We start from the raw sequence: 115,343 nt of genomic DNA, 5'->3' as shown, positions 1-115,343 counted from the left end.
GCGAAGGACATGAAGGACGGTTTTACGTATGGACGGCAGACGCATTCAAAGCGGCGCTCGGAGAAGAAGCCGATGCCGCCATGCAGGTATTTCATGTGCGCGACACCGGCAACTGGGAAGACAATCACAACATCCTCTACCTCGAAGAGCTGATGCCCGTGTCCACCGAACAGATGCAAAAGTGGAAAGAGAAACTGCTGCAGGCACGCAGCACATGCGAGCGACCCGGCCTGGACGACAAGGTGCTGGCATCCTGGAACGCACTGATGATAAACGGATTTCTGGATGCATATCAAGCGTTGGGTGAAGAGCGGTACTTAAACCGTGGCTTGAAGTGCGCACGTTTCATCCGTACCCAAATGATGCAGGACGGAAAGCTGTTCCGGAACTACAAAAACGGCAAGGCCACCATTCCCGGTTTCCTGGACGATTACGCCCTGGTGATCGAGGCGTGGCTGAACCTGTTCCAGGTCACGGGTGATGCCACCTGGCTGGAAGAAGCGGACCTGCTCACCGGACATGTGGAGCGTTCTTTTGCGGATGACAGCAGTCCGATGTTTTTCTATACCTCCGCAGAAGACACACCGCTGATCACCCGCAGCAGGGAGATTTCAGACAACGTGATCCCCGCATCCAATTCGGTGATGGCGCGGAACCTGTATGTGATCGGTCAGCTCACCGAAAACCAGCAGCGGGTGGACCGTTCCGCCGCCATGCTGGAAAGCGTGAAGCCGATGGTGCTCAAGCATCCCATCTACCATAGCAACTGGGCCATCCTGATGGCGTGGCTGGCAGCAGGAACATCCGAGGTGGTTGCGACCGGACCGGAAGCTGTTGCCCGCATCCGCGCCATGATGCGCACCTATCACCCCGATGTGTTATATGCCGGAGCGACATCCGAAAGCAACCTGCCCATCTTCCAGAACCGGTTTGTGAAGCAGGAAACGTGGATGTATGTGTGTCGGAACAGGGTGTGCGGGTTGCCGGTGAGAACGGTGGAGGAAGCGGAAAATGAATTAGGAATTAGAAATTAGGAATTAGGGATTTAGATCGTCGGTTTATCTGTGCTATGTGCCAGTATAGTTAAGCATTTGTTCATCTAAACCAACGATTTGGTTGGCTGATTGCTCCATCGGAGCAACACATTGGTAGCAAGCAATTCGATGGTGGATTTCAGCGTGCCATAGGTACGCTACGTTTAATTAATAATTAGAAATTAGGAATTAGAAATTAGAAATGTAGATCGTCGGTTTATCTGGGCTATGTGCCTATATGGTTCAAAGCTTTTGCCTGGACATTCGCGCCTGCTCCTCCATAGACAAATGCCAACCTCCGCACGCTTGCCCATTCGTCATTCGTAATCCGTCACTCGTAATTATTCAATAAAACCACATAGGCATGGAGGCCACAATAGGCATTCACATAGGCTGTTTATGTGTGCTATGTGCCTATGTGGTTCAGGACTTTTACACATATACGGTGTCTCATATCTTCCGGCAGTATAAGCGAAAAGCCCGACGGAGGGGGAATTAGAAATTAGAAATTAGAAATGCTCATCGTCGGTTTATCTGTGCTATGTGCCTATACAGTTCAAAGCTTTTGCCTGGACATTCGCGCCTGCTCCTCCATAGACAAATGCCAACCTCCGCACGTTTGCCCATTCGTCATTCGTAATCCGTCACTCGTAATTATTCAATAAAACCACATAGGCATGGAGGCCACAATAGGCATTCACATAGGCTGTTTATGTGTGCTATGTGCCTATGTGGTTCAAAGCTTTTGCCTGGACATTCGCGCCTGCTCCTCCATAGACAAATGCCAACCTCCGCACGTTTGCCCATTCGTCATTCGTAATCCGTCACTCGTAATTATTCAATAAAACCACATAGGCATGGAGGCCACAATAGGCATTCACATAGGCTGTTTATGTGTGCTATGTGCCTATGTGGTTCAGGACTTTTACACATATACGGTGTCTCATATCTTCCGGCAGTATAAGCGAAAAGCCCGACGGAGGGGGAATTAGAAATTAGAAATTAGAAATGCTCATCGTCGGTTTATCTGTGCTATGTGCCTATACAGTTCAAAGCTTTTGCCTGGACATTCGCGCCTGCTCCTCCATAGACAAATGCCAACCTCCGCACGTTTGCCCATTCGTCATTCGTAATCCGTCACTCGTAATTATTCAATAAAACCACATAGGCATGGAGGCCACAATAGGCATTCACATAGGCTGTTTATGTGTGCTATGTGCCTATGTGGTTCAAAGCTTTTGCCTGGACATTCGCGCCTGCTCCTCCATAGACAAATGCCAACCTCCGCACGTTTGCCCATTCGTCATTCGTAATCCGTCACTCGTAATTATTCAATAAAACCGCATAGGCATGGAGGCCACAATAGGCATTCACATAGGCTGTTTATGTGTGCTATGTGCCTATGTGGTTCAGGACTTTTACACATATACGGTGTCTCATATCTTCCGGCAGTATAAGCGAAAAGCCCGACGGAGGGGGAATTAGAAATTAGAAATTAGAAATGCTCATCGTCGGTTTATCTGTGCTATGTGCCTATACAGTTCAAAGCTTTTGCCTGGACATTCGCGCCTGCTCCTCCATAGACAAATGCCAACCTCCGCACGTTTGCCCAATTCCTAATTCCTAATTTCTAATTCCTAATTTATTTTCAGTAGCTCCAACTGTTCGTAAACGAATTAAAGAAGTCAATCCCGAACTTGAAGTTGCCTTCCATGCGTGAGTGGTTGCTGTCGGCCGCCACGTAGTAGGCACCGATCTTCATTAGCTGGCGCCAGAGCACGAACTCCTTTTCCAGTCCGACATACGCCTCGGCATGGCGGAACGGTTCGCGGTCGAGGGTGGATACATCGTCGATGAAAAGGATGCTGGCGCCGCCGACGGATTTCATCCTGAGCTTTTTCACCAGCGGCACCTTGTTCATCAGGGCGCCGTTGAAGTGGTGGATGTAGTGCGCCTGCAGGAACGACTGACGCGTGGCCAGCGTGGGGCCCAGCAGCTGGAAGGACTTGATCGGGTTGCTGTAGAAGAAGTAATCCGAGCCGCGGAAGAACTTCTGGTCCACCAGGCGGATGTCTTCGCTGCGCAAAAACTTACCGGCGTAGATCGCCACCTTGGATTCGCCCAGCGTACCGATCTTCATCTTGTCTTCCACCGACAGTTGCAGGAAGTCGTAGTCGACATCGCTGTTGAAGATGCCGTTTACGCCTTTCTTGTAGTGCAGGGTGAAGGTCGGGTATTTGGATCCCACGATGATCTTCCGGTAGGGCTCGGTGTAGAATTCCTGTTGGGGGGTGAAGCTCAGCTCCACATCCAGCAGCAGTTCGTTGTAGGCTTCGAAGTTCTGGGGTGAGTTCAGGCTGTCGCCGAACAGCTCCTGCGACCATTGCGACAGCACCAGGTCGGTGATGGGGCGGCGGGCCGCATACTCGGTGGCCACATCCAGGAAGAGGCCGTTCACCAGTTCCATCTCGTGGCCCACACCGCCGAAGCGTTTGTGCACATAGTTGCTGCGGCTGAACGTGGCGGCCAGCGATTCATACCCGTTGATCATTGAATAGGTATCACCGCCCTTGACATAAAACTTGCCGAAGCGTTTCGGGTGGTAGAGGTAGTTCACCCGGGCATAGCCTTTCACCACGCGGTTCACGAAGCCGTAGTCCACCTCGCCCGTGGTTACCAGCTTGGTGGCCTTGCTCCATTCTTTGGTGAAGGTGCCGCCGAGGGCATGGTGGTAGCCACCCACGCTGAACGGTCGCACCGACTGCATCAGGGAATAGATGAAATAGGAGGTACCCTTGTCGCGGTAGTACAGTCCGACGCCGTTCGCCACCACATCCCAGAAGGTGATGCGGTTGCGGATGCTGTCTTGCTCCCGGAGGTAGGGCACGCTGTTGTGGTAGGTGCGGATGCTGTCCTGCGTATGAATGTATACCTTCTCTTCCGGCTTGAGGGTCACGGGGCGGAGGTCGTTCCAGTAGGTGGTGTCCTTGTCGTAGGCGGTGTCTTCGATGCGCCGCAGCTCGTTGTCGAAAAAGCGGGGCGGGAATTCGGGACGGAGGTTGTATTGCGAATACACCACCACGGTGTTGCCGATGAGGCGCATGCGTCCGTTGCGGGCGTCGTAGAAAAACGACTGGCGGCCGATCACCCAGGTGGAGTCGGGTGTTTGTTCATAGTTCTGGATGATGCGGAAGTTGCGGTAGAAGTGGGTGCTGGCGCCGGGCAGGGTGAGGTCCACGGCCTTCAGGGCCCAGCTGTTCTCCTCGATGTAGAGGTAGCCGGAGAAGAGGGCGCCTTCCGAATTGCGGGGCACCACTTTGATCTTGTTGATCTGTTTGCCGTCTTCGAAGAACGACTCCTCGAAGTAGTACTTGTAGGATACGGGCGCCATGGCGGCGATGGGGGAGATGTAGGGCTTGTCGCCCAGCCTGGGGATGTTCAGCAAGTTCTGGTAGAAGTTGAAGTTGCCGTCGGAAACAGATGTATAGAACAGGTAGGGGTTGTGCTCCATGTAATTGTCGGGACCGCGGCGGTCGTCGGTGCTCACGTGCACCTGCACGGTGGCGATTTTCTTGTCGGCCAGGTCGCGGTAAGCGGTTTTGATTTCTTTTACCTGTCCGCCCGGGCCCACGTTGGTTTGTCCGTACGACTCAATGAAGTTAAGGCGCTCCCGTTTGACGAGGCCGGGGATGAGGCTGTCGCGCATGTCGGCGTATTCTTTCTCGAGGGAAGCCTTGATGTAGGTGTCGCAGGTGTAGGCGGTGTAGGCATCCAGGTAGGACTTCCGTTTGTCGATCGCCTTGCGGATGATCTCCATGGCGATGTCACGCTTGTCTTCGGTAACGGTCACCTCGCCGAGGTTCACCGGAGCCGCTTCCAGCACCACGTTCAGCGACAGGTCATGGTCGGGCATGGTCACCTCCCTTACCACCGTGGCAAAGCCCACCGCCTGGAACACGACACGGTACGTGCCCGGCTGCAGCTCCAGGTAGTACCAGCCCCTGGCGTTGGATGCCACGCCATAGGTGGTGTTCTCCAAATAAATACTTGCAAAAGGCACGGGAAATCCGCGCTCGTCCTTCACCTCACCCGACAGCTGGTGGGCGCCCGCGTTCATACACGCGAGCAGCAAACAAACAAAAAGGTACACCCGGACGAGAACCATTGAAAATCAAAGACGGTTGAAGGGGGTGAAAGTTACAAAAAGGTGGGAAAGCTATCTGAGGCTAATCTTCTTTCTTAAACCAGTCTGTTGTTTCAGGCGGCGGCGGAACTGTCTGTCTTTGGCGCATTATTGCTAACGGTCTAGGCTATGCGTAGTGCGGGATTTCAAGGTACTTCACTTTAGGTTTGGCACGGACGGTAGCCAAAGCTCCGACCTTTCGGCTGGCACTTTCACCCGCATTACGTATAGCCATTGTTAGCAGCATACCTTTTTTATTTAAGTCAAACTTCTTCAATTGCAGTTAAAATATAGTCTGTCGGTGGTGGTGTCAAACCTTGCTGACTGATTAGTTTGTTTATTTGTGCTCTGTGATGAATTGAATGATAATTTAATTGAAGAATAATGTCTTTCAATTTTACTTTCATTTCTTTTTTGTCGGTCACGCGAACAAATACAATGTTATTATTCAAATCTGATTCACTTGCTGATTGCAGTGTGTCAGCCCATTTTTGAAAACTTTCCAACCAATTTTTCTCAATACTCTCTATGGGAAATATTTGTCCAAACCAATGGTAAGAATTATCGTCTGTTTGTCGTGTAACTCTATTCAGCCATTTATCTTGTGAGGTAATGAGATGACTAAACAACTTTATTGCATCTTCTTTGTCTGGAAGTTGTTTTATAATTTCAAGCAATTTGCGATTTGCCCAATCGTTATAGTTAAAGAGTTTGATTAAATATTCTTTCATTTTTTAGGTTAATTGTCAATGTAATAACGAACCATGGGACGATTTTTTGATGTACGGTCAACGATTTCAAACCCTGCTCTTTCAAATGACCTGTACAAACCTATCCACGCAAAAGCGTCAGGAAGTTTTTCTTGTGTAGGGATTGTTGGGTAGGCTTCAATAATTTTAATTCCTTGTGTTTTTGCGTATTTGATAAGTCCTTTTAAAAGCTCAACAGAAACGCCTTGTCGTCTGAAATCTTTTGCGATAAAAGTACAGGGAACTGACCATACTTGTTTTTTGTCTATAGGCTTATGAACTCTTGATTTTTGCAATTTAGGAAAGTCTTCTCTTGGTGCAAATGCACACCACGCAATGGGTATTCCTTCATAAAAACCAAGAAGTCCCGTTGGTTGGTTGTCCGTAACAAGTCGTTTCATTGCGTTTTTATTTCCGTCATTTGATTTTCCTTCTTCAAAGTTAGATTTGTTTAGTCGAAACGACATACACCAACAATTTCCGCAAGCACCTTTTACTCCAAAAAGTTCTACAAACTTATTCCAATTGCTATTTGTCAATGGCTCGAATTTCAGTGCTGATAAGAAATCTGTATCAATGTTCTGTTTCGTCATTTTAACTGCTCTTAATTCTCCTGTTTGACTGTCCTTTTAGGTTGCTGCTAACGGTTTGCGTATATGTGAATTAGCGGATTAGAAATATTTACCTGTCTGGTTAGCACAAAGTTTCATAGACGCGCAGACCTTTGATATACCACTTCATCCGCTATTTCACATATACGCTGTTAGCGAACGTTATTCTTTTATCAACTTCAATACATTCTGTCCTTGCGGTGTTTTTACATTCAAGAAGTAAATTCCTGCGCTTCCCTCAATTTCCATTTTTTCATTTGTAGTTACATCCAGTTGTTTGGTAAAAACTACTTTTCCTTGAAAATCGGTAAGGGTAATTTCCACATTATTAAACGCTTTCTCAAAAAATAGTTGCACCAATCCCTTGCTGGGGTTAGGGAAAGCTCTTATTTGAATTCCTGCACCTATGTCTAATATTCCGCTTACTCCTTGACTCAGTTTTTGCACAAAAACATCATAATTTCCTGCCGAGGTAAGGTTTGCCGTTCCTACTCCCGGATCGAAATCTACTGTTCCCGCGAAATGTCCTGTAGTATAGACATTTCCTGATGCATCCACAGTGATGGCATTTCCTGCATCAATTGAATTTCCCCCAAAAGATTTTGCCCAAACAAAATTACCGGAAGCGTTAATTTTTTGAATAAAAACATCCCAAGGTCCTGCCGAAGTGAGGTTAGCTGTTCCCGATCCCGGATCGAAATCTGCTGTTCCTAGGAAGCTTCCTGTGGTATAGACATTTCCTGATGCATCCACAGTGACGGAATATCCTTGATCTGAAGAGCTTGCCCCGAAAGATATTGCCCAATCATAAGTACCTGATGCGTTTAGTTTTTGCACAAAAACATCCAATGACCCTGACGAAGTTCTGGTGGCTGATCCTGCTCCCGGGTCGAAATCTACTGTTCCTTCGAAACTTCCTGTGGTATGGACATTTCCTGAATCATCCACGGTGATGGAAAATCCTTGATCATTTAAGCTGCCCCCAAATGATTTTGTCCAGACGAAATTACCAGTAGAGTTTAGTTTTTGCACATAAACATCCAAAGACCCTTCCGAGGTAAGGTTGGTTGTTCCTGCTCCCGGGTCGAAATCTACCGTTCCATCAAAGCCTCCAGTTGTATATACATTGCTTGACGCATCCACGCAGATTGAATTTCCACGATCAGAATTGCTATCTCCAAAAGATCTTGCCCAAACAAAATTACCGGAAGTGTCTAGTTTTTGTACGAAAATATCTTCATTTCCTGCCGAAGAATGGTTGGCTGTTCCTGCTCCCGGATCGAAATCTGCTGTGCCTTGGAAGTAACCTGTCGTATAGACATTTCCTGCTGCATCCACGGCAATGGAAAGTCCATAATCAGCTAAGCTACCCCCGAATGATTTCGCCCATAAAAAATTACCGGAAGCATCCAATTTCTGAATAAAAATATCTTCATTCCCGGCTGAAGTAATGTTAGCTGTTCCTGCTCCCGGATCGAAATCTGCTGTTCCTTGAAAGTATCCTGTAGTATATACATTCCCCGATGCATCCACGGTGATGGACCTGCCGATATCATCTAAACTTCCACCAAAGGATCTTGCCCAGATAAAATTACCGGAAGCATCCAATTTCTGAACCCAAATATCACGACCTCCTGACGAAGTACGATTGGCTGTTCCTGCTCCTGGATCGAAATCTGCTGTTCCTTGAAAGTATCCTGTGGTATAGACATTCCCTGATGCATCCAAGGCAATGGAAAGCCCATAATCAGCTAGGCTACTCCCGAATGATTTTGCCCATTCAAAGGTTTGGGCATTAACACCAATGCTAACCAGTAGGGTACAAAATGCAAATAGTGTTCTGTTCATGCTATGTTTTATTTTAAATGTTTGCTAACGTTGAGTATAAGAGCAGTAGCGGATTTCAAGGCGATTCCCTGTCCGCTACCACAAAAGTTTATTAAATGCACTACTTTCAATTTCAGTACTTCACCCGCTATTGCTCTTATACAATGTTAGCGGCTGCACTTATTTTTCAATTATTAATTTACGTGTTAAATAGCCAGTCCCTGTTTCAATTTTTATTAAGTACAAACCATTTTGTAGGTCTGGCAGATGTACTTGATTGGAATTACTTTTTCGCAAAATTATTTTCCCTGTCATATCAATTATTGAAATCGCTTTTATGGATTCAGAAGTTTCAATGTTAATGGTATTTTGTGCAGGATTTGGGTATATAAAAATTTTCGGAGTAAATGTGTTCTCATCAATTCCTGTTGTTAAACAAATATTGTCAATTGCTTCACTTGTATAAATACCAATAGGCGAAAGATTAAATTGAAACATATTTTGGTAACCAGTCTGCGCTCCAAGATTTAGAATTTGTCCAGACGGCATTGAAAAGTGAGTTAGAAAATCATATGTTAACTGTCCAAACATTACATTTGGCCAATGAAATTGTACTAACTCTATTTTGGATTGTTGTGATAAATTTACCATTGCCTTAACGAAAAGAGTATCAATTGAAACCCAATAATCGAATACGTCTCTCGAGTAAATCAGTTGACTGGTTGCCACAGGTTGATTGATGTTGGTCATCTCACTATTTGTTGCTTTATAACACCATGACTCCCCAATCACCAGTTTTTTATTGTTAGCATCTGCTACGGAATCTATTTTAAAAGCAATATCATTTATATAATTGAAGTGAGGCGGATATATGTGATAATCAATGTAGTCAACATTTGTTAGCGTAGCAATTTTTTCAAAAAAGTTATAATCGTCCCATGTTCCGGCACCGGCACCGAGCAATGTCGCACCGGTATTTAGATTTGTGATAAAATAATTGACAAGCGAAATGGTGCTGTCAACACTATAGTCAATTAGATTATATAGATTGTATTCTTGTGTCTGTGGCTCCATTTCCAATGTCAGGTAGTCAGGTTGCAAGGAGTCTATAATGGTCTGCATCATTTGTAATTTTTCCAGTTTAAATCGGGCGATTTCGAGAGAATCATTCGTGAAAATATTATTGTCTGGATTGAAGTAGTGTTTTTCAATATCGCTGGTCAGTTTTGGTTCTCCAAAAACAGAATCAACGAAAGCTGCTTGACAACCTATAATTAATTTGAATCCTTTTTGTTTTATTTTTTGACAAACAGTCACATAAAAATCTAGGTAGTATTGTGAGTTTGTAAAGGAGTCAACTAGCATTGGATATTGGAGTGTCACATCAACAGCTTTATATCCTAAAGTGTCAAATGCCATTAACATAGTGTCAATTTTGGCATAAAGTGCATTTTGATAAACGGGTATAGGATAAGGGAAAGCAGTATCAGGTGTAAATAACGCGTAACCTCTATTGCTGTTTGCAAGCATTAAATTTCCTGCAAAGTCTGTACAATAGAGGTGGTTGTCCCAACGGTTCAGAATTTCGTTGTTTATCTGATTGAGTTTAAATGTTAGTTCAACTTTTGCCGTGTCCCATTGTGGTGGCACTTGTGCTTTAACTTGCGAAGAACATAGTAGGAAAACAATTCCGAAGAAAGTAATAATCTGCTTCATATGTCTTGATTTAATGATTTGTCATTTGACTACAAATAATGCTTAAGGTTTAATATGTGTTGCCGCTAACTCCGGCTATTAAACCAAAAGGTGTCTTTATCCCCTCTTTCCAACCCCACAAATCACACTCAAAGGATAGTTTAAAACACCTCACACGGCTCCCTCAAAACCCCTGGCAATGAGTCTTTGTAATCTCTACATTTCCAAAATCCCCACCACTTCCTCACTCCCGGCGGCATCACTGTTGGAGGTGGAAATGTAGATGATATTTTAATTCGAGTCAAGATTAAGTTTGTAGTTTCTAGTTTGTTGTTTGCTTGCCCGTCCGTAGCTGAGCGAAGGCGGGTGGTTGGGTGCGTCGTGGGGTTTAGCTCAAAGGCGCTGAGATGAGCAGTGTACATTCAGTGATGTGTCTTCGTATATCCCTTGATGTTAAATAACTACAAACCAGAAACCAGAAACCAGAAACCACAAACTTTTCATCCGGTAGATAGGTCGTGGAATGTAAGTCTCCCTCCTTCGCTAAAGCTATGACGGGCAGGCAAAGAGAAGAACATTAGCGCTGGCTTGGTATCTTTGATGTGTTCAACCACTTTTGGCAATATACTTTTCCCGGGGTATTTATGTTTGCATGCAAAGGAAAAGGAAGATTCGATATGTTTTGAATAATATGGTCGACACACATACCATGAGGAAAACGAGAAACAGGATGCATGCGTTCACCCGAAGTCTGTTGCTTTTGGTATTGTTCTTTGTCACGGCAAAGGCATACGGACAGGGAGCAACCATTCAGGGAAAGGTGGTTGATGAAAAGGGCCAACCGGTTGACTACGGGAATGTATTGGCGCTGCGAATCGGCGATTCGGTTATGGTCAAAGGAACCTATATTATGAATGGTCGTTTCGAATTGTCAGGCATAGATGAGATGCCTGTTATTTTGCTGTTCACCACCTTCGCTTACGAACAACAGTATTATAACCAGCCATTGCAAGCGGATAAAAACGGTGTGGTGGATATCGGTACCGTAACGCTAACCACGAGGTTGTTGAAAACCGTTGAAATCACTGGCAACATCCCTTTGTATGTGAAGGAAATTGATAAGTTGGTTGTAAATGTTGACGGGACCATTCTGAGTGAAAAAGGAACCGCGCTTGATGTGTTGAAAAGCAGTCCGAATGTAATCGTGAAATCAGATGGACAGGTAGTTGTTCCGGGCAAGGGAACAGCCATTGTTTATGTTGACGGACAGCGCGTGGCCACCACGGATATATTGAATGCCATAGGGTCAAGGGATGTGAAGAAAATAAACATCATAGAAAACCCGGGCCCGAAGTATGATGCCCAGGGAAATGCTGTGATAGAAATCATAACAAAAAAATCAGAACTGGAAGGCTACCAGGGAAGTGTGTACGCACTGGTCAACAGAAAAACATTCTGGTCTACCCAGGTGGGCGGGAATATTAATTACAAAAACAAAAAATGGTCGCTGTTTTACGGGATGGGAAATGCGAATGGCACATATCGAACCGAGGATACATACTATCGCAAGATTGCCCAACCCTCTGTGGTGGAAATGGACAATAGGATTGTCACGGATGTGTCCCATGATCTGGAACTGGCCAACCTATTGAAGGCGGAGTACAGGATCGACACTTTGAACACCTTGTTTTTTAACTATTACGGCGTGGTGAACGATTGGTCATCAACGTCTACGAACATCAACAACATTTACGAAAATGGTTTGTTTTCCGGCGACATCAGCAGTCATTCCACAGGCCAGCCCGCCTCTTCAGGGCATTCGTTTACAGGTGGGTATTCGCTTATGCTGGACACATTGGAAAGCGAATTGAAATTCACCGGACAATACACATTTCACGACATCCGGAATGTAGATGTGATTGATCAGCAAATTGATTTCGGAACACCTGCCAATGGTTTGCTGCAAAGCAGAAGCACCAACAGATACAACATCCTGTCCGGGCAAATGGATTTTGGCAATGCATTGAACAAAAACCACAAACTGGATGTGGGGTGCAAGGCGGGCATTGTTTCCAATGAAAGTGGAATTGATTTTCAGGAAAAACAGCATGGAACCTGGGTGGTGGATTCGGTCTTGCTGAACAGCTATGCGTACGAAGAAAAAACTTTGGCACTGTTCGGACAGCTGTCCGGTGTTGTAAAAAAGTGGCAATATATGCTGGGCGCCCGGTCTGAGTGGACAGTGAGCAACGGTCGGTCGGAGGTAATGAAAAAAACGGTGGTGGATACAGGCTATATCCATTTGTTCCCGAATGCCAGGTTAGGTTATCAATTGTCGGAGGATCTGTTGATCAGTCTCACATACCTGAGCAGAATCAACAGGCCTGCATTCAAAGACCTGGATCCGTTTGTGAATTATATTGACACCCTCTCGTCTTTTCGGGGAAATCCCGGGTTGAAACCCTCTGTTTCCAAGCAGTCTGAACTGAGTGTAGATTATGCCGGAATCGCCACATTCAGCCTGGGGTACACCCGGTCAGAAGACCCCATGTACCTTACGGTGGAGAAATTGCCGACGGAAAATTCATTTGCTGCTGTGGTGAGGAACCTGAAGGCAAGTGAAACATATTCCGTTGGAACCATTTTGTCATTTGAAATAGGGAAGTGGTCCACCTATAATTCATTTACCTATGCTAAAAATTCGTTCGTTTACAATGAGGGTGTTTCGATTGTGGAAAACACCAGGCCGATGTTGTTTCTAAGTCTGTATAATGAGTTCAATGTATTTAAAGACGCGTCCTTGGAACTCACCTATGAATATGTGTCGCCCGGGGCCGATGGACTTTTCGTGCTCAGGCCTTACCAAAGCCTGGGTGCCGGTATTTCCGCAAAGTTTTTCAAGCGTAAGCTGGTGGCTAAGTTTACTGGCTTTGATCTCACCTACCGGGAAATCGAATCAGGAACCACCCAACTGAATGATTTCTATGTGGATTATTCATCCAAAACCGATACGAGAACATGGAGGTGCATGCTCACCTGGAACTTCGGTAAATTGAAGGACACGAAAATCAAGGACGAAACCCTGGAAGGGGATTTTGACCGGATAAAAAAGAATTAAATAAAATTCATAACACGGGGCAAGCAAGTCTCCCACCTGCGCTAAAGCTACGGCGGGCAAAGAAGTCTCAAGTCTCAAGTCGCGAGTCTCAAGTTGGCATCTGACAAAGGAATGTGCACTGGGCTATGTAGTTTGTAGTTTCTAGTTTGTGGTTTGTAGTTGGGGCGTCGTTTCGTTTGAACATAGAGGCGCTGGGATGTGCAGTGCACATTCCGCGATGTGTCTTCGTATATCCCTTGATGTTAAATAACTACAAACCAGAAACCGCAAACTTTTCAGCCGGGTTGTTTCAACTCATCGCAGGACGTTGTGGGGTAGCGGATGCTACAGAATAGAAAGACGAAGGTGTTAGCTTCGCCTAACGGCACAGGGGCTTTGAAGCCATGGAGAACGAGGGCTTCTTATAGCACACTTTCTACTATATTTCTAAAACCTCCACCAAGGTTTCTTTTTCCCCTGATTGTCGTGCCCGGTTTGTGTTGCTTGCTTTTTTGGCAGTGTCGGCTGGTTTACCTGATTGATTTCCTGTTGCACTTGGTCGCCATACCCCAACTCCTTTACTATAAATGTTGTCTGTGTATGGGGCGCTTCAAAATCAACGCCGAGCCTGTCAGCCAATTTGATGATGTCGTCACCGCAAATGCGCTCATTGATGTTCAGTCCTTGTTCCTCTGTTAGTGGGTCACCCATGTTCTCAATTATCCGACCATCCACTGCAAAAAAGTGTCTTTGTTTGGTCTTGTCATACTTGGCAAACCAAAATAAACCAGAGGTGCTTTGTACCATAAAGGTCAGAATGATTGCGTCCAGGTCGCCGGAGAGTTGACTGATTTTATCATCCTCCATCGCGTCAACCATTTCAGGGTCACAAATGCTTGTCCAGTTGTTGTCTACCCAGATGCCTCTGATAGCAATACTTTGGTTGGCCAGGTCAAAATAGTTGTCAAATAAGAAGGTCTCGGCTTCTTCCCATTTGTCATATTCCTTGTTGCGGTTATTGTCAACATAACCGAGTGTCTCGAAGATTTGAGATATCTTGTTAAGATGGTTGCCTTTGAGTGCAATTATGCTGTTTGAAAGTCCCATGCATATTTGTTAATGTGTCACCATTGGATCAGGCTTAAGACTGTGCGGCCGGCCGTTAGGCGAAGGTTGTACCTTCGTCTTCCTATCACGTAGCTTGCAGCTACATTGCACAACTCCCCTGTTCTATGCAGTTTTTAATTTTCTTGTCATACGCTGTAAGACACCGGTTGTCATCAATAACATCCCAATATAATACAGCCAATACAATGTCTTCTGCTGACTAATTCGTTTGTTGATGATTTCAGGAGTGGGGTCCTGAAAGGGGAGGTTGATACATGCGATATCGTACACAAAGCCGGAAGCGATAAAAAACAGTCCGGCGATAAGCGGGAATTTGAAGTTGATATGCCTGGCTGCTGAAAGGTCGTGAAGGATGATAAGTATGGGCAGGGAGAAAACAGTGAGGATGTATGGGTATATCGGGCTGACGTTGGTCAGGTAAAGCCAGGTGCCGATATTGGGTATGAGCAACAGGATGAAAATCAGGGAAGCCATCCCATACAGCGGATCCCTTCCTTTTTGCATCCACTGTCGGGCCGCCAGAAAGATGAAAGCTGTCAGCAAGAGAACATCTGCCAATGTCCGGGAAAGTGCATGGTTGTTGAAGTCGCTGTATGAGTAGCGTCCGGCTGCGTCGAGACCGGTCCGTGTCATAAAGTCAACCATGCCCAGGGCAGCCAAAGTGAAAATGGCTGTTCGTATGTACCTGATGGCTTTCATCTTTCAGTGTGTACTAATACCGGTAGTTCTTTTCTCCATTGCCTATCACAAGGCACGGGACGTTAGGCGAAGGTTGTACCTTCATCTTCCTATCGCGTAGCTTGTAGCTACAATGCCCGGCTTTTCCCTTGTTCTCCATAGCTTGTTGCCATCTGTGGCAGGTATTAAACGAAGGCAAACTATATTATTTATCTTCTTCGAAAGCAGGGTTGTTGGATAGTTGTCTGCGGCTGTGATGCACAGTTAGAATGGTTGCTGTGTCTTCTGAATCCATGAGATAAACGATCCTGTAATTGCCCATAACCAGCTCCCTTATGGTTTGGTCATTGAGTTCCGGAACAATGCGTCCGGCCAGTGGTTGAGTCTCCAGGATTTCTACCCGTTCGAAAAATCTATCGGTTTGGATCCGGGCAAATGTGAGGCTGTCTTTGGAAATGTATTCGGCAATGTTGTTTATATCTTCAATTGCCTGGTCGGTCCACCTTACTTCAGCCATTTTTTTAACTTGTCCCTGGCCTGATCTGTTGTGCTGGTTTTGCCGGATTTTGACTGTTCCAGCCCAACTTCAATTTTATTCAGCAGAATAATCCTGTCAAACAACTCATCAATGGAGAAGGTATCGGGAAGGTCTTTGAGAGACTGCAGTATTTTTTCCTTGGTCAGCATAAGGCCTATTTTTCCCTAAGTTACGAATTTTGCAGACGAAGAGATACAATTCCTGTGTTCTCCTTAGCTACGCTGAGTTTGCCAGGCGTTTGACGAATGCAGGGTAGCGGATGCTACAAGATACTAAGACGAAGGCACAACCTTCGCCTAACGTCTAACGTCGGGAATTTCTTCCCACTTTGGAAAAATAGATGTTATCCTCCGAGGAATACATTAATAGTATCACTCCATCCACCACATGAACGCGTGAATACCAGTTGCCACCTTGTGAACCGGAGAAAGATTTTTCATCACTGAAAAACAGGAAATTTTCAAAAAGAATTTCGCAACCAGGCGAATCATGCTTCCACGCGCCGTGTCTGTCAAAAACATGTCCGTTGGAGGCCAGATGTTGATATGTATAGGTGCCGTCGGCATATATGAAAATTGAATCTTGGGAGGAAGAAAAACCATGATGGCTATAACAGTAACTACCAACCAACATGTCAGAATCAGGACAAGAAGAACACCCTGCGATTCCCATTGCACAGGAAATGAAAAGGACAAATAAAACGCGCATGTCTTTTTTCATTTTTGAATCCTCGGTTATCCATGGCTTCTCACCAATAGTGCCGGGGCGTTAGGCGAAGGTTGTACCTTCGTCTTCCTATCACGTAGCTTGCAGCTACCTCCCTAATTCCTAATTCCTAATTAAGAATTAACTAATACTTCCCCTTGAAGCCCAACGCCTGCTGGATATGCGCCAAGTGGTGGTTGCTATGCCAGCCGTAGAGTTGTGTCATTTCCGCCAGGGAAATCTCGCGGTCGTGTTCGGGGTGGAAGAAGCGCTTCTCGAAGTCTTGGGGTGTCATGCTTTTCAGGAGGGCGTCCCAGCGTGCATGTACGCCGAACAGGATACCGAGTGAGAAGACGATGGGCAGCTGGTTGTCGGCCAGTTCCGACCAGGCTTTCTCGTCGTAGGTTTTGATCCTTGGGGTGTCTTCGGTGAGGGCCAGCTTGAAGCGTACGACACCGTTGGAGTGGCTGTCGGCGCAGTGGTGCACCACCTGGCGGATTGTCCACCCGTCGGGGCGGTAGCGCCAGGCAAGCTGTTCATCGTTGATGTCTCTGCACACGGCTTCCAGGGCGGCGCCGAAGCGGGCGATGGAGTCCATGGCCTGGTGATGTTTTTCTGTGTTGCCGGCTTCGTATTTGAAGCGGCCGATGGGGTAGGCGAGGTCGGACATGGTGATTGTATACGGTTTATAGATTGATGTGCTGTGTGAATTGCTTCCTTTGGTTGTGTTATGATTGTATTGTAAAGAGCTCCCGTTGGTCGCGTAAAGAAGCTGTGCTGTGGGGTACTCCCTTCGGTCGTGTAAAGAAGCTACGCTGTAAAATCCTCCCTTCGGTCGTGTAAGGATGCTGCGCTGTGGGGTACTCCCTTCGGTCGCGTAAAGAACTGTGCTATAAAATGCTCCCTACGGTCGCGTTACAGGCATCCAAGGCACAATCCATTCACTCCCTTACCTTCTTGCACCCTTACTCCCTTACTCCCTTACTCCCTTACCTTCTTACCTTCTTACTTTTTACCCCCTTACCATTCCTTACCGTATTACCTCTTTACCTCTTTACCTCTTTACCTCTTTACCCCTTTACCCCTTTACCCTTTCAACTTCAACGTATGTCCCATCTTGTTCTTCTTCGTCTCCAGGTACTTTTTGTTGTGTTCATTCGGCGTGATCTCCAGGGCCACGTTCTCCACGATCTCCAGTCCGTAGCTGATCAGGCCGGTGCGTTTTTTCGGGTTGTTGGAGAGCAGGCGGATCTTCGACACGCCCAGGTCACGCAGGATCTGCGCCCCGATGCCGTAATCCCGTGCGTCCGCTTTGAAGCCCAGCTCCAGGTTCGCCTCCACGGTATCGCGGCCTTGTTCCTGCAGCTCGTAGGCTTTCAGTTTGTTCAGCAGTCCGATGCCGCGGCCTTCATGGTTCATGTACACAACCACGCCTTTGCCTTCCTTCTCAATCATCTCCATGGCTTTGTGCAGCTGGGAACCGCAGTCGCAGCGGCAGGAGCCGAAGATATCACCGGTCAGGCAGGATGAGTGCATCCGCACCAGCACATGTTCGTCTTCCTGCCATTCGCCTTTCACCAGGGCCAGGTGTTCTTCACCGGTGGTGGTCTGGCGGTAGGCGATCAGCTTGAAATGGCCGTACTCGGTGGGCATGTCCACTTCCACTTCCTTATCAATCAGGCTTTCCTTGGCGATGCGGTAGGCGATCAGGTCTTCGATGGAGATGACCTTCAGGTTGAACTTCTTCGCGATCTCCAGCAGCTGCGGGAGCCGCGCCATGGTGCCATCTTCGTTCATGATCTCCACCAGCACACCGGCAGGTTCGTAGCCGGCCAGCCTGGAAAGGTCGATGGCGGCTTCGGTATGTCCGGCACGTCTCAATACACCACCGGCTTTTGCACGGAGGGGGAAGATATGGCCGGGTTTGGCAAAGTCTGTGGGTTTGGTATCCGGGTTGATCAGGGCCAGGATGGTCTTGGACCGGTCGCTGGCGGAAATGCCCGTGCTGGTGCCGTGGCCGATCAGGTCGATGGAAACGGTGAACGGCGTTTCGTGGAGCGAGGTGTTTTTGGACACCATCATCTCCAGTCCGAGTTCATCACAGCGTTTTTCCACCACGGAGGCGCAGATGAGTCCGCGCCCGTGGGTGGCCATAAAATTCACCAGTTCGGGGGTGGCATGGCGCGAGGCGGCAATGAAATCTCCTTCGTTTTCACGGTCGGCATCATCCACCACGATCACCACTTTGCCGGCCCGGATGTCTTCCAGGGCTTCTTCGATTGTATTCAGTTGTTCGCTCATTGCGGTTTATGTTCAACTTGTAAATTCACGGTCTGCAGCGGCGTGTTTTTATTGCCACAAAGACACCAAGGCACAAAGATTCGTTACGTGCAATCACAGAATATTTCCCGGCAACCCTTCGTGTCTTTGTGCCTTCGTGGCATTCAGACCTTCAGCTCAACAAAGTCACCTTCTCGGAAAGCATTTCTTTATCCGGGTACAAAGATACGAAAACCGCGATGCAATCAGGGGGTGCGGGCCTGCCGGATTACCTGCGCCACTTCCTGCGCAACGGCTTCCCACCTGAACTTCTGCCGGATGAAGGCATAGGCTTCTTCGGCCATGCGTTCGGCTTGCTCGGGGTGATCCAGCAAATGCAGGATGTGACGGGCATAGGCAGGGGCGTCGGCAGCCACCAGGATACAAGAGCCTTCCGGCGCCTGAAGGGCGTTGTTGGCCAGGGGGGAGGTGATGCAGGGGATCTTCATGGACATGGCCTCCAGCAGTTTGTTCTGCAGTCCGATGCTGAGTTGCATGGGCGCCACCAGCATCTTCGACCGGGCAAAGCTTTCGCGGATGTCTTCCACCCAACCGGTCACCGTTACCGATGTACCTGCCAGCTGCTTCACCCGGGGTGAGGGCGTGGCGCCGGAGATCAGGATCTTCAGGTCGGGGCGGGTTTCCTTCAGCAGGGGCAGCACTTCGTTCACCAGGAACTCGGCACTTTCCACGTTGGGCGGATAGCTCATGTTGCCGTTGAACAGCACGTCGTAGTCTTTGGCGGCCTGCATGGGGTGGAAGAATTCGGTGTCCACACCGTTGGGCACCACGTGAATGGAATGCTTGTCGGGATGTACGATCAGGTTGCGGTCCTGCGATGAGATGATCATGTGCGCCTGGAAATCGCTGAACACATTGTGCTCGTACTTCAGCAGGCGTTTGTACTCCATGTGCAAAACAGGCTTCTGGTAGGCGGGAGCGGTTTGTGCCCGGCGGTCCATGCCTTTGGAGAACACGTCCATGTAGTCCAGCACCTTGGGGATATCCGGAATGTCCCGCACGTATTCCGACGTGCGGATCAGCTGACAGAAGATGCGGTCGGGCTGGGTGCTGGCGATCAGCCGGCGGATCTTCTTCTTTGCCTTTCCATCCAGAAACCATTGTACCTGCAGCGGCAGGGAGCCGAACAGGAAGCAGCGGATCAGGCGGAGGTAGATCATGGGTTTGTACAGCCGGATGATCTCGATGTGTTGGCAGTAGGGTTGCAAATGGGGGATGGCATCCCGCTTGTTGCCCTCGTCGTTCAGCGCCACGAGGGTGATCTCGAAGTCTTTGGAAAGATGCCTGAGCATGTGGTACGCCCTCAGCTTGTCGCCCTTTTCCAGCGGCCATGGCACCCTGGGCAGTATGACCAGCAGCTTCACTTGTTTTTTCTTTTGAAGATGCGGGTCAGGAATTTCAGCCACGCTTCGGCGCTCAGCAGTCCGGAATCAGTAGTGGCCTTGGCGGTCAGGAAGATGCCGATCGGCAGCAGAATAGTGGTGGAAATCCACATGCCAACGGCAGGTGCGATCACGGCTTCCCTGGAGAATTTCTCTCCGGTGATGGAGGTGAGGTAGTACAACAGGAAGAAACCCACAGCCACCACCACGGGCATACCCAATCCACCTTTTCTGATGATGGCACCCAAGGGTGCGCCGATGAAGAACAGCACCAGGCAGGCGGTGGTAAGTGTGAACTTGCGGTGGTATTCGATCTTGTGGCGGATCAGGTTCTTGTACCGCACCTCCAGGTCGTCTTTGGTGATCTCGGTATAGGCCTTGGCGCTCCGGGCCAGGTTACCTGCCGTTTGCAGCACCTTCACCCGGTCGCCGGTGGGTACGTTGTCGAGGATGTTCGTATGGGTAAGCACCAGCATGGTATCAGACTGCACCAGGCTGTCGGGGATGTTCATGCGTTTGTTGTAGCTGCTCACCAGTCCTTTGTTAAACTCATCCACCCGTTCCACCATGCTTTCCTTCAGGGTGTCCATCTGGCGGGTCAGCTGGGTGATATTCATCATCGTGTACTTGTCCTTGAACATGTCTTCGTCCGAACGCATGAAGGCGAATGAAGACAGATCGAAGCGAATTTCCTCTTTCTTGAATTGCGAACGCACGAAGGGGAAATTGTGCCGGCGCGATCGGACAGCCTTATCCATTTCCTCATAGCTGCTTCCGTTGTACAGTTCAACCAGGAGGTAGCGCTCGTCTTCGGTCATGGCCATGCGACCGGAATCTGCGATCACCAGTTTCACATTTCCCTGCCTTTCGGTATGGTCATAGATCATGATGTCGTTCAGCTTCCCGTTCGGACCTTTTTTACCCACCCGAATGGTATACCCTTCGATGCCCGCGTAAAAGATGCCTTCCTTGATGTTGAGGGCGGGGCTTTTCTGCTGCACATCCCAAATCAGGGTGGCCATTTTCAGGTTGGCGATGGGGAGGATGTTGTTGGCAAAGTAGAAAGCGCATCCGCTGATGATCAGGGCCACGATGGTCAGCGGCCGCATGAGTCGCTGAACGGAAATACCCGCCGACTTGCAGGCGGCCAGCTCGTACTTCTCGCCCAGGTTTCCGAACACCATGATGCTGGACAGCAGGATGGCCAGCGGGAGGGCCATGGGCACCAGGCTGGCGGAGGCATACATGAGGAGTTCGGCGATCACGTTTGCTTCCAGTCCTTTCCCTACGAGGTCATCCACATACTTCCACAGGAACTGCATCACCAGCATGAAGAGTGCAATGAAGAAGGTCAGCACGAAGGGCCCCAGGTAGGACTTCACCATCAACTGATCTAACTTTTTCATGCCGGCTAATTTCGTGAATTGTCAGGCGTGAACAACGGGGTTATTTCTGCCACCGGTTCATCACAGGCTGGCAAAGATACAATTCGGGTGCCAGAATAAGGGTGGGGGAGGTCAGGAACCGATGACATGCATCAGGTCGTGGATCTGAGAATTCCACAGCCGCATGGCTTCGTCCTTTTCCGCTTTGTCGGCATGGTCGGTCACCACCAGGGCGATTTCTCCGGTGAGGTCGTCCTTGGCGATGCGGAATTCGAAATAGGTGTCCGGGTCTTCATCATCCAGCCAATGGAAGCGAATGCTCTCGTTGGGTTTGATGTCCAGTAACTCCGCCTGTTGTTCATCTCCATCCCATAAAAAGGTATATATCTGGTCACGCACATTCACATCATCGGAAAACCATTCGGACAAGCCGCTGGGGGTGCTGATGCAATTGAACAGAATTTTGGGACTGGATTTGACGATGAATTCAAGGGAATAGCGCTCTTTCTTGGACATAGGTGACGATTTGGATAAGTGCACGGACTGCAGGTAAAAATTTAAGTGGCCTTCGCAATATAATAAAAAGGTATTCGAAAAGCGGATAAAAAAACACCCACTTATCAAGGGTTAAATTGTGGATAACTCATAGACGAAACCGGGGTGTTTTTGAGGCAGATTATGGAGGCCGGAGAAAGGGGGATGGGCGCCGGAACTGGAAGAATGGAATAAAGTTTGTAAATTTCAGGCTTCACGACGAAAAAGCACAGTTTGATGAAATCCTTGTTGAAACCCGGAAAAGGGCTGGCATTTATGGTGGCCCTCAGCTTGATGGGCGGTTTTGTCTCCGGACAAACCAGCTGGAAAAAAGTAAAGAAAGAATCTCTCCCAGGCGATTTTTACAGGTACAAGATCCTGGTAGAACGGTTTGAATACCTCGACCCCGAAACCCTGGACGAGGAACGTGACCTCAGTAGTTACGCCATTGACAAGGCGGACAAGTCCAAGGGTGCCTCCACCGGCATTGATGCCGATGTGAACTTCGACTACGAAAAGCGTGACATGATCAAGACCAAGATTGAAGAGACCAACGACAACCTCGACAAGTACAACGGTTTTATCAGCAACGCCATGGATACCAACAAGGTTTCCCATTTCATCGTCAACAGCGATGTGGCAACATCCAAGGACACCGCCGAATTTCCGGTTGACAAGTTCCGCTATGTGATGCGCCACAAATATGTGTACTACCGCAGCACCACCACCCTGCAGGGATTTTATGTGCCACCGGGATACAACATCGCCTTTTATATCCATGACCGGTCATCGGGCAAGGACTTTCCCTACATCAACATCCACTCAGCCGACCTGGCCTATACGCTGGAAAAGATTTCGGAGAAGATGTCGAAAGACAAGTAGGGGCCCCTTCGGGGAGTCGCGAGTTTCAAGTCGCAAGTCTCAAGTTAACACCCCGGAATAGGCTGCGCCGTCAATAGCTCCTTTCAGAAGCGTAAATGGTAAATGACTCACTGCGTTCGTGTCAGTAAGCTGCGCGGTCAGTGGCTCCCTCCGGTCGTGTCAATGACATCCGGCAACCAATAACCATCAACCATCAACCAATAACCAATAACCAATAACCAACACCCCCAAAACTTGAATTTGTCTTTCCAAGTAGCTATATTGGCGTAAAGTAATGTTAAACCCCCTAAGAGTAGACGACGATGAATAACAGAACCCTGCGTTTGGTGGCGATGGCCTGTCTGTTGACATTTACCATGGCGATCTTTTCCGGGTGCGGAAGCAAGCACCCCAAGACCAAGCGGACGAAGATGTCAACCAACTTCATGTCCTGGTAAACAGAACAAAATTTTAAGGGAAGGCAGCGGTGTATACTGCTGCTTTTTTTTTGCTGATATGGCTCCCGATGGTCGCGTGAATGTGCTACGCTGTAAAGGGCTCCTTTCAGTCGCGTAATGGGGCTGTGCGGTAAATAACTCCCTCCGGTTGTGTCAATGACATCTGGCCACCATTAACTATTAACCATTAACCATTAACTCCCCACGCTCACATCAACCGCCCTTGAACTTCTCCCTGAACGCGGCTTCCAACGCAAACAACTCATCCCGGTACCTGGCTGCATCCACGAAATTCAATTCCCTTGCAGCGGTTTCCATCTGCTTGCGCGCCTGCCGGATCACCTTTTCCCAATCTTCCTTTTTCATGTAAGCCGTGGCCGGGTCGGCGGCGCTGACAATTGTCGTTTCCTGCTTCTCGTAGACATGCTCTTTCCGGGCACCTTTGCCGAGGGTCGACTGGGCGAGGATCTGTTCGCGTGATTTGATGATGGCCTGTGGTACCAGTCCGTTCGCCTCGTTGTATGCCATTTGCTTGGCGCGACGGCGGTTCGTCTCGTCAATCGTTTTCTGCATCGACTCGGTGATCTTATCGGCATACATGATCACCAGTCCGTTGATGTTACGTGCAGCACGACCTGCGGTCTGCGTCAGGGATCTTTCCGAACGAAGGAAGCCTTCCTTGTCGGCATCCAGGATTGCCACCAGGCTTACTTCGGGCAGGTCAAGTCCTTCCCGCAGCAGGTTGATCCCGATGAGCACATCGAACTTACCCAACCTCAGGTCGCGCAGGATTTCCACGCGGTCGAGTGTATCCACTTCGGAGTGGATATAGCGACAACGGATGTTGAGGTTCGACATATACTTGGCCAGTTCTTCCGCCATGCGTTTGGTGAGGGTGGTCACCAGCACGCGTTCACCCCGTTTGGTCACTTCACCCACGGCATCCAGCAGGTCGTCGATCTGGTTTTGGCACGGCCGCACATCAATCACGGGGTCGAGCAGTCCGGTCGGGCGGATGATCTGTTCCACCACGGTTCCTTCACTTTTCTCCAGTTCATAGTCGCCCGGGGTAGCACTTACAAAGATGGTTTGCGGGGCAAGTGATTCGAATTCATCAAACTGAAGGGGACGGTTATCAAGGGCGGCAGGCAGGCGGAATCCGTATTCCACCAGGTTTTCTTTTCTGGATCGGTCGCCACCGTACATGCCCCGGATTTGGGGAATGGTCACGTGGCTTTCATCAATCACCATCAGGAAATCATCCGGGAAATAATCAATGAGGCAGAAGGGGCGTGACCCTGATGATCGGCCGTCGAAGTAGCGGGAATAGTTCTCGATACCTGAGCAGTACCCGAGTTCCCGCATCATCTCCAGGTCGTACGTAACACGTTCTTCCAGGCGTTTGGCTTCCAGGTTGCGGCCGGTTTCCCTGAAGTAATCCACCTGTTTCACCATGTCTTCCTGGATCTGGAAGATGGATTGCTGCAACCGTTCTTTGGTGGTCACGAAGATATTGGCCGGGTAGATCTTCACCTGATCGAACTTTTCCAGGGTAATGCCGGATGCGGGTTCGAACGACTCGATCTTTTCGATCTCATCGCCCCAGAAGCTCACCCGGTAGGCGAGGTCGGCATAGGCGGGGTAGATATCCAGGGTATCTCCCTTCACCCGGAAGTGCCCCCGCTCGAAGTCGCCTTCGGTGCGGGCATAGAGTGCATTCACCAGTTGGTGCAGCAGCTTGTTCCGTGCGATGGTTTGTCCGGCGCGGATCTCGGTCACGTTCTCGCCGAAGTCGTCGGGGTTACCAATGCCATAAATACAGGAAACAGATGACACCACCAGCACATCCCGGCGACCGGAAAGCAAGGCGGTGGTGGTGCTCAGTCGCAGCTTCTCGATCTCGTCATTGATAGATAAGTCTTTTTCAATATAGGTATCGGTGGTGGGCATGTAGGCCTCGGGCTGGTAGTAGTCGTAATAGGACACGAAATACTCCACCGCGTTGTTGGGGAAGAAGGTTTTGAACTCACCGTACAACTGGGCGGCCAGGGTTTTGTTGTGGCTCAGGATAAGGGTAGGGCGCTGCAGTTCCTTCACCACATTGGCAATGGTGAATGTTTTTCCCGAGCCGGTAACGCCCAGCAGGGCTTGTGCCGGGTCGCCACGACGAATGCCTTCGCACAGCTGGCGGATGGCTTCGGGTTGGTCGCCGGTAGGCTTAAAGTCGGATACGAGTTCGAAAGGCATAACTGCAAAAATACAAAAACCGCTGCCTGTAAGGGGCAGCGGCCTTTGTTTATGTGTTATTTATTTTGCCGATTTCCAGGTCTCGATCTCTTTTTCAAGGTCGGATTTGTAAGCGAATTTCTCGCCGTTCTGTTTGGCTTCGGCTTCACCCAGTTCAATGGCTTTCTTGTTGGATTCAATGGCTTCCTTGTGTTTTCCCAGGGCAGCCAGCACATCGGCCTTCACGGAATGTACCAGCCAGCTGTCGTTTTTAATGGAGATGGCTTTGTTGATCCAATCCAGGGCCTTGTCGAGGTTCTTGCCCGACTGCACCGAATAACGTGCGGCGTTGCGGTATACCTGCCAGTCGTCGGCCTTGGCATTGGCCAGGGCTTCCTCGATGTTCTTCTGCGCTTTGGCTTCCACATCCACACCGATGGGGATGGCCACAGCCAGCTTTTCCCATTCCAGCGTCAGCTCGGTGCTTTTATCGGTGGTGTTGTTGAACACGAAGGTCATGCGTTCGCGCATCGGAACCTCTGAAGGTGTGGCCTGGATGCGAAGCACATCCTCTTCCTGTTTGTAGCTGCCGGAACCCCATTGTTCGGTGTTGCTGCTCAGGATCACGGTCCACTCGCTTTCGCCGGGGATGGTGAACAGGGCATAGGATCCTGCCTTCACAGCCTGACCTGCTACGGTTACATCGTCGCTGAAGGTCACCTGGGTGGCTTTGTTGGCGCCGGTTCTCCATACTTCTCCGTAGGGCACGAGTCCGCCCCAGATCTGGCGGCCTTTCACGGCCGGACTTGAATAAACAACGGATATACCGGTGAGGCCGACCCGTTGTTCCACCTTGGCGGCGGGACTCGGGGCGGGAAGATCCTGTGCGGAAAGGCTGCCCGTCATGCAGGCGGCGAATAGAAACAATGCGGTTTTTTTCATGATAGCTAGGGGTGTTTTGTTGATACTTGGTTTGGCCTGGGAGAAACCAAAAATAACAATTGTATCAGGACGGAAGCATAAAAAAAGGCCGGCACGTATGTGTCAGCCTTTTGTATCTGGTTGAGAAGATGGCTAGGGTTGCTTCGACGGGAGGAGGTCCGCTGAACTGCTGCTTGTACTTACAGCCGATTTGCATTTGCGGAACACCACGGTGCTGCCGTCGATGTTGTAAAGGAATGTGGTAGGACCGAAGTCCACTTCCAGGATCTCATCATAAGGGGGGATGGCTTTCTGAAGCTGCTCCACCACACTGGTATTCACAGAATCCTTAAAGGCGAATTTGAAGTCGTTCTCTGTTTGGGTGAGAAGGACCGTTTGTTCCAGAATTCCTTTACCCAAATCAACATAACCGCATTCCCATGTACCTTGAGCTTTTACGAAGGGGGAAGCGATCACCAACAACAATCCGGCAAGCACTTTTTTCATTTCACTGGACATTTACAAGCAAGATACGTAAAGCGCCTCCCTACGGTTCCATAATCTCGACAGAGTTATCAACAATGTCGTTTTAGTAACGGATATACCGCCCAAAGGAGGTGGGGTGATTTGCGGGAATAAACTTTCCTGGTGAGAAAATGCCGCAAACCTGCCTGCCGTTGCTCCGGGCTTGGGTGTCGGCAGGCAGGGACACGAAGGCGCAAAGGTTTATGATATTGTCAATAAAAAACTTCGCGTCTTGGTGCCTTTGTGGCAAAAAAACAACCAGGCCATATTGAGCTAAATCGAATGCACGGTGGAAGCGACGGTTGGCTTTACATCCTCCGTTGCCGTGATGGTGGCCACAACCCGATCCAGCAGGTTCTCATTGATCTCAGCACTTTCGGTACCTGCCATCCTGAGTGCGTTCAGGTTGGTTGGGGTGGCATCGTCCATTTCCGTATCGGCATCTCCGATAATGGGTTGGATGCGCACGTATTGATCGGGGCGACCGATGGCCTTGTAAATTTGTTGGAGCTGATAGCTAACGGTCTCCGAAACGCCCGACATCATGATGTCGATCAGCGGCACAATCCATTCCACCTTGCCCCAGTCCTTGGCTTTCTTGTACTGATAGGGTTTCTTTTCGGTACCGGTTCCCAGCGAAAGAATGAAGATGTCATCGGCGGTCACATTCACCTTGCCGCCCGGTTTTTTGAAGATTGAACAGGCCTCAGCGTATGCGCACAGGGAAGGATTGTTCACATATACGCCTCCATCCACCAGTGGGTATTCCACGCCGGTGGAGGATGTGGCCTTGCTCACCTCGAAGTAGGTGGGAGCAGCCGAAGTGGACCGACACACATCAACCACCGGGAAATCATATCCTTCATTTTCCTTGGCATCATGCTGTGCGAAGAAATGTGCCTGACGGCGGAAGATGTCGTAAGATGTGATGAAGCAGGGTTTCAGCAACTGGCTCAGCTTGATGTCGCCGAAAACATCTTTCAGCACTTTTTCGATGTTCTTTTCATCATATACCTCATCGGCCAGACCGAAGATGCTGGTGAACTTTTTTCTGGTGGTTTTCTTGAAAATCTCACCGCCCTGTTTCAGGTACAGGTCCACCGCTCCCTGCGCGGTGAGCTTGGGTCGGGTGGGGTCAATCACATCGGGTGCCAGCAGGGCACAGGTGAGGATACCGCCTGTGCTTGTGCCGGCAAACAGGTCGAAGTAATCACTGATGCGTGCATTCGGATTGTTGGTTTTCTGTTGGATCTTTTTTTCAAGACTCACCAGGACTTGGCCTGGCAGAATTCCGCGGATTCCGCCTCCGTCGATGGACAAAATTCGAATCATGGTCGTTAAGATTTGGTATGATGGTTAGTAGCAGACTGAAGTCTGGTCAATGATGTTCAGAACGATAAAGCCCGGAGGTATATCTCCAATCCTCAAACCGTGAATCAGGATCGCCCTGCCCAGGTTCTTCCTTCTGACATGCAAAATTCACCTCCTGCCGAGCAGGTAAACAAAGAAGGGGAAAAAAGATCAATCGGCAAAATGAGACTCCATCAGTACACCATCCTGGTAGGTTTCTTCCCGGGCGATCTCACCCGAATCGCGGTAATAGATCCAGATGCCGTCTTTGATGTTGGCCTTCACCGGGGTATCGGCGTCCTTATATAACTCAACATGTTCGGGCGTTCCGTCGATCCGGTAGTAACTCCATTTTCCCACTTTGAAATCGCGGGATTGAACCATCGTGCCCTGCATCTTCAGGTTGCCGTTGCAATGGTATTCCTTATAGGCTGTTTTCTCACCCTGTTTGGTGGTATAATCATAAAGGGTATTGCCGTTCTTGCACCGGCAGACTTCACTCATCAACACGTATTGCGGAAGAAGCAGTTTCGGATCTTTGCTATACATTTCCACACGCTCGCATTTGATGGTACCGTCAGGATAGTAGACCGTACTTAACCTTTTGTCACCATCCCGCTTTTCCTTGTATCTGACTTCACCGGTTTTGTACCATTCGACGCGGTCACAAACGGTATCGGTGATGCTGTGTGCCGAAGTTTGGCTCATCATCTGACCATTCTCATACCACCTGGTTTCGGTGCCGGTTTTGTCGCCGTTTTTATAGGCGACCTGGGTTCGCATTTGCTGGTTCAGATACCAGGTGATGTGCTCGCCGTTACGCTTTTCATTCTTATAGGAACATTGTTCAATTTTCCTTGTCTTCTCGGCATCGTAATAAAGGGTCCACGTGCCGCCGACCAGGTCGTCGCGGAGCGATGACACCAACTGCCCCTGCTCAAAACGCTGGTTGATGTACTGCGTATTTTCAGGGGTGATCTCAAAAGATTGCCCGGAAACCCGGGTTGATAACAACACGGTTGTTGCAAACAGAAAAAGAACCGGGAAAAAGGGGCTTCTCATTTGATTGAATTTACAGCCAGCGAAAGTACGGTTTTTCATCCCTTTTGGAAAATTTAACAATTAAATGGGGGCAGGTCGGATAGGCAGACTTACCTTTGTTAGAGATGCGGACCTTTCCTTATATAACGATCCTTGTCCTCGCTTTATTCATCCTGTTGCTGGATGCGTATGCCTACCGCGGGTGGAAAAAATTATCATGGCCGTTGCCGAAAAGGGTGTTGCAGATACTAACGGGCATCTATTGGTCGTACACCGTGGTGTTCATCGGATACATGCTTTGGCTCAGCTACCACTTCCGTGGCAATTACAACCCACAGATGCACGTCCGTGCATCGTACCTGTTCGGGATGGGGTTGGTATCCGCCATCCCCAAGATCATCTTCAACCTCTTTCAACTGGCAGACGACTTCCGCTGGCTCATCAATAAACTGGCCAGGCGTTTCCGTTCGGAACCGGTGGGCATACCCGGTACCCCCATGGACAGGGCCACGTTTCTTACCAAGGCCGGACTCGGAGTTGCCGCCATTCCCTTCATCGGCATTTCATACGGCATCCTGAAGGGACGGTATGATTTCCGTGTCCTGAAGGAAACACTCGAACTACCCAACCTGCCGAATGCATTCGACGGATTTCGCATCGTGCAAATCAGCGACCTGCACATCGGAAGTTTTGATAAGGACTTTGATGCGGTGAAGGTCGGACTGGAAATGGCCAACCGGGAAATGGGAGATGTGATGCTGTTCACCGGTGACCTTGTAAACAATTTCTCGGCGGAACTGGATGGATGGTTGCCATACCTCGAACAGTTCGAAGCCAAACACGGAAGATACTCCTCGCTCGGCAACCACGACTATGGCGACTACAGCAACTGGGATTCTCCGGAAGACAAAGCCCGTAACTTCAATGAAGTGGTGGGCATGCATGAAGCCATCGGTTTCGACCTGTTGCGAAATGAGAATAGGATCCTCGAAAGGGGAGGCGAACGCATCGCATTGGTAGGAGTTGAAAATTGGGGCAAGCCCCCGTTTCACCAGTACGGCGACCTATCGAAAGCTTTGCAAGGCATTCCTGAAGACATTCCTTTCAAGGTGCTGATGTCACATGATCCCTCTCATTGGGATGCCCAGGTGCTTGGACAAACCGACATCGACCTGACCCTGGCCGGGCATACCCACGGTGCTCAATTCGGGGTGGAGTCCACCACACTCGGACTCAAGTGGAGCCCGGTGCAATATAAGTATCCGCGGTGGGCCGGCATGTATTCCGAAGGCAAACAACACCTCTATGTGAACCGCGGATTCGGCTTCCTGGGATTCCCCGGAAGGGTGGGCATGGCGCCCGAGATCACCGTCATTGAATTGCGGAAGAAAGCCTGAAGAAATGCAACAAAAAAACCGAAGCCTTTCGACTCCGGTTTTCCTGATACTGGGTAATCTCACATTCAACTGTTGATGCTGATTCGCTTTTCCAGGTCTTCGATATAAGCCCTGAAACGCTTGTCGGTATCCATTAAGTTATTCACCGTGCGGCAGGCATGCAATACCGTTGCGTGGTCTTTGCCACCACAATGCATTCCGATGTTGGCAAGCGAAGCCTTGGTCAGGTTTTTGGCAAAGTACATGGCGATTTGCCTCGCTTGTACCACCTCGCGTTTGCGGGTTTTCGACTTCATCAGTTCGATGGGCAGATCAAAGTAATCGCACACCACTTTCTGGATGTAGTCGATGGACACTTCCCTGGCAGTGTTCTTCACAAACTTGTCGATCATCTGCTTCGCCAGCTCCAGGGTGATGTTCTTTTTGTTCAAAGAAGCCTGAGCCAGCAAAGAAATGAAAGCACCTTCCAGTTCACGGATGTTGGTGGAGATGGAGTAGGCGAGGTATTCGGCCACTTCACCGGGGAGGTCCACACCTTCCATGTACATTTTCTTTTCCAGGATGGCGATACGTGTTTCGAGGTCGGGCGCCTGCAGGTCGGCTGCAAGTCCCCATTTGAAACGCGACAACAAACGTTGTTCCATGCCCTGCATTTCAACCGGTGCCTTGTCGGCGGTCAGAACAATCTGCTTACCGTTTTGGTGGAGGTGGTTGAAGATGTGAAAGAATACATCCTGTGTTTTTTCTTTTCCTGCGAGGAATTGAACATCGTCGATGATCAGCACATCCATCATTTGATAGAAGTGTACAAAGTCGTTCTGGCTGTTGTTCTTCACCGAATCAATAAACTGGTGACAGAACTTTTCCGAAGAAACATACAGCACGGTCTTACTGGGGAAATTGTTTTTGATGCGTATCCCGATGGCGTGAGCCAAATGGGTTTTACCTAATCCGACACCCCCGTATATAAGGAGTGGGTTGAATGCCGTTCCACCTGGTTTGTTTGCAACCGCAAAGCCGGCCGACCTGGCCAAACGATTGCAATCCCCCTCTACGAAATTCTCAAAAGAGTAATTGGGGTTGAGTTGAGAATCTACGTTCACTTTCTGAAGACCCGGAATGATAAAAGGATTCCGGATGGTCTTGCTGCCAAGGTCCACCGGGAAATCCACCGGTGCGTTTTTTAAGGCCGACTTGTTGGTGGTGGGGATGTTCACCGTATAAGGCTTGGCCTGGTTGGAGGCATTGTCCATAATAATGGAATACTCCAGGCGACCTTCACTTCCAAGTTCCTTTTTAACCGTCTTCTTCAAAAGAGAAACGTAGTGCTCTTCCAACCATTCGTAAAAGAACTGACTGGGTACCTGGATGGTCAGGACATTCCCTTTCAGTTTCACCGGCTTAATCGGCTCGAACCAGGTTTTAAAGCTTTGGGTCGACACATTGTCTTTGATGATTTCAAGACACGTTTCCCAAACCTGTTCAGCTGATTTACTCATAAGCGTAAAATGGATTGAAAAAAATAAATAAGAGACGCGAAAATAGTAAAATTCAAAAACTGTCAAAATCCTTGTCTGATCGGGGATCCAGGATCATTGGCGGTTTTAATATTAGGCAAATATTTTTGAAAAAAAAATGAAAAAAAAATTTTCTTGCTATTGATAATGTCAAAAAAATAGCTTCCCTGTTTCGCCAAAAAAAAGACGGGTTTTTCTTGCAAAACTCCACTTCATCTTCGCAGATGCATCCCCCATAAATAAAGGGGTTTTGTAAGTGATTGGAAACAAGTTTCTTATTCCCAAAGTTATCCCAATCAAGTATTGCATACCCGTTGTTCCCGGTGGGAAGATACCTCGTTTTCATCACAAGATCGCGTCTTCTCAGACTCGTTTTTTAGAAAAAGATTGTGTGCAATCATGCATTCAAATCCTGTTCTACTGCGGGTCACATTCCCTTTTGACTATCTTTAGCACATGCATGTAACGGAAACCATTCTTCGTGTCAGGTATGCGGAAACCGATCGCATGGGATATGTGTACTATGGCAATTATGCCACCTATTTTGAAGTGGCCCGGGTGGATTGCATGAAGGCCCTCGGGTTCAGTTACCGAGAACTGGAAGACCAGGGCATCCTGATGCCGGTCGTATCCTACAACATCAAATATCTGAAGCCCGCCTTCTATGATGATGCACTGACCATCCGCACATCCATACAGGAACTGCCCGAAGCACGCATCACTTTTCATTATGAAACATTCAATGAAAAAGGGGAGAAGGTGAACATCGCCGAAACCACTTTGTTTTTCCTGAACAAAGAAACCAACCGCCCGACACGTGCACCGGAAGAAATGGTGGATCGGCTGAGGGATGTTCTATCCTGATTGAACCGATAAGAGGAATTGCCGCAAAGACACCAAGGCACAAAGTGTTTTTCTTGTTCCTGGTGTTTCTCACGTCTTCGTGACCAATACCGAATGAACGCCTGCACACACACAAGCACATACCTTCTTAGTGCCTTCGTGTCTTTGTGGCATCTTTTTTATTAAAGAAATCGGAATGGAATAAGCCTTCTGTACCTTTAATTCGCCGGCCAGTTCTTGGCCAACCGGAAGACATACCGTTCACCGTTCCAATCCACCTGCAACAGATACACCCCCTGGTTCAGATGGCGGCTATCAATCGGCAGGTTACCAGAGGACGATGTGTATTCGTCCAACATTTTTCCGGTGACATCCCACAACGTAGCATGTATCGGATCTCCAGCCGGCCATGTCAGACGTGTACCGTTCTTACCCCGCCTGAATGCTTCCGAACCGATCACGGAAACCAATCCCTGGCATTCCGTAATCCGAACCGTGACGGTATCCGATATCGGACAAACACCCCAGTATGCCGTTACCATATAATTGGTGGTTTGCGAAGTTTGCACCACAGGGTTTGAACAATCGGTACAACTCAAACCGGAAGCCGGTGTCCAACGCAAGGAGTCGGCAATGGTATTTCCGAATGCGGTCGGACTTCCACCGATGGTTACTTCAACACCCGGGCATACCGTACGGTCGCTTCCGGCATTCACAACAACATTGTTCCCGCTGAATGACGTGCATGTATCCGGTAACAATCCGCGCGCCACGAAATACTTATAAAGTGTGGGGTAGTGGCTGCCACCATACAACAGTTCATCCGCCTCTACATATAGGTATGCGGCATCCTGCATCGACATGTTACCCGCATAACTGTACATCGATTGCAACAGGATCCGGTCTGTCACATCCATCCCCACAACACCCCAAATTTCCATCAGGGTGGCCGACCAGATGTCGGTATCCAGGTAAAGGTTCTGTTGCACGTCTTCGGGGTAATGCTTGGAACTCACTGCGGTGCGTCCATCCCAGAATTCATTGTGACCATCCCAGGTAAATACATTTTCCCAACCGTTGGGCGAATAGTAGCGCGACCATGACGCGGCGAAGTAGTCTCCGTTGGCTTCATCCAGTGCATTGCGTTCGGTGCCCCAGTTGGTATTGGGAGCTGCATCCTGGGAAATGGCATGACCGTATTCATGGTTGACCACATCGGCGTCCTCCGCATCATCCACGCCGCCTTCTCCGAAAAACAAACGCCCGGGTGTTCCGGCAACAAACTGCGAATTGTCATCTCCGTTCAGGGCATGTGCATCTATCTGGATGGGATAGTTCACCAGGTTGGTAAAGCCCAATGCCTGAACGTGTTCCTGAAATACATTTACATGATAGTAGGCATTCACATCTTCAAACCCGTCTTGGCTGCGGGTGAAATCAAATGACGGAACCACGCTGCGAACGGGTGGCATATCCGGAATCGAAAACTCTTTGATCTCGGCATAAGGGCCTTTCAGCCTGAAAGTATCTCCGTCCAGCATCACCTTCATGGCAACCGCTTTCCGTTCATTGTTCAGATAAGGAGAATCTCCGTCGTTGTTGTCGACATAATTGCCACCGTAATTCACCCCGGCACTGGTGAGTGGATCGGGCATGAACACGTGTGCATCCACCAGGGAGTCCGGCGGTGCGGGTGCGTGAACGTACCTGTTGTAATCGTATCGTTCCAACAACTCACCGTTTTCATCCACAATAAAATCCTGCACGCGGAAGTCGGTTGTGCGTACATGCACCCGAACCGACGGCAACAGGTTCCCATTGTTCCAAACCCACACATGTTCACTCGTGAACGCGTCGTACATGACATCACCCATTTGCGCAGCGGCAAGTAAACGTGCGGGCTGCTCATCGGGGAATGTCGTGGATAACGGTTGCTTTCCGGCAATACCTGTTGGTGTGAACAGGGTGAGCAGTTTGCCGGCGCGCGACACATTCAAACCAACCTGCACATGGTACAGGGGGGTACCTTTATATATAAGTTGAAAATGGTAGTGGTAGGCGGCCGGACTTTCAATCCGGTTTTCCATAACCAGATTCCAGTCGCCCGACAAGCCCATATGTTCTTTTACAAATTCTTTCAGGACCTGTTCCGAGAGGGGGAGGTCAAAGGAGTAAGTGCCCGTCCATCTTGTGAGTGTTTGTTGCGATAAGCGGGTGAAGCCGGTTTGCGCGCCGCCGGTCTTTTGTGCATATCCGTTGAACGCCATCAGCCAGAACAGGAAAGTGAAACAGGATATGAGGCGTCTGTGGATCATTGCAAGTGTGTAATTGTTTTGGCTCCGGCTTCCGAAAGTTCCGAACAGATCCGTTCGGCCCGGCTTCGTGGCAGGTCTATAACAAAGGTACAATCTGCATCAAATATTTTCTCGATTATTTCGGCTTCATTCACTTGCAGCAGATGAGTAACCCTATCGGTTGCCTCATACCCGAAATGCAGCCGGAACCTGCGTGAATGCTGTTTTTCCTTTGTGCCTGCCAAGGCAAGTGCAGCAGCAGCAGCCTCGCCATACGCCTGGATCAGGCCGCTTTTACCAAGCAGTGTACCTCCGAAATAACGCACCACCGCCACCGCAGCATCAGACACGTCCGCTGACCGCATCCTGTTCAGAATGGGCAGTCCGGCGGTACCGGATGGTTCATGGTCATCACTGCTCTTTTCCATCAAATTGCCTTCCGCCCACCATCGTGCGGCATAGCAAACATGCCTGGCTTTGGGATGCAGCTTTCTCAATTCGGATACAAGTTGTTTGACGTGCTGCTCTTCCCGACACGGGCGCACGTATGCGATGAACTTACTGGCCTTCTCACGCACCGTGGCTTCCGCTTCTTTTTCAAGGGTCTTATACCGGTCGGTTTCCATATGCGTTAACCCGCCAAGGTAATTAGGGCAATCGCAGCCAGGGAGGTAAAGAAACCCAGCCAGGCAAACGTGGTGAGTTTGTCTTTCCATATGAGCACCGATGCCAGGGTAGACAATGCAATCACCCCCACGTTGTTGGTCGGGAAGATCACGCTGTCGGGAATGGTGTCTTGCCCCAGGGCCTTCATCAGAAAATAGATGGATCCCATGTTAATCACACCGAGTGACATTCCGGCAACCAGGCTGGGCACGCTCAGTGCCCCCCTGCTTTTGGCAAAGAGGGCGAGCAATCCGAAGCATCCTGCACCCAGGAACAACCAGGCCATGAAAGGAAGCATCAGGGTATGGTCGCCGTGCATCTGATGTTTCAGGTTGTACTTGAGCAAGGCATCAATGGAGCCACTGCCGGTAAACAGCAGGAGGGGAAGTGCCGCAGCCCAGGCATGTGCCGGTTTCTTTCTTTCATTCTGCCTGAAAGAAGAAAACAACACGGCAAGCACGGCAGCGGCCAGACCCCAGGCTTTCCATCCACCCACATCATCACCATAAAACAAAACAGCCACGGCAACGGGAATTGCAAATGACATCTTGTTGGCAATGGCCACGGCAGACACACCCAGTTCTTTTGTTGTTAGCGGTATGAGTGTGATAACCACGATAAACAGGAGTCCGAGTGAAGATGCATGCAATGTGAGTGCCGTATGATTCAATGGCAAATGCATGGTTGCCCCCGGTGCCAGCAAGCAACACATGAAGAAAGCGGTAAAATAATTGATGGTGATGGCGTGCAGGCTCACGACCTTCGGTTTGGAAAAAAACCGAAAGGTCAACAGGAACAGGGTAGAGAAGAGGATCGAGAGCGCGAGGTAAATCATACAGGTATGCGGTAATACACAAACAATTCATCGGCCCCCACTTGTTGAACGGCATGCGGCCGACCGGCCATCAACGGAGCCGGAATGCCTGTTCCCAGTCTCCCGGGCGCATTGAACACACGCACCTCATCCCACAGTTGTGCATCGAAAAAGGCCTGCAAGATTTGCGCACCTCCTTCAACGATCACCGACTGGATGTTTTTTTCCCTGCACACATCGCATACCTGTGCGAGCAATTGGTCGGGTTTGGCTTGTATCCATTCCAGTTGTTTGCCTGCTCCCTGTGGTTGAACGGAGGAAAACAGGAGGGTAGGTGCACTGTTGTCAAACACCTTATGAGAAGCAGTAAGCCTGCCCCGCCGGTCAAGAACTATGCGAACGGGATTGGCACCGGTTACCTCCCTCACCGTCAGTTGCGGATCATCTGCGAGTACGGTACCGCTGCCCACCAGGATGGCCATTTCTTCACGCCGCCAGGTATGGCTGTAAAACCTGGACTCATGCGAACTGATCCAGAAAGGTTCACCACCCAGTTTCCGGTCGTCATCCACACCCAGAAATCCATCTGCACTTTGTGCCCATTTCAATATAATATAAGGTCGGGCCTGTGTCATTCGGGTCACGAACCGGCGGTTCAACCACAGGCATTCATCCTCCAGGCAACCGGTTTCCACCTCGATACCGGCCTGGCGCAATATGTTCAGTCCTTTGCCCGCCACCAGTGGATTGGGATCTGTCATGCCCACCACTACACGTCCGATGCCTGCATCCACGATTGTATTTGCACACGGCGGGGTTTTGCCATGGTGGGCACAAGGCTCCAAGTTCACATAAAGGGTAGCGCCTTTGAGTTCATCCGGCGCCACCTTTTGCATGGCTTCCACTTCGGCATGGGCTTTTCCGAATGCGGTATGATACCCTTCGCCGAGTACCTTGTCATTACGCACGATCACACACCCCACCATGGGGTTGGGGGCTACATCTGCCATTCCATTCCGGGCAAGCTCAATGCACCTGCGCATATATAAGGTATCATTCGGCATACAGGCGAAGGTAAAACTTTTCCGCTCCCGTTGAATCATGCCTGCATGCAACCATGCCTGGTTTTTTTTCATCTTTGATGCATGGAAGAATGGATGCACAAATGGCCTTCGGCATACCGCCACTTCATTGGCATGTTATCCAAGCGCTATGATGAACGTGAGGCCGCATCCATCACAAAGTTGGTATTTGAAAAGGTAGCCGGAAGGAAAATGACAATGCTTCTGTCGGAACCTGAATCGAGCATCCTCGCCGAACAATCGGTGCAACTTCAATCCCATCTTGAAAAGTTGATGGCCGGGTCACCGGTACAATATGTATTGGGCGAAGCCTGGTTTCATAACCGCCTGTTCAAAGTGAACGAACACGTACTCATTCCCAGACCCGAAACCGAAGAGCTGGTACAATGGGTGTTGTCGGATGCAGGAGATAAACGGCCATCCATCCTGGATGTGGGCAGCGGAAGCGGGTGCATCGCGGTGTCGCTGGCATCCGAACTGCCAGAAGCGAATGTAACCGCCCTGGATGTTTCAACAGAAGCATTGCATATGGTTGCTGAAAATGCAACATGCGCCGGAGTGGAGGTGACTGCGATTAAAACCGACTTCCTGACCTGGGAACCGGGCGGCAGACGATTTGATATCGTGGTCAGCAATCCACCCTATATCCCGGCCTCGGAACGCATCCTGCTGGATGCCCACGTAGTGGAACATGAACCGCACCTCGCATTGTTCGTGCCCGACCCCGACCCCCTGTTGTTTTACAGGAAGCTGGCGGAACTGGGGCCAAGCATCCTGGCACCGGGCGGACGCATGTACATGGAAACGCATCATGCCTTTGCATCAGAAGTGGAGCAATTGTTTCGGGATGCAGGCTATCAACAGGTAGATGTGAGGAAAGATATCCATGAAAAACCCCGCATGGTTCGGGCCGAAATGTAAATTTGTCACATGAACAGGGAAGAAGCACGCAAGGAAATACAGCGCCTCAGCGACCTCATCGAGCAACACAACCACCACTATTATGTGGAAGCGAAACCGGTTATTTCCGACTTTGAGTTTGATGCGCTCATGCAACAACTCATGGCCCTGGAGTCGGAGTTCCCGGAACTGCTTCAACCCGATTCACCCTCACAACGGGTAGGCGGTGCGATCACAAAAGAGTTCCCCACCGTGGTGCACAAATCAGCCATGCTATCGCTTTCAAACACCTATTCCCGGGAAGAGGTGGCCGCATTTGATGAACGTGTACGCAAAGCGCTCGGGGAAAACATCGAATACGTGTGCGAACTGAAATACGACGGGGTGGCCGTAGGTGTAACCTATGAAAACGGCATCATGGTATTGGGGGCCACCCGCGGCGATGGAACGCAGGGAGATGACATCACCACCAACCTCAAAACGGTACGGGCCATTCCACTCCGGCTGAGGGGCAACGACTACCCGGCTCATTTCGAGATAAGGGGAGAAGTGTTCATGCCCAGGGAAGCATTCGAACAATTGAATGCCGCCCGGGAAGACGCCGGCGAAGAACTGCTGGCCAACCCGAGAAACACCACCGCCGGAACATTGAAGATGCAAGACTCATCGGTGGTAGCCTCTCGCAAACTCGATTCATATCTGTACGCCCTCATCGGAAACGACCTTCCCTTTCAGAACCATTACGACAACCTGATGAAGGCAAAAGAATGGGGATTCAAGGTGCCGCCCTATGTGGCCAAATGCCGTACCCTGGATGAAGTGTACCGTTTCATGGAAACATGGGAAAAAGAACGCAACTCACTGCCCTTTGATATCGACGGGGTGGTGATCAAAGTAAACGATTATGCCGCCCAACGCGAACTGGGCTTCACTGCCAAATCACCCCGGTGGGCCATCGCCTTTAAATTCAAAGCGCAAAAAGAGGAAGCCCGGCTGTTGTCCGTTTCCTATCAGGTGGGGCGCACCGGAGCGGTAACGCCTGTTGCCAACCTGGACCCGGTATTGCTTGCCGGAACCACCGTAAAGCGTGCTTCGCTACACAACTCCGCCCAGATTGAAAAACTCGACCTGCACATTGGCGACAGTGTATTTGTAGAGAAAGGCGGCGACATCATACCCAAGATCGTGGGTGTGAACACAACGCTCCGGCCTGACGGTGCGGAAAAGGTGGTGTTCATCACACGGTGCCCCGAATGTGAAACACCGTTGGTGCAGGAGGAAGGGGAAGCCGCCCACTACTGCCCGAACCACATGGGGTGCCCGCCGCAAATCCTCGGGCGCATCGTGCACTTCATCGGCAGACGGGCGATGGACATTGAAGGACTGGGAGAGGAGACCATTGAACTCCTGTATGAAAAAGGACTGGTGCACAACTACGCCGACTTGTATGACCTGAAATATGTCAACCTGTTCGGATTGGAAAAAGTGATTGAATCCGATGAGCCCGGCGGCAAACAAAAAAAGATCAGCATCCGAGAAAAGACGGCGGAGAACATATTGACCGGACTCCAAAAATCAAAGACGGTACCTTTTGAACGGGTGCTGTTCGCATTGGGGATCAGGTTCGTTGGGGAGACGGTGGCCAAGAAACTGGCCTATCATTTTGGTGACCTAAATAAGTTGATGCAGGCTTCCGAAGAAGAACTGCTGGCCGTGCATGAAGTGGGCCAATCAATCACCGACAGCATCCTGGCGTTCTTCGCATCCGAAAAGAACAGGGAACTCATTGAACGATTGCGGGCGAAGGGACTCCAATTTGCACTGCATGCGGAAGCGCTGGAAGGCCGGTCCGAAACGCTGAAAGGACTCACATTTGTGATCTCCGGAACATTCGGTGAACTTTCAAGAGATGATCTTAAGGCACTACTGGAAAAGAACGGAGGCAAGATCGTTTCATCTGTGTCGTCGAAAACTTCCTACCTTGTCGCCGGCGATGACATGGGGCCATCCAAGAAAGAAAAGGCCGCCAAGCTGAATGTGCCTGTGGTGGACCTCGAACATATCAAGGCGTTGATTGCCGGAACATCATAATTCGATTTGAGTTGAAAGATTGGTTTGGAAAATATTTCCTGCGCAAGGAAATGCAAAAGATCCGGCGGCAGTCGGCCGTGGTGAATTTCCAGGAAGCAAAATCCATCGGAATCCTTTATGCCGCAGGAACCGATGAAGAACAAGACCTCCTGAAAAAGTACGCCCAATACCTGAAGGAAGAAAGAAAAACTTACTACTTTCTGGGATATGTGGACAGGAAGCGTGTGCCCGAACACCTGAAAGAAGCCATCGGTAACACGTATTTTTCAAAGGCCGATCTGAACTGGCATATGAAACCGGTAGGGGGGAGTGTACGCAACTTTTTGTCCCAGGACTTCGATGTACTCATTGATCTGAGTGTTCGGGAATACATTCCTTTGCTGTATATTTGCGCCCTGTCCAAGGCAAAATTTCGGATCGGCAGGATGGGCTCTGAGTGGAACGGCCTGTACGATATGATGATCAGCGTAGAACCCGAGACCGAAATGAAAAACCTGTTCAAGCAAATTGACCATTACCTTAATATAATTCAATCGAAATGATTCAAAAGAAGCTCACCGGTACGGGGGTGGCCATCGTGACTCCATTCAAGGGGTCGGGTATTGATTTTCAGGCTTTGGGAAAACTGGTTGATTTCCAGATCAAGAACAAGGTCGACTACATCGTGGTGTTGGGAACCACCGGTGAATCGGTGACCCTGAGCAAAGATGAGAAGGTGGCTGTGGTGGATTACGTGGTGGAGGAAGTGAATAAACGCGTACCGGTTGTGCTGGGCCTGGGCGGCAACAATACCCAGGAGATCATTCACGGTTTTTCAACCTTCGACCTGAGCGGCATCGATGCCATCCTGAGTGTGAGCCCATATTACAACAAGCCCACCCAGAAAGGCATTTACCAACACTTTCGTGCCATTGCCAATGCATCACCGCTTCCGATTCTGTTGTACAACGTACCTGCACGCACGAGTTCCAACATGACGTCGGACACCACCCTGAAGCTGGCCCATGATTTCGAGAACATCATCGGTATCAAGGAAGCGGCCGGCAACCTGGATCAATGTGCGGAGATCGTGAAAGGACGTCCTAAAAACTTCCTGGTGATTTCTGGTGACGATGCCATGACACTGCCGTTCATCAGCCTTGGTGCCGACGGTGTGATTTCCGTTGCCGGCAATGCATTCCCCAAAGAAATGTCAAACCTGACACGTCTGGCATTGGATGATCAGTACACCAAGGCACGCAACCAGCATTTACAGTTGCTGGACATCTTCAGGTTGTTGTTTGTTGAAGGCAATCCGGGTGGCATCAAAGCGGCCCTTGAGATCAAAGGACTTTGTGCCAACAACCTGCGCCTGCCGCTCGTACCCGTTGGTCGTACCACCTACAACAAGATCGCGGCAGCAATCGAAGCACTCAACTAAAGTTTGTAGTTTCTGGTTAGAGGTTTGTAGTTGGACCGTCGACTCCTTTCAATGGTTCACACTTAATAACTACAAACGAGAAACCACAAACCACAAACTATTCCCTTAAAACAAAAAAAGCCCATCCGAACGATGGGCTTTTTTTATGATAGGGTGCATGGCGATTATTCTGCCGGTACGCTTTGTTTGGGTTTGTATACACCGGCCAAAAGCTTCTCCTTGATCTTGGAGAAAGCATCCAGGGTGTAGTTCACATCATCCACGGTATGCATGGCGGTGGGGATGAGGCGGATCATGATCACACCTTTCGGTACCACCGGGTAGATCACGATGGAACAGAAGATACCAAAGTTTTCACGCAGGTCGAAAGCAAGGTTGGTGGCTTCTTCCAGTTCACCGGCCAGGAATACGGGTGTAACGGGAGAATCGGTATTGCCGAGATTGAATCCACGTTCTTTGAGTCCGGACTGAAGGGCCTTTACCACGGTCCAGAGTTGGTTGCGAAGTTGGGGTTCGTTGCGCAGCAGTTCCAGTCGCTTCAACGCACCGATCACCAAAGGCATCGGCAGCGACTTAGCGAATATCTGGGAGCGCAGTGTGTAGCGCATGTATTCAATGATGCGTTCTTCACCGGCGATGAATGCACCGATGCTGGCCATGGCTTTGGCGAAAGTTCCGAAGTAAATATCGATACCATCCTGAACACCTTGTTCTTCTCCGGTTCCGGCGCCGGTGGCACCCATGGTTCCGAAACCATGCGCATCATCTACAAAAAGACGGAACTGGAATTCTTTTTTCAGGTCAACGATCTCCTTCAGCTTGCCCTGGTCACCCGACATGCCGAACACGCCTTCGGTGATCACCAGGATGGCACCGTTGGTTTGTTTGGTAATGGCGGTAGCGCGCTCCAACTGCTTGCGAAGATTTTCAATGTTGTTGTGCTGATACACGAAACGCTTGCCGTGATGCAGACGAACCCCGTCTACGATGCAGGCATGGGATTCCGAGTCGTACACCACCACGTCATTGCGATCCAGCAGCGCATCGATGGCAGACAACATGCCCTGGTAACCATAATTCAGGAGGATGGCATCTTCCTTTTTTTCAAAGGCGGCCAGTTCAGCTTCGAGTTGTTCGTGTTTATTGGAGTTACCCGACATCATGCGGGCACCCATGGGGAGTGCGAGCCCATATTCTTTGGCAGCTTCCGCATCCACTTTTCGTACCTCGGGATGATTCGCCAAACCGATGTAGTTGTTCAAACTCCAGCACAAAACTTCTTTCCCGCGAAAGGTCATCCGGCTGCCTATTTCCCCGTCGAGTTTGGGGAACATGAAATACCCCTGATGGTCCCGGGCATACTTACCCAGATGGGCTTCATTAACTTTAAGTTTCTCAAATAAATCCACAGTGTGACTATTTTTAATGACCCGCAAAGCTACGTCTAATAATAATTCTCCACAAATTTTGTTTCTAACACATCCTGAAGTAAAACCAAGAAATAGCGCACTGGAATCCAACCCATTATTATAGGTTATTTCAGAAACACTTTAATCCGCTCGGGACAAAAACCGGGCTTTCGGATGGAAACCATGGAATACCCGATTCGGAATTGTTGAATCTATGACCTTTTATATCTTTGCCGCATGATGTTGAAAAATGCCTTTGGCCGGGGACTGTTCCTCCTCTATATAGTTACGGCGTTAACCGCCTGCAGCAAGTACCAGAAGATATTGAAAAGTACAGACATGAATGCCAAGTATGATGCGGCATTGAAGTACTATAACGACCATGAATACATGCGGGCCCAGCCGTTGTTCGAAGAACTGCTGAGTGCTTTCCGGGGTTCAATGAAAGCCGAAGACGTTTATTACTATTACGCATACTGTCATTATGCCACCGGAGATTACCTGATGGCGGCCCATCATTTCAACAACTTCCTGAATTCCTTTCCCCGCAGTCCAAAAGCGGAGGAGATCCAATACATGTATGCATACTGCATTTACCTGCAGACCCCCATATCCAGCCTGGACCAGGAATATTCACGAAAAGCCATCAATGAATTCCAGCTGTTCATAGACCGTTACCCGGAAAGTGAGCGGGTTGCACAATGCAATGAGCTGATTGATAAGTTGCGCACCAAGCTGGAAAGAAAAGCTTTCGACATCGCATACCTGTATTATAAAACAAGGGATTACAAGGCAGCTGTGGTTGCCTTGAAGAATGTGGCCAAAGAATACCCGGGGAGCGAATACGAGGAAGAAACCTATTTCCTGGTGGTAAAATCCAGCTACCTGTATGCCTCAAACAGTACGGAAAGAAGGAAATTGGAACGGTATAAGGATGCTTTGACAGAATATCGTAACTTTGCAAGTCGTTTCCCGAACAGCAAATTCATGAAGGAAGCCAAAAGCCTGGAGGAGAGTATCCGCAAGTCGATGGCAGAAGTCAAGGAAAGCAAGCCGGAAACAAAGCCTAATAACAAGGTGTAACTGTATGACCATGAACTACAAAAAAACCAATGCGGAGGTAACCACCATCACGCGCAACCTGAGCGAGCTGGACAAGGATACCCAGAACATTTACGAGTCCATTGCCATCCTCGGCAAACGTGCGAATCAGATCAACCACATGATGCGTGAGGAACTGAACTCCAAATTGGAAGAGTTCGCGACCAGCACAGACAACCTCGAAGAAATCTTTGAAAACCGCGAACAGATTGAGATTTCCCGTTTCTACGAAAGGCTCCCCAAGCCAACCCAGATTGCTACACAGGAACTATTGGAAGGCAAAATCTACTTCAGAAAACCGGAAGTAGAAGTACAGCCTGCCGCTGAAGACAACGCAGACAAAGCTTAATCTGCCCCCGCCATCCCTTATGGCGGGAGCAAAACCTGGAATGCCCGTGTCATGAGCCTTCGGAACAAACATATTGTGCTGGGCGTGACCGGAAGCATTGCTGCATACAAAGCTGCTTTCCTGGTACGCCTTCTTGTAAAGGAAGGAGTCTCCGTGCAGGTTGTTATGACCGATGCAGCCAAGGACTTTATTACCCCGCTCACCTTATCAACCCTTTCCGGAAAGCCGGTATTGAACCGCTTCTCTGATGAAGACGGAAACTGGAACAGCCATGTCAAACTGGGCATGGAAGCAGACCTGGTACTGATAGCTCCGGCAACAGCCAACATCCTGGCCAAAATGGCCAACGGCGTTTGTGACAACCTCTTGCTTGCCGTCATTCTCTCATCCCGGGCCCCGGTGGCCGTAGCACCTGCCATGGACCTGGACATGTACCGCCACCCGGCCACGAAGCATAACCTGGAAACCCTGCTGCAAAGAGGCACCCATATCATCGATGTGGAATCCGGCGAACTCGCCAGCGGCCTCATAGGTGAAGGGCGTATGGCAGAACCCGAACACATCCTGCAATGGATCCGGAATTTTTTCGGCGGGCATACAACCTTGAATCTCTCGGGTAAAAACGTGCTTGTTACAGCCGGCCCAACGAGGGAAGCCATCGATCCTGTGCGATTTTTATCCAATCATTCATCCGGCAAAATGGGGTATGCGCTGGCAGAAGAAGCTGCCAAGGCGGGTGCGCAGGTCACCCTGATATCAGGCCCCACCGCCCTGCATACCGTTCACCCCAACATCCGCAGAATTGATGTGGAAACGGCGAAAGACATGCTGGCCGCCTGTGAAGAACAATTCCCGGCCGCCGACCTTACCTTTATGGCCGCTGCCGTAGCCGACTATGCCCCCGCGCAATCCAGCGAAGAAAAGCTGAAAAAACAAGGCACCGAAATGCAGCTGCGCCTTGTGGAAAATCCAGACATATTGGCCCATTTGGGAGAAAAGAAACAGAAACATCAGATTCTGGTGGGTTTTGCGTTGGAAACAAACAACGAAGAAGCCAACGCACAAAAAAAACTCATGGCCAAGAAACTCGACTTCATCGTGCTCAACTCCCTCAGGGATGAAGCAGCCGGCTTCGGTACCGACACCAACAAAGTCACCATACTGGGTGCCGGCGGAAGCAAAGAGAGTTACCCCCTGAAACCGAAACAGGAAGTGGCCGCCGATATCCTCAACCATGTCATCAACCATACCTATGATACCGTTGCGTAAGATCTGCATCTGTATACTGACACTGCTTACCATCAACCCGGTTATGGCCCAGGAGCTGAACTGCAACGTTCAGGTGGTGTCACCACAGGTGCAAAGCAGCGACAAGCACATCTTTGAAACCCTGCAGAATGCGATCTATGAATTCATGAACAACCGCCAGTGGACCAACCACGCCTACTTGCCGGAAGAACGGATCGAATGCAACATGCTCATCAATATCACCGACCGCGTTTCGTCGGATGAATTCAAAGGAACCCTGTCACTGCAGGTCAGCCGCCCGGTATATGGTACCTCTTATAACACAGTGCTGCTGAACTACAACGACAACAACTTCAACTTCCGCTACCAGGAATACCAACCCCTTCAGTTCAACGAAAACACCTATACCGATAACCTGACTTCCCTGCTGGCCTACTATGCTTATCTGATGATCGGTATGGACTACGATTCTTTTGGTGACAAAGGAGGAAGCGCATACCTGCTCAAGGCACAAAACATCGTGAACAACGCCCAGAATGCACAAGACAGGGGATGGAAGTCGTTTGAGTCTACCCAAAACCGGTACTGGCTCATAGAGAATTTCCTCAACCCGGCCTTCGTGCCCCTGCGATCTACCCTGTATCAATACCACCGGAAAGGATTGGATGTGATGTCTGCCGATGTCAACGCCGGCAGGTCTGTCATCCTGGAAAGCATCGAAGCACTGAAACAGGTACACAACCAAAAACCTTCTTCCTACCTGATGCAGGTTTTCTTCAATGCCAAAAGCGAAGAGTTGGTAAACATCTTTTCCGAAGCCGACCCAGGTGACAGGAAACGCATCGTGGAAACCCTGGTCCGCATCGATCCGGGAAACACAGGGAAATACAACAAGATTCTTACTGGAAAATAAGCTCTCCGTATCGCGTAAAAAGCTGCGCGCAAGAATGCTTCGCTGTCCAGGTTGCAAGGAGCTCCCTTCAGTCGCGTAGATGGTTCCAACGTACTTTATCAGCCCATCCCATCATCCCTCACTCCTTTACCTACCTTCTTTACTTCCTTACCACTTTACCTTCTTACCTTCTTACCTCCACACCTGTTCACATTTCCTTCCTTCATCATTCCTGATTTCTAATTCCTAATTCCTAATTTTACCCTCCTATGCTTCAACACCTGTCCATCCGGAACTATGCCCTTATTGATGAACTCGATCTTTCGTTCGGAGAGGGACTCACCGTGATCACCGGAGAAACAGGCGCCGGTAAATCCATTCTCCTGGGTGCTTTGTCGCTCATCCTCGGACAAAGGGCCGATACCCAGGTATTGCTTAACCCGGATATGAAGTGTACCGTTGAGGGTCATTTCCGGATCGGGCACCTCAGCCTGGAATCCTTCTTCGAATCCGAAGGACTCGACTACGAGCCGGAAACCATCCTGCGACGCGAAATCAATACCAGCGGCAAATCACGGGCATTCATCAACGATACGCCGGTAACACTGGCACAGATGAAAACGCTGGGATCTTTCCTGGTCGACATCCATTCACAGCACCACAACCTGCTGATCGGGAAGGCCGACTTCCAGACAACCATGCTCGATAGCTATGCGGCCAACGAGACCGTATTGAAAACCTATCGGAAAGCATTCGATGCATTCAGAAAAGCCGAAGCGGCCTGGAACAATTTCCGCAACGATTTCGACAGCTCCTTCGATGAAGACTATGTGCGGTTTCAGCTGAATGAACTCCAGGAAGCCAAACTGGTGGAGGGGGAAGAGGAAGCCCTGGAAAAAGAGCTGAACCTGATTGCCAATGCCGGCGACATCAAATCCCGACTAAGCCAGGTAAATGATTTGCTGAATGGCGATGACCAAAGCATATGCGGTGGGTTATCACAAATAGCCGCTCATTTGCATAAACTATCCGGTCAGCATGAAGCGATCGCACACCTGGCCGACAGGATCCAATCAACCCTGATTGAATTGCGTGACATCCAGGATGCCGTGGAAGACCTGGAACAAAAAACCGAAGCCGACCCGGAAAGGGAAGAGGAGGTCATTCGTCGCCTTGACTTGTTGCGACACCTGCAGCAAAAGCACCGGGTAACAGATATCGGTGCTTTGCAGCAGCTGGAGGAAAAGTTCAGAAAGATGCTGACCGAATGGGAGGGAAGGGAAGAAGCGGAAAAGCAACTGCAGGAAGAACTCCGGAACAAAAGGGAGGAAGCTTTCGCCGTGGCCAAAAAGCTTTCCATGTCCCGCAGCAAAGCCATTCCTGCGCTGCAGAAAGAAGTGGAAACACTGCTCGCTCAGCTCAAAATGCCCGACGCGCGCCTGGCGATTCAGTTGCAATCGGCAGATGAACACGGGCTCACCACATCCGGCGTGGATGCCATACGTTTCCTGTTCAGTGCCAACAAAGGCGGTCAGCCGGTGGAAATTGCAAAAGCAGCATCCGGCGGTGAGTTGTCGAGGCTGATGCTGGCTATCAAGTCCATCCTATCCTCACGCCTGAACCTGCCCACCATCATTTTCGATGAAATCGATACCGGTATTTCCGGGGAAGTGGCTGATCTGGCAGGGCGCATCATGGAAGAGATGGGGCAGAACATGCAGGTGGTGGCGGTTACCCACCTTCCGCAAATTGCCGGAAAAGGCCTGCATCACCTGGAGGTTTACAAAGAAAACCAGGGTGCATCCACTGCAACACGCATCCGCCCGCTCGACACGGAAGCCCGCGTTATGGCCATTGCCCGCATGCTGAGTGGCTCACAAACCACCGATGCGGCCGTTGAAAATGCCAAAGTACTGCTGGTAAAAGACAGGAAGTAACCGCGGGATTTTTCAGTCCCCATGTTCCAAAATATTGCTAGGTTTGTCGCTTCATTAAAAACACATCTATGGCTCACGGATTACTAAGCGGAAAGAAAGGCATCATTTTCGGCGCACTCGACGCCAACTCCATTGCCTGGAAGGTAGCAGAGAAATCATATGAACAGGGCGGTCGCTTCACGCTCACCAATGCACCGGTGGCACTTCGGATGGGAACCATCCAGGAACTGGCCGACAAGTGCGAGTCCAAACTGATCCCTGCGGATGCCACCAACCTTGAAGACCTGGAAAAACTCTTCACGGAATCAATGGAAAAACTGGGTGGAAAGCTCGACTTCGTGCTGCACTCCATCGGCATGTCACCCAACGTGAGGAAAGGAAAACCTTATACCGACCTCAACTACGACTTCTACCTCAAGACCCTGGACATCTCAGCCCTGTCGTTTCACAAGGTGCTGCAAACCGCGCGCAAGCTGGATGCGCTGAACGAAGGCGCTTCCGTGCTGGCCTTGTCGTACATTGCTGCGCAACGTGTGTTTCCGGATTACAACGACATGGCGGAAGCCAAAGCCGTGCTGGAATCAATCGCCCGCAGCTTCGGGTATCACTACGGAAAAGAAAAAGGCATCCGGGTGAACACCATTTCCCAGAGCCCCACCAAAACCACAGCCGGTTCGGGTATATCCGGATTCAATGCATTTTATAACTACGCCGATCAGATGTCGCCGCTGGGCAACGCAACCGGGGAAGAATGTGCCGATCTGTGCGTGATGATGTTCTCTGATTTCACCCGCAAGGTCACCATGCAAAACCTCTTCAATGACGGAGGCTTCTCGAGCATGGGAGTAAGCAAGCAGGTGATGGACATCTTTGATAAATAATTAGGAATTAGGAATTAGGAATTGAGGGATGCCGGTGTATGATCAAACCTCTAAAGTCTAATGTCTAATATCCACCAAACAAAAAAGGGATGATTGCTCATCCCTTTTTTATTTGCGACAAACGGGGTCGCTTTACTTGCTTTCGCCGGCTTCATTCTCAGGCTCGGTTTCATCCTGCTTACCACCTTTGGAAGAGGAGCCACCTGATGATTTCTTTTTGGAGCCTCCTTTGGACTTCACCGCTTTGACAGTGATCTCGTCTTTTTCCTTGTCATAATCGATCACCACCTTATCACCTTCTTCCAGCTTGGCCTGGATGATCTCTTCAGCGAGGGGATCTTCCAGGTATTTCTGGATGGCGCGTTTCAGCGGACGTGCACCGAACTGGATATCGAATCCTTTTTCGGCGATATAGTCCTTGGCAGCTTCGCTCAGATCGATCTCATAACCGATCTTCTCGATGCGCTCGAACACTTTCTTCAGTTCCACATCAATGATGCGGTGGATGTCTTCGCGGGTAAGGCTGCGGAACATCACGATGTCATCGATACGGTTCAGGAATTCGGGCGCGAAGGTTTTCTTCAGAGAAGTTTCGATCACACCTTTTTCATGGTCACCGGAGCCTTTTTGCTTGGCATCGGTGCTGAAACCAACACCCTGACCGAAATCTTTCAGTTGCCTTGAACCGATGTTGGATGTCATGATGATAATGGTGTTCTTGAAATCCACCTTGCGACCGAGGCTGTCGGTCAGCTGACCGTCGTCCAGCACCTGCAGCAGGAGGTTGAACACATCCGGGTGTGCTTTTTCGATCTCATCGAGCAGCACCACGCTGTAAGGTTTGCGACGCACCTTCTCGGTGAGTTGGCCGCCTTCTTCATAACCCACGTATCCGGGAGGTGCTCCCACCAGGCGGGAAACGGCAAACTTCTCCATGTATTCGCTCATGTCGATGCGGATCAGTGCATCGTCGCTGTCGAACAGCTGACGCGAGAGTTCTTTTGCGAGCTGTGTTTTACCCACGCCGGTAGGGCCGAGGAAGATGAAGCTTCCGATGGGTTTGTTCGGATCTTTCAATCCGGCGCGGTTGCGCTGGATGGCTTTCACCACTTTCTTAATGGCCTCTTCCTGTCCGACAACTTTTCCTTCGAGGTCGGTGTTCAGGCTGAGCAGCTTGGAGCTTTCGTTCTGTGCGATGCGCTGAACAGGAACGCCGGTCATCATGGCCACTACTTCAGCCACATTCTCTTCGCTTACTGTTTCTCGGTGGGAGCGGGTTTCTTCTTCCCACTTGCGTTTGGCCTGATCCAGCTGCTCGTGCAACTGTCGCTCGGTGTCGCGCAGCTTGGCCGCTTCTTCATACTTCTGGCTGCGCACCACCTTGTTCTTTTCTTCCTTGATATCCTCGATTTTCTTCTCGATATCGATGATGGCCTTGGGCACATTGATGTTGGTGATGTGCACACGCGAGCCCGCTTCATCCAAGGCATCGATGGCCTTATCCGGAAGGTGACGATCGGTGATGTAACGTGCGGTCAGTTCCACGCAGGCCTTGATGGCATCGTCGGTATAGCGCACGTTATGATGGTCTTCGTATTTCTCTTTGATGTTGTTGAGGATCTGGATGGTTTCCTCCGGCGTGGTGGGATCCACCAACACCTTCTGGAAACGACGATCCAGGGCACCGTCTTTCTCGATGTATTGACGATACTCATCCAGGGTGGTCGCGCCGATGCATTGGATTTCACCGCGAGCAAGTGCAGGCTTGAACATGTTGGATGCATCCAGGGAACCGGAAGCACCGCCGGCACCGATGATGGTGTGGATCTCGTCAATGAAGAGGATCACGTCGGGGGATTTTTCCAATTCGTTCATCACTGCCTTCATGCGTTCCTCGAACTGACCGCGGTACTTGGTACCTGCAACCAGGGAGGCGAGATCGAGGGTCACGATGCGTTTATTAAATAGCACACGTGACACCTTGCGTTGCACGATGCGAAGGGCAAGACCTTCAGCAATGGCTGATTTACCCACACCGGGTTCACCGATGAGGATGGGGTTGTTCTTTTTGCGACGGCTCAGGATCTGGGACACGCGTTCGATCTCCTTTTCACGGCCAACGATGGGGTCGAGGCGACCTTCTTCGGCAGCTGCGGTAAGGTCGCGACCGAAGTTGTCGAGAACCGGGGTCCTGGATTTGGTGTCACCTGACTTCTTACCGGAGTGGCCGGCATCAAACTCAGTGTCGTTGTCGTCATCGTCGTCGGTAGGGTTGCCGGGGAATTCGGCACGAGGGTCAGATAGTAACAATTCCAATTCGTCTTTAACGGTTTCATAATCCACGTCAAACTGATGAAGGATCTGCGTGGCTACATTGTCTGTATCCTTCAGTATGGATAGCAGCAGATGCTCGGTACCGATCATGCTGCTTTTAAATAGCTTGGCTTCGAGGTAGGTGATCTTCAGGGCGCGCTCGGCCTGTTTGACCAGCGGGATGTTGCCTGCGGGGGCTACCTTTTTGGAACTTCCCTTGATGGTATTTTCGATGGCCTTCCGCAGTTCGATCGGATCCACATCCAGGGACCTCAGAATGCGCATGGCCATGCCTTCACCTTCCCGGATAATGCCCAGCAAAAGGTGTTCGGCGCCGATGTAATCATGACCCAACCGCAGGGCTTCCTCCCTGCTGTAGGTAATCACATCTTTGACCCTGGGTGAGAACTTGGCTTCCATGTCTTGGTTTTTCAAAGTTGTCTTCCTTGTTAATTAAACGCCGGCTTTCTGAAACAGTTTCGTGACGGGCAGTACAGCCATTTCAACCCTCCATTCAAAAATAGTCCGGCAGGGGACCGGTAACCGTTCAATCAGATCGGTTTTTTCAACAAAAATTTGTTAGTAATTAAATCCTCTTTTTACGGATGCCCGGCAAGCCGTTTTCCGTATCTTCACAGCTTGTACAACAAATTTCGTGCTAATTAACAAATAATGCCAGAATAACATGGAAGGAGAAGGCGAAAAAATTGTCAGAATCAATATAGAAGAGGAAATGAAGACCGCGTACATCGATTATTCGATGTCGGTCATTGTGGCACGTGCACTTCCGGACGTAAGGGACGGATTGAAGCCGGTGCATCGCCGCATCCTGTTCGGTATGCAGGAGCTGGGCGTTCTCTCCAACAGACCTTATAAGAAGTCGGCCCGTATCGTCGGGGAAGTACTCGGTAAGTACCACCCGCACGGTGACACCGCCGTGTACGACTCCATGGTGCGTATGGCCCAGACGTGGTCGCTGCGCTACCCGCTGGTAGACGGACAGGGAAACTTCGGTTCCGTTGATGGCGACAGTCCGGCAGCCATGCGTTACACCGAAGCGCGCCTTCGCAAGATTGCAGAGGAGATGCTGAGCGACCTGGACAAGAACACGGTCGACTTCCAGCTGAACTTTGATGACTCCCTCCAGGAGCCCACCGTACTCCCTACACGCATCCCAAACCTGCTGGTAAACGGCGCCTCCGGTATTGCTGTGGGCATGGCCACCAACATGGCCCCGCACAACCTGACGGAAGTGATCAATGCCACCGTGGCTTATATCGACAACCGCGAGATCACCATTGACGAACTGATGCAACACGTGAAAGCCCCTGACTTTCCAACAGGTGGCATTATCTATGGTTACGAGGGCGTCAAAGATGCTTTTGAGACAGGCCGTGGTCGCGTGGTGCTTCGCGGAAAAACACAGTTCGAAACGCTTGACAATGGCAAAGAACGCATCATCGTAACCGAGATCCCTTACCAGGTGAACAAGGCCGAGATGATCAAGAAAACGGCTGAGCTTGTAAACGACAAGAAGATCGATGGCATCACCGACATCCGCGATGAATCCGACCGCACAGGTATGCGCGTGGTATATGAACTGCGCAGGGACGTGATCCCGAATGTGGTGTTGAACAAATTGTTTAAGTACACCCCGCTGCAGACATCATTTGGTGTGAACAACATCGCACTGGTGAAAGGCCGCCCCGAAATGCTGAACCTGAAAGACCAGATCAGGCATTTCGTGGACCATCGCCATGAAGTAGTCGTACGCCGCACCCAATATGAATTGGAGCAGGCGGAAAAACGCGCCCACATCCTGGAAGGTTTGCTGATCGCCATCGACAACCTCGATGAGGTGATCGCACTCATCCGTGGTTCACATACCCCGGAAGAAGCCAAAGACGGATTGATGGCGACATTCAGTCTTTCCGAGATTCAGGCCAAAGCCATTCTCGACATGCGCCTGCAAAAACTGACAGGTCTTGAGCGCGAAAAGGTAAAGGAAGAACATGCCGAGCTAATGAAGATGATTGCGCATTATAAGGAAATACTCTCCCGTGAAGACCTTCGCATGGGCATTATTAAGGATGAGCTGATTGAAGTGCGTGACAAGTACGGAGATGAGCGCCGCACAGAAATCGAATACGCCGGCGGCGATATGCGCATTGAAGACATGATCGCTGATGAAGCCGTGGTCATCACCATTTCTCATCTCGGTTACGTGAAGCGTACCCCGCTTGCGGAATACCGGGTACAAAACAGGGGAGGTGTGGGTTCACGCGGCAGCAATACCCGCGATGAGGATTTCCTCGAACACATGTTCATCGCCACCAACCACAACTACCTGCTGTTCTTTACCGAACAAGGAAAATGTTACTGGCTGAGGGCTTTTGAAATTCCCGAAGGCAACAAGACTTCCAAAGGACGCGCCATCCAGAACCTGGTAAACATCGCACCCGATGACAAGGTGAAAGCCTACATCAATGTGAAGGACCTGAAGGACGAGGAGTACATCAACAACAATTTCATTGTGATGTGCACCAAAATGGGTGTGATCAAGAAGACAACCCTTGAGGCATATTCCCGTCCGAGACAAAACGGCATCAACGCCATCACCGTACGCGACGGTGACCAACTGCTGGAAGCACGCCTCACCAACGGCACCAACGAAATCCTGATCGCCGTGAAAACCGGCCGTGCCATCCGTTTCAATGAAGCCACCGTTCGTCCGATGGGCCGCAATGCCTCAGGTGTACGCGGTATTCGATTGGATGGAAAGAAAGATGAAGTGATCGGCATGGTGTGCGTCGAAAATCCGACCGATACCATCCTGGTGGTTTCCGAAAAAGGATATGGCAAACGTTCGCCCATCGACGATTACCGCATCACCAACCGCGGCGGTAAAGGGGTGAAGACATTGAACGTGACCGACAAAACCGGATCCCTGATCGCCATTAAGAACGTTACCGAAGAGCATGACCTGATGGTGATCACCAAGAAGGGTATTACCATCCGCACCCACGTGAGCGACCTGCGCGTGATGGGACGCGCCACACAAGGCGTGCGACTGATCACCTTACGTGACGATGAAATCGCTGCAGTGGCCAGGGTGGATGTGTTGGAAGACGAAGAACTACCGGAAGGACAGGAAGGCGAAATCACCGCCTCAGCCGAGACCGGCGACGATGCGCCGGACACCAACCCTGATAACAACGGGGATGAACCGGAAGCAACAGAAGAGTAAATTCCTGAAAGGGGAGGGGCCACATTCCCCTCCCTTTTTTCATACCTTTGATTTCATTCAACCGGGCCGCACACCCAAATTTCTTGAACTATGCGCATGATATTACTGACAGGTGGACTGGTTCTGGCCGGCTTCCTGCAATCATTCGGACAAATGTCGAACGTGCTTAGCGCCTACAACTACATGCAGTATGGTGAGTGGGACAAAGCCAAGACAGCCATCGATGAGGCGGTAACCAATTCCGCTACGGCTGAAAACCCGAAAGCGTGGAATTACCGCGGACAAATCTACATCATGATCATGTCAACCCAGGAAACAAAACCCGAGGTTCACATCGACGACAACCCGCTTGACAAGGCCTATGAATCTTACCGGAATACCCGCAAGTACGATGCAAAGGGCCGGTATAAAGAGGATGTGGAGAAGGGGCTTGAAAATTGCAGAAGGGCCTATTTCAACAAAGGTGCAAAGGAGTACAATGTCAAAGATTACCCGGGTGCATTCCGCGATTTTTCAAACGCGGTAGACATCGCCGACACATTGAATGTAGCGGATACCAATGCTGTATACTTTGCCGGAGTGGCCGCCTATAATGCCCAGATGTATGAAGAAGCGGTCCCTGTGCTAAAAAAGGCAGTTAACCGGAACATCAAACCGGAAAGCTCATGGGATCTGCTGTCATCATCCTTGTTGCTATCGGGCGACACAGCCGCATGGAATCAAACGGTGGAAGAAGGACTGAAAAAAGACCCCAAGAATATGCGCCTGCTCATCCAGCAGGTGAACTACTACCTGACCAAGTCGATGAACAATGAAGCACGTGACAAACTGAAGGCGGCCATTGAACTGGAGCCCACAAACGTCGTGTTGTATTACAACCTCGGTCATGTATACGATAACCTGAAAGACATACCCAACGCCGAAAAGGCTTACAAGAAAGCCATTGAGCTGAAGCCGGATTACCTGGATGCCGTTTACAACCTGGGCGCCATGTATTACAACAACGCAGTTGCAATCCGCCTGGCTGCAGACGAACTGGAAGGAGAGGCCTTCGAAAAAGAACACGTCAAGGAAAATGAAAACCTGGAAAAAGCCCGTACCTATCTGGAAAGGGCCTTTGCCATTGACGCAACCGACACCAATACCTTATTGTCACTGAAGGCACTGTATACCCGTATCGGTGAAAAGGAAAAGCTGGCGGACATTGAGAAGCGGCTGGAATGACCTTAGTCTTTAGTCGTAAGTCTTTAGTGGCAAGAAAAAGAGAACATCGTCCAAGCCGAGAATATTTCTCAGGCAACGGGCATACGATCTAACAACTAAAGACTAGAGACTTACGACTAAAGACTATAAAAAAAAGGACCTCGAAAATCGAGGTCCTTTTTTTCATGGGAATGGAGGTTATCCTTTACTTGGATTCCAATTCTTTCAGCTTGGCCACCACCGCATCGTACTTCACATTTTCGTTGGTGCGGATGTACACCTGCTTAAGCTGGTTCAGTACATCGAGGTCTTCAGGCTTGATGTCTTTGGCTTTCTCAAAGCTGGAAGCAGCCGCCTTGATCTTGGCATTGCCTTCGGCTTTCTTGGCCTCATACTTTTTGTTGTCCTTGATGTTGTTGGCTGAATTGATGGTGGAAGCACCGAGGTTGTATTGAACAACGCCCAGGTCGTACCAGTAGTCGAACACTTCCGGAGAGAGTTCGGCCGCCTTGGAGATGTCGGTTTCCGCTTTGGTCAGTTCTTCCTTGGATTCCATGATCTTTCCGCGCAGGTATATGGAACCGGCATCGTTGGGGTTCGACTCCAGGTTCTTGTTCAGCTTCGCGAGCAGGTCATCGGTACGATTCAGGTTGAAGTAAAGGAACACCATCTGCTGACCCAACAGCTTGTCACTCGGAAATTCCTTCAGACCGTCTTCTACAACTTTCAAAGCCCCGTCCATATCCTTGTCTTCAATGTACAGATTGCTCAGGTCAATGTAGAGACCCAAAAGGTTATCGGGCTTCATGGCAATCAGGGTGGTGATATACTCTTTCGCTTTGTCTTTCTGACCGGCTTTGAGAGCTGCACTCAGGCAGTTGTTGTAAACGGTGGCTGTGTCGAGGTTCAGTTGCACCTGCTCCAGTTTGTTGGCATAGGGGAGCACACCGAGGATCGACATCCAGGTTTTCTCGGCGCCGTCATAGTTTTCGGCATTGTACTCATCAATACCGGCATTGTTCATCATGCCGGCGGTAGACATGAGCAATTTGTGGACCTCTTCTTTGTAGCGTGCTTTGTCATCCACATCAATACAGCGCATGAGGCCTTCAGCGGCTTTTGACATGGCATCGGGGTCGATATCGGTTTTCTTCAGGCGGGCAATTTCGTAGTAGATCTTACCGCGATAGTACCACATCTTCAGATCATTGCTTGTGGTTTCGTTTTCTGCAGCCTGATCAATGGCGGTTTTTGCTTCGGCCAGACGGTTGCTCTTCAGCATGTTGTAAGCCGTTTGCACATTGTTCTTCTGAGCAAAGGCAGGCAGGGCCAAAGCAACCATCACCAAAGAAGTTAAAATCTTGTTTTTCAACATAAAATGAGGTTTTTAATCAAGTTTTCATTTAATCCAATCGTACATCGGGAACAGGTCGGATAGCCTATTACATCATCAGGTACCAATATTCATGCCTTACGTGTATCATTTCCGTGCTGCCAACCATGCCCGGATGCGTCGGGATCGCCGGTACGAGGGATGCCCGTACTGGCTTTGCAAAGATAGAAATACTGATGAATTAGGATACGGGCAACACTTATTCGGAAAAAGCTGACCACATTCCTTGTGAAAACATTAGCTTTGTCGCCTCAATACGACAAAACAAAACCACCCAAATGAAAAAAATGATGATCGCATGCGTGGCCGGAATGGCACTGATGGCATGCAACCAGGAGAAGGAAGCACCTGCCCTGGACCTGAACAACCAAGTCGACAAGGTCAGCTATAGCCTTGGCGTCAGCATCGGAAACAGCCTGAAGCAACAGGGTGTAACCGAGCTGAAGCCGGAAATTATCCAGATGGCTTTTGCGGATGTATTCCAGGACAAAGACCTTCAGGTAAACGTACAGGATGCCGAAACCGCACTGCAAACGTACTTTATGGACCAGCAGCGCAAGAAGGGTGAAGCCAGCGCCCAAAAAGGTGAGGACTTCCTGACCAAGAACAAAACAGAAGACGGCGTGGTAACGCTTCCGAGCGGACTTCAATACAAAGTACTTGTTGAAGGAAACGGTGCAAAGCCAGGTCCGGAAGACATGGTAACCACACATTACACAGGCACCTTGCTGGACGGTACCGTGTTTGACAGCTCTGTGGAGCGCGGTCAGCCGGCATCATTCCCGGTAAACGGTGTGATCCCAGGCTGGACAGAAGCCCTGCAACTGATGCCCGTTGGTTCCAAGTGGAAGCTGTGGGTTCCTGCAAACCTGGCATATGGTGAGCGCGGCGCCGGCGGCAAGATCGGTCCGAACGAAACACTGGTGTTCGAACTGGAGCTTCTGAGCATTCAACAAAATCCTGACGCAGGGAAATAGTCCTTAGTCATAAGTCTATGGTAAAGCCGTGTACGAAAGTGCGCGGCTTTTTTTTAGTCGCAAGTCTCAAGTCATGAGTCTCAAGTTGGTTGGACGACGTTGAGAGAAAGTTTCAAAGGTTGTAGCTGGTCAATAGTCAATGGCCAGCCCGTCCGTAACGCGGTGAAGGCGGGTCAATGATGGTCGGAGGTTATTGACGCGACCGAAGGGAGTTATTGACAACCGGTGAATATCTATGGTCTAACATCCGGACCACGAAAAGGGAAGGCCCCGGAATGATTCACAATTAATTATAATGAGGTAGGATCGTTGTGGTGCAGGCCTTTTCACTACTTAACATAATATTAATTATAGGATAAAAGGGACTGAATCAAAATCTGACCTGTTTGGTATTTGCGTAGCCAATTAACTACCCTTATATTTGTCGTCAAATAACTACGCAATGAACCTACGACGAGACGTATTCCAGGCCATCGCCGACCCCACACGCCGGACCATCTTAATGTTGCTCGCGTCACAGTCCATGACCGCCGGCGCCATCGCCGCCAACTTCGACAGCGCACGACCCACCGTATCCAAACACCTGCAGATCCTCACCGAATGTGAACTGATCGCCCAGGAACAAAAAGGCCGGGAAATGTACTACCACCTGAATCCGCAGAAAATGAAAGAAATCGCCGACTTCGTGGAACCCTTCCGCAACCTCTGGGACGACCGGTTCAACAAACTGGAAGCCGTGATGAAACAGCGTAAACAAAAATAGAAATGCCACAAAGCCATCAGGGAACAAAGGACTTTTCCGATTCTTCGTGCCTTCGTGGCTCAACAACAAAAACCCTCAAAACATTCAACCACCATGGAAAGAAAAACACACGTCCACGCCGAAGCCGGTCAGCAAAACATCATCATCACCCGCACATTCGACCTGCCCGTTGAATCACTCTTTGAAGCACACACCGATCCCGGCATCGTGGCGCAATGGATGAACACCCACGTGCTCAAACTCGAAAACAAACAACACGGCGGCTGGCAATACGAAACCCGCGATCCCCAGGGCAACGTGGTGTTTCGCGCCCACGGCACCATCCACACGTTCACCCCCAACCAACGCATCGTCCGCACCTTTGAAATGGAGAACGCCCCCTTCGGCGCCCAGCTCGAGTTCATGGATTTCGAAAAGCTCACGGAAAGCACCAGCCAACTTAACATACGCATTGTGTTCCGGTCCACCGATGTGCGCGACCAGATGATGAAGCTTCCCTTTGCACATGGCTTAGGAATGGCGCATGACCGGTTGGAGGAGGTTGTGAAAATGAGTAAAAAGGTAATGAAGTAAGTAAGTAAGTAAGTAAGTAAGTAAGTAAGTAAGGAAGGAAGGAAGTAATGGCAAGGTAATACGGTTAAACCAACTACAATGAAAAAGAGAAACAAAATCATCTACTGGATTGCCACCATCTGGCTGTCGCTCGGCATGGTGTCTACCGGCCTGGTGCAATTGCTGAAAATGAAAGAAGGCGCCGGTGCGCTGGACAGCCTCACGCACCTGGGCTATCCGGAATATGTGTTAACCCTCCTAGGTATCTGGAAACTGCTTGGGGTCATCGCCGTGCTGGTGCCTAAATTTCCCATCCTCAAAGAATGGGCCTATGCCGGTTTCTTCTTCGTGATGTCCGGCGCGGCTTTTTCCCATTACGCCACCGGTGAGGCCATCAGCGAAATTCTTCCATCCTTATTACTTTTAACCCTCACAATGGTATCTTGGTACCTCAGACCCGCCGATCGCAAACTTGCAACTGTTCAATAACCACGCCCCATGAATCCCAAAGTCGACTTCTTCTTCAATAAAGCCACCCAGTGGCAGGCAGCATTCGAAACCCTGCGCACGATCGCCCTGGAATGCGGACTTACCGAAGAGCTGAAATGGGGACAACCATGCTATACCTATAACAACAGCAACATCGTGCTTATCCACGGTTTCAAGGAATACTGCGCATACCTTTTCTTCAAGGGCGCCCTGCTGAAAGATACCAACGGCATCCTCATCCAGCAAACAGAAAACGTGCAGTCGGCCCGCCAGATCAGGTTCACCAACGAAGCTGAAATCCGGAAGCTGGCCCCCGTGCTGAAAGCCTACATCCATGAAGCCGTGGAGGTGGAAAAAGCCGGATTGAAAGTTACCCTGAAAAAGACCCGCGAGTTCCCCATGGCGGAAGAATTTCAAACAAGACTCAATGCCCAACCCAAACTGAAAAAAGCTTTCGAAGCACTCACGCCGGGCCGGCAACGCGCCTACCTCCTGCACTTCTCATCCGCCAAACAATCCGCCACGAGGGAAGCGCGCATTGACAAGTGCACGCCGCTGATCATGGACGGCAAAGGACTGAACGACTAGTTACCATGAACGCCACCAATCCTGAAGTTGATGCCTACCTGGCCGAAGGTTGCGGACGCTGCCCCTTGGGAGGCACGGCCGACTGCAAAGTGCATACCTGGCCGGGTGAACTGAAGCTGTTAAGAAAGATCGTGCTCGACTGCGGACTCACCGAAGAACGCAAATGGGGCATTCCCTGCTACACCTTTCAGCAACACAACGTGGCCATCGTGAGCGCCTTCAAAGAATACGCAGCACTCAGCTTTTTCAAAGGTGCATTGCTGCAGGACGAGCACAAGCTGCTGACCATGCCCGGAGAAAATACCCAGTCGGCCCGTGTGATCAGATTCACGGACGTGAAGCAGATCGCCAAACTGGAACCGGTGTTGAAAGCTTACATCCACGAAGCGATTGAAGTTGAAAAGGCCGGACTGAAAGTCGATTTCAAAAAGGAGCCGGAACCCATTCCGGAGGAACTACAAAACAAATTCGCCGAAAACCCCGACCTGACAACCGCCTTCTATGCACTCACACCTGGACGGCAGCGGGGCTATATCCTTCACTTCTCCCAACCCAAACAATCAAAAACCCGCGAATCCCGGATTGAGAAATGCATGCCAAAAATCATGGCCGGGAAAGGGTTTTATGATTGAAGCTGCGCTGCCGGTCGCTCCTTTCAGTCGGGTAAATTTGCTGCGCGTAAATAACTCCCTCCGGTCGTGCCAATGCTACATCCCACCCATTGACCACTGACTAATGACCATTGACCAGCTACTGCGCGAATAGTCCCCTCCACTCGACATTCGTCATTTCACACACCTCTCCCACCCCGTCTGCCGACAGAAAAAAAATTTACCTGGATTCGGAATAAGGTATCACCTCCAGTACCCCACCCCACTTAGGTGTATTATTTCACAACTGCGTCAGTTCAAACACAACTGCAAAATCCGGATGGTAACGACCGGTCGCACGAGCGCCGGTGGTTTAAGAATACTGGGCATTTTCGGAGGTTTTGCTCTTGTTCGGGACTGGATGCGACAGTCCTTTATTTACAATAATTGCGATAAAATTAACGGACTTTTCCCAATTCAAAATTGACTTTCGTTGAAAAACATTGCAACTTAAGCGGGCTTTTTGAGTCTTTAATGTATCCTTTCCGACTGTTCGTCGTAACATTAACTGCCAACACAAAAAATTATGTCTGTCCAACACGATCTCGTTCTGATCAACGACATATGCGCGATGGAGCTTTGTGAGGATGGCATCGTTGAGGTCAAAGCCGCTCATATATTTGAAGACCATATTCAGATAGGAATTGATTTCATTGATGAACTCACCCGGTTACTCGATCAACTGACCAACGGTGTACCCCACCCTGTGATGTTCAACCTGGATGATCGCTACGTGGATATTCCCAGGGAGGTCAGACAGTACATCGCACAGCATAAACGCCTCAACGAACTAAAACTTGCAGAAGCCATCGTAACCCGCTCCATGGCTTCCGCCTTGATCGCCAACGCATACCTTACGATCAACAAACCACCCATCCCCGCCCGTCTCTTTACCGACGAAGCCAAAGCCCGTAAGTGGCTGAAGAAATTCCAGAAATGATTTCCCCTCCCGCACACGCGGGATTTTTTGTTTTAAGCCACGAAGGCACAAAGACACAAAGTTTCTTTCATCCATGGCATCTACATGTCCTTGCTGCAATACCGTTGTGTCTTCAAGTTGCTTAAGACAATAGCACAAAAAGCCCTCCGCACAACACACCATTTTCTTTGAGCCTTCGTGTCCCTGCCTGCCGACACCCAAGCCCGGAGCAATGGCAGGCAGGTTTGTGGCAAACCTTACCCCATCTTACCCAAGTATTTTTTTAAACATTTAATTTAATCATTTGTTTAATTCAGAAAAATGACTTTACCTTTGCTCCATCAACCTGTGATGCATGAACGCGAAGAAAGTCGATAAGTCCACCGAAGAAAAAATCAAAGCCGCCGGCCGCAAGCTCTTTACCAAAAAAGGTTTCGCCGCTACCAAAACGCGGGAGATCGCCGAAGAGGCCGGCATCAACCTGGCCTTGCTGAACTATTACTTCCGCAGCAAAGAGAAACTCTTCGAGATCATCATGCAGGAAAACATGGCCACCTTCATCAAGGGCATGGCCGGATTGTTCAATGACGACAGCACATCGGTGCAGGACAAAATGGCCCACATCGCATCCGGCTACATTGACCTGCTCACCCAATTTCCCGACCTGCCCCTGTTCATTCTCCGTGAAATGCATCACGGCAAAGCCGACTTTCCGGAGAAGGTGGATGGCAACATCGGCCGGGCACGCATGCATTTCATGGAACAGATCGAAGAAGCCATGGCGGCCGGTAAGCTGCAACCCATGCACACCTTTCACGTGATGGCCAACCTTATGGGCATGACCATCTTTCCGTTCATTGCAGCCCCTATCCTGAAAAAATTCTCCGGCGTGAGCCAGAAGGAATACAAACAACTGATCGAAGAAAGACGTCAGCTCATTCCCATCTGGATGAACGCCATGCTTGAAAAAAAACCTACCAAGCGATGAAACATCAACCCGCTACCGTTTTCAAACGAATCCGGCACCTGCTCCTCATCTGCACAATTGCCGCCCCGGCATCCGTCTTTGCACAGGAGTCGCTCACGCTGGAATCATGCCTCAAACTCGCCCGGGAAAACTATCCCCTGATCCGCCAGCACGACCTCATCGAAAAGAGCAAGGAATACTCCCTCTCCAATGCCACTGCCGCTTACCTGCCGCAGATCAACATCGCCGGTCAGGCCACCCACCAGTCGGACGTGACCCAGGTGGAAGTACCCATCCCCAACGTGGAGATCCCGAGCGTGAGCAAAGATCAATACAAGGTATATGCGGAGATCTACCAGCCCGTGAGCGAACTCACCACCATGAAGTGGAACAAAAAGAACGAGGAAGCCACATCGGCCGTGGATGCCCAGAAACTGGAAGTGGACCTCTATCAGATAAACGAACGTGTGCAGCAACTTTACTTCGGCATGCTGCTGATCAATGCCCAACTTCAACAGATAGAATTGCTGCAGAACGACCTCTCCTCCACCCTCACCCGCATGCAATCCCTCGTGGCCAATGAAGTGGCCATCCAGGCGGATGCGGATGCTGTCAAGGTTGCCATCCTGCAGGCAGACCAACGCAAGGTAGACCTGGAGGCCAACCGCCGGGCGTATGCAGATATGCTCTCCCGCTTCACCGGCCAGCAGGTACCGGCAGATGCCAAACTTCAGCTACCGGCGGGCCTGACCCCTTCCGGACAAGACATACACCGCCCCGAAACAGAACTCTTCGAACGGCAGAAACAACGCCTCGATATCCAGTCGAAACTGGTGACCGCACGCACACTGCCACGCATCGGCCTGTTCTTCCAGGGCGGCATCGGACAACCCTCACCCCTGAACATGCTCTCTCCCGACCTGGCCACCTACTACATCGGCGGGGTGCGGCTGCAATGGCCTGTATCAGCCTTCTATACTGCCGGCAGACAAAAGAAAATCATCGCCATTAACCAGCAGATGATTGACACACAACGCGACGTGTTCCTCTTCAACACCCAACTCCAGGCATCCAAGCAAAACGAAGAAATGACCCGGCTGCAGGGACTGCTCTCACGCGACAAAGAAATTGTGGTGCTGAGAGGCAACATCAAATCAGCCGCCAAAGCCAAACTGGAGAACGGCACCATCACCGTGAACGACTACCTCACGGAAGTGAACGCGGAGAACCGCGCACAGCAAGATCAGATGCTGCATGAAGTTCAACTCCGCATGGCCCAATATCAATATCAAAACACACTCGGAAATTAATGCCACATACCATGAAAAAGTTCAGCCTGTTGTTGTGCAGCGTGATGCTGCTGACCCAATGCCGCAAAGGCGATAACGACTTCGACGCATCCGGCGCCTTTGAAGCAGTGGAAACACTCGTGTCTTCCCAGGCTTCCGGCGAATTGATGCGATACGATGTGGAGGAAGGCGATGTCTTCAAAGCCGGCGATGATGTGGGCTATGTCGACAGCCTCCAGCTGACCCTCAAGAAAAAACAACTGCGCCTGCAAATGCTGGCTGTGCTCAGTCAACGCCCGAACGTGGCCACACAACTGGCAGCACTCGACGCCCAGCTGGAAGCCGCCAAAACAGAACAGGCACGCATGCAGCGACTGGTGGCCGACAAGGCGGCGCCGCAAAAACAACTCGACGACGTGAACAACCAGATCGACGTGATCAACCGCCAGCGCGAAGCCATGCACTCATCCCTGTCGATCACCTCCGAAAGCATCACCCTGCAATCGAACCCCTTCATGGCACAGATCGACCAGGTGAATGACCAGATCGCCAAATGCAGGCTGGTGAACCCCGTGAACGGAACAGTGATCGCCAACTACGCCCATGCCCATGAGCTCACCGCGCCGGGCAAGCCGCTATACAAGATCGCCGATCTCAGCTCGCTCACCCTCCGCGTGTATGTGACGGGCGACCAGCTGCCGGCCATCAAACTCAACCAACAGGTACATGTATTTGTGGATGCACCCGATGGCGGATACACCGAACATCCCGGCACCATTTCATGGATCAGCGACAAGGCCGAATTCACCCCGAAAACCATCCAGACAAAAGACGAACGCGCCAACCTGGTGTATGCGATCAAGGTAAAGGTGAACAACCCGGACGGGCTGCTGAAAATCGGAATGTACGGGGAGATTAAATTATAATTAGGAATTAGAAATTAGAAATGGGTCGGACATATTTATACCGGGTAATATGTAGGAGGGGAACGTTGGAAAATGGGCTTCGCCGTGAATTTGCTACGCGGTCAATGGCTCCCTGCGGTCGCGTCAATAGTAGCCGACATGCCACCAACTACCGACCATTGACCCGCCTACACTTCGTTACGGTCGGGCAGGCCATTGACCATTGACTATTGACTATTGACCAACTAACAACCACAAACCAGAAACAACAAACCACAAACCCAACCATGCCCGCCGTTACCCTCAACAAGCTCAAGAAAACCTACGAAGAAGGCCAGGTGCTGGCTGTGAACGAGGTGTCGCTTGACATTCCGGCGGGACAGCTATTCGGACTGATTGGCCCCGACGGTGCAGGGAAAACCAGCATCTTCCGCATGCTCACCACCTTGCTGTTGCCCGACAGTGGCACCGCTACCGTGAACGGACTCGACGTGGTTAAAGATTACGAACAAATCCGCAAGCAGGTAGGTTACATGCCCGGCAAGTTCTCTCTCTACCAAGACCTCACCGTGGAGGAAAACCTCTCTTTCTTCGCCACCGTTTTCGGCACCACCATCCGTGAGAACTACGACCTGATCAAAGACATTTACGTGCAGATCGAGCCGTTCAAAAACCGGCGTGCCGGACAGCTATCAGGCGGTATGAAACAGAAGCTCGCACTGAGCTGCGCCCTCATCCACAAGCCCACCGTGCTTTTCCTGGACGAGCCCACCACCGGCGTGGATGCCGTTTCCAGAAAAGAATTCTGGGAGATGCTGAAGCGACTCAAAGAACAGGGCATCACCATCCTGGTCTCCACGCCGTACATGGACGAAGCCAACCTGTGTGACCGCGTAGGACTAATACAGGGCGGAAGCATCCTGTCTGTAGATACCCCACAAGCCATTGTAAATGCATACCCCGATCCGCTGTTCCAGGCCCGGTCGTCCAACATGTATGCCTTGATCCGCGACCTCCGCGCCATGCCGGAAACATCCAGCTGCTATGCCTTCGGCGAATACGCCCACTGCGTTTTCCGTGAAAGCGATGAAGCATCCCTGGAAAAGATCAAGGCCCAACTGATGCACGGCGGACACGAACAACTCGAACTGTCTCCCGCCTCCCCTACCATCGAAGACTGCTTCATCCGTTTGATGACAGGCGAAACCCAGGCCGCATGAAAGACATTGTGATCCATACCGAGAAACTCACCAAACGCTTCGGGCATTTCGTGGCCGCCAACGAACTCACGTTCGATGTACACGAGGGCGAGATCTTCGGTTTCCTGGGAGCCAATGGCGCGGGAAAAACAACCGCCATGCGCATGCTGTGCGGACTGCTCACACCCAGCGACGGAAAAGCCACCGTGGCCGGTTTTGATGTATACACCGAAGCCAACCGCATCAAGCAACGCATCGGATACATGAGCCAGCGATTCTCCCTGTATGAAGACCTCACCGTGCTGGAAAACATCCAGTTCTATGCCGGCATCTACGGACTCTCGGATCGCGACATCAAAGAGAAATCGGAAAACCTGGTGCAACGCCTCGGACTTGAAAACGAACGCAAAAAGAAAGTGGGGGAACTTCCCCTCGGATGGAAACAAAAGCTGGCTTTCTCCGTGGCCATCGTGCATGAACCCCGCATCGTGTTCCTCGACGAACCCACAGGTGGTGTGGACCCCGTTGTGCGCCGCCAGTTCTGGGACCTGATATATGAAGCGGCCAACCGTGGAGTAACAGTATTCGTGACCACCCACTACATGGATGAAAGCGAGTATTGCGACCGCGTGTCCATCATGGTCGACGGCAACATCGAAGCACTCGATGCACCCGCACAACTCAAAGAAAAATACAATGCCGATTCCATGGATGAGGTCTTCCGCATCCTGGCCAGGGGCGCCAAACGACAAGCCGACTGATGAAAGCGAAACAACTCGAACAGCTGCTGTCATTCATTCGCAAGGAATTCTACCATGTATTCCGCGACAGGAAAACATTGCTGATGCTGTTTGGCCTGCCCATCGTACAGATCATCCTCTTCGGTTTCGCCCTCACCAACGAAGTGAAACACGCGCACATCGCCATCGTCGACGATGCCAAAGACGAAACATCCATGGGCATCACCCGGCGGATAGATGCCAGCAAGTATTTCGACATCGACCGGGCGCTCAACAACAAGGAACAACTGGAAGCCGCATTCAGGGAAGGCAAGATCAAAGCGGCCCTGATCTTCCCGCCACGCGCAGCAGACGCCCTATTCCACCAGCATGATATGACCGTTCAGATCATCACCGATGCCAGTGAACTGAACACCGCCACCACCATCGACAATTACCTCACCTCCATCATCGGCGATTACCAGCAAGACATGATGGCCACCTCGTCGATCCCATACCGTGTGGTACCCCGCATCCGCATGCTGTACAATCCGCAACTCAAAGGAGAACATACCTTCATCCCGGGCATGATGGCCATGATCATGCTGCTGATATGCGTGATGATGACCGCCATCTCCATCGTGCGCGAAAAAGAACTGGGCACCATGGAAATCCTGCTGGTCTCCCCTTTCAAACCCATGATGGTGATCGTGAGCAAATTCATTCCCTACCTGCTGATCTCCCTGTTCAACGTTACATCCATTCTCCTGCTGAGCCGTTTTCTGCTGGGATTGCCCGTGCAGGGAAGCATCGTGCTGCTATACACCGAAAGCCTGCTGTTTGTGATCACGGGGTTGTCGCTGGGACTGCTCATCTCCATCATTTCAAAAACCCAGCAAACCGCTATGTTCGCATCTGTAATGGCCACCATGCTACCGACCATGCTGCTGAGCGGTTTCATCTTTCCCATTGAAAACATGCCCCTTCCGCTACAGATACTGTCGAACATCGTTCCCAGCAAATGGTTTTATATCATCGTTAAATCCATCATGATCAAAGGCCTCGGCTTCGAACACATCTGGAAAGAAACCCTGATCCTGGTAGGCATGACGCTGGTACTTATGCTGGTTTGCAGGAAGAATTTCAAAATACGATTGGAGTGATGTTGAATGACGAATTAATAATGACGAATTACGATTGGTGGTCAATAGGCTTCGCCGTCAATTTGCTGCGCGGTCAATGGTACACTCCCGGTCGCGGAAATGCCAACCTACATGCATCCAACTATTGACCAATGACTATTGACCAATGACTATTGACCCTCTTCCGCCAAAGTCAGGAAGACATAACGAATAACGAACATCGAACAACCATGCGCACCATCAAATTTCTGCTTCAAAAGGAATTCCGCCAGATCTTTAGGGATCCGGCCATCCTGCGCATGATCCTGGTGGCGCCGATGATTCAGCTGATCGTGTTGCCGATGGCGGCCGACTATGAAGTAAAGAACATCCGCATCGCCGTGGTAGACCAGGACCACTCCACCTACGCGCACGACCTGGTGGAAAGCATTACCTCCTCCGGTTACTTCATCCTGGCAGACTACAACACCAATTACAAGCAAAGCCTCACGTTGGTCGAAGACAACGAAGCCGACCTCGTGCTGCAGATCCCGCCGCAGTTTGAACAACAACTGGTGCGTGACCAGGAAGCCCCCGTGTATATGGCCGTGAACGCCATCAACGGCACCAAGGCCATTGTTGGCGCTGCATACATGGGGCGCATCCTCATGAACTTCAACAACAACATACGTTCGGAATGGATGCACCAGCCGGAGTTCAACCCGGTACCCGTCATCTCACTCACCTCATCCAACTGGTACAACCCGCTGATGAGCTACAAGGTGTTCATGGTGCCTGGTATCCTGGTGATGCTGGTGACCATGATCGGGAGTATGATGTGCGCACTCAATATCGTAAGGGAAAAAGAGATCGGAACCATCGAACAGATCAATGTGACACCCATCGGGAAAGTCCACTTCATCCTCGGCAAACTCATCCCTTTCTGGGTGCTGTCGATGATCGTGTTCACCATCGGGCTCACCATCGCCCGACTGGTGTACGGCATCGTGCCCCTGGGTAATATAGGATTGCTGTATGGATTCCTGGCGGTGTACCTGCTGGCGGTATTGGGACTCGGACTTCTCATCTCCACGTTTGCGGCCACCCAGCAGCAGGCCATGTCGGTGTCCTTCTTCTTTATCATGATCTTCAACTTGATGAGCGGCCTGTTCACCCCCATCGAGAGCATGCCGGAATGGGCGCAGGTGATCGCGCACCTCAACCCCGTCAGCTACTTCATTGAAGTGATGCGGATGGTGGTTTTGAAAGGAAGCGGCGTTAGCGACATCGCATACAACCTGGGTATCATCGCCCTGCTGGCCTTGGTATTCAATACCCTGGCGATCCTGAACTACAGGAAGAATGCGTGATTGTGTGATTGCCACAAAGGCACGAAGAAAGTATGATGATATTTCCACTCAGAAACCCTACGACTTCGATGGTGGTCATGCCTGCCTGCTATCACGCTAGCCTGTGCATCAGCAGGTAGGTTCTGCAGGCTCCGCCGGACTTTTTACCTCCAGTGCACCAGGAAAAGTTCGCACAGCAAACCTTCGTGCCTTAGAGTCTTCGTGGCATTCTTTCAGGTTTTAGGGACGATATGACACAACTGGATCACCTCTTCCCGGATGCGATCCGTTTTGCGATGATCTACACCGGTAACCGGCCCCTCCGATAGCGATTCCAACAACTGACGGCACAACACAATGCCGCGGTTGAGCAGGCTTTGTTTCTCACTCCCAGACAATGACGACAGACATGTCACGGGATGCAGGCCACTCCGGTCGATTCGCTCACGCAGGCTTTGTCCGCGCGGATGATCCCAGCTAAGCATGTATAGGCCCATGCAGGTACCGAACTGGAGCGCATCTTCGGTGAAGCGCGTGTTGGTAACCACCCACCCCTGGTGGATGATGTGGTTGTGACCGTCCCGCTCTTCTTCCCTGGTTTTGATGTCGATGAAGCGTGACTGGATATACAGCGGCACCTGTACGTTGCATTTGTTCACCGGATCACTGTGAAACTTGCATTCGATCATGAACTGCCTGCTGCCCTGACTGGCCACCACATCCACCTCATGTTTCACACAGTGCCCCTGGATGATCACGTTCACTTCTGTTTGATATCCTTCTTCCTTCAACAAAGCCCCGATGTATTTTTCAAACGGGTAACCCGTGGGGCCGAGATCGCGAATGGCTTTTTTCAGGGAATACCTGGCTGCATGCGACCGCGAATGCTTGTGAAGCAGCTTGCGGGCCCACTGGTAAATGACCTTGGTGGGGATGCCCTCATAGAGGTCAGGCTCCATTTCACGGATGATCTCGTTGGCTGTTTGCGGGCTTGCGCCTGAGCGTGTGAGTGAACGCCGGAGTTTTTCGGCATCAAACATCACCTGTTCACCCGACATTTTGGTGACGTGAATTTGGGGAATGGATTTCATAAGTGATCGGCAAACAATGAAGAAATATCAATCCGGTTGCTGGGATGAACGATGGTGTTACAGGTAACCACGGATGCCACACCTGATTGCAACAGCCGTTCGTAAGCATCACCGGCAAACACCGCATGTACGCCGATGCACACCGGCGGCGGAAGCGCTGCATCCCTCAAGTGGCCCACCGTTTCCATCATGGTGTGTGCGGTGGAGATGATGTCGTCCACCAGTACGGGTGTGTGGCCGCGATAGGCATCCGCATCCGGAAGGGATACCGTCACATGGTTGTCGTCATGCCGGATCTTTTTCAATACGGCAAATGAAGCACCGGCCATGCGGGCTACTTCGGACACCCACTGTTCGCTTTCCTCATCCGGGCCTATCAACAAAGGGTTCTTCACATGCGCCCTGATCCATTCGCTGACCAGCGGGGCGGCATGCAGGGCTTTGGCGGGAATGGAAAACACTTCCGCCAGGTTGTGATGGCGATGCAGGTGCGGATCAATCGTGAGCAGTTCATCAGCCATACCGCTCACCAAATGCCCGAACCACGACGAGCTCAGGGCTTCACCTTGGTGAAACCGTTTGTCCTGCCGCATATATGCCAGGTACGGCGCCACCACCCGAACCGTTGCCGCACCCATGTCACGTGCGGTTTGTGCAAGAAAATAAAGGGGGAGGAATTTGGCATCGGGACGGTCGAGGGTGCATACCAATGTCACCCTTTTGTTTTTCACATCGCTGTCGATCCTGACGAGTACTTCCTCATCAGGAAAGCGATGAAACTGTGCGCTGCCGGTCTCCGCACCTGTTAGTGATGCAAGCCGGTCAGCCAGCACTTCATTTCCCGGTAACGCGAACAATATATGCTCCATCCTGTTGCTTCAAATAATTGAGTGCGTACTGAAGTTCGCCTTTCGAATTGGAATAGACAGTGAACAACACATCTCCCTTTTTCACCTTTGTACCCAACGGTGTGTGTAATTCCACGCCTGCCTCGGCATCGTCCGGCGCACCGGCCAATTTGGCCAGTTTGGCCAGTTTGCGGTTATCAATATCCTGTACGGTTCCAGATACAGGTGCTTTCACATCCTTATGGTAATGTGCCATTGCGGGCTCGGTAAAACCTCCTTGTGCCCGGCAAATGGCCATGAACTTCTTCAATGCCTCACCACTGTCGATGCATTGCCGGGCCATGGCATACCCTTTACCTACGCCAGCTTTTCCGGTGAGTTCAAACAAATTTCCCGCAAGCAGGAGGGCGCGTTCCCTGAGATCAGCAGGAGCACCGGCTTCACAACGGAGAACGGAAAGAACGTCCATCGCCTCCAAAGCCGGGCCGATCCCACGTCCGACGGGTTGCATCCCGTCGGTGATCAGTACCTTTACTTTAAGTCCGATGTCCCGCGCCACCACCTTAAAGAGATACTTTAACCGCTCTGCGTCCTGCTCGCTTCTCACCTTGGCTGTGGGGCCCACTGGGATATCAATCACCACATGGGTGGAGCCCGCCGCCGCTTTCTTGGAGAGTACGGAAGCGATCATTTGTCCTTCGCTGTCGATATCCAGTGCACGTTCCACGCGAATGAGGATATCATCCGCCGGGCTCAGGTGTGCGGATTCTCCCCAGGCCAGGCAGCCTCCCTCCTTCCGGATCACCTCTTTCAGGCGACGGGAAGTGAGGTTAACGGGCGTGATTACCTCCATGGTATCGGCGGTACCGGCCGGTGAAGTAATGGCCCTGGAAGATGTTTTTGGAATGATGAGGCCGTTCGCCGCAGCAATGGCCACCACGATGGGTGTGGTGCGGTTACCCGGAAGCCCGCCCACACAATGCTTATCGGCAACCACGGACGCATTCCAAGAAAGTCTGCGTCCGGTGTTGATCATCACGCGGGTGAGCGCCGTCATCTCTGCAGCGGTCATCCGTTGTCCGGCACATGCCGTAACGAAGGCGGAAATATGCACATTGGCATACCTGCCCGCCACCATGTCAGTGATGATCCCGGTGAACTGGTCTTCGTTCAGTTCTTCTCCGAAGATCTTGGCCCGCATGTACGCCAGGGATTGGATGGGCGACAGATGCATCACCCTTATATGATCGCCTTCCTTTGCACCCAATGCGATCCGGGCGCTGTTCGACAGTCCCACCTCTCCCTGTTCAAGGATGTGGTTTTCGGTGACCACATTCAGGTTGGCGATGATGTGCTTGCCTCCTTTGAATACACGCACCCGCGAAAGTGCTTCAAACCCCTCGGATACGCATACGTGACAATCTTTCCGCATGAACACAATGTGCTCGTGCTGGGTCTCAATGCCCAGATGCCGGTATGTCAACAGCTGCTTCCCGTTCTTCATGAAATCAAATGTACGGATCGGCAGCTATTTCATCATCGGCATGTTGCCGTGGCGATGCATGGGCATGTCCTTGTTCATCATGGTACTGTCTTTCATCATGTCATGCATGGCGCAGCGCATGTGTTCGTTTCCTTCCATCATCTTACAGAATTGCTTGCAGGTTGAGCTGTCGGCCGCTGCCATGTTCATCATGTTCGACATCATGTGCTGCATCATGCCCGGATTGCCGTGCATCATCTGCATCATGTTGTTCATCATGGTGGAGTCGGACTGCATCATGTCCATGGCGTGCTGGTTCTGATGTACATGTTGCATCATATCACCCAGCATCTTGGGATCGTTGCAAATGGCATCCATCACTTCATTTCTGCGGGCATCATCCTGCAGCAGTTCGGTGGTGGTGGGCGCTTCCTTCACGCATGCAGACAACAGGCCTGCAGCCATGAAGGCGGTGAAGAATGTGATTCGGAGATTCATGGTTGTGGGGGTTAAATGAAAAAAATCAGTGGGCCGGTTCTCCGGCATGGGATTCGATGTGGTGTTGCAGCAACTCCTCTAAACTCTGAAGGTATGCAGCCATATCCACGGACGAGATGGGATCTACTCCTGTGCTGGGAATGGTGATAGGGTTTTCATCCAGGTACTTATAGAGTTCGGGGTATTCCTGTTCAATTTTGAGCAACAGTTGTTGAACCTGTTGCGTGTATGACGTCTTGTTTTTCATTGTTCTTGTTTTTGGAAGATGGTGCGGTCATCCGGATGCTCATCACCGGAACACCTGCACGGTTCACCACGCCTTCGGTAATGCTGCTTGCGATCAACCGCAACACTCCGGTGCGACCGTGGGTCACCATGGCGATCATACCGGCATCAAGGTTTTGGGCAAAATCCATGATGCCTTTTTCTTCATACAGTGAATTCCAGATATGGATGCTGGATTTCCCCTGGTGGCATTTTTTCTGAAATGCCGAAAGGCGTCCGAAGCTTTCGGGCGACTCTTCAAATGTATTGGGCACATTCACATACAGCAGGTGCAGATGGGCGCCGGTCATGTTGGCGATCTCCAGCACCTGTTTGAAGGCCGGCATCACATCCTCCCGGAAAGAAGAAGCGAAAACAATTTTCTTGAGGGAAGGCTGCTTCACCTTGTCTTTCACAACCACCACCGGTACGGTTGCATGACGAACGATCTTTTGCGCATTGGATCCGATGAACAGATTGTCCGTTCCTCTTTGCCCGCGCGATCCCATGATGATGAAATCGTGTTTCATGGTATTTGCATGGGTGAGTATTTCCCCATCATCCTGGTCAAACGCCAGGAACGTGGTGGCCTTCACCCCGGCCTTTTCCGCCTTCTTCTCCAGTTTTTGGAGTTGGTCCTTGGCGTACCCGATGGCCTTTTGTACTTCAGGATAGTTCGCTTCCTTTCCTTTCGGGAGGCGCACCCAGTCGACCGGCGTCACCAGGATATGCAGGAAATGAATGCCCGCCTCAGCTTTGGCGGCCCAGGCAATTGCCAGGTCGGCGGCATGGTTGGCACATGAGCTGAAATCAGTTGGAACGAGGATCTTTTTCATGACGGATGGGTTCAAAGTTGGTCAATGACTTTTTTGAGTTTGCTCTGCACTTCTCCGGCAACGCTTCCCAGCTTATCATTTTTCACAGCCATCATGGATGCGACCGGATCTACGGCCGCCACTTCCACCGTACCGTCTGCTTGCTCACGAACCACCACGTTGCACGGGAGAAACACGCCGATTTTGTCTTCGGCGGTAATGGCCTGCAATGCCGATGGCGGATGACAGGCGCCCAGGATGCGGTATTTGGGAAGCGACGCATCCAGCTTTTTATGCAGGGTATCCTGGATGTCGATATCGGTGAGAACACCAAAGCCTTCCGCCATCAACGCATCGCGCACCCTTTGGATGCCTTCGTCGAATGTGGTGTGTAATGTTTTGCTGAAATAGTAAGCCATGCCGGAATAATTTTTTGAATGAGCCCAATGGTAAGAAACAAATGTACAGCCAGGGACTACCCATTAAAATGACATTTGTCAAAGTCGTTTATGACATATGACGAAAGGATTGATTTTAACCGGACGACGATCCCATGCAATGGGTCGGATTTTTTTTCGTCCTTTGAACCGACTTTCGCATCACATCGCAAGAACCCATTCTTAAAATTGATTCAAATGAAAAAATCAGCTCTGAGTATTGCCTTTGTTTCGTTCTTCCTGTGGCAAGGTGCATCTGCCCAACAAAACCTGACTACACCGCGGTCCAGCCAGGCTGCAAGCGTATCACAACGCATCGGACTTACCGACATCACCGTGAATTATAGCAGTCCGCTCGTTCGCGGCCGCCACATCTTCGGCGCACTGGTTCCTTACGACCAGGTATGGCGGTGCGGCGCCAACGAAAACACCACCGTTTCCTTTTCCACCGATGTGAAGGTTGAAGGGAAAGACCTGAAGGCTGGCACCTATGGTCTGCACATGATACCCACGGCCAACGAGTGGACGATCATTTTCTCTTCCGATCACAATGCATGGGGAAGTTTCGCATACACCAAAGATCATGATGTACTGCGGGTGACAACCAAGCCGGTTGAAACCGAATTTCACGAATGCCTCACGTATGAGTTTCCGGTTCGCGAAGCCGATAAAACGGTGTTGTCATTGAAGTGGGATAAGCTGGAGGTGCCCATTCACATCGAGATTGATCTGCATACAACCATCCTGAACCAGATGCAGACCGAACTCACCGGCTTGCCGCAATTCTCCTGGCAGGGATGGAACCAGATCGCATCTTACTGTGCAGTTAACAAAATCCGTCAGCAGGATGCGCTGGGTTGGGTAGACCAGTCGATCGGGCTTACCAAGAATTTCACCAACCTGATGACCAAATCCATGTTGCTGGAGCAAACCGGTAAACCCGAGGAAGCAAAGAAACTGAAGGATGAGGCTTTGCCCATGGGCACTGAAACGGAAGTGAACCAATACGGCAACCAGCTGATGGGACTGAAAAAGTTCGATGATGCCATCACCGTTTTTGCCATGAACACCAAAAAGCATCCCGAATCATGGAATGTGTGGGACAGCCTGGCAGACGGCTACGACAACAAAGGCGACAAAGCCAATGCCATCAAGTATTACAAGAAGGCACATGACATGGCGCCCGACAACCAGAAGCCCAGGATCAAATCCATCCTTGACCGACTGCAGCAATAAACACGAACAGCCTGTTTGTTTAGTGAGCTCCCGGCCCTGTTCCAAGGGTCGGGAGTTTTTTTGTCATCCGGATGAAGCCTTCCCGGGTTATCAACATGGTTTATCAGTTGAGGACGCCGCCACAAGCCCCCCGCAGGCATACCACTTTTTCAGGTTTAAAACAGCTGGCTTAACTGTTGATGAAAATCCGGCTTAATGTTCTGCTGTTTAAATTATTTGACGGATAAACGTGCCGCCTGACTTAAGATAACCCGCCTGATATTTTTCACATTTAGTGGATGGAAATAAGGAATTTCGCACACCTGGTTGTAGAATTAAGAAATAAAATGTTCTTTAGCAACCGTGTGTAGTGTGGGTAAGATGCCTGTCAATACAGGTACCTCCGTCATTCTTTTACGTAAAACCCCTTGATGTGGAACCAAATATCATGCGTCGTTATTTGTTCATATGTGCTTTCATCACCTGTTTTCTTCCATCTGCATCTGCGCTCACCTGGGCGTTCGGATGGTATACGGGTGATGGCGTAGATGGCCTGACCATCTCCGGTCTGTCCTTCTCCCCCGATATTGTGATCATCAAAGGGGCCGGTGCCACGGCTGCCTACATCAAAACCAGTTCACTTGGTGGAACGAGTTCCAAGAACCTCAGCGCAACCGGCGCCTACAGCTCCACCGCCATCAAATCCCTCACATCGGATGGTTTTACAGTGGGCACCAACTCTGCGGTGAACACCAACAGCACCACATATTATTTCATGGCCATTGACGCGGGCTCTGATGCTGTAGTGGGTAGTTATGCAGGCAATGGTGGCATATCCAAAGCCATTACGGGTTTCGGTTTCAGGCCAGAGATGGTATTGGTATACTCCAACAATGCACTTTATGGTCCGGGGTATCTGACAGATGCCATGCCGGCGGATAAAAGCGCACGTTTCGGTGCAATGGGCATATGGGGGTTTTTTGTTAAATCACTGGATGCGGACGGGTTTACCGCCAACTCAAGCTACAACTACAGCGGCACCACTTATTACTATGTAGGCCTTAATTCACCATCCAGTGCAGCTTTGAGAACAGGTTCCTATACAGGCTCCGCAGGTGACAAGAACGTAGCTATTGCAGGAACAACCCCGGAAGCCGTTTTCATATGTAACCAAGACAACGTCAACGCCTATCCCATACAGAAATTCGCTTGCATGCCCACAACCCACTCTTCACTTTTTACCGCAACAGCTCCTTCCACAACAGATATAACAGCATTTGCTGCGGGCAGCTTTACGGTTAAAGCCGGAAGCAAAGCCGCAAACAATACATCCTGGACCAACTACTACATCGCATTCGGTTCAGGTGAAGCATTGCCCATTGAATTACAGGAATACCAGGTGATCTGCCAGCCCTCCGGCGGCGCCAAGCTCCGCTGGGTCACCGCCACGGAAACCAACAACGACTACTTCACCATTGAAAGAAGTGACGACGGAACCAACTACCAGGCGATCAAAACCATCAAAGGATCCGGAACAAGCAACAGTCCACTGGAATACATGACAACCGATGACTACGTCACTGATCACACGATCTATTACCGCCTCCGGCAAACCGACTACGACGGCAAATCAAAAATATACGGCACAAAACCCCTCTACCCTTGCCACACCCACTCAGGAATGAATGTGCACCTCTACCCCAACCCGGCACACGATGAACTCAACTGCGGATTTGTGCTCGACAAAAACGAAACGGTAACGGTAGACATCAAGAACATGCTCGGACAGGTGGTTCACTCCGAAGTAGTGGAGGGCACCGAAGGAAGCAACATGGTAACATTAGACATGAGCCATTATGCAGATGGCGTTTATGTATTCCAGCTCCGGGGTATACAGAAATCCTACGAAACCAAACTGGTCAAACACTGATATTCCTTCCTATCGGCACACTGTTGCATCGGAAAAGCTGTTAAACAAAAACGAGTGAGCCATCATCAGCGGCCGTGGATTTCTCAAATTAAAACCGGAGCCACTCCATGGGATTCTGTGGCTCACTCCCTTTCCACACTTCAAAATGCACCTGAGGCAATCCCCCTAAACGACCTGGGCCGGCAAGGCCTAATTGTTGCGCCGCTTGAATAAGGTCTCCCTTGGCTACATCGGTTTTCATGAGATTGGCATAGACGGTACTGTAACCACCATTGTGCCTTATTATAATATTCTGACCCAATCCTGGTACCGTAAACACTTCACTTACGACGCCTGCAAAAACAGATTTCACGCTAATCCCGGACAATACAACAAGATCTACCCCCTTATTAACCATAGTATATCCGGTAACTGGATGAATTTGCAGGCCATAGGGAACAATCACCCTTCCCGAATCAACAGGCAATCGCAATTTCCCTTTGTTTGCACTGAACTGTTCATGTGTGGATGACGATTCTTTGCCTTTGATTTCTCCCTGGTTTTTGTTCTCTGTTTCTAACTGGGCCGCCATCATGGATGCAATCAACTGTTGGCGTTCAAACTCCGATTTTCTTAACTGCTGGTTCTCCGTTTCCAGGGATGCAATGCTGTCCCTCTGTTCCCATATGCGCGCTGTTTTATTCTGAATCGCACGGTCTAATTTTGCTTTTTCTGCCTTTGAGGTCTCTAATTGGGATGACACAACATTCAAACTATCCTGCGCCCGTAAAACCTTGGTTTGATATGCCTGGGTCATACGCTGGTATATCACCAAAGAATCTTGGTAACGCGCAGTAGTCTGGTTAACTTCAAATAATCTCTTCTTGGATGAATCCAATTGTCTTTCCAGCTTATATGCCTGGAGTTTGGTTTTGCTTATTTCCAATTCACCATTGATTTTTTGTATTTCCATTACGGGATTGGCATATTTCCCGAAGAAGACCCAAAGCACGGGAATGGCCAATATCGCAGCCACAAGATTGTTGCTTATCTTTTCCTTGTAATACCAGCGCTTTTTGCTACTGCTTTTCAATAGTTCATGCTCATACCGGATTTTTTCTTCTTCCGCTTTGATTTTATCAATCTGGGCCTGCTTGAGTAAATGATCAATATCCATTCTTTTCAAATACAGTAGAAAGTTGTTTCAACCTATGGAAGTCCCAACTTCGTTTGTTACAATGCAATCCAATATGTCGTTTTAAAATTTCATCAAAGTAAAAGTTTTCGTCGGCATAAAACCAATCCGCCACCATACTTTCACATATAGGGTCTGACCACGAAAAAAGGCAACCCTGCTCAGGGTTGCCTTTTCGCTATGATAGGTAGAGTTTGGTTGCTTACCTATTGAAGGATCACTTTGGAAGTGAGTGTTTGTGTGGCCGATTGGAGTCGCACCATATAGATACCGCTTGTGTTGCCGTTGAGGTCGATCACCCTTGGGGTAGCGAAGCTCCCGGCATTCACATGCTCCTGGTAAACTACTTCACCCAAAACATTCGTCACATACAGATCCGCGTCTTCGCTTCCTTTGAGGTTGGCGTTCACTGTGATCTGCCCCTGCGTCGGATTCGGAGAAACCAGAATGGCATTGTCTTCACCCAGTTGGTCTACGCCGGTACAAACGATGGAGGCAGTTACCTCTGTGCGTTCGCTCACGCACCCCGGGCCTTGTACTTCCCAATCATAGAAGAAGTAGTAGTAGCCCTGGTCTGTGTAGTTGTTACCGGTCAGCGAGATCAGGCCACCGATGTTGTAGGGGTAGCTGGCGCCTGCTGTGTTGCGGTAGAAATCAACCGTTCCTGTCACCTTGAGGTAGTAACCGGTTCCGGTAGTAACTGGAAAATCAAGGGTTACACGTTGCTGGCCGGTGGTAAGGTTCACATCTTTGGTTTGAAGTACGTTGCCGCCATCACCATCGAGCAGTTCAATGGTGTAGGTACCTGCTGTTTCGGCATCCATCAATACCGACTTAATGGTAGCATCCGACAATACATCCAAGAAGATCCCGCGTGTATCATTATCAGTGAAGTAACCTCCGGCTCCCACTGCAGTCGGATCGGCCGGACCACCCTTCACTGGTGCAGGCGCTACCGTTTCATCCACATAGAATTTGGTGTCGGCAGTGATGTTGGGAGAATAAGTTGCTCCTGTGTGCAGCAGGGTTCCGCCGGTGGCCGCATCGTACCAGTTCATTTCACCGCCTGAACCGGTTGCGGTCAGGTCAATGGTACCGGCGCCGCAACGATCCGCATCGGGAGCCGTGGGTGCGGTCAGCACAGTCACACTCACATTCTGCTGGCTGTTATCGGAGCCGTACTGGTTGCTCACGGTCAGCTTCACGGTATAGGTTCCGGAGGTAGCATATGTGTGAGTTGCAACAGCATTCGTGGATGTACCGCCATCACCGAAATCCCAAAGCACATTGTCCACTTCGTTCGTTACCACAGCAGTGAAGGTGTACTCATTGCATGCCTTCGCTGCATCAATGGAAACGATTGAGGGAGGTTGATTGGGGTTACCGGGAGGGTAATTGCCACTGATTTCGAAATAGCCGAGGGACGCATAGTCCGAGTAACCATTGGTCACCGGGTCGCCGTATCCCACGCCATCGATCTCAATGTAGTATTGACCGGATTGCAGGGTGGTGCTGATGCTCGCATCCAGTCCGCTCGGATCTGACTTCACCACTTCGTTGCCGCTGGCGTCCAGCAAACGGGCCTGGATGTCAAGGTCACCCTCGTTGGTCCACTCACCTGTACCGCTCTGGAAATCGAAACTCACAGAGCCACCTGCGGTGTAGAAAGAGAACACGTCTTTATCAGTCCGTTTGGTGATGATGCCATTGTTCTTGGATGCCATCACGGTGCCATCGGTTTCAACCACCATGGCTGTGGCCGATGAAATGTTGTCGCCGTGTTCATCCGTGCGGAAACCGCATTTCGGATTGTTGCCGATGATCGCTACGTCATCTTGCACATTCGGACCGCCGCCGTGCGTGGTTGCACCCTGGTACTCACCTTTGCTCCACTGCCAGATGGCTTTGCCACTGGTCTGGTAGTTGTTGCCCATGATGGCGCCGTAGTTGCCGTGACCCTTCCAGTAGTTACCATCGGAGGTGCTGCCGTCGTGCTGAAGACCGAATGCGTGTCCGGACTCATGCGCACCTGTTACGGCCATATCGCTCACGGTTTGCTCCAGGTGATTAAAGAACACCCATGCGATGTCGGTACCGTTCGCAGCAATGGAACCGATGTCTGACACACCGCCACCGGAACCCCAGGTGTTGGTGTAGATCACCATGTGGCGATCGGCTTTCGACTTGCCATCGAACACCGAACGATCGGTGGTGACATTGATGGTGTACGGACGGTAATCCTCGGAGATGGTTGCCCATACATCCTTAATAAAGGAATCCGAGAAGTTGGGACCGGTGCATTGTCTGGCACCGCCCATGTCGCTGTTCCATACAGGATCATTCACGTACTCGCCATCGAAATCCAGGTAAAGCACAAACGGTGCACCCGGATTACTGCTGTATGCAGGCTGGGCAGTCACGCGTTGTGTTTCCCCGGGTTCCTGATTCACCGGGGGGGGTGGTGGTACCCGGTGACACGCAGATCAGCTTGTTGACATCCACCTGGGTGATCTGAACCTGGTTGGCGTCATTGGTAGTGATCTCATAACCTTCTTTGTTATCGACCACTACTTTTCCTTTGATCTGGCGGCTGTCGCCATAGAAATAGAAAATGGAAGTTTTTGCATTCTGAACTTCTCCATAGATGCGAACTTCCTGTTCGGTGGTCTGGTTATCGATCACCTTCACATCAATAAACTTGTTGCCTGCCAGGGCCATGTGAATTGCGCCGCCATCCGTCTTGGCTGCGCTTAGAAATTGGTTTGTAAACTCCGGAATCGTTCCGAGGTTTACCGGACGGCTTTCAGTTTGTGCCAAAGTCAAGCCTGACATAGCACACGAAAAAGCCAGACTGAGAAATAGTTTGGTGTGTTTCATAGTTTCTTCCCTTCTGTTGTCATAAAAAATGTGATTCAATTATGACCCCACTCTTAAAAGGTCTTGCTAAAATTAGATAACCCAATGTGTAACTTAATACCTGCAATCGCAATCGAAGTTTGTATTCACTTTTAGCAAGCCGAATGCAAGAGGGATGGTATCCTTATGCTTTAACAATCAGAATGATCCATACATGACGCAAGCATGAATTCTTAGTTCCCCGGGGGAAGTATTCGGATGGAAAGGTACGGACTGAGCACACGGTTTTATGAACGAAAAAGTAGCGGGACGGGTTTCTAAGGGAGCAGGAGCAACAGCAACAGCAACAGCATATGGTTGCCGTCAATTCTGGCGCCCGGCACAAATACGGTTTAATCTGTCTGCCTTACCCGGCTAATGTGATACATATTATACCGCGAAGGATGCTTTTGAAGTTCTTTCTTTTGCCGTTCGCGGTATTCCTCATTGTACTTGGTCTGACGATAGGAGAATCTCACATTCCAAAAAACAGATCGCTCCGGATAACCTGCGGGGAATTGCACCACCAGTGAATCCCCCTCCCCAATCTGGTATTCGCTTGCAAGGGTTCGTTTCGATTGAACAAAATCACCCGAACAGGTGCTGTCACCCCATTGAAATCTATAGAAAATCCTGAGCTTGAAGTATTGTCTGGAAAAAGGCACGCGCCTCACCTTGTACACGTATGCGACCTTTTGTATCTGGGGCTGATCCCCTGTGCATGCCGCCAGACAGGAAAACAGCAACGGCACACAGCAGCAGCATACAACATACAGGAGTGACATCTGCCCGATGAAATCAACGCCCTTTTTACTCAACCGTCGCATTGATGCACTTCCAGATACAAATTTCCTTTCTCTTCGTCGTAGATCAGCAGGCTATCACCGGTGAAATGGTATTTACCACGCCACAAGGGGACTTCCAGTGATACACTGTCCATGACATACTCCCAACGTTCCAGGGATATATCCGAGAACGACTGCTTTTCCATGAACATGGCGTTCAGTATGGGTCCATCGGAAATACTGTCAACTTTGTTGCTCATGCCATTGATGTGTTCCAACTCCAATGGTGCAAATGGCAATGACACCCAACCGTCAACACCTGACGGCGGAACGTCACAGTGAATCAACGCCCTGTGATGAATGCATACATCGGTGAATCCGAACTTCTCGTAATACTGATACAGGATCCGGGTTGAATCGGCAGCCAGGTTTCCCAACATTGCTAGTCGCGACAAAGCCGGTAGTTCATGCGTTTGCGGCGGATCACAGCCCGCACCGGTCAGCGCAAAACCGATAAGAATGGCCATGAGGACCCGGTATGTTTTTGCAACGTTCATCCTTCCTATCAAAGTTAATGGAAAACCTCGACGGCAAACAATACCCATTCGGTTGTATTTGATTTTGTCTGGAAGCGGATCTCCGATCGCTTGCCCCAACTGCCGTCGGGCTATCCGTTTGTACCCTTATCAACTTCGGTTCGTGGAATGCCTCACCAACTATAAACTATAAACTATAAACTACAAACTACAAACTCCTCCAAAGGGTACCACTCCTATCCCGGCTATTTTGCAACGCTGCGGCGTTGCAGTATCGGGGAGGCTTGTATCTTTAGCCGAACCGTGTATTATAGGTTGCGGTTGAACATCCATTCCAATCATGAAAAAACTGATCACCCTTGGTGCGCTGATTCTTGGCGGACATGCCATCGCCCAAACACCGGAGGCAAAAGTCGTCCCGATACAGGACAATGCCATTGTCAGCTATTACAACTTCATACAAAACCATTCGGGTGACACCGGCGACTCTGTTCCTTCCGACATACAACAGGGTTTTGAAAATGCGGTTCATTCGGCCCAACTGGAAACCGGAAATCTCATCGGTGAATGCACCTTCCGTTTTAATGGCCTGCAGTATGATGCCATAGTTGCCGACCCCAAACGTCAGCGCATTCGCATGCACCTGCAAATGAAACACCTGAAGCGCCCTTACCGGGACATCAACTCCCTGAAAACGGAACTTGAAGAGGAGCACACCTCCATCCTCATGATCACCAACGGCGGCATGTACCTTGAAGGGAATAAGCCGCAGGGATTGCTCATTGCAGATGACACGATCTGTCGCCCCCTGGATACCATCAGCAGCGGGTATGGGAATTTCTACCTGCAGCCCAATGGTGTTTTTTTTGTGGATGATGATGGAGCAGGCATCAGTACCACCGGTGCATTCAGCAAACGATTCGTACCCGAAAACAAACAGGTGCATTTCGCCACGCAATCCGGCCCCATGCTGGTGATCGATGGTAAGATCCACCCGAAATTCGTACACGGTTCAAAAAACCTGCACCTCCGCAGTGGCGTGGGCATCATGCCGGATGGAAAAGTGGTGTTCATCATCTCCCGAAGCAACAAAACCAACTTCCACGATTTCGCCGTGATCTTCAAGGATGTGTTCGGATGCGCGAATGCCCTCTACCTGGACGGGGCCATTTCAAAGATGTATCTCCCCCACCTGAGACCGGATGAAACCGGCGGGAATTTCGGCACCATGATATCGGTTACGGAATAGGGAGATCCTTCACCCGCCACAACACAACCATGCCAGGATTCATTTTGGTCGGCTCCATGTACAAGCCGAACCAAACACCTGCCATGACTTACACACGCAAGTTCCTGCAACAGATTCGCCTCTTCAACAATGGAATGCTTCGTAACTTGATCTGGGGCGGGGATTGGTGTGCCCTGCGGGAAGTCCAACCTATGCTAGAGCTTTAGCGGGCAGGCACGTCATAGGCCGGATGCCAACCACCTGATGTCTGACATCTATGGTCTCATGTCTATCGTCCCACATGCCCGCTGCCTCATTTTCAAATGGGCACATTACCACATTCGCACATCATTTCATCTTCCTCTCCACACTCCACCGGAAACCTGCAAAAAAGCGTCGTACTTGTAGCGGACCGTAAGCATACGATGTATCGAAATGATCACCAAAGGGGTGCTCAGGATCTATCAGCGGACTGTCCTGCGTGTAGTTCCAAATATTCTTGACTCCAAAGAAACACTCCCAGCGATGCGGAAGTTTTTTCGTGACCTGCACATGTTGTACCACATACCATGGCGATTGTTCAGCGCGGGTGAAAGGCGGCTCATAATGCGGCAGGTGTTGCGGCCCCATGATTTTTCCGGTGATGTTGAGTGACCAGCCTTTTTGTTTCCATTCATAGCCGGCGGAAAAGGTTCCGGAGAACAACGGCGTGAACAGCTGCACCTCCTTTTTCAGCTCCCCCGATTCACGCGTCATCTCATACACATCCTGGAACGTACCGCCGATGTTCAGTGTAACCGACTTCTTTATTTGGTGATGCCACTGAAACGCAGCCCCCCTGGAAATGCCATGCCCGTTCAGGTTCGCATACACGATCAGGTTCTCATCCACCCCATAATCGGGCACAATTTTATTGGTGAACCAGGTGTAAAACACATCCATATCGATGCTGCCCGAACTTCCGAGCCATGACAACGCATGGTTCACATTCAGGTTGGCATTGTAGGAGGATTCCGGTCGTATGCGTTCAGCCACCACTACTTCCCTGGCACCCGTCAGCGCTGCATGATCTTCGGTGAACAGCTGCACTTCACGGAAACCCGTACCCAGGTTCACACGCAGTGTGGTGTAAGTGGCCAGCTGTTGTTTCCAGCCCAGCCTGGGTGCGAAGATCAGGCCGTGCTCCCGGTGGTGGTCAAGACGCGCGCCAATCAACCAGGTCATCACATCCGTGGGCGACCACTCATCCTGCACGAATACCCCCTTCACCCATTTGCTGCCATCCACACTTGCAGGCGTATTGTCCTGGTACGTTTCCAGTTTGTTAGACATCCCGGCGACCATGCTATGATTTCCTTTCGACACCATCCACAACAGGTTGGCGAATGCAATGCGCTGATCGGCTTTGAACCGGGTATGTCCGTAATAACTGTCCTGCATGTGGCGGTTGAATGAATAGTCGATCCGCAGGTAAGGTTGCAGCGGCAGCTGGTATTGCCCGATCACTTCCACACGGCGGGTATAAATGTGCTCCCCGTAGACTGCATTGCTACCTCTATCAGCCGGCTGCCAGTTCATGCTGCCACCGAATCGTTCTTCGCCATAGAGTCGTGCTGCCGTTGTCATGACCCTGTCGTTGACTCTCTTCATGCTCCATTTCGCATAGAAGGTACCGCGTTCGTTGAGGGGTATATCGGTGAAGTTGTCGTGGTTGAAATCCATCCGGTATTGGTTCCGGTACATGTTTCCGCTGAAGGTAAATGCCGAGCGCCCTTTCGGGTCGGGGTTCCAGGAAACGTCCGCATCCCACTCCCTGTGCGACGTGTAGTAACTGTGCAGGGTAACCAGCGGCAGGTCTTCCGGGCGTTTGGTAATGATGTTGATAACGCCGCCCACCGCTTCCGTTCCGTAAAGCGTAGACGAAGGCCCCTTGATGATCTCCACCCTCCGGATCAATGAAGTGGGAATGCCGTTGAAACCGTACACGGTTGCGAGGGCACTCATGATGGGCATGCCGTCAATCAGCACCAATGTATAAGGCCCTTCCATCCCGTTGATGTGAATGTCATTGGTTCCGCACACACCGCAGTTGATTTGCTCCTGCACACCGTTCACGGTTTGCAGCGCCTCGATCACATTGTTGGTGGGATGGGCCTGAAGAAATTTCGGCGTGATCACTTCCACTTTCACCGGAGACGCTTCGATAAATGTTTCCTTCATGGTGCCTGTCACCACCACTTCTCCAAGTTGGCTGGCAAATTCTGTCATCGTCACCTTCACAACCAAGGTATCGTTTGACCTTACACTCACCTTGCGATGATAGGTCTTATACCCTACAGCGGAAACATACAAGCTGTATTCCCCAGGCGGAATAGCAGCGAGTTCAAAACACCCTTGATCATTGGCGGGTTGCGCGAATTCTGTTTCCTCCAACCCAACATGTGCGAACGGAACTGCACCCGATTCTGAAGTCACCTTTCCCTTGATCGTACCCGTTTGTGCCGTACAAAACAGCGGAAATACCAACATCCATATGATGCCCCTTATCCGCATACAATGGGACGTGCTGAAATATATGTACCGGATTCCACTGAACATTGCTATCTTTTGACCATCTTTCCACACAAAGATAAAATTATTTTTAGGCATGTCTAAATTTATATTTACCCCAGCATAACAATGTATACTTCCGCAGAAGAAAATTACCTCAAAGCGATATGGAGCCTTGGGCAGGGAACCAGGAAAGGGATTTCAACCAATGCTATCGCAGCCAAGCTGAATACCAAGGCTGCTTCTGTAACAGACATGTTAAAGCGGTTATCGGAAAAAGGACTGGTAGCTTATGAAAAATACAAGGGGGTTAAACTCACACGCGAAGGCACCAAAACAGCGCTGCGCATTACCCGCAAGCACCGATTGTGGGAAGTGTTTCTGGTGGAGAAGTTGGAATTCGGATGGCACGAGGTGCACATCATTGCCGAACAACTGGAGCATGTGAAATCTCCTGAACTGATTGAGCGGCTGGATGCATATTTGGGCCATCCCAGGTTTGACCCGCATGGCGATCCGATCCCGGATGCAGACGGAAAGCTACATCCTCATGAAGCCATGGTTGCACTGGACGAGGCACCGGACGGAAAGAGCCTTGAGATCATCGGCGTGAGTGACTCCTCGGATGATTTTTTGAAGCACCTTGAAAAACTGGGACTGGTATTGGGCACACGGCTGGTTATTCGCGAAAGGCATGGTTATGACCGGTCCATCACCATTGAATTGGGAAAAAAAAACCAAACGGTTATCACCAATCGCACGGCACAAAACCTGATGGTACGACCGGCTTCAGCCCCAAAGAACCCCGGGACCTAACCGTCATCGATATCCACATCCGGCTCTTCATGCTTGTGAATGCCCTTCTGCATGCTTTTCTTGAAGCGCGACTCAATCACGTTGATGCCCACCAGCACAAAAAGGGTCAGGCAACTGATGAGAACCGCCGGAGCAAACCGCTCCATTCCGATGAATGCCCCCATGGCCGCAAGCACCCAGATCACGGCGGCAGACGTTACCCCCAGCACGTTTCCGTGGTGGGTCATCATCACACCGGCACCCAGAAAACCTACGCCGGTTACCACCTGCCCGATGATGCGTGTCGGATCTCCCTCTTGTGTACCGAAGTTGGCAAGGCAAACATATCCGTATGATCCAAGGCAAACCAAAATACTGGTGCGGATACCGGCCGGCTTACCCGAGTACTGGCGTTCAACACCCACCAGGGCGCCACAGAACAGGGCCGCAAGAATGCCTTCCCAGCTTAATGGTTGTATGTCCCAGCCGAAAACTTGTGTGTGCATGGATGTGCGGAATATTTATTGGCGTGAAGGTAAGATATCATTCGTAACAAATCGTTTTGATTCTTCTTACTTTTAGTTTCCAAACCTGAAAACACATGATTGGTCGCATCTTATTATCATCGCTTGCTGTTGCCATTGCAGCTTATCTGATGCCCGGCGTACACGTGGAAAGTGTAGGAATTGCATTGGTTGTAGCCATTGTACTCGGACTGCTGAACGCGTTTGTCAAACCCATCCTTATCCTGCTTACCCTCCCCATTACCGTATTCACCCTGGGATTTTTTCTGCTGGTATTGAATGCCCTGATGGTGATGCTGGCCAGCAGGTGGGTAGACGGGTTTTATGTGAGTGGATTCTGGACCGCCCTTCTATTCAGCCTGCTGTTGTCTTTCATCAACGCATTGCTGGGTGTAAACAAACAGGAACGCCGGCGCGAAAGCAGGTAATCGGCCTTACCAGGGAATCTGGTGCTTATCCCGATAAAACTTGCCGGAAGGAATGTTTTCTTCGGTTGCCAGCCAGATAGCTGTTTCTGCACCTTCCTCCACAGAGCGTATGGCCGACTTCCCTCCCATATCGGTCCGGACCCAACCGGGACACATTGCATACACACTTACCACATGTGACAGTTCCTTTGCAAGAATCATGGTCAATGCATTCAGAGACGCCTTCGACAACCGGTACGCAGCATAGCTTCCTGAAAGATCGGCGATTGAACCCATGCCACTTGACATGTTGATGATGCGGGCATCATCACTTTCCGAAAGTAGCGGGTAAAAGAACTTAACCATACGGATGGCCCCGTAGAAGTTAACATTGTACATCTCCTTGATTTCATCCATGGATGTATCCAGTATTCCCTTGGATGCTTTGCTGATGCCGGCATTGTTGATTAATACATCCAACCTGCCGTATTTCTTTCGCACCTCCTCGGCAGCTTTACGAACGCTTTTACTGGTGGACACATCCAGTTCGATCGGCTGAACCACGCCGGGTAGTTCCGCCGCTGCCTGTTTGCCTTTCTCCACATCGCGGCACCCCATGACCACGGTAAAGCCGTTCATTGCCAGTTGGCGACAGATCTCCAGACCTATGCCCCGGTTGGCCCCGGTAATCAATGCTGTTTTCATTGAATAATGGTTACGTTGACCTTTTCAACTGGCAAAGTTGCTAAAAAGATACGTTGGCCGAATAGCAAATAAGGACTGAGTTGAAAAAACCATTCACATCAGGGAGAGAAAAAAAACAGGCTCCGGTGGTTGCGCGTGTTTCGGTGATTATTGGGTAAGGGGTTGTGCAAAATAATCGTATTGAAACTCCGGAGCCTGTTGTGGAATGGCCACAAGGAAACAACATTCAACCGATTCCGGGGGTGGAAACGGTCCAGCCTCGAAGGCCTATCGGGATTTCACTAATTAGCTATCCAAGGAATTGTGAAACCCACTCTAAAAGCACACCCACACTGCGAATATAGAAGATTAAAATGGATTCCTCAAGCATTTGCTTAAGCTTTTACATGTACAATATTAGCAGCTTATTAATATTATATGCGCCTGTTTTATTACCTTCGCGGAACGATACACTATGAAGCCAATATTCTTCCAAAATCCGAAAACAAAGGAGAAGTCCATTCACGTTCAGGTGGACAGGTCCCAGTTTTATTTCGATCACTTGCACTACCACCCAGAAGTGCAGATCACCTCTATCATTGACGGAAAGGGAACCCTGATTGTGGGCGACGGCATCACCCGTTTTGGCCCGGGAGAGGTATTCATGCTGGGCGCCAACCTGCCTCACGTTCTGAGAAGTGATGAAGAATATTATGAACCCAACACTACCCTGATCTCGCACGGCACATCCGTGTATTTCAGTCCGCTTGAAATGGGAGAAACCTTCATGAACCTGCCGGAAATAAGCAGCATTCGCAGGCTAACCGAGGATGCATCGCGCGGCCTGTTGTTCCATGGTAAAACCCGGGACGCCTGCCACCCCATGATCATAGAAATGGCCCGGTTAAGCGGATTCAACCGGATGTTGATGTTGTTCCGCATTCTACAGATACTCTCAGAATCCGATGAATTCACCTTCCTCAGTTCGGTAGCCATCGGCAAACCGGGCAAGGAATCAGACAATCAGCGGATGAAAGACACCCTGGCGTACCTGTTCAATCACTACCAGGAAGACATCCGGTTGGACGACGTAGCCAAGGTTGCCAACATGAGTACCACTGCTTTCTGCAGGTATTTTAAGCAACGTACCCGGAAAACATTCTCTGCCTTCCTGAACGAGATCCGGATTGCGAACGCATGCAAGATGCTGACCTCCTCTTCCCTATCCATCAGCCAGATCTGTTACCAAAGCGGCTTCAACAACGTAGCCAATTTCAATCGGCAGTTCAAACGCATCAACGGACTCACCCCTTCTGAATACCTGAAGAAATTCCGTCGTTTGGAGAAGGTGGGCATGTAGCAACCGTTCATCTCCGATTCTCTACCGTTCGCGAAACCACCACTGCTTTCAGGCCTTTCAGCGTATCGTGGCCGGGTTTTTGCTCGTTAATCAGATGAGCCCCCGCTGATCCATCACCAACACAGATCGCCATGAACGCAGTAGAACATGTGTATGTCAGCATTTTTCCCGCACCAGCTGACGAGTATGCCAAGATCCTGATCACCCTCCGCGGAGACTATACCATGGAGATTACCGATCAGCACGGAAAAGTCCTTTGTCAGCAGCAATTCACCGGACGCTTTGCCTTTGTTAACACCACCCACTTTCCTTCGGGTACATACGTGGTTCGCCTGAAATCCAAATACTGGCATGGAGAACAAACCATGGTTGTAAACCACGGAGGTTACCAGGCATTTTAAAAATGACGACATTTGCCCGCGATCATCACCGGATACCATGAATGTGTTAAGCGGAATATTTCAAAACAAATGCCCACAATGTGGCAAGGGTCCTTTCTGGGCACATGCCAACCCTTACATCAACCTTTTCAAATTCGGGGGAAAAATATACGATCGTTGTTCGGCCTGTGGCATCAAATACGAACGTGATCCGGGATTCTGGTTCGGAGCGATGCTGATCAGTTACGCGCTGAACGTAGGCCAGTTTATTATCCTTTGGGGCTTTTATGCAATGGTTCTTCCGGAAGGCAGGCCCGTATGGCACCTGATCCTGGCGATCATCGGCACCTCCATCTTGTTTTTCCCTGTTGTGTACTACTTGTCAAGGCCAATCTGGATCCGTTTCTTCATCAAGTTTGATCCTGACATCAAGGCCGAGCCAAACAGCTTCCCAGCCGAGCTAACCAATAAGTAGTTCCTTTAATTCACCGCCAGTTTCCGCACAGACGCACCCTCAGGCGTTTCAAAACGGATCAGGTACAATCCGGGCGCCCAGGTATGCGCATCCACCTGTTGCCAAGCTTCTCCTGAAGCCACAGCCAGATCATACACATACACTACTTCACCCACCATATTGGTAACGGTTACGCTCCCATTGACAGGACGCGGGGACGAAAGGCTCCAGTAAAATGCATCCTGTGCCGGGTTGGGATAGACGGCTATGTTAATGTCTTCTACCGACAAATCAAGGGTACCCACGTTCACTTTTTCTGTGACATTGATATCATCGATAAACACATTGTCTCCTTTGTATAAAGCCGGATACTTTTCCGCAGACAGACCTTCATAGGTCTTGGCTTCAAAACACAGCTCAAACTGCGTACCGGCAAAAGCATCCAGGTTCACGTGATGAAATTTAAACCCGTCTGAGGTTCTGGTTTCCGCATTATATTGCTCTTCCAGCGGAACACCGTTCACCAGGATGCGCATTGAACTGGTGTAGGGAAACAGACCACCCGCTTCAGAGCTATAAAGTCCATTGAAAGTTTGCCTCAGGTTAAAGGTCACGTTGGCCGTTGTCCAGTTGGTTGCATCCACACATACACACATATCACTTCGATAGGCATCATTGACAGTCCATGTATTCAAATCTGTCGGGCGTGGGAAGAAGTACGTTTTGCGGATGGCGGAGAACTCCGACCCTGTCATCTGAAACGCTTGGTTTCCGGAAGCCACCGAGGTATCGGATACATACGCCCGACAACGGGGCTGTGTCACAACGAAAAACGAATCCACCACATTGGCGGTATCTTCAAATGTGATCATGTTATCGCGAAGCTTCACCGGGCGAAACACCCATTTCACATCGGATGTATCATTGGAAGCATCGCTGTCACCCGGAAAATCAGACCAGGCGATCAATGCAAAAGCAGTTCCACCGGTCAGGCTTGCCTTGTTTGAGAAGGTGTGTTGAACGACCTCTCCACCAGCAAGTGATTGTTGCAAGACAAGTGTATCCCGTGTCGGCGTACCTCCGTTCACCTGAAACCCGAGTGGTATTTCCGTTCCGGCCGGAATGGAATCGCAGCCTTCAAATACCACTTCCACGGTAACATCTTCGCTGGCCGTCAATCCACATTCAACACCTGGAGCCAGCATTGAAGTCACCCCGAAATCATCATTCTGATCTTTCCAACGTTCCACCGTTACCTGGCGAACCGAATCGTTGGCTGTGATCTCATCCGCATTCAGGTTGACCCATGCATCAAACGTATAGGTACCTGGCAAGGTGAGATCTTGTGTAGTATTGAAGGCATGAAAGATGGTATCTCCGGGATTGAAGTCGGCAACCATTACAAGTGTATCATTCATGGCACTTCCCCCATTCATGCGGTACCCGGCATAAAGTGTATCGCCGGAAGTGACGGGTTGACAACCGGTATTTTTTATAAGAATGGTAACGGTTTCTGTATCCGTGAGATGACATGATGAAGGACCGGCCCACAGTTCCACAGCGCTGAGATCTACATTTTTCAGTGAGTCACCTACCCCAACGGCATACCATGCCATGGCGGTTTGCCGCATTTCTTCCGAGCAGGGACCGAACAGGTCTTCAGCTGCCCAGATCGCACCTTGTCGGGCATCGGCATACTGTGATGTTTTCCCCAGATAAACAGTCAGGTTGCGATAAGCGATGGCGGCGGCTTTTTCCCGGCCGATCCCGGTAACCTTGTATTTTCTGCCGTTGTCATTGGTACCGGTATCGCCATCTGTCAGGAGGTAAAACCAGTAATTCTGCACGCCGCTGTTGGTATGCACACCTCCTTCATCATCCTGAGTCGTGTGCCAGTACTGGCCCAAATAGGTATCGGGGTTAAGGAACTTGTGTGGGTTATGCATATCCCTGAGTGCGCCGATGTCTTCACCTACATCCCAGTTGGCTGTATCACCGTACCACTGAACCATATAGCCGAAGATATCGCTGAACGATTCGTTGAGTGCACCGCTTTCATCCTTATAGATCAAACCTGCCGAGAATTGGGTAACGCCATGTGTAAACTCGTGACCACATACATCCAAAGCATCGAAGGGCCTGGAATTGCCGGACCCATCTCCATAGGTCATGAACTCACCGTTCCAGAAAGCATTCTGATACCCGGTGCGATAGTGTATGTAGGAGATCATCGGAAAACCTTTGTCGTTATAACTGTTCCGATTGTGATACTGCATGTAGTAGTCGTGCGTCATTTCCGCGCCCCAGTGTCCGTCCGGTGCGGCCTGGTCTTTTTGGGCATTCACATTGTTCCAGTAGTTGTCGTCGTCATAGAAATCCACGGCATTTCCATACAGGTAATCCCGGTTGAGGTCGTATGTTTCAATGGACACGCCGTCTCTTATTTCGCGTAAACGAAAGGTATCCGACGCAATCGAATCAGTTACGAAATTGACGGTACCACTATACATGGTTTCGGCCACACCGTTGGCATTATCCGTACAGATCATGTTGATGCGATCGATCACCTGTCCGGTTTGTGCGTCAATGAACAATTGCTCCCGGCTGAGGGGATCTGCGGCATATACTTCCACTTTCCAGGCGAGTCGGTATTTCGAAGCATCTCCGCTGAAATCCGGATCAAAAAATACCAGTTGGGGATCCGGGCGGTAAGATGCGGCATTGTCCTGACGGATCCTTTTCAAAAGCGTTTCCATGCCCTGATCCTCCCACATGTACATCCGTGCATGAACGGCTTCTAATGCCAGTGCTTCCGCTTGCTTGCCAGACAATGTAGCTTGGACAGGAGTTGTCAGGCCACTCAGCCATTTGCCATTCACCGTTGTTATTTTACCATGAATGCTGTGCACGCGAATATCGGTTCCGAAAATTTCAATGCCATCGTGTTTTTGAACGTAGTGATCATGTGTCATCCCATTGGACTCGGTATCGGAACCCACTTTTTCAAAGGTATTGTCGGATGGCAGTTTCAGCAGCTCACGACCTGCTTGTTGCCATTGATCTTGCTTGATAGAAGCTATAGGATTCACACGAACCCAACCTGGCGATTCCTGCATCACCCATTGGGAATTTGTTTCAAAGGATACCTGTTGCCCGAACGCAATGGACGAACTCATCACAACCATGATGGTCATGAACCTGGAGAGAGATTTCATAAAGAAAAAATGTTAGTAATGGCCGAACCAAATGTAAAAAAAATCCGGAGGATGTTTCACCGCCGGATTTTTTCTGTATTTAGTATCCTGAATTAGCGAATCAGGGTCACATGGCCGATTCGCTTCCAGAGTTCGCCTTGACAGTCCCTGGCTTTGACCACCCAAACGTAAACATCTTCCTGGGCGATTTTATCACCACCGTTGGCTTTACCGTTCCATCCGTCAAAGCTATTGGTACGATAGATTTCATTTCCCCATCGATCGAAGATGAACATCTGGATCTCGCAGAATCCTTCATATTCCACCCGGAAGTAGTCGTTGATACCGTCACCATTCGGACTGAAAGCATTGGGCACGTAGATGGATGACACGGGTGTCACTTCCACATCCTTATAAATGGTATCCACACAACCCCATTGGTTTTCCATTGCCAGTACCACCCTGTAGGTACCTACATCATTGTAGGTGTGGTTCGGATGTTGCACGCTTGCGCTGTCTCCATCTCCAAAGAACCAACTCCACTTCACGGCAGGTGTTGATTTATCGGTAAAATTAATCACCGGGTTCAGGATGCTGACGGTAAGCGGACTCGCATCAAAATTGGCTGTGGGCCATGGATATCCTTCAATGTAACACTCCTTCAGCAAAGAATTGGTGCAACCTGCAGGAGAGGTTACGGTCAGCGAGATGTCATAGCATCCGGGTTCGGTGTATGTATGAACAGGATTGCAATCGTCGGATGTTGTACCATCTCCCAGGGTCCAGAAACAAGAACCACCGTAAGACGAGCAATCATGGAAGTCACGGGTGATCGGAACACAATCGGCCAATGAATCCGTGAAGCACACGATCGGCTGCGGGTTCACCATCACTGATTGAACGATGGAATCCGAACAACCAGACGCTTCCGCCACGTACAGCTTTACTGTATACACACCGGCATTTGGGTATGTATGCTGAACATCTCCACATGTGTTGGAAGTGGCCCCATCACCGAAACTCCACGTGCAGTTTGAAAGTCCTCCTACCGAAGAAGAGAGATCATCAAAATCCGTCGGAGCACCCACACAAACCGGTCCGGTTGTGAAATTCGCCTGGGGCGGAGAGTACACATTCACGGTAATGCTTGTATCATCCGTACATCCGGTAAGCGTGGATACGGATAGTGTTACCGTAAAGGTCCCGGTTTTCTGATACACGTGGGCCGGATCACTTGCATTTTGGAAAGATGTTTTGTCGCCAAAACTCCAGGTCCAGTCCGTGATCGGATCATTGGGGTCTGTCGGATGCGAATTATTCGCGAAATAGATCGTATCACCCAAGCAGACATCATAGCCTGAAAAATCCGCCACGGGCGAAGGCAACACATCCAGTGTTTTTGTTACAGTTGCCGGACAGCCAGTTTCACTCACAACATCCAGCGTAACCGTGTATGTACCCGGCGCCGGGTATATGTATACCGGATTTTGTTCTGCTGAAGTGGCATTGTTGGAACCCAGGTTCCATGACCACGACTGGATATTTCCGGAGGTGATCACGGAATTGTCGGTAAAGTGAGTGGAATCCCCGTAACACACCGGCGGTGACACGAAATCGGCAACCGGCATTGGGTCCACCACAATGATCTGCTTGGCGGTATCTACACAACCCACATCGGTATACACGATCAGCTTGGCTTCATATGTGCCCGGTGTTGTATAAACATGGTAAGTATCCTGGGCATAAGTGGTGCTTCCATCTCCAAAATCCCATTCCCAGGTTTGAATAGGAACACTGTCGTTGTTGCCGAGATAAATACTGTACGAGCTTTCGTCAAAGAACACGGTATTGTTCATACAAATCGGCGACGGTTGCGCCACAAATATGGCGTTGGTAGCAGTCGGCGAAATGGTGGCACCCACATCGGTCTTACAACCGCTGCGGCTGGTAAGTGTGCACCATACGGAATCACCCGGACTTACTCCTGAGAGCAGAATGCTTCGGGTGCTTTCCCCGTTGAACCACTCATAAGCGAATCCTTCGGGGGCGGTAACAGTCACGGTTCCTCCGGGTGTACAGTTCTGTACCTGTAGGCCGAGTGAATCGCAACGTGCGGTTACATAGGCGTAACCGAAGTGTCCGCCCCAACCGCAATCCCACGTGTTGAATGTAATGGTAACCGGTTGACCTATGAATGCACGCAGATCCACGCCAACGGTTGTCCATGCGCGGTAGGCTGTTCCGACAGTTGAAAAAGGCCTGCCGCCAAAACCCGTTATATCATTATAAGAACATTCCCGGAATCCGGTGAGTGTGGTATCATACACCACTTCAAACTGGCCGCATGTAGGGTCAATCAGTTCACCTGTAGCATCGTTGGTGATGTACACATTGAATCGCGGGCGAATGGAATCCGTATGTGCCGGATTGTTCGGGTCACGCAATGGATCTTGCAGCACCACCGCATATTTATAGGTCAGCAATTGGTTGTCCGGACCTACGGTAAATGAGTAGCTGAGGTAGTCGATCTCCCAACCCACACCGGTACCCCACGGACCGATACCACCGTTACCCAACCTCACGCAAATATTTTCATTCGGCGGCAAGGTCATCACATTATTACACGTCATCGGATCCGGGGTGGAAGTTGTGATGAGGGTATGTCTTCCAGGAAAAATCCCAATATTGTTGTAGTAGTCACCGGGTCTGTTCATTGGGGGGTTGAAACAGTTGTTACATGCTCCGGGCATAGGTATTTGCAAACCCGGCAATGAATAACATCCGTTACAGGAAGGCCCGGTACCATCCGGACATGTGACGGTAGGTCGATTCTGTTGATTGCAATTATTCGAGTCAAAACTTCCCGGCTTATACACCGTGGTCCGCCCCACCCAGTTGGTGAAATCCCCTCTGCTGAAATCGAGGTTATCACAAGTAGATGGCTTGGGAGTCTGGGCTCCCGCGGGTGCATATGCCGCCAAGCAGCATATCAAGACCAGCGCCATGGTCCTTGTTTTACGATAGAGGGTTTGCGAGCACATAGGCTTACCTGATTACAGTTACACTTCCGACCATTTCGCGAAGCAACTCACCATTATCCTTTTTGAAGAACCTGCAAATGTATACGTACACGTCGTTTTGTACGATTTTGTTCCCCGGTCCGTAAACCTTACCGTCCCAGGGATCATTCAATGAATGGGACTCATAAATGGTATTTCCCCAGCGATCGAGGATGTACATTTTGAAATCCGCCTCTGCAAAAATACCCGTCGCTTTGGGTATGAATCCTTCGTTGATGCCATCGCCTTGTGGCGTAAAGGCATTGGGAATATATACGGTTGAAAGTTCCCGCACCACAACGTACTTGCGTGCGGTATCCATACAGCCATAATCGTTAACCACGGTTTGAGTAATGGTATAAGTGCCCGGCTCATCATACGTACGTATGGGATTAGGGTTCGTGGTGGTGGTATCCACTTCACCGTCGCCGTAATCCCATATCCAAAGGGTCCCACCATTGGACTCATCTGTGATATACACCACAGGATTAATATCATCTACCACGGGAGGGGTGATACTGATTCCGGCATCCGGTTGCGGATATACTGTAATAAGGTTTTGCCTGAACACAGTATCGGAACAACCATCGTCTGTCACGATCATGAGACCGGGCGAAAAACTTCCGTCTTCATCGAAACAGTACGTCACATCTTTTCCTGCCTCCACATGGTTTCCGAATATCCAGCCCCATTGATCAATCGTTGCCTGCCCCTCGTCTGTTGCATCATTGAACACAATGCAAAGGGGGGCGCATCCCGCAATGCTATCCAGGAAGAACCTGGGCTCGGGCATAGGGAATACGGTGATCTGCGCTTCGGTACTGTCTTCACACCCATAGAAACTTGACACATGGAGTTTAACCGTGTAATCTCCATCGTTGGCGTACTGATGATTGGGATTAAGGGTATCACTGGTGGTGCCATCACCAAAATCCCATACCCAGGTACCGCCCGTTAACCCTATGGAGCGGTTATACATCACAGCTGTCTCATTCTGACAAATATCCGTGACAAGCAATTGAGCAGTCGGTTTGGGTTGAATGATCACAGCCTTTGTGATGGAACCTGGACAACCATTCACTGAGGAAATATTCAACGTTACGAAATAGGTACCGGAAGTCTTATAGATGTGGTTCGGATTCTGGGCGGTTCCATGAGGTGATGCATCGCCGAAATCCCAATCAGAAACGCCAATGGCATCGCTCGGATCTGCAAGGGTGGTTTGGTTGATAAAGAAGGATGTATCTCCTTCACAGGGTTCGTTCACTGTGAAGTTGGCTACGGGAAGAGACCAGATCTGAAGGGTTTGGGTTGTGGATCCTGTGCAACCAAATTCATCGGTTACGGTAAGCGTTACAGTATACGTACCCGCCCGGTTATATGAATGTTCAGGATCCGGAACCGTATCGAAGAAGTTATCCCCAAAATCCCATAGCCACTTGGAAATATTACCTCCCATGCTGGTAGAGACATCCTGGAAAGTTGTGGGCAGATTGGTACAACCTGTCTGAAAGGAAAAGTCTGCGTCAGGTGGAGGATTGACGCTAACATCCAAACTATCTGTTAACACACAACCATCGGGTGAAGTGGCAGTAAGAATGTAGGTAAATGACACAGGATTTGTACCTGCCACAGCCAGTACCAGGTTAGATGTAGAAGAATTAGGAGTGGTCAGCCCGGTGGTGGGAGACCATGAATAGGTATAAGACGGATCCAGCACATTCCCGATCTGTACAATGTCGCCGGAGCAGACATTGACATCCGGGCCCGCATCGATCACCGCCGGGTCATCAATTTCAATATTAATGGTATCGTAAACCGGACAGCTACCGCGTTGGTAAACGATCTGAACAAATTCATTCAGCTCTTCGTCGTTATCTGCATTGGGAATGATTTGCACTTCGACGCAAGATTGGTTGGCCGGTATCACCACGCTATCGGGAATGGTCTGATAGTCTACCCCGTTTGTAGCGGTTCCACCAATCTCATAATGCACTGTCAACGGCATATTCATTTCACCGGTGCGACAGAAGGTAAATGCGCCCGGGGTGCACCCTTCCACCCCGTTTTGATTGGCGCCCACCTCATTAAATACGAAAGGTACACACTGAACCGAATTGGACTGGATGAATATGCCCGAGTCGAAAATGCCATCCTCTACGTCCGCGATCCCAATCTTGAGGTGATACGTTTCACAAGGAATAACCGCAATTTTTCCTACCAGTGGCCATGTAAAGGCATCGTACTGTATGGCTGTACCGCCCTGATTGTTGTAATAAAACTGGCTATTGACGTTCTGATTGATATTGTTGATGCTCACCGGAAGCGTTGTTCCGGGCACGAGGGCAATGTTTTGTGCGCCGACAATCCCGGGACCACTCACATAGAATGCGAATACATCATTGAACTCACGTCCAACGAATTCAGGGTATTCTTCTGAAGCAAAGGCATAGTTGATTCGGAGGGTATCGCAATAAGGAATGAGGTCAAATTCCAGTACGCAGGCATCGTAAGTGGGTGTATTGGCCAAAACATCCAGCTGGTTATCACCTGCCGTGCCGTTGTTGACCCCGGCACTAACGGAATTGTTCGGCCCCACCGCTGTTTGGGTAGAACCTGTCGTGAACAGGATACCATTGGGAATGGCCATCGGTGTGGCTGTTGCGTCGAAATATCCGACTGCACCATTGGGGCAGTTCAGCACTACATTCATCACATCAAAACCCACACCCACAATCTGATTGGCCAGCTGAAGTGGGGTAAGATTATTGTTCACCACCAACTGGGCACGTGACTGACTTTGCAAGCACACAGTAAGCATTAGGGCACACAAAGTGCCACCGAATTTTGGCGATATGAAAGTTACAGACATTGACTAACTAACTGAACACCCTGGGTATTCTGGGGGACACGCACCAGAGTAGTCCAAAGATTACACATCAAAATAAGCGCAATGCGCTTAACACCCTTTAAATACACTGAAAAACAACAACCTATTTCAAATATAGCTGATACGTGTATACCAAGCAAGTGGGTTCCAAATTAAATTTGGACTTCCATGGGCATAAATTAGCAATCAATGATCGCCCAGGAATTGTCTTGCCATATCTTCATTGCCAAGCATGCGATAGGTATATCCCAGATTTGCCTTGGCTGACGGGTCATTAGGCAATAATTGGTAAGCGCGTTGAAAGTGAGGTAACGCCTGACTGTAATTTTTAAATTGATTAAAGTAGATCGCCCCCAAGGCACTGTGCAAAATAGGCACATCAGGATTAATCAGAACGGCATTTTCCATAAAAAACACAGCGTTTTTGTAGTCGTGTAAAATCTCCAGACATTGAAAACCCAGGTAGTAATTTACAAAGAAATTATTTGGGTCTGATTCGTACAGTTGTTTATAAATCAAATACTTATCCTGAATACTCCTTTCTTTTCCCTTGGGTTCCCAAATACCCACGTCAAATCGTTGTGCAGCCGTATGCATGGTTGCATGGGGCATTACAATCGGAATCGTGACCAACAGTGAATAGCTTTGTTGAAGGCGATTTTCATCCATTAAAAAACGTGGTCCCCTGTCCAGTGCAACCAGGTCAAACACCCTATGGGTAACAGAATCCTGAACGCCGGAAAGAAATTGATTCCACCTTTCTCTGATTTCGGGTTTGGGATCTGAAATCAGAGACCATAACCCTTGTCGTTCACCTCCATGTTCAAAGTATTCCGAATTACCTGTATCGTATACCTTTTTGCCGGCTTTCAGTCGTTCAAATGCGATTAATGGTGTATTTAATACCAGATTTTCCGAAGCTACCAGTGATTGCAACATGTGCCATTCCGGTAATCCTGCCTCCACATCGCGTGCATTGCGGAGGTAAGGAAAAGAAGCGGTATATATGTTTACTCCCAGAGCAAGCAACAAACCCCACGTGGCCCATGCAAAAGGCAAACGCCTAAACTCCTTCAATGCAAGCCAAAGCAATACAGGTGTGAGCAATTGGAGGAGATATGTTAACCAAGCCCCCTTATGTTGCCCCATCCGATACAAGAACAAGGCCACCACCCACAAGGCGATGTAATGTGGCAATCCCATTTGAAACATCAGCAATGGTTTTGATCCATGTGCCACATCTATTTGTTGAGTTATATCCTTTAATCGGGTGTTGCGAATGGATAGGTAGCCTGCTACAAGGGAGATTGCCACAAGTCCTCCGCTGTGTTTAAGATACTCGCCACATTGCAACCAGAGATATGCTACATCATCTATCTTATAATTTGTATACACAAAAAACACATTGCTAAAAAATGTTTCGTACTGATAATTCACCCATAATACAGCAGGTATCAATATCGAAAGAAATATTCCCGTATAGATCAGGCCTTTCCTTTTTGAATGAAACAAAAATATATACGAACCTATAAAGGGAGCTCCAAGCAGGAAATAGGTCTTTGCCAGAAAAGCCACCACAACCAAAATAGCACTGACACACATTGAGAGAACCGACCACCTCTTTCTGTAGGGAATATATATAGCCAACAAATACAGGAATAGACCAAAGGAATCCGGTCGCACCATGGGTGTTACAAAGTATAACAGGGAAGCGTACATAATAACTCCTCCCATGACGGAGAACAGCCATAGAACCCCTTCATTTCTGAATATGCGGACCATCACAAAACAACACAGCCAGATAAACACCGCTGCCACCAATCGGTATACGGCGTATGTTTCACCTAACACATAAGCCACCGGATAACATATATAACTAAACGTAATCCCGTACACATTGGTGAAGTTGGGTTGCAATGCCAGGTCAAATGGGTTTTTCCCTTCCAGCAGCATGTGTGTGGTGCATGGAATATGGGCTTCCCGATATTCCAAAGGCATTTCACATGTAATGAGATGATAGTGGTCCAAAAGAAGCTTCCCTCCCACTCCTGCGACCACAAGCCAACACACCCATATCAGCCATTTGGGTAGGCGTGCATGCTGCAATAAATCCGAACCAGTAGAAGTCGTATGCTTCAGCCCTTCTTTCATTCAGGTGCAGAATTTTGAACCACAGCCATCACGGAAGTGCCGGTAAAGGTTCTGGGTAACAATGAAGTTTCAATTCTCATGAAAAAAGAAAACGCCGCATTCATCATCCGGCTTGGCGACTCAAATCCCCTCCGGGTATCCGCATGGCCACCTTTACCGAGCAACCATTTGCGCACCCAAAGCACAGGCACCAATATCAGTCCCCAGTAAAACACCTCCACGGATCTCAGACCCGCTCCTGATATGAGTGCATCCAGGTCGTGTTTCTTATATCTCCTGTAATGCCCTTGTGCACGATCATAGGCACTGAAGAGTTTGGGATTGGCAGGTACATTAATCACCAGGTATCCGTTGTGTTTCACATGCGCAGCAGCAGACCTAAGGAAGGACACATCATCTTCTATGTGCTCCAATACATCCATCAACATAACCACATCATACTTTCCAGTCAATCGTTTATCCAGATCATGTATATCATACAGGAACAATTTACCACGACCATCCTCCGCCATTTTCAAGCCTTGCTCATTTAGATCACAACCGTCAACTGTCAAACCGCGTGCCTCCACCTGTTGCCTGAACCTGGCATTACCGCACCCAATCTCCAAAAGCGTATCTGTTGATTTCAATCTTTTGCCAAAGTGATTCCAAAAAACACGAAATCGCCATTTCATCCAGAAATGACCTGTTTGATTCACTTCGAACCAGGCGTTGTCCATGGCAACGTCCACGGCCCTGGATATATATTCAATGCGTGGCAGGGTTTTCACTTTTTTGCTCGACAATTCGCTCTTTCACCAAAAATAATGGCCGGCCTTTCACCTGGAAAAAGATGCGCAGCACATACTCCCCGATGATTCCCAACGAAACCAATTGCACGCCCCCAAACAATGCCACAGCCATCAGCAAAGCGGTAAAGCCGGATGGCACGTCATGAAAAACCAGCTTTCTATAAATGGTAACAGCAACATAAATCAAAGAAATGAGGATAGAAAGTACCCCAAGGCGAGTAATAAAACGGATCGGCAGGGTGCTGAAATTAAATATCCCATTATAGGCCAGGCGAAACAATTGCATCCACCCATACTTAGGTTGCCCTCCCTGTCTGTAATCGCGTTCATATGGTAACCCTGTTTGCCTGAAACCGACCCAGGACCTCATTCCTCTTACAAATCGGCTTTCTTCAGGCATTTGTTTGAGCACGTCGGCAACCCTTCTGGTGATAAGAGAAAAATCACCGCTATCCAAGGGCATTCGTACGTAGGACAGGTTGCGCATGATTCGATAAAATGCGGAGTAAAACATGCGTTTCATCCACCCTTCTTTTCGCTTCTCTCTAACGGCATACACCACATCATAACCTTCCTTCAGCTTGGCGTAGAAGGCGCCAAACAACTCCGGAGGGTCCTGCAAATCTCCATCCAGAATAAACAATGCTTCTGTTCCGCGGGCTTCATGAATACCCGCCGAAATAGCTATCTGATGACCATAGTTTCTGGAAAGGAACACCCCATGGAACGCAGGATCGGAAAGACAAACGGTACGGATGTGGTCCGCAGTTCCGTCTGAGGATCCATCATCAACCAGCAAAAACTCAACGGAAACCGTTTCATCAACCGCGCCCTTTAACCTTTCCACGAGCTGTGGAAAAATCTCTGCTTCATTATACAGGGGAACTACAAATGAAATAGCTGGCATATCCATGTTTACAAATGTATTATTTCTCCCTGCATAAAGATCAGCTTGAAATTTTACACCCGCACAATACACCGAAATAACACCTAGGCAAATAAACTTAATTACTTATTTTTCAATATGTTACAAAGATTCGTTGGGGCGAAAATATGCACGTAAACTGGGTCTTGCTATACGGTGGGAAACTTATCCAAACTTTTGCGTTCGTGTGTCACTAAAAAGAAACAAAAGGGTGTTTGATATGAATCGTTCAATTGCAAATAGATTTTGGAAAGCGACAAGCACAACTCTCCTGCTTGTTTTGGGAATGACTCACTCCTCATTTGCCAATCTTTCGGAAGTAATCCGTTTTCATGTGGATCAGGAAAATTATAGCGACGAAACAGTAATTCGGTTCTTACCTGATGCTACGACAACTTTCGACAACGCCTATGATGCATTAAAACTTTTCAGCAGCAACAAAGAAGTCCCCTTCCTGTTTAGTCATACTTCCGACAGCGTACCTCTTTCAATCAATGCCCTTCCTTTATTTGCCGGAACATTTGAAGGATACTTCACTTTGCAGGTGCAAAAGGCGGGGGTATTGGATCTGAGCTGGGAAATCCTGGGTGCCTTTGAACCGGGAACACAGATCACCATTGAAGATGTATCAACCCACTCTATTGTGGACATCAACAATGCTAGTTCCTATCACATGGAAAAGGATGCGGGCTTTAACAGATTCAAACTTATCATCAACCAACCTTCCACTCCCCCCACCATTGTACTCACTCCAATACCTGGTGACTGCGATCATGATGGCTCACTCGAAGTAAACACGAACCTGGCACCTGTAACGATTGAGATTAACCAAAACGGCTTCCCCTTTCTTTCCAAAATCATTGAGAATACCGGCACAGCCACCATAAGCAACATCCCCCTCGGAAGCTATGAAATCACTGCTACTATGAACGGTGATGAAATTAAATCTGAAACACTTACATTTGAAGGTCCGGCTCGTCCAATCTCAGAATTCAGTTGGTCGATTGACGGAAACGGGCAACCAAAAGTGGGCACTTTGGTACATTTCGAAGACTTATCTTTTCAGGCGGTATCGGTTCAATGGGATTTTTCAGATGGAAGCACTTCCACTGATAACAACCCGTATCACGCATTCAATGACCCAGGGACTTATGCCGTTACACTGACCGCCTCCAACGGATTTTGCAGTCAGGTAACAAGCCAGGAATTAACCATATGGCCTGGAAATGGTGCATCCAGCGGAAAGGAAAAACACCATCCTCACATCAAATTCAACAACCGAAACCGAACCGTTTTTGTTTCCAACCTAACCCCAGACGTACCGGCAGAACTTTTTCTCTGCAGTATGACAGGAAGCATTATCAAAACGGTACACATCATGAATGACGGCACCATAACGCTGGACGCCATCCCAGGAGGACTCTACATCCTCCAGGTCAGACAGGAGCAACAATCAAGTTCAATGTTAATCACAATGTCGAACCGATAACAATAGCACCATGAAAAAAAAGAGGATCATTTGGGCAGTTGTGATGGGGTTGGCAAGTTCGCTTTCCCTTCATGCGCAAATTGGTGGAGGGCCAAAAGCCGTAAAGTGGCAGGAAGCCTATGCAAAGGATTCCAATGATTTCAAACTGCTTACTTTCACAGCAGCTGAATTTCATGGAACGGTATACATCCGATGTGCTATGGAGCCGGGGCTTGAAGAAGGCCTCTTGATGCTGGAACGCTCTAGTGACAGTCTCATTTTTCATGTGATGCAGCTGAAGCAGTGTTACAACTCAGACATTCCGCTGAATTATAGCTTCCAGGAGCAGGCCCCAGTGCAAAACACGTATTGGTATCGTATCCATTATGTTCGCCAGGGAAAAACGGCCATACTTTCTGACCCGTTGCGGTTTGAAGGACAGGAACAAGTGGCATCCACCGAATAATTATTACCCACCTTTAGATGATCAAGGCCATTATTGTAGATGACGAAGAGCTGAACAGGGAATTCCTCAGCAACCTCATACACACCTATTGCCCGGAAATAAAAGTCGCAGGAATGGCCAGCAGTGTCAATGATGCCATCCTCGCTATTTCCCAGATGACTCCGGATATCGTTTTCCTGGATGTTGAAATTCTGGACGACTCCGGTTTCTCGGTCCTCGAAGCTTTTCCAGAACCTGATTTTGAGACCATCTTTATTACCGCTCATGCCGATTATGCCATTAAGGCCATCCGGATGAATGCATCCGACTACCTGCTGAAACCCATTAAGGTTGCTGAACTCAAAGCAGCAATTGCAAGGGCCTCCAAACGTATTGGAAGAAAAACATCGGGCTTAACCCGCGACCGTCAGTTCGAGATCATGAACAATCCGCGTCAGGGACACATTCTGCCTGCAGGCAAAATTGCTATCAGTACCAAAGACGGAATCACATTCGCCAACCTCGACGAGATCCTGTATTGCCAGGCAGACCGTTCATACTGTGAGTTTATTTTTACCTCAGGAAAGAAAATGATGGCTTCAAAGCCCATGAAAGAATATGAGGATGTACTGGAAGGGGCCGGTTTCTTTCGTGCACACAAATCCTACATGGTCAATTTGAATCATGTCAGTCGGTACATTAAGAAAGAAGGTGGATATATTGAAATGGACAATGGCGATCAGATAGAGGTCGCCACGCGAAAGAAAAAGTCATTGTGGGATTTATTGGAAAAGTCTCAATAATCTGATCCTCTCCTATACAGGAAACCTGAGCTCTACCAAAGTACCCCGGGATTTCCCGTCAACTCCCTTCACCTCCGAAATATGTAAACCGTATTTTCTTTTGCGCCCGCGATTCAGCAATTGTATACGTGTAGAGGTGATGCGATGCCCCAAAGACTCATGAAACTTACCGCGACCTGAAGGGATTTGCGTGCCGGAGGCATCCCAACCTGATCCGTTATCCTGCACCTGACACACCAGAAATCCTTTTTCCTGGCGAAAGCGAATGGTTATCAATCCATCACTTCGCTTCTTCAAACGCCCCACACCATGCACAACGGCATTTTCAACAAACGGCTGGATGAGCATAGGCGGGATGATCTCCAAATTGACATCCAAACCTGACTCCAGCATAACCTGGTAGTCGAACCTACTCTTGAACCGACGTTTTTCGAGTTCCAGATAATCCACAAGAAACTCCACTTCATCTCCAAGTGAGATCATGGGGTGATTGGAATTCTGCAATACCGACCGGATCAGCTTGGAAAAATCGGAAACATAATCCAACGCGGTTTCTACTGATTGTTCAAGAATAAACGCCTGAATGGCATTCATTGCATTGAAAATAAAGTGAGGGTTGATCTGTGAACTCAGCAGTTGGGCCTGCAACTCCCGGGACTTACGTTCTTCCGTGGCCAGTTTTCGCTCAGCATCCCTATCGGCATTGATGTTCCTTGCAACCGCCAATATGCGGTCATTGCCTTCAATGTCTTTTTCCAACGGGTACAAATGGATACCGTACCAATACAATTGATTGTTATCACCAACAGCTTTCCCTTCAAAATAACCGGGTTTACCTTTTAGTTGAACTTCGCTCAAGACACCTGCAATATGTTGGTGCAACCTGGGTGAAAAGAAATCAAGCAAACTTCTCCCCAGTACTTCTTCCATTTTTAGCCCTGCAGGAGTACGATTCACATACAGAATCTTTCCTATGCTGCTCAGTTGCAGAAAATACATATCTCCCGCCTTGGTCAACCAACTCAATTCTTCCTGCTGCCGCTTGCACACTTCCGTTAGTTGTACCTGAGCTGTTACATCCCATCCCAGGACATGAACAACATCTCCCGCTTTTTCAAAATTGAGAAACATGTAAACCAGCTTACCCAGGCGATGCCTGAAGGCCACAATGCGCGATGTGAGCTCACCCCGTTGAATGGCTTTTGCAAGCATTCCCCAGGCAACCGTTGGGTTACCTTCAATCATCAGATCATCCCAACTCAAATCCTGACCCGGTTCATGCTGCCCCAGCAGATCCCTGGCAAATGAATTCAGGTGGACAACCTCTCCGTTGGTGCCCACCTGAAGATGAAAAACATTATGTTCAAAAAGCTTTCCCAGGCCTACCGGCAGTTGCGCGGCAGAATGCGTATATGCGGGGTTTTCCATGTGAGTCGGATTGGTGATGGTTGACGGAACAGCACACGAAATAATACGCGCCTAACCCATTGCAGTTGCTAGGGAAATATTCGTAAGTGAATCATGTTGAATGGCATCGCCATTAATGTACATAGCCGAGTTTCATGCAGAATTTCACAATTTCAGCCGTTGAATTCAATCCCAGCTTTTTCATCACATTCCTTCGATGAGCTTCCACTGTTCGCGGACTGAGTCCGAAATGCTCGCCAATTTCCTGGGATGTAAGGCCATCTGAAATCAACTGAACGATCTGCACTTCCCTTTCCGAAAGATCAACACTTATTTTTTTGCGCCTGGATACACGCCTGTTGAGGTCCGCTTTGATTGGCCCCTCCAACTGGGCAAAATTCTGACTCAGGTAAATCTTGCCGGACATGATGCATTGAATGGCCGCCAGGAACTCATGAAGGTCTGAATCTTTACTGATGAAGCCTTTGGCGCCGGATGCCAGAATTCTACGCACAAGCATTTCTTCTTTATGTGCGGAAATGATAAGCACCCGATCAGCTGAATTGGCTTCCATGATTTTCTGACAGGCTTGAACACCATCCATTTCAGGCATCTGAAAATCCATTACCACCAGATCATGGGGTAACTGCAAAGCAAGCTCAACAGCTTCGGCCCCATTTCGTGCCTCCCCGGAAATGGTAACATGACTTGCTTTTTCCAATAGCATGCGCAATCCCTGACGCATGATATCATGATCATCTACCAACAACACGCGACACGGTTTGCTAGCATCCATTTCCGATTCGATCAAGGAATCCGTAGAGTAAGAAGTTTCAGAATAAGTTACCATGTTAATGATTCTTTTGCGGAAGCGCAAGACTCCCCAACGCTTCCAGGTTATAATTATCTATGGCATTCACATAAGCAACAGGTTGCCAGGCCTGCGCCCCTAATTTTCTTTTTTCAATATCCGCCGTAAAGCCAAACCGCACTTGTTGCATCCCCAACTCACCTGCTCTTTTAATAACCTGATACAACATCTGACGATATAGGTATAGGTTTGGATCAACAGCGTAATCCATACCAATCACCACCGGACTATATACGCGACGACCTTTGTGACTAAAAACCACCGCCGAGGCTTTGTCACTACCTTCCAGACAAAGCTCCAATTTGTCCCATTCCTGATGAATGGCAAAGTTTTCAAATAACCTGAAGGGCAAATCGAATGTGTTGATTTCAAGGCTCCGGTTCTTCACCTGTTTGTACAGATGATACCAGTTACGAATTTGATCACCCGAAATCACAACGGGTATGCGAACCGTAAAATGTTTTGACTTCTTGATCACATCATGCCTCAGGTTGTAACGCCCCTTCTTGCTTAAGCGATCCACGAAATCCGCCTCTCCTTTCCACTCCAGTTGATCCAGGATAAAGTTGCTCGGCATCTGCATCTTAAAGAACCCGTGATCGGCAAACAAGTGATCCAGTTCTGTAGTAGAAACCATATCCCTCACATGCACAAGCGATGCCTTGCGTGCTTCCTGAATATGGGCCAATTCACGAAAAAACAATTCCATTACCACCTTTTTCTGCGGGTGCTTCTCATCCAGGTACATATGGTTCCCTTCGGTGAGCAACGATCCCATGGTGGTTAATTTGGAAACAAGAAAATCATGATCCGTTTTCCTTTTCTTCTCTACGTCTTCTGAAACGGAAGAAGAGGCCAGCATATCATCCTTTGCCAATGTGGTGGTAAAGAATGTAGCCAGCACAACCTTACCTGTTTCATCCTTGATGATGAGATAGTCGAAATCCCAGGTCTGCCCCCTGCCCTCATTGTTGGAAAATGAGTTCTCCAGAAGCTGCAACCCTTTCCAATCAAAACTTCCACGACCACCCAGGTATTGATCCCATTCTGTTCGGTCAATGTCCCTTATGCTGGTAAACTTTTGCACCTGCAATCCATCTTTCTCCATCCCGCCGGCTGTCTGTTTCTTTTCAATCACGCTGTCTCGGGGAGGTTCCATCCTGAATGCCCGATAAACTTTCTGCATTTCAAAACCTGTTTCCTCCAATGCCAGCGGGTAATGTTTAGCCATGGCGCTGATCATTCCTTCAATCTGTTCTTCGGTATTCAGGCGGGTAATGGTAAACCTGACTCCGGTATTTTTCATGGGCACCGTAGGAAAAACACCCAGGTTGGTGTAATACCCCTCATCAAGCAATCGTCTGATCATCGCATTTCCCATTTTAGGCAAACCCACACCAACAAAGAAAATAGGTGATCTGTTTTCGCTCACACTTGGCATCTGGTATTTGGTGAGCATCTTGTTCGTGAAGGATATCTTCTCCTGCAGTTCTTTCTGCAGCTGATAAATCTCGTCAGACAGGTGAATATCCGCACATGCAATGGCGGCTCCAAGTTGTGCGGGTTGAAGTGGGCCCGATGACAGGAACGGACCACCCGAGTTTCTAACTTTTTGCAACATGCTGCGATCCGGGAACACCAGTGCAGCACCCCCGGTAGGGAATGCCTTGGCAAAAGAAGTAACGAGAATACACTTTGGATGCAACGGACGCTGGTTCAAAACGCTTCCCCTTCCGTGTTCTCCAAAGCAACTCATCCCGTGCGCATCATCTACGTAGTAGTGCAATTCAGGGTACTTATCCATCAAGGCATATATGGCATCAACCGGACTTTCATCCCCGTACATGGAGTAAATGCCATCGGCCATATACCAGATCCTTTTGAACTTGGACCGAAGTCCTTTCACCATGTCTTCCAGCAAATCCATGCGGTTGTGCCGGATCATTTCAACATGAACCTTTCGAAACTTGAGAAGGTTCACCGCATTCTGCACGCTGTTGTGCACCTGATGGTCAAGAATAACCGCATCCGAATCGCTGAAAAGCACTGGTATGGCTGCGATATGGCACAATGTAGTTGTTTGACCTACAAGGGTCGGATAACCGAATACAGTTTCCAATTTGCTTTCCAATTCCAAATAATGGCGACTTGACACGTAAACACGTGATGCGGAAAATTGCGTACCGTATTGTTCCACGGCCTGAATGGATGCTTTTTTGATTCGGGAATCAAACTGCAACCCCAGGTAACTGCATGAGCCAAAATCTGCCACTCGGCGACCGTTTAAAATTAGCATGTTGTCATTCAGCGAATCATTCTCGGTATAAAGTTTTAGAATACCTTTGGATTCTCCGTAACTGACAATATCCTGAACCGTTTCAAAAAATGAATCAAGCTTACTCATCGGAGGTAGGTTTAATAGGTTAGAATTGAGACCAAATTTGATTTCAAAATTCTGATAACCTTTCCGCTGGGCCTACGTAATAAATACCGTATTTCTTTGATTAGCTACGTATTAATACTATGACCATGCATGTCAGGAGGTGAAAAAAAATGACTGAAAATGATATTGAGAGCTATATAGAATACCAGTTCAAAGGTGACATTTTGTACGCCCGTTATGTTCCGGATATCAATATTACCCTGGAGCGGGCTAAACTATGTGTCGAACAACGACTGGAATATACGCGCGACAAACAAGTGCCTGTATTGATTGACGGGCGCCAGCTAAAAAGCATGGATAAGGCCGCCAGGGATTACCTTTCTTCCAGAGATGGTAGTCGCGGGTTGCTGACGGCAGCACTCCTTACCGATACTCCACTTACCAACTTCATGGCCAACTTTTTTGTGAAGGTGAATGTGATCAAAGCGCCCTTCCCTGTGCGCCTTTTCACCAAGGAAAGCGAGGCAATCAAATGGCTTAAAACCTACCAACAACAATGACCCCACTTACCATTACCCAAAAGGAATTCAAAGACATCCAACGTGTTGTCATGGCATATTCAATGGGTGATTATTCTGAACGAATGGAGGTCGGCGACAAGCAGGGTGAAAAAGAAACGGTCCGCGCAGCCATCAACATGTTGGGAGAAGAACTTGAAGCTACCACCGTAGGACGAGATTATCTGGCCAGTATTTACAACGCTTTACCGGACATCATTATCATCGCAAGTGAGGATGGTGACATCAAAGACGTAAATGCAGCCGTGGAGCGTCATCTGGGATATGACACCCTTGAGATCACCGGTCAACCGGTTGGCTATTTGTTCCATGAAGAATCCTCCAATCAACTTTTTGATACAGCAAAAGAATACCTGCAGAAACACGAAGTGTACACCACCGAACTCACCATACGAAAGGCGAGTCGCGGAGAACTTCCCATCCTTTTGTCATGTTCCAAAATATATGACCGGTATGCCAGATCGAAAGGTTATTTGTTTGTGGCGCGTGACATCACCGACCAAAAGCAAACCGAACGCCTGATTGTACAAACCATCATACAAACCCAGGAAAAAGAACAAAAAAGGGTAGCAGAGGATCTGCACGATTCGCTCGGACAAGAGTTGGCCGGGCTAAAGCTATTCTTAAACACCATCAGTGAAAGCCCGGATGGCATCAGCGATGAGAACCGGGAAGTGATTGATGCCACCCGTAAAATTCTGGATGGCGCCATTTCAAACCTAAGGAACATTTGCTTCAACCTGATGCCAAAAAGTCTTGCTTATGACGGACTTAGCAGTGCGCTCGAAGAATTGTTCCACCGGCTCAATCAGCAAAAGAAAATGCGCTTTGTTTTGCAAACCGAACCGATGCCGGAAGGAATAGCAAAAGCTGTGGAGTTGCTCATGTTCCGTGTTGTACAGGAATTTATCAACAACTCCATTAAACATGCCGAGGCAACACGCCTCACTTTGAAATTAAATTGTGACGATACGCGGCTCAAGTTGAGCATTCGCGATAATGGAAAAGGATTCGATGTGGAGAAACTGAGGAAGACGAGTGGCGGAAGAGGACTAACCAACATGGAGTCGCGTATCAAAGCCTTCAACGGCAAATTGATCATGAAAAGCGAACCCGGAAGCGGTACCTCCCTGTTTATCTCGTTCCTACTGGATGATATTTGCCAATAACGGTCAGATAACAATACATGGGAAGAAAGAAATTACTCACAGTACTTGTGTGTGACGACCATCCACTGGTAAGGGATGGTCTCTTCGGTTTGCTTAAACAGATG

At 49.7% G+C, this 115,343-nt stretch carries 96 protein-coding genes (2 of these 96 cut by a window edge); 45 read left to right on the top strand and 51 right to left on the bottom strand.

All coding sequences use genetic code 11. The features are described from left to right. On the top strand, positions 1–1,034 hold the 3' portion of the coding sequence (locus tag H6585_06860; protein MCB9448051.1) for a thioredoxin domain-containing protein. It extends 967 nt beyond the left edge of the window; only the last 1,034 of its 2,001 coding nucleotides appear in the window; its start codon lies beyond the left edge, outside the window; the stop codon is at positions 1,032–1,034. Between the two features lie 1,648 nt (positions 1,035–2,682). Here H6585_06860 and H6585_06855 read toward each other — a convergent pair. From H6585_06855 to H6585_06835, 5 genes are all read right to left on the bottom strand, one after another. Next, positions 2,683–5,151 carry a carboxypeptidase-like regulatory domain-containing protein gene (locus H6585_06855; GenBank protein ID MCB9448050.1) on the bottom strand — a complete coding sequence of 823 codons (2,469 nt, stop codon included), beginning with the start codon at positions 5,149–5,151 and terminating at the stop codon, positions 2,683–2,685. 329 nt (positions 5,152–5,480) lie between these two features. Next, the gene (locus H6585_06850) at positions 5,481–5,948 is read right to left on the bottom strand and encodes a DinB family protein (GenBank protein ID MCB9448049.1); all 468 of its coding nucleotides are present in this window, start codon (positions 5,946–5,948) and stop codon (positions 5,481–5,483) included. A gap of 8 nt (positions 5,949–5,956) precedes the next feature. Continuing rightward, a complete protein-coding gene (locus tag H6585_06845; protein MCB9448048.1) occupies positions 5,957–6,559 on the bottom strand; it encodes a GNAT family N-acetyltransferase in 603 nt (200 codons plus the stop codon). 180 nt (positions 6,560–6,739) lie between these two features. Then, a complete protein-coding gene (locus H6585_06840; protein MCB9448047.1) occupies positions 6,740–8,425 on the bottom strand; it encodes an SBBP repeat-containing protein in 1,686 nt (561 codons plus the stop codon). 159 nt (positions 8,426–8,584) lie between these two features. Next, positions 8,585–10,120 carry a T9SS type A sorting domain-containing protein gene (locus H6585_06835; GenBank protein ID MCB9448046.1) on the bottom strand — a complete coding sequence of 512 codons (1,536 nt, stop codon included), beginning with the start codon at positions 10,118–10,120 and terminating at the stop codon, positions 8,585–8,587. 688 nt (positions 10,121–10,808) lie between these two features. On the opposite strand from H6585_06835, the gene H6585_06830 reads away from it, so the two are divergent. Further along, on the top strand, positions 10,809–13,217 hold the full coding sequence (locus H6585_06830) for a TonB-dependent receptor (protein ID MCB9448045.1): 2,409 nt from the start codon (positions 10,809–10,811) through the stop codon (positions 13,215–13,217). Positions 13,218–13,643: 426 nt separating this feature from the next. Here the strand turns inward: H6585_06830 and H6585_06825 are convergent, their stop codons facing one another. The 10 genes from H6585_06825 to H6585_06780 form a co-directional block, all read right to left on the bottom strand. After that, entirely contained in the window at positions 13,644–14,303 is a 660-nt protein-coding gene (locus H6585_06825; GenBank protein ID MCB9448044.1) for a hypothetical protein, read from the bottom strand. 123 nt (positions 14,304–14,426) lie between these two features. Then, positions 14,427–15,023, bottom strand: coding sequence for a hypothetical protein (locus H6585_06820; protein ID MCB9448043.1), 597 nt, complete (start codon positions 15,021–15,023; stop codon positions 14,427–14,429). A gap of 184 nt (positions 15,024–15,207) precedes the next feature. Then, the gene (locus H6585_06815; GenBank protein MCB9448042.1) at positions 15,208–15,519 is read right to left on the bottom strand and encodes a type II toxin-antitoxin system RelE/ParE family toxin; all 312 of its coding nucleotides are present in this window, start codon (positions 15,517–15,519) and stop codon (positions 15,208–15,210) included. After that, positions 15,507–15,689, bottom strand: coding sequence for a hypothetical protein (locus H6585_06810; GenBank protein ID MCB9448041.1), 183 nt, complete (start codon positions 15,687–15,689; stop codon positions 15,507–15,509). Before H6585_06810 ends, H6585_06815 begins: the two co-directional genes overlap by 13 nt. A gap of 154 nt (positions 15,690–15,843) precedes the next feature. Continuing rightward, a complete protein-coding gene (locus tag H6585_06805; GenBank protein ID MCB9448040.1) occupies positions 15,844–16,260 on the bottom strand; it encodes a hypothetical protein in 417 nt (138 codons plus the stop codon). A gap of 130 nt (positions 16,261–16,390) precedes the next feature. Further along, positions 16,391–16,915 carry a putative metal-dependent hydrolase gene (locus tag H6585_06800; protein ID MCB9448039.1) on the bottom strand — a complete coding sequence of 175 codons (525 nt, stop codon included), beginning with the start codon at positions 16,913–16,915 and terminating at the stop codon, positions 16,391–16,393. Positions 16,916–17,331: 416 nt separating this feature from the next. After that, positions 17,332–18,546 carry a bifunctional 3,4-dihydroxy-2-butanone-4-phosphate synthase/GTP cyclohydrolase II gene (locus H6585_06795; protein MCB9448038.1) on the bottom strand — a complete coding sequence of 405 codons (1,215 nt, stop codon included), beginning with the start codon at positions 18,544–18,546 and terminating at the stop codon, positions 17,332–17,334. A gap of 224 nt (positions 18,547–18,770) precedes the next feature. Further along, a complete protein-coding gene (locus H6585_06790; protein MCB9448037.1) occupies positions 18,771–19,949 on the bottom strand; it encodes a glycosyltransferase in 1,179 nt (392 codons plus the stop codon). Then, entirely contained in the window at positions 19,946–21,373 is a 1,428-nt protein-coding gene (locus tag H6585_06785; GenBank protein ID MCB9448036.1) for an LptF/LptG family permease, read from the bottom strand. The genes H6585_06790 and H6585_06785 overlap by 4 nt, the downstream gene beginning before the upstream one ends. 111 nt (positions 21,374–21,484) lie before the next feature. Then, entirely contained in the window at positions 21,485–21,868 is a 384-nt protein-coding gene (locus tag H6585_06780; protein MCB9448035.1) for an SRPBCC domain-containing protein, read from the bottom strand. Positions 21,869–22,123: 255 nt separating this feature from the next. Here H6585_06780 and H6585_06775 point away from each other — a divergent pair, with 255 nt between their 5' ends. Beyond that, positions 22,124–22,768 (top strand): hypothetical protein, encoded by a 645-nt coding sequence (locus H6585_06775; GenBank protein ID MCB9448034.1) that lies wholly within the window; start codon positions 22,124–22,126, stop codon positions 22,766–22,768. Between the two features lie 650 nt (positions 22,769–23,418). Here the strand turns inward: H6585_06775 and uvrB are convergent. From uvrB to H6585_06750, 5 genes are all read right to left on the bottom strand, one after another. Beyond that, positions 23,419–25,452, bottom strand: coding sequence for an excinuclease ABC subunit UvrB (gene uvrB, locus H6585_06770; protein ID MCB9448033.1), 2,034 nt, complete (start codon positions 25,450–25,452; stop codon positions 23,419–23,421). Positions 25,453–25,512: 60 nt separating this feature from the next. Continuing rightward, positions 25,513–26,373, bottom strand: coding sequence for a DUF2911 domain-containing protein (locus tag H6585_06765; protein ID MCB9448032.1), 861 nt, complete (start codon positions 26,371–26,373; stop codon positions 25,513–25,515). A 132-nt stretch (positions 26,374–26,505) separates the two neighbouring features. Further along, positions 26,506–26,859 (bottom strand): hypothetical protein, encoded by a 354-nt coding sequence (locus H6585_06760; GenBank protein MCB9448031.1) that lies wholly within the window; start codon positions 26,857–26,859, stop codon positions 26,506–26,508. A gap of 291 nt (positions 26,860–27,150) precedes the next feature. Further along, positions 27,151–28,209, bottom strand: a complete 1,059-nt coding sequence (locus tag H6585_06755; GenBank protein ID MCB9448030.1) for a patatin-like phospholipase family protein — start codon at positions 28,207–28,209, stop codon at positions 27,151–27,153. A gap of 189 nt (positions 28,210–28,398) precedes the next feature. After that, complete coding sequence (locus tag H6585_06750; protein ID MCB9448029.1) at positions 28,399–29,289, bottom strand: hypothetical protein; 891 nt, start codon at positions 29,287–29,289, stop codon at positions 28,399–28,401. Between the two features lie 104 nt (positions 29,290–29,393). Here H6585_06750 and H6585_06745 point away from each other — a divergent pair, with 104 nt between their 5' ends. After that, on the top strand, positions 29,394–30,665 hold the full coding sequence (locus H6585_06745) for a metallophosphoesterase (GenBank protein ID MCB9448028.1): 1,272 nt from the start codon (positions 29,394–29,396) through the stop codon (positions 30,663–30,665). A 65-nt stretch (positions 30,666–30,730) separates the two neighbouring features. On the opposite strand, the gene dnaA is transcribed toward H6585_06745, so the two are convergent. Then, positions 30,731–32,164 (bottom strand): chromosomal replication initiator protein DnaA, encoded by a 1,434-nt coding sequence (dnaA, locus tag H6585_06740; GenBank protein ID MCB9448027.1) that lies wholly within the window; start codon positions 32,162–32,164, stop codon positions 30,731–30,733. A 474-nt stretch (positions 32,165–32,638) separates the two neighbouring features. Here dnaA and H6585_06735 point away from each other — a divergent pair, with 474 nt between their 5' ends. Continuing rightward, entirely contained in the window at positions 32,639–33,046 is a 408-nt protein-coding gene (locus tag H6585_06735; GenBank protein MCB9448026.1) for an acyl-CoA thioesterase, read from the top strand. A 197-nt stretch (positions 33,047–33,243) separates the two neighbouring features. On the opposite strand, the gene H6585_06730 is transcribed toward H6585_06735, so the two are convergent. Genes H6585_06730 through ribD form a run of 4 tightly spaced genes read right to left on the bottom strand, consistent with a single transcriptional unit; the run spans position 33,244 to position 37,863 of the window. Beyond that, positions 33,244–35,340: a T9SS type A sorting domain-containing protein gene (locus H6585_06730; protein ID MCB9448025.1), complete on the bottom strand. Its 2,097-nt coding sequence runs from the start codon at positions 35,338–35,340 to the stop codon at positions 33,244–33,246. After that, a complete protein-coding gene (locus H6585_06725; protein MCB9448024.1) occupies positions 35,337–35,945 on the bottom strand; it encodes a YigZ family protein in 609 nt (202 codons plus the stop codon). The genes H6585_06730 and H6585_06725 overlap by 4 nt, the downstream gene beginning before the upstream one ends. Positions 35,946–35,950: 5 nt before the next feature. Further along, positions 35,951–36,820, bottom strand: a complete 870-nt coding sequence (locus H6585_06720) for a hypothetical protein (protein ID MCB9448023.1) — start codon at positions 36,818–36,820, stop codon at positions 35,951–35,953. Next, the gene (gene ribD / locus H6585_06715; protein MCB9448022.1) at positions 36,817–37,863 is read right to left on the bottom strand and encodes a bifunctional diaminohydroxyphosphoribosylaminopyrimidine deaminase/5-amino-6-(5-phosphoribosylamino)uracil reductase RibD; all 1,047 of its coding nucleotides are present in this window, start codon (positions 37,861–37,863) and stop codon (positions 36,817–36,819) included. The genes H6585_06720 and ribD overlap by 4 nt, the downstream gene beginning before the upstream one ends. Before the next feature lie 81 nt (positions 37,864–37,944). On the opposite strand from ribD, the gene prmC reads away from it, so the two are divergent. From prmC to H6585_06695, 4 genes are read left to right on the top strand one after another with little or no spacing between them, the layout of a single operon-like run. Continuing rightward, positions 37,945–38,802: a peptide chain release factor N(5)-glutamine methyltransferase gene (gene prmC, locus H6585_06710; protein ID MCB9448021.1), complete on the top strand. Its 858-nt coding sequence runs from the start codon at positions 37,945–37,947 to the stop codon at positions 38,800–38,802. 9 nt (positions 38,803–38,811) lie between these two features. Continuing rightward, on the top strand, positions 38,812–40,872 hold the full coding sequence (ligA, locus tag H6585_06705) for an NAD-dependent DNA ligase LigA (GenBank protein ID MCB9448020.1): 2,061 nt from the start codon (positions 38,812–38,814) through the stop codon (positions 40,870–40,872). Positions 40,873–40,883: 11 nt separating this feature from the next. Further along, positions 40,884–41,414, top strand: a complete 531-nt coding sequence (locus H6585_06700; protein ID MCB9448019.1) for a hypothetical protein — start codon at positions 40,884–40,886, stop codon at positions 41,412–41,414. Next, positions 41,411–42,292: a 4-hydroxy-tetrahydrodipicolinate synthase gene (locus H6585_06695; GenBank protein MCB9448018.1), complete on the top strand. Its 882-nt coding sequence runs from the start codon at positions 41,411–41,413 to the stop codon at positions 42,290–42,292. The genes H6585_06700 and H6585_06695 overlap by 4 nt, the downstream gene beginning before the upstream one ends. Before the next feature lie 164 nt (positions 42,293–42,456). Here H6585_06695 and H6585_06690 read toward each other — a convergent pair whose 3' ends face one another. Next, the gene (locus tag H6585_06690) at positions 42,457–43,701 is read right to left on the bottom strand and encodes an aminotransferase class I/II-fold pyridoxal phosphate-dependent enzyme (protein ID MCB9448017.1); all 1,245 of its coding nucleotides are present in this window, start codon (positions 43,699–43,701) and stop codon (positions 42,457–42,459) included. 237 nt (positions 43,702–43,938) lie between these two features. Between H6585_06690 and bamD the strand changes: the two genes are divergently transcribed. From bamD to H6585_06660, 6 genes are all read left to right on the top strand, one after another. Next, entirely contained in the window at positions 43,939–44,784 is an 846-nt protein-coding gene (bamD, locus tag H6585_06685; protein ID MCB9448016.1) for an outer membrane protein assembly factor BamD, read from the top strand. A 10-nt stretch (positions 44,785–44,794) separates the two neighbouring features. Then, positions 44,795–45,151 (top strand): DNA-directed RNA polymerase subunit omega, encoded by a 357-nt coding sequence (locus H6585_06680; GenBank protein MCB9448015.1) that lies wholly within the window; start codon positions 44,795–44,797, stop codon positions 45,149–45,151. A 51-nt stretch (positions 45,152–45,202) separates the two neighbouring features. Beyond that, positions 45,203–46,420, top strand: a complete 1,218-nt coding sequence (gene coaBC / locus H6585_06675; protein ID MCB9448014.1) for a bifunctional phosphopantothenoylcysteine decarboxylase/phosphopantothenate--cysteine ligase CoaBC — start codon at positions 45,203–45,205, stop codon at positions 46,418–46,420. Beyond that, a complete protein-coding gene (locus tag H6585_06670) occupies positions 46,404–47,312 on the top strand; it encodes a DUF4835 family protein (GenBank protein MCB9448013.1) in 909 nt (302 codons plus the stop codon). The genes coaBC and H6585_06670 overlap by 17 nt, the downstream gene beginning before the upstream one ends. Positions 47,313–47,560: 248 nt before the next feature. Continuing rightward, complete coding sequence (gene recN, locus H6585_06665; protein ID MCB9448012.1) at positions 47,561–49,228, top strand: DNA repair protein RecN; 1,668 nt, start codon at positions 47,561–47,563, stop codon at positions 49,226–49,228. Between the two features lie 68 nt (positions 49,229–49,296). Next, positions 49,297–50,109: an enoyl-ACP reductase gene (locus H6585_06660; GenBank protein ID MCB9448011.1), complete on the top strand. Its 813-nt coding sequence runs from the start codon at positions 49,297–49,299 to the stop codon at positions 50,107–50,109. A gap of 132 nt (positions 50,110–50,241) precedes the next feature. Here the strand turns inward: H6585_06660 and H6585_06655 are convergent, their stop codons facing one another. Next, on the bottom strand, positions 50,242–52,842 hold the full coding sequence (locus H6585_06655; protein ID MCB9448010.1) for an ATP-dependent Clp protease ATP-binding subunit: 2,601 nt from the start codon (positions 52,840–52,842) through the stop codon (positions 50,242–50,244). 265 nt (positions 52,843–53,107) lie between these two features. On the opposite strand from H6585_06655, the gene gyrA reads away from it, so the two are divergent. Next, positions 53,108–55,669 carry a DNA gyrase subunit A gene (gene gyrA, locus H6585_06650; protein MCB9448009.1) on the top strand — a complete coding sequence of 854 codons (2,562 nt, stop codon included), beginning with the start codon at positions 53,108–53,110 and terminating at the stop codon, positions 55,667–55,669. Positions 55,670–55,759: 90 nt separating this feature from the next. Further along, positions 55,760–56,893: a tetratricopeptide repeat protein gene (locus H6585_06645; protein ID MCB9448008.1), complete on the top strand. Its 1,134-nt coding sequence runs from the start codon at positions 55,760–55,762 to the stop codon at positions 56,891–56,893. Between the two features lie 184 nt (positions 56,894–57,077). On the opposite strand, the gene H6585_06640 is transcribed toward H6585_06645, so the two are convergent. Beyond that, a complete protein-coding gene (locus H6585_06640) occupies positions 57,078–58,247 on the bottom strand; it encodes a hypothetical protein (GenBank protein ID MCB9448007.1) in 1,170 nt (389 codons plus the stop codon). Positions 58,248–58,555: 308 nt separating this feature from the next. On the opposite strand from H6585_06640, the gene H6585_06635 reads away from it, so the two are divergent. From H6585_06635 to H6585_06570, 14 genes are all read left to right on the top strand, one after another. Beyond that, positions 58,556–59,242: an FKBP-type peptidyl-prolyl cis-trans isomerase gene (locus H6585_06635; protein ID MCB9448006.1), complete on the top strand. Its 687-nt coding sequence runs from the start codon at positions 58,556–58,558 to the stop codon at positions 59,240–59,242. Positions 59,243–59,684: 442 nt separating this feature from the next. Continuing rightward, complete coding sequence (locus H6585_06630) at positions 59,685–60,005, top strand: winged helix-turn-helix transcriptional regulator (GenBank protein ID MCB9448005.1); 321 nt, start codon at positions 59,685–59,687, stop codon at positions 60,003–60,005. Between the two features lie 93 nt (positions 60,006–60,098). Then, entirely contained in the window at positions 60,099–60,578 is a 480-nt protein-coding gene (locus H6585_06625; GenBank protein ID MCB9448004.1) for an SRPBCC domain-containing protein, read from the top strand. Positions 60,579–60,656: 78 nt separating this feature from the next. Next, positions 60,657–61,046, top strand: coding sequence for a DoxX family protein (locus H6585_06620; GenBank protein MCB9448003.1), 390 nt, complete (start codon positions 60,657–60,659; stop codon positions 61,044–61,046). Between the two features lie 9 nt (positions 61,047–61,055). Continuing rightward, positions 61,056–61,634, top strand: coding sequence for a YdeI/OmpD-associated family protein (locus tag H6585_06615; GenBank protein MCB9448002.1), 579 nt, complete (start codon positions 61,056–61,058; stop codon positions 61,632–61,634). A 5-nt stretch (positions 61,635–61,639) separates the two neighbouring features. Next, on the top strand, positions 61,640–62,266 hold the full coding sequence (locus H6585_06610; protein MCB9448001.1) for a YdeI/OmpD-associated family protein: 627 nt from the start codon (positions 61,640–61,642) through the stop codon (positions 62,264–62,266). Between the two features lie 544 nt (positions 62,267–62,810). Continuing rightward, positions 62,811–63,224 carry a hypothetical protein gene (locus H6585_06605; protein MCB9448000.1) on the top strand — a complete coding sequence of 138 codons (414 nt, stop codon included), beginning with the start codon at positions 62,811–62,813 and terminating at the stop codon, positions 63,222–63,224. Between the two features lie 334 nt (positions 63,225–63,558). Beyond that, on the top strand, positions 63,559–64,191 hold the full coding sequence (locus H6585_06600) for a TetR/AcrR family transcriptional regulator (GenBank protein ID MCB9447999.1): 633 nt from the start codon (positions 63,559–63,561) through the stop codon (positions 64,189–64,191). Further along, positions 64,188–65,480, top strand: a complete 1,293-nt coding sequence (locus tag H6585_06595) for a TolC family protein (protein ID MCB9447998.1) — start codon at positions 64,188–64,190, stop codon at positions 65,478–65,480. The genes H6585_06600 and H6585_06595 overlap by 4 nt, the downstream gene beginning before the upstream one ends. Next, positions 65,480–66,385 (top strand): efflux RND transporter periplasmic adaptor subunit, encoded by a 906-nt coding sequence (locus tag H6585_06590; GenBank protein MCB9447997.1) that lies wholly within the window; start codon positions 65,480–65,482, stop codon positions 66,383–66,385. The genes H6585_06595 and H6585_06590 overlap by 1 nt, the downstream gene beginning before the upstream one ends. A 266-nt stretch (positions 66,386–66,651) precedes the next feature. Beyond that, a complete protein-coding gene (locus H6585_06585; GenBank protein ID MCB9447996.1) occupies positions 66,652–67,584 on the top strand; it encodes an ABC transporter ATP-binding protein in 933 nt (310 codons plus the stop codon). Beyond that, the gene (locus H6585_06580; GenBank protein ID MCB9447995.1) at positions 67,581–68,324 is read left to right on the top strand and encodes an ABC transporter ATP-binding protein; all 744 of its coding nucleotides are present in this window, start codon (positions 67,581–67,583) and stop codon (positions 68,322–68,324) included. The genes H6585_06585 and H6585_06580 overlap by 4 nt, the downstream gene beginning before the upstream one ends. Beyond that, a complete protein-coding gene (locus H6585_06575) occupies positions 68,324–69,445 on the top strand; it encodes an ABC transporter permease (protein MCB9447994.1) in 1,122 nt (373 codons plus the stop codon). The genes H6585_06580 and H6585_06575 overlap by 1 nt, the downstream gene beginning before the upstream one ends. Before the next feature lie 209 nt (positions 69,446–69,654). Continuing rightward, on the top strand, positions 69,655–70,773 hold the full coding sequence (locus H6585_06570) for an ABC transporter permease (protein MCB9447993.1): 1,119 nt from the start codon (positions 69,655–69,657) through the stop codon (positions 70,771–70,773). Between the two features lie 212 nt (positions 70,774–70,985). On the opposite strand, the gene H6585_06565 is transcribed toward H6585_06570, so the two are convergent. Genes H6585_06565 through H6585_06535 form a run of 7 tightly spaced genes read right to left on the bottom strand, consistent with a single transcriptional unit; the run spans position 70,986 to position 76,170 of the window. After that, entirely contained in the window at positions 70,986–71,834 is an 849-nt protein-coding gene (locus tag H6585_06565) for a restriction endonuclease (GenBank protein ID MCB9447992.1), read from the bottom strand. 5 nt (positions 71,835–71,839) lie between these two features. Beyond that, positions 71,840–72,712: a ribose-phosphate pyrophosphokinase gene (locus H6585_06560; protein ID MCB9447991.1), complete on the bottom strand. Its 873-nt coding sequence runs from the start codon at positions 72,710–72,712 to the stop codon at positions 71,840–71,842. Beyond that, entirely contained in the window at positions 72,678–74,195 is a 1,518-nt protein-coding gene (locus tag H6585_06555) for a thymidine phosphorylase family protein (protein ID MCB9447990.1), read from the bottom strand. Before H6585_06555 ends, H6585_06560 begins: the two co-directional genes overlap by 35 nt. A gap of 24 nt (positions 74,196–74,219) precedes the next feature. Continuing rightward, positions 74,220–74,672: a hypothetical protein gene (locus tag H6585_06550; GenBank protein MCB9447989.1), complete on the bottom strand. Its 453-nt coding sequence runs from the start codon at positions 74,670–74,672 to the stop codon at positions 74,220–74,222. A gap of 25 nt (positions 74,673–74,697) precedes the next feature. Further along, a complete protein-coding gene (locus H6585_06545) occupies positions 74,698–74,919 on the bottom strand; it encodes a hypothetical protein (GenBank protein ID MCB9447988.1) in 222 nt (73 codons plus the stop codon). Then, positions 74,864–75,772: a universal stress protein gene (locus H6585_06540; GenBank protein MCB9447987.1), complete on the bottom strand. Its 909-nt coding sequence runs from the start codon at positions 75,770–75,772 to the stop codon at positions 74,864–74,866. The genes H6585_06545 and H6585_06540 overlap by 56 nt, the downstream gene beginning before the upstream one ends. An 11-nt stretch (positions 75,773–75,783) precedes the next feature. Then, positions 75,784–76,170, bottom strand: coding sequence for a DUF302 domain-containing protein (locus H6585_06535; GenBank protein ID MCB9447986.1), 387 nt, complete (start codon positions 76,168–76,170; stop codon positions 75,784–75,786). A gap of 216 nt (positions 76,171–76,386) precedes the next feature. Between H6585_06535 and H6585_06530 the strand changes: the two genes are divergently transcribed. Together H6585_06530 and H6585_06525 are read left to right on the top strand one after the other, a co-directional pair. After that, on the top strand, positions 76,387–77,424 hold the full coding sequence (locus H6585_06530) for a DUF2911 domain-containing protein (GenBank protein ID MCB9447985.1): 1,038 nt from the start codon (positions 76,387–76,389) through the stop codon (positions 77,422–77,424). Positions 77,425–77,851: 427 nt separating this feature from the next. Continuing rightward, positions 77,852–79,333, top strand: a complete 1,482-nt coding sequence (locus H6585_06525; GenBank protein ID MCB9447984.1) for a T9SS type A sorting domain-containing protein — start codon at positions 77,852–77,854, stop codon at positions 79,331–79,333. Between the two features lie 88 nt (positions 79,334–79,421). On the opposite strand, the gene H6585_06520 is transcribed toward H6585_06525, so the two are convergent. The 4 genes from H6585_06520 to H6585_06505 all read right to left on the bottom strand — a co-directional run bounded on the left by H6585_06520 (position 79,422) and on the right by H6585_06505 (position 84,714). Next, the gene (locus H6585_06520) at positions 79,422–80,489 is read right to left on the bottom strand and encodes a peptidoglycan DD-metalloendopeptidase family protein (protein MCB9447983.1); all 1,068 of its coding nucleotides are present in this window, start codon (positions 80,487–80,489) and stop codon (positions 79,422–79,424) included. Positions 80,490–80,713: 224 nt separating this feature from the next. Beyond that, a complete protein-coding gene (locus H6585_06515; GenBank protein MCB9447982.1) occupies positions 80,714–82,927 on the bottom strand; it encodes a T9SS type A sorting domain-containing protein in 2,214 nt (737 codons plus the stop codon). Further along, positions 82,899–83,339: a hypothetical protein gene (locus H6585_06510; GenBank protein MCB9447981.1), complete on the bottom strand. Its 441-nt coding sequence runs from the start codon at positions 83,337–83,339 to the stop codon at positions 82,899–82,901. The genes H6585_06515 and H6585_06510 overlap by 29 nt, the downstream gene beginning before the upstream one ends. Positions 83,340–84,216: 877 nt before the next feature. Then, positions 84,217–84,714 carry a hypothetical protein gene (locus H6585_06505; protein MCB9447980.1) on the bottom strand — a complete coding sequence of 166 codons (498 nt, stop codon included), beginning with the start codon at positions 84,712–84,714 and terminating at the stop codon, positions 84,217–84,219. A gap of 349 nt (positions 84,715–85,063) precedes the next feature. On the opposite strand from H6585_06505, the gene H6585_06500 reads away from it, so the two are divergent. Continuing rightward, complete coding sequence (locus H6585_06500; protein ID MCB9447979.1) at positions 85,064–85,972, top strand: phosphodiester glycosidase family protein; 909 nt, start codon at positions 85,064–85,066, stop codon at positions 85,970–85,972. Between the two features lie 327 nt (positions 85,973–86,299). Here the strand turns inward: H6585_06500 and H6585_06495 are convergent, their stop codons facing one another. Further along, complete coding sequence (locus H6585_06495) at positions 86,300–88,600, bottom strand: TonB-dependent receptor (protein ID MCB9447978.1); 2,301 nt, start codon at positions 88,598–88,600, stop codon at positions 86,300–86,302. A 30-nt stretch (positions 88,601–88,630) separates the two neighbouring features. Here H6585_06495 and H6585_06490 point away from each other — a divergent pair, with 30 nt between their 5' ends. Beyond that, the gene (locus tag H6585_06490; protein MCB9447977.1) at positions 88,631–89,317 is read left to right on the top strand and encodes a metal-dependent transcriptional regulator; all 687 of its coding nucleotides are present in this window, start codon (positions 88,631–88,633) and stop codon (positions 89,315–89,317) included. Here H6585_06490 and H6585_06485 read toward each other — a convergent pair. Beyond that, positions 89,314–89,802, bottom strand: coding sequence for an MgtC/SapB family protein (locus H6585_06485; GenBank protein ID MCB9447976.1), 489 nt, complete (start codon positions 89,800–89,802; stop codon positions 89,314–89,316). The two genes, H6585_06490 and H6585_06485, sit on opposite strands and share 4 nt — an antisense overlap. A 95-nt stretch (positions 89,803–89,897) precedes the next feature. Between H6585_06485 and H6585_06480 the strand changes: the two genes are divergently transcribed. Next, positions 89,898–90,248 (top strand): phage holin family protein, encoded by a 351-nt coding sequence (locus tag H6585_06480; GenBank protein MCB9447975.1) that lies wholly within the window; start codon positions 89,898–89,900, stop codon positions 90,246–90,248. A gap of 6 nt (positions 90,249–90,254) precedes the next feature. Here the strand turns inward: H6585_06480 and H6585_06475 are convergent, their stop codons facing one another. Then, positions 90,255–90,932 carry an SDR family oxidoreductase gene (locus H6585_06475; protein ID MCB9447974.1) on the bottom strand — a complete coding sequence of 226 codons (678 nt, stop codon included), beginning with the start codon at positions 90,930–90,932 and terminating at the stop codon, positions 90,255–90,257. A 454-nt stretch (positions 90,933–91,386) separates the two neighbouring features. Here H6585_06475 and H6585_06470 point away from each other — a divergent pair, with 454 nt between their 5' ends. From H6585_06470 to H6585_06460, 3 genes are all read left to right on the top strand, one after another. Further along, the gene (locus tag H6585_06470; protein MCB9447973.1) at positions 91,387–92,271 is read left to right on the top strand and encodes a helix-turn-helix transcriptional regulator; all 885 of its coding nucleotides are present in this window, start codon (positions 91,387–91,389) and stop codon (positions 92,269–92,271) included. A 131-nt stretch (positions 92,272–92,402) separates the two neighbouring features. Beyond that, a complete protein-coding gene (locus H6585_06465) occupies positions 92,403–92,672 on the top strand; it encodes a T9SS type A sorting domain-containing protein (GenBank protein ID MCB9447972.1) in 270 nt (89 codons plus the stop codon). 37 nt (positions 92,673–92,709) lie between these two features. Beyond that, on the top strand, positions 92,710–93,126 hold the full coding sequence (locus H6585_06460; protein MCB9447971.1) for a DUF983 domain-containing protein: 417 nt from the start codon (positions 92,710–92,712) through the stop codon (positions 93,124–93,126). A gap of 5 nt (positions 93,127–93,131) precedes the next feature. On the opposite strand, the gene H6585_06455 is transcribed toward H6585_06460, so the two are convergent. The 6 genes from H6585_06455 to H6585_06430 all read right to left on the bottom strand — a co-directional run bounded on the left by H6585_06455 (position 93,132) and on the right by H6585_06430 (position 106,103). Beyond that, the gene (locus H6585_06455; GenBank protein ID MCB9447970.1) at positions 93,132–96,320 is read right to left on the bottom strand and encodes a M4 family metallopeptidase; all 3,189 of its coding nucleotides are present in this window, start codon (positions 96,318–96,320) and stop codon (positions 93,132–93,134) included. A 92-nt stretch (positions 96,321–96,412) separates the two neighbouring features. Then, positions 96,413–99,013, bottom strand: coding sequence for a PKD domain-containing protein (locus H6585_06450; protein MCB9447969.1), 2,601 nt, complete (start codon positions 99,011–99,013; stop codon positions 96,413–96,415). Between the two features lie 331 nt (positions 99,014–99,344). Continuing rightward, positions 99,345–102,164, bottom strand: coding sequence for a choice-of-anchor L domain-containing protein (locus H6585_06445; GenBank protein ID MCB9447968.1), 2,820 nt, complete (start codon positions 102,162–102,164; stop codon positions 99,345–99,347). A 270-nt stretch (positions 102,165–102,434) separates the two neighbouring features. Continuing rightward, entirely contained in the window at positions 102,435–104,399 is a 1,965-nt protein-coding gene (locus tag H6585_06440; protein MCB9447967.1) for a hypothetical protein, read from the bottom strand. Next, positions 104,396–105,169, bottom strand: coding sequence for a class I SAM-dependent methyltransferase (locus H6585_06435; GenBank protein ID MCB9447966.1), 774 nt, complete (start codon positions 105,167–105,169; stop codon positions 104,396–104,398). The genes H6585_06440 and H6585_06435 overlap by 4 nt, the downstream gene beginning before the upstream one ends. Further along, complete coding sequence (locus H6585_06430; GenBank protein MCB9447965.1) at positions 105,147–106,103, bottom strand: glycosyltransferase family 2 protein; 957 nt, start codon at positions 106,101–106,103, stop codon at positions 105,147–105,149. The genes H6585_06435 and H6585_06430 overlap by 23 nt, the downstream gene beginning before the upstream one ends. A 232-nt stretch (positions 106,104–106,335) precedes the next feature. On the opposite strand from H6585_06430, the gene H6585_06425 reads away from it, so the two are divergent. From H6585_06425 to H6585_06415, 3 genes are read left to right on the top strand one after another with little or no spacing between them, the layout of a single operon-like run. Further along, on the top strand, positions 106,336–107,604 hold the full coding sequence (locus H6585_06425; protein ID MCB9447964.1) for a PKD domain-containing protein: 1,269 nt from the start codon (positions 106,336–106,338) through the stop codon (positions 107,602–107,604). A 10-nt stretch (positions 107,605–107,614) separates the two neighbouring features. Beyond that, the gene (locus H6585_06420; GenBank protein MCB9447963.1) at positions 107,615–108,049 is read left to right on the top strand and encodes a hypothetical protein; all 435 of its coding nucleotides are present in this window, start codon (positions 107,615–107,617) and stop codon (positions 108,047–108,049) included. Positions 108,050–108,066: 17 nt separating this feature from the next. Continuing rightward, positions 108,067–108,831, top strand: coding sequence for a response regulator transcription factor (locus H6585_06415; protein MCB9447962.1), 765 nt, complete (start codon positions 108,067–108,069; stop codon positions 108,829–108,831). 12 nt (positions 108,832–108,843) lie between these two features. Here the strand turns inward: H6585_06415 and H6585_06410 are convergent, their stop codons facing one another. From H6585_06410 to H6585_06400, 3 genes are all read right to left on the bottom strand, one after another. Beyond that, on the bottom strand, positions 108,844–110,259 hold the full coding sequence (locus tag H6585_06410) for a histidine kinase (GenBank protein ID MCB9447961.1): 1,416 nt from the start codon (positions 110,257–110,259) through the stop codon (positions 108,844–108,846). A gap of 112 nt (positions 110,260–110,371) precedes the next feature. Then, positions 110,372–111,088 carry a response regulator transcription factor gene (locus H6585_06405; protein ID MCB9447960.1) on the bottom strand — a complete coding sequence of 239 codons (717 nt, stop codon included), beginning with the start codon at positions 111,086–111,088 and terminating at the stop codon, positions 110,372–110,374. 1 nt (position 111,089) lies between these two features. Continuing rightward, positions 111,090–113,513 carry an aminotransferase class I/II-fold pyridoxal phosphate-dependent enzyme gene (locus H6585_06400; GenBank protein MCB9447959.1) on the bottom strand — a complete coding sequence of 808 codons (2,424 nt, stop codon included), beginning with the start codon at positions 113,511–113,513 and terminating at the stop codon, positions 111,090–111,092. Between the two features lie 149 nt (positions 113,514–113,662). Between H6585_06400 and H6585_06395 the strand changes: the two genes are divergently transcribed. The 3 genes in view from H6585_06395 to H6585_06385 are tightly spaced (at most 17 nt apart) and all read left to right on the top strand, a layout consistent with a single transcriptional unit that may run on beyond the window. Next, positions 113,663–114,052 carry a hypothetical protein gene (locus tag H6585_06395; protein ID MCB9447958.1) on the top strand — a complete coding sequence of 130 codons (390 nt, stop codon included), beginning with the start codon at positions 113,663–113,665 and terminating at the stop codon, positions 114,050–114,052. Continuing rightward, positions 114,049–115,239, top strand: coding sequence for a PAS domain S-box protein (locus H6585_06390; GenBank protein ID MCB9447957.1), 1,191 nt, complete (start codon positions 114,049–114,051; stop codon positions 115,237–115,239). The genes H6585_06395 and H6585_06390 overlap by 4 nt, the downstream gene beginning before the upstream one ends. Positions 115,240–115,256: 17 nt before the next feature. After that, positions 115,257–115,343, top strand: the 5' end (the start) of a protein-coding gene (locus H6585_06385; protein ID MCB9447956.1) for a response regulator transcription factor. The gene runs 591 nt beyond the window's last position; only the first 87 of its 678 coding nucleotides appear in the window; its start codon is at positions 115,257–115,259; its stop codon lies off the right edge, out of view.

The sequence above is a fragment of the Flavobacteriales bacterium genome, assembly GCA_020635855.1.
GTDB lineage: Bacteria > Bacteroidota > Bacteroidia > JACJYZ01 > JACJYZ01 > JACJYZ01.
Note: the sequence above shows the minus strand (reverse complement) of the source record. Positions and strands in the feature narration are given on the sequence as shown.

What these genes read in the sequence shown, in the direction of transcription:
- gyrA (MCB9448009.1), top strand. Translation starts at nt 53,108, where the DNA reads ATGGAAGGAGAAGGCGAAAAAATTGTCAGAATCAATATAGAAGAGGAA.
- H6585_06645 (MCB9448008.1), top strand. Translation starts at nt 55,760, where the DNA reads ATGCGCATGATATTACTGACAGGTGGACTGGTTCTGGCCGGCTTCCTG.
- H6585_06415 (MCB9447962.1), top strand. Translation starts at nt 108,067, where the DNA reads ATGATCAAGGCCATTATTGTAGATGACGAAGAGCTGAACAGGGAATTC.
- ribD (MCB9448022.1), bottom strand. Translation starts at nt 37,863, where the DNA reads ATGCCGAATGATACCTTATATATGCGCAGGTGCATTGAGCTTGCCCGG.
- H6585_06755 (MCB9448030.1), bottom strand. Translation starts at nt 28,209, where the DNA reads ATGATTCGAATTTTGTCCATCGACGGAGGCGGAATCCGCGGAATTCTG.
- H6585_06695 (MCB9448018.1), top strand. Translation starts at nt 41,411, where the DNA reads ATGATTCAAAAGAAGCTCACCGGTACGGGGGTGGCCATCGTGACTCCA.
- H6585_06400 (MCB9447959.1), bottom strand. Translation starts at nt 113,513, where the DNA reads ATGAGTAAGCTTGATTCATTTTTTGAAACGGTTCAGGATATTGTCAGT.
- H6585_06725 (MCB9448024.1), bottom strand. Translation starts at nt 35,945, where the DNA reads ATGGAAACCGACCGGTATAAGACCCTTGAAAAAGAAGCGGAAGCCACG.
- H6585_06495 (MCB9447978.1), bottom strand. Translation starts at nt 88,600, where the DNA reads ATGCCTAAAAATAATTTTATCTTTGTGTGGAAAGATGGTCAAAAGATA.
- H6585_06850 (MCB9448049.1), bottom strand. Translation starts at nt 5,948, where the DNA reads ATGAAAGAATATTTAATCAAACTCTTTAACTATAACGATTGGGCAAAT.
- H6585_06505 (MCB9447980.1), bottom strand. Translation starts at nt 84,714, where the DNA reads ATGGCCATTCTTATCGGTTTTGCGCTGACCGGTGCGGGCTGTGATCCG.
- H6585_06575 (MCB9447994.1), top strand. Translation starts at nt 68,324, where the DNA reads ATGAAAGCGAAACAACTCGAACAGCTGCTGTCATTCATTCGCAAGGAA.
- H6585_06785 (MCB9448036.1), bottom strand. Translation starts at nt 21,373, where the DNA reads ATGAAAAAGTTAGATCAGTTGATGGTGAAGTCCTACCTGGGGCCCTTC.
- H6585_06615 (MCB9448002.1), top strand. Translation starts at nt 61,056, where the DNA reads ATGAATCCCAAAGTCGACTTCTTCTTCAATAAAGCCACCCAGTGGCAG.
- H6585_06765 (MCB9448032.1), bottom strand. Translation starts at nt 26,373, where the DNA reads ATGAAAAAAACCGCATTGTTTCTATTCGCCGCCTGCATGACGGGCAGC.
- H6585_06550 (MCB9447989.1), bottom strand. Translation starts at nt 74,672, where the DNA reads ATGAATCTCCGAATCACATTCTTCACCGCCTTCATGGCTGCAGGCCTG.
- H6585_06440 (MCB9447967.1), bottom strand. Translation starts at nt 104,399, where the DNA reads ATGAAAGAAGGGCTGAAGCATACGACTTCTACTGGTTCGGATTTATTG.
- H6585_06735 (MCB9448026.1), top strand. Translation starts at nt 32,639, where the DNA reads ATGCATGTAACGGAAACCATTCTTCGTGTCAGGTATGCGGAAACCGAT.
- H6585_06525 (MCB9447984.1), top strand. Translation starts at nt 77,852, where the DNA reads ATGCGTCGTTATTTGTTCATATGTGCTTTCATCACCTGTTTTCTTCCA.
- H6585_06730 (MCB9448025.1), bottom strand. Translation starts at nt 35,340, where the DNA reads ATGATCCACAGACGCCTCATATCCTGTTTCACTTTCCTGTTCTGGCTG.
- H6585_06520 (MCB9447983.1), bottom strand. Translation starts at nt 80,489, where the DNA reads ATGGATATTGATCATTTACTCAAGCAGGCCCAGATTGATAAAATCAAA.
- H6585_06535 (MCB9447986.1), bottom strand. Translation starts at nt 76,170, where the DNA reads ATGGCTTACTATTTCAGCAAAACATTACACACCACATTCGACGAAGGC.
- H6585_06395 (MCB9447958.1), top strand. Translation starts at nt 113,663, where the DNA reads ATGACTGAAAATGATATTGAGAGCTATATAGAATACCAGTTCAAAGGT.
- H6585_06805 (MCB9448040.1), bottom strand. Translation starts at nt 16,260, where the DNA reads ATGAAAAAAGACATGCGCGTTTTATTTGTCCTTTTCATTTCCTGTGCA.
- H6585_06625 (MCB9448004.1), top strand. Translation starts at nt 60,099, where the DNA reads ATGGAAAGAAAAACACACGTCCACGCCGAAGCCGGTCAGCAAAACATC.
- H6585_06390 (MCB9447957.1), top strand. Translation starts at nt 114,049, where the DNA reads ATGACCCCACTTACCATTACCCAAAAGGAATTCAAAGACATCCAACGT.
- coaBC (MCB9448014.1), top strand. Translation starts at nt 45,203, where the DNA reads ATGAGCCTTCGGAACAAACATATTGTGCTGGGCGTGACCGGAAGCATT.
- H6585_06410 (MCB9447961.1), bottom strand. Translation starts at nt 110,259, where the DNA reads ATGGAAAACCCCGCATATACGCATTCTGCCGCGCAACTGCCGGTAGGC.
- ligA (MCB9448020.1), top strand. Translation starts at nt 38,812, where the DNA reads ATGAACAGGGAAGAAGCACGCAAGGAAATACAGCGCCTCAGCGACCTC.
- H6585_06760 (MCB9448031.1), bottom strand. Translation starts at nt 26,859, where the DNA reads ATGAAAAAAGTGCTTGCCGGATTGTTGTTGGTGATCGCTTCCCCCTTC.
- H6585_06620 (MCB9448003.1), top strand. Translation starts at nt 60,657, where the DNA reads ATGAAAAAGAGAAACAAAATCATCTACTGGATTGCCACCATCTGGCTG.
- H6585_06485 (MCB9447976.1), bottom strand. Translation starts at nt 89,802, where the DNA reads ATGCACACACAAGTTTTCGGCTGGGACATACAACCATTAAGCTGGGAA.
- H6585_06490 (MCB9447977.1), top strand. Translation starts at nt 88,631, where the DNA reads ATGTATACTTCCGCAGAAGAAAATTACCTCAAAGCGATATGGAGCCTT.
- H6585_06750 (MCB9448029.1), bottom strand. Translation starts at nt 29,289, where the DNA reads ATGAGAAGCCCCTTTTTCCCGGTTCTTTTTCTGTTTGCAACAACCGTG.
- H6585_06470 (MCB9447973.1), top strand. Translation starts at nt 91,387, where the DNA reads ATGAAGCCAATATTCTTCCAAAATCCGAAAACAAAGGAGAAGTCCATT.
- H6585_06640 (MCB9448007.1), bottom strand. Translation starts at nt 58,247, where the DNA reads ATGTTGAAAAACAAGATTTTAACTTCTTTGGTGATGGTTGCTTTGGCC.
- H6585_06830 (MCB9448045.1), top strand. Translation starts at nt 10,809, where the DNA reads ATGAGGAAAACGAGAAACAGGATGCATGCGTTCACCCGAAGTCTGTTG.
- H6585_06595 (MCB9447998.1), top strand. Translation starts at nt 64,188, where the DNA reads ATGAAACATCAACCCGCTACCGTTTTCAAACGAATCCGGCACCTGCTC.
- H6585_06455 (MCB9447970.1), bottom strand. Translation starts at nt 96,320, where the DNA reads ATGAAATCTCTCTCCAGGTTCATGACCATCATGGTTGTGATGAGTTCG.
- H6585_06465 (MCB9447972.1), top strand. Translation starts at nt 92,403, where the DNA reads ATGAACGCAGTAGAACATGTGTATGTCAGCATTTTTCCCGCACCAGCT.
- H6585_06670 (MCB9448013.1), top strand. Translation starts at nt 46,404, where the DNA reads ATGATACCGTTGCGTAAGATCTGCATCTGTATACTGACACTGCTTACC.
- H6585_06840 (MCB9448047.1), bottom strand. Translation starts at nt 8,425, where the DNA reads ATGAACAGAACACTATTTGCATTTTGTACCCTACTGGTTAGCATTGGT.
- H6585_06835 (MCB9448046.1), bottom strand. Translation starts at nt 10,120, where the DNA reads ATGAAGCAGATTATTACTTTCTTCGGAATTGTTTTCCTACTATGTTCT.
- dnaA (MCB9448027.1), bottom strand. Translation starts at nt 32,164, where the DNA reads ATGAGTAAATCAGCTGAACAGGTTTGGGAAACGTGTCTTGAAATCATC.
- H6585_06800 (MCB9448039.1), bottom strand. Translation starts at nt 16,915, where the DNA reads ATGTCCGACCTCGCCTACCCCATCGGCCGCTTCAAATACGAAGCCGGC.
- H6585_06405 (MCB9447960.1), bottom strand. Translation starts at nt 111,088, where the DNA reads ATGGTAACTTATTCTGAAACTTCTTACTCTACGGATTCCTTGATCGAA.
- H6585_06845 (MCB9448048.1), bottom strand. Translation starts at nt 6,559, where the DNA reads ATGACGAAACAGAACATTGATACAGATTTCTTATCAGCACTGAAATTC.
- H6585_06820 (MCB9448043.1), bottom strand. Translation starts at nt 15,023, where the DNA reads ATGAAAGCCATCAGGTACATACGAACAGCCATTTTCACTTTGGCTGCC.
- H6585_06635 (MCB9448006.1), top strand. Translation starts at nt 58,556, where the DNA reads ATGATCGCATGCGTGGCCGGAATGGCACTGATGGCATGCAACCAGGAG.
- H6585_06420 (MCB9447963.1), top strand. Translation starts at nt 107,615, where the DNA reads ATGAAAAAAAAGAGGATCATTTGGGCAGTTGTGATGGGGTTGGCAAGT.
- H6585_06585 (MCB9447996.1), top strand. Translation starts at nt 66,652, where the DNA reads ATGCCCGCCGTTACCCTCAACAAGCTCAAGAAAACCTACGAAGAAGGC.
- H6585_06655 (MCB9448010.1), bottom strand. Translation starts at nt 52,842, where the DNA reads ATGGAAGCCAAGTTCTCACCCAGGGTCAAAGATGTGATTACCTACAGC.
- H6585_06545 (MCB9447988.1), bottom strand. Translation starts at nt 74,919, where the DNA reads ATGAAAAACAAGACGTCATACACGCAACAGGTTCAACAACTGTTGCTC.
- H6585_06825 (MCB9448044.1), bottom strand. Translation starts at nt 14,303, where the DNA reads ATGGGACTTTCAAACAGCATAATTGCACTCAAAGGCAACCATCTTAAC.
- H6585_06855 (MCB9448050.1), bottom strand. Translation starts at nt 5,151, where the DNA reads ATGAACGCGGGCGCCCACCAGCTGTCGGGTGAGGTGAAGGACGAGCGC.
- H6585_06580 (MCB9447995.1), top strand. Translation starts at nt 67,581, where the DNA reads ATGAAAGACATTGTGATCCATACCGAGAAACTCACCAAACGCTTCGGG.
- H6585_06500 (MCB9447979.1), top strand. Translation starts at nt 85,064, where the DNA reads ATGAAAAAACTGATCACCCTTGGTGCGCTGATTCTTGGCGGACATGCC.
- H6585_06610 (MCB9448001.1), top strand. Translation starts at nt 61,640, where the DNA reads ATGAACGCCACCAATCCTGAAGTTGATGCCTACCTGGCCGAAGGTTGC.
- H6585_06630 (MCB9448005.1), top strand. Translation starts at nt 59,685, where the DNA reads ATGAACCTACGACGAGACGTATTCCAGGCCATCGCCGACCCCACACGC.
- recN (MCB9448012.1), top strand. Translation starts at nt 47,561, where the DNA reads ATGCTTCAACACCTGTCCATCCGGAACTATGCCCTTATTGATGAACTC.
- H6585_06460 (MCB9447971.1), top strand. Translation starts at nt 92,710, where the DNA reads ATGAATGTGTTAAGCGGAATATTTCAAAACAAATGCCCACAATGTGGC.
- H6585_06555 (MCB9447990.1), bottom strand. Translation starts at nt 74,195, where the DNA reads ATGAAGAACGGGAAGCAGCTGTTGACATACCGGCATCTGGGCATTGAG.
- H6585_06480 (MCB9447975.1), top strand. Translation starts at nt 89,898, where the DNA reads ATGATTGGTCGCATCTTATTATCATCGCTTGCTGTTGCCATTGCAGCT.
- H6585_06745 (MCB9448028.1), top strand. Translation starts at nt 29,394, where the DNA reads ATGCGGACCTTTCCTTATATAACGATCCTTGTCCTCGCTTTATTCATC.
- H6585_06475 (MCB9447974.1), bottom strand. Translation starts at nt 90,932, where the DNA reads ATGAAAACAGCATTGATTACCGGGGCCAACCGGGGCATAGGTCTGGAG.
- H6585_06430 (MCB9447965.1), bottom strand. Translation starts at nt 106,103, where the DNA reads ATGGATATGCCAGCTATTTCATTTGTAGTTCCCCTGTATAATGAAGCA.
- H6585_06775 (MCB9448034.1), top strand. Translation starts at nt 22,124, where the DNA reads ATGAAATCCTTGTTGAAACCCGGAAAAGGGCTGGCATTTATGGTGGCC.
- H6585_06450 (MCB9447969.1), bottom strand. Translation starts at nt 99,013, where the DNA reads ATGAACAGACCCGGTGACTACTACAACAATATTGGGATTTTTCCTGGA.
- H6585_06605 (MCB9448000.1), top strand. Translation starts at nt 62,811, where the DNA reads ATGTCTGTCCAACACGATCTCGTTCTGATCAACGACATATGCGCGATG.
- H6585_06560 (MCB9447991.1), bottom strand. Translation starts at nt 72,712, where the DNA reads ATGGAGCATATATTGTTCGCGTTACCGGGAAATGAAGTGCTGGCTGAC.
- H6585_06780 (MCB9448035.1), bottom strand. Translation starts at nt 21,868, where the DNA reads ATGTCCAAGAAAGAGCGCTATTCCCTTGAATTCATCGTCAAATCCAGT.
- bamD (MCB9448016.1), top strand. Translation starts at nt 43,939, where the DNA reads ATGATGTTGAAAAATGCCTTTGGCCGGGGACTGTTCCTCCTCTATATA.
- uvrB (MCB9448033.1), bottom strand. Translation starts at nt 25,452, where the DNA reads ATGCCTTTCGAACTCGTATCCGACTTTAAGCCTACCGGCGACCAACCC.
- H6585_06680 (MCB9448015.1), top strand. Translation starts at nt 44,795, where the DNA reads ATGAACTACAAAAAAACCAATGCGGAGGTAACCACCATCACGCGCAAC.
- H6585_06660 (MCB9448011.1), top strand. Translation starts at nt 49,297, where the DNA reads ATGGCTCACGGATTACTAAGCGGAAAGAAAGGCATCATTTTCGGCGCA.
- H6585_06540 (MCB9447987.1), bottom strand. Translation starts at nt 75,772, where the DNA reads ATGAAAAAGATCCTCGTTCCAACTGATTTCAGCTCATGTGCCAACCAT.
- H6585_06510 (MCB9447981.1), bottom strand. Translation starts at nt 83,339, where the DNA reads ATGTCAGGCTTGACTTTGGCACAAACTGAAAGCCGTCCGGTAAACCTC.
- H6585_06590 (MCB9447997.1), top strand. Translation starts at nt 65,480, where the DNA reads ATGCCACATACCATGAAAAAGTTCAGCCTGTTGTTGTGCAGCGTGATG.
- H6585_06600 (MCB9447999.1), top strand. Translation starts at nt 63,559, where the DNA reads ATGAACGCGAAGAAAGTCGATAAGTCCACCGAAGAAAAAATCAAAGCC.
- prmC (MCB9448021.1), top strand. Translation starts at nt 37,945, where the DNA reads ATGGAAGAATGGATGCACAAATGGCCTTCGGCATACCGCCACTTCATT.
- H6585_06810 (MCB9448041.1), bottom strand. Translation starts at nt 15,689, where the DNA reads ATGCTGACCAAGGAAAAAATACTGCAGTCTCTCAAAGACCTTCCCGAT.
- H6585_06815 (MCB9448042.1), bottom strand. Translation starts at nt 15,519, where the DNA reads ATGGCTGAAGTAAGGTGGACCGACCAGGCAATTGAAGATATAAACAAC.
- H6585_06720 (MCB9448023.1), bottom strand. Translation starts at nt 36,820, where the DNA reads ATGATTTACCTCGCGCTCTCGATCCTCTTCTCTACCCTGTTCCTGTTG.
- H6585_06530 (MCB9447985.1), top strand. Translation starts at nt 76,387, where the DNA reads ATGAAAAAATCAGCTCTGAGTATTGCCTTTGTTTCGTTCTTCCTGTGG.
- H6585_06425 (MCB9447964.1), top strand. Translation starts at nt 106,336, where the DNA reads ATGAATCGTTCAATTGCAAATAGATTTTGGAAAGCGACAAGCACAACT.
- H6585_06570 (MCB9447993.1), top strand. Translation starts at nt 69,655, where the DNA reads ATGCGCACCATCAAATTTCTGCTTCAAAAGGAATTCCGCCAGATCTTT.
- H6585_06795 (MCB9448038.1), bottom strand. Translation starts at nt 18,546, where the DNA reads ATGAGCGAACAACTGAATACAATCGAAGAAGCCCTGGAAGACATCCGG.